Raw genomic sequence first — 115,343 nt, 5'->3', positions numbered from 1 at the left:
CGACCTGTGGGAGGACGTGTTCCTGCAGATGCGCAACCAATCTCACACCATTGTCTGGGACGGCGCTGGCGGCGAGGCGCTGCGAGCGCGAACCGGCGGTGATTTGGTGATCGTCACCGCCAAGGCCGACCAGCTGCGTCAGGCCGCGGTCATCGCGCGTGAGGGCGCCGGAACCATCGGCGCCGCCCAACGGCGGGTCATCTATGCCGTCCAAGACGCCAACGACGCCGGCTTCAACGTCGGCGAAGACCTCTCTGTCGCCGACACCCGAACCAGCCGCACCGCCGCAGAACAGGCATCTCGTCAGGCACAAGCACAAGCTTTCGCCGCCGACATCCGCCAACGCGCCACGCAGCTCATCGGGGCCGAACACGAAGCAGGCGCCAAGATCACCGCTGCGACGGCCGGAATCGCCACCACCTTCCCGGAAACACCCCACGACCACAAACCTCACGTCCAGGCCGTCGACCACACCTGGGAACAAGAGCCGTCACCGCCGCAGCCGCCGATGTCGCGTGAGCAAGCTGCCGCTGGGTTGAAGGATGTCAACAAGAGGATATGGGAGCACAACCATATCTATAAGCCTTTTATTGAGTCACTGCCTTCCAGCGATCCACGAAGAGCTGATTTCCATGTCGAAACCCAACTGCTTAACGCCGAAAAGCAACAATACCTAGACGTCTTACCGCAGCAGCACCCGCCCACGAATGTAATCGGCCCGGGCGGAGTCGACCTCCCCGGTGTTCCGCCTGGAGTTATCTCAGACACCCCGGCGAAATCTGGACAAGGTTGGATCTATTCGATAACGCCAAATCAACCAGGCATTGATCCACGCGTCGTATCGATCCGAGTGATGGAACCAACAGCCCAGTACCCGCACGGGTATTTGAATTACCTCAATATTATGGGTCAAGAAGTGGACCCGTTTACTGGTCGGACGGTGTCATCTTCAGACCCCTTTGCGCATATACCCGTGCCAAACTGATGATAGGATCTTTCATATGAACGCTTATTCGATTCGCGAACTTTATGAGTTCGCGCCGGATGTCATGCTGACTACAGTTTCTAAAGCGAACCCATTAATCGAGCAGGGCGCTCTAAATGAAGCCGAGTTTATCGATATGCGCCTTTCGCCGCAGCGCTCGCGCGCCGGAATTATCTTCGATATCCGATGGAGCGGTTTCGAGGATTCAAATACTGCTCTCGTCGTGCTAACGGGTGTCGGTAAGGTCGATTGGTCGAACGATGCCAGTCGCCAGTATCCGTGGTACTCCACACGAGGCTATTGGACACCGACAACGTCTAATATCCCTCCGCTGATCGCACCGAATGGTGGCGACATATGGGCAAGAGACGCGGATCGTCCCGGAACAGTTGCTGATCCAAGGGCGATGCCCGCCATTGAAAAATTGACCGAGTACGTCTTGAAGTTCGATTGGTTGTCCATGTCGGGACTAACCGCTCGGATCTACATCGGACACGTCGATGGCCTAGACGGCGCGCCGCCGGACATGACGGAGTTGTCCGATGCAGAAATAATCGCCGGATTCCCCCAGTGGGAATCAGTGATGGAGGTGCGCGAGCAGTACACGTATTCGCCATGAACGAGGCTCGTACGGCAAGACCCGATGGCTGCCGCGTCTGGCGAAAGTCTCACGAATCGCCAATATAAACCAAGGCAATCCGACCGTGCCCGGCGGTGGACAGAAGGGGGTGATCACCATGTATCCCCTGGCAGGGGGTAGTGGAGCAGTAGAAATTGGGCCGAACTGGACCTGGACACCACCATGGGTGAACAACTATGTCCCCATCAACTGATCCGGCAGAAGGGCAGCGACAGTTCGCCTCCGATGTGCTGCAAAAGTTGTTGCGGCACATCGTGATTAAGAACGCGGAGAATGCCGGGAGAGAAGCGCCGGGATACTACGTGTTCTTGGTTTCCCATGCGTGGACCGAAGGTCCCCTGATGTACCTGGTGTACCAGGCGTCACCGTCAGAAATTACTTGGGGCCTTGTCCGTGACACCAGGAAGTCCCTCATAGATCCTGGGCCGTGGACCGACTCTGATGATCCGGCGTTGTATTACTACCTCCTCGACCTTGAAGAGGGCTGGTCGGGTCCGGTTTGCGTTGAGCCGCAGGATGATCTAGACACCATCCACTGGCGAGGTGATCAAACCGAAGGCCTCCCCGAGCGTGTGTCAGACATTCCCAACGAGTATCGGCATACGCCGCCGCCGATACCTGCCCCGGAAACACCGCGCAATGAAGCCTCGCCGGCAGCCAATGAACCCCGGCGTTACGCAAATCCGCTGTAGGCGTGTCGACAACGGCGCTGTCGGCGCTCTACTCCAAACTGGCCCGACCCGGTGTCTGAGACCTAAACGGTGGTGCTGAGCGCTTCCAATGCGCCGAGTGCGTCCGCGGCGGCTCTCTGTACCGCCTTAAGCTGGCTGCCGACACCCGGCCCGTCGCCACGAATTTCGGCAACCACCGCCGCCGCCATTGCACGGCGTTCGGCTCGCGCGTACGCCTGTTCAATGGCGATGATCGTGCTCACCTGCGCCACAACGCTATCCAAATCTATAAACAGCGCGTCGAGATCGCGCATCTCCCTGCCGGTGTTGGTTTTCGCGCGGCGGGCCCGCCATAGTGCAACCAGGCGCTGATAGACGGGCTCACGGGCCGCACGCACACCGTCACCGAGCGGGCCATAACTGAGTTGCTCGCCCGGCTGTCGATCCAGCAGATAGCGCACCGCGATCATCAGCTCACCGGCGGCGCGAAAATCAGTCGGCACCTCTCCGCGTAATCGCCGTGCGACGTCTGCGCGGATCACCTCGATCGGCGCGCTCGGATCAACATCCTCCGCCACCAGCGTGCCGTGCGCCGAGACGCGGATCGCCTCGGCAACCGCTCGGTGCACCGCGTTGCGTCGTGCGGCGACAACCGTTGTATCGTCGCGTATTTCGGCGATGACTGCGGCCGCCATCGCCTGCTGCTCGGCCAATACGTAGGTCCGCTCAACCTCTGCTGCGGCGATGGCCGCCAACAACACATTCAGTACGTCACGTAGCAGTGCCCGCACGTCACGTTGACCAGCGAGCCACTGTTCCCGTCGTGCTTCGAGCACCTCACGGCGGGCATGCCACAGCCGCGTCAGGTGTCCATACAGCTCGGCGCGGGCCGTCTTCAGGGCCTCGTACAGCACGCCTTGCGCGATAGTGGCCGGCCGCGGCTCTATGTCGAGCTGAATAACGGCGTGTAGCAACTCGAATGCCGCGCGCTCGTCCGCGAACACTTCGCCGGGCATCACCACCGATGGTTACGTCAAGCACTCGCTGGGTCGCATCGACAAGGTTGGACATCGCAATTCCTGCCGCGTTGGCCGCGGTTGCATTCTTGGTCGCGATGACCGCATTCACTGCGGCAACTTTTGATTCTGTTGACCCCTGACCGGAAATGATCTGGTCAATCTCCTCGTTGCCCGACTTCGCAATTTCTTTCAGTCGGTCACGCAAATGATTCACCGCGTCCGCGACACGATCACTCTGCTCACTTTTAACCTGGCACTGGTGAGCAATCGTGGTGAGACGTTGCTCGCCACGCCAATACCGATCCAACAAATCCTCAGCAGTTCGACCCTGATTGACTCCCAACTGCGTCCGCCTGTCGGGCAGATCGCTGGCCTCGTTGCGTTTGACCGCCCCTGCATTGCTCCGATAGGTGACCGCAGATGTCACCGCGACCGGTCGTCCGCACCACCACGGGCACACCAATACGGCCGACCACTTGCCCGGCGGAAGGTCAGCCGGCACCGCACAAGGCCTTCATGCGTGCGTCCTTTGCATTTACGTCATCAGCCGCTGACTGCCAAGCCACCGTGTCACGCTCCACCGCCAGTGCGGTTGCGTTGCCATACGCTTCAGCCAGCGCAAGTGCGGATGTGCGATCGGTGGCAGTCAGAGCCGCGGTTGAATCAACTGTCCTTTCAAGCATCGCTGCCGCATTGACGGTGGCGATGTTTGCGAGCGCCGTGCTGTCGCCATTTGTTGCGACCTGGACCGAACGCGCTGCAACTCTGTACACGTCACATAACTTCTGGTGCGCGGCGGCGATTTTGGCGGCGGTGTATGTCGGCGATGCTGTCGTGGCCGGTGCTGCGGCTGGGCTGCTGGATGTCGGGCGCGTCAAAGCCACGATCAAGGCTGCAGCGCTCAGCACTATGGCCACGATGCCGATGCCCGCTAAGGCTGCCAGCGGCCAGCTGCGTGAGCGTGGTGCGAGCTGAACGGGATACGGCGGTGTCCACTGCGGTGCGGGCGGCTGGTTAGTCGTCACCTCAGTAAGGTTATTCGCGCTGTCGCGCTTGCGCACTCCACTGCGTATCGGCAGCGTCCGGTGTCGATGATCGCTGCGCCCATAGCGGTGACATTGTGGTCGGGGTATGCGGTCAGTACTGATTGGCGGATTTCTGTGGTCTTGTCGCGTAGTAGTTCGGCTTCGTTGTCGGGGACGCCGTATTTGCGGACGGCGGCGATAGCGACGGCTTGGGCGACGCGGGGTAGTCCGTCTTGGCGGCGGACGTGGTCGATTAGGGTTGGCCCGAGTTCGTCGATGGTGGGTGCGGTGCGTGCGGTGCGGTCGCCGCTGAGCGCGGGGGCGTCGGGTCCGGCTTCGCTGATGTAGGCATGGGGGTGGTGTACGGCTGCGACCGTGACGGCGCCGAGCAGATCTTCAACCGTGGCGTCGCGGCGTCGGGTGGCCGGTTCAAGCAGGGTCAGGTGAGCAGGCAGTCGAACATGTGGGGGTATCCAGCCGCCTGCGAGGTCGGTGACCAGCAGGGTGGTTCGCGCGTCGTCGCGTAGCCCGGCGGCCCAGGAGAGGGCCGGTTCTTGGCGGGCTACCGCATCGACGATGCGCCGCAGGCGTTGCTGTTCTGCTGTTCGCCGCCCGGTGTCGCCAGCGGCGGCGCCCGCGGCTGCGGCTACCGTGGCGCCGGTTAGTGGTGCGGAGGCGCTGGTTGTTTGGTTCTGGGCAGCGGCTTGGCTGGTGGACTTGGCTACCGGTGATACCAGTGAGCTGCCGGCCGAGGGTGATGATGAGGCGGAGGCCGCCACGGCCGCACCCGAGACGGGCCCGGTCGGCGTCGGTGGTGCAACTGGTGGGGTGACGACGGGTGGGCGCAAGTCGGCGCCGTATGCGGGCAAGGGGCCGGCTGGCGTGGCACTGACCGGTGCGACGGGTGCGGGGGTTTGGCCGCTGGTCATCATCGGTGCAACTGAGGTCATGGTGGTATCGGCCGGGGCTGATAGCACCGGGGCCGGGCTGGCAGCCGCCGCGCCTGCGTCGGGAACATGCGGCACAACCGGTGTGCTGGCCGGGATTGTCGGGGTGCCCGCCATAGGTGGGGCAGTAGGCGGTGTTGCCGGTGAAAGTGGTTGGGTGGCCGCATGCAGCGCACCCTCCGACAGGGACTGGGTACCCGCGGCCGCCGGCGCGCCAGTCATCATGCCGGTCGTGAACGACTGGCTCAACGACTGCGGTGACAGCGGTGCGGTTGCGGCCGCCGGTGATGCTGGCGCTGAAACGCCTGGCACCGACGGACTACCGATAGCGGGGGCACCGGGCAGCGGCGTGGGGAAGACGTTAGACATCGCCGGAGCGCCAGCCTCCGGCCGATCACCGCCGAAGGCCAGCATTGTTTGCGGCATAGGCGTTCGGTCTTGCAGCAGCGGCAACTGTTCCGGCGTCGGCCGATCATGGCCGAACGCTGGGGTTGGCGGCGGCATGGCTTCTCCTTGGGCAGGCATGTCGGGTGCGGGCCGATCACCGCCGAATGCGGACGTCTCTGAAGACTTCGAAGCAAGCGAATTTTTCAAATCTTCAACGCTCAGCGGCCGAGTCGGCCGGGGACCGTCAAGGTTCACGTCGTGGTCGCGCAGCCATTCGCGTGCGTCCTGACCCGTGGTTGCGCTGAGCACCTTTTGCATCGCATCGACGATGTGCGACGTCGCAATATCACCAGCACATGAAGCTCTCGCGTTTGACTGCTCGATAACTCGGTTTACCGCTGCAACTTTGGCTTCGATAGACCCCTTGTCAGAAAGGATCCGTTCGATCTCGTCATTGCCTGACCGGGCGATTTCACTTAGCTGATCGCGCAAGTGGTTCACCGCATCCGCGACAAGATCACTCTGGGCGCTCTTAACCTCGCATTGGCTCGCAATCGTGGTCAAACGCTGCTCGCCACGCCAATACCGACCCAACAAATCCTCAGCAGTTCGCCCCTGATTGACCCCTAACTGTGATCGAGCGTTGTGCAGGTCGCTCGCCTCGTTGCGCTTGAATTGCCCGGCCTGGCGCTGGCCTGACCCCGATCGGTTGGTCCATGGCTTATGAGAGTCTTGCAGCCCACACTGTGGGCAGGAAGGCTCAACAAGATCATGGCAACAAGGAAGCGGCATAGCCCCGAGCAGATCGTGCGCAAGCTGACGCTGGCGGATCGGCTGTTGTCCGAGGGCAAGGACACAGCGGCAGTGTGCCGCGAGCTGGGTGTGTCGGAGGCGACGTATCACCGATGGCGCAATCAGTTCGGTGGTTTGAAGGCCGAGGATGCCAAGCGCCTGAAGGACCTCGAGCGCGAGAACGCAACGCTGAAGCGGCTCTTGGCAGATGCCGAGTTAGAGAAGGCTGCACTCAAGGAGATCGCGCGGGGAAACTTCTAGGCCCGGAGCGTCGGCGGGCAGCCGTTCGTCACCTCCAGCGTGTGCTGGGGGTCAGCGAACGGTTCGCCTGCCGCGTGACCGGGCAGCATCGGGCCACCCAACGCCACGAACCCGCCGCCGAGACTGCCCAGGACCCCGATGCCGGCTTGCGGGCCTGGCTGCGCCGCTACGCCAAAGACCATCCGCGGCGTGGGTTTCGGCCCGCTTATCACGATGCCCGCGCTGAAGGTTGGCAAGTTGACCGGACCCCGTGAACTGGTCCACGGCGAACGAGAGTCGTTCATTGGTGGGTGCAGGTGGCAGCGTAGTGGGCGGGGGCTTGGTAGCCCAAGGCAGAGTGCCGCCGGTGATGGTTGTAGTCATGTTTCCAGTCGCTGATGACCACGCGGGCCTGGGCTAGAGACCAGAAGCTGTTGATGTTGAGGCATTCGTCGCGGATGCGGGAGTTAAATGATTCGACGTAGCCGTTTCGCCAAGGTTCACCGGGCGGGATAAAGTGCAGCCCGACGTGACCGTCGGCCCAGTCTGCCATTGCCGCACAGGCTAATTCGGGTCCGTTGTCACATCTGAGCACGTTCGGATAGGTACCGCGTTGAGCGGCGATGCGGTCAAGTTCGTCGATGAGGTCCTCGCCGGTGATGCTGCGGTCTACCTTGTCGCCGAGACATTCGCGGGTGTACTCGTCGATGATCGAGACGATCTTGAACGGGCGCCCATCGGTAGTGGAATCGAACTGAAAGTCCACGGCCCAGACCCGGTTGGGGGTGACCGGACCCCGTGAACTGGTCCACGGCGAACGAGAGTCGTTCATTGGTGGGTGCAGGTGGCAGCGTAGTGGGCGGGGGCTTGGTAGCCCAAGGCAGAGTGCCGCCGGTGATGGTTGTAGTCATGTTTCCAGTCGCTGATGACCACGCGGGCCTGGGCTAGAGACCAGAAGCTGTTGATGTTGAGGCATTCGTCGCGGATGCGGGAGTTAAATGATTCGACGTAGCCGTTTCGCCAAGGTTCACCGGGCGGGATAAAGTGCAGCCCGACGTGACCGTCGGCCCAGTCTGCCATTGCCGCACAGGCTAATTCGGGTCCGTTGTCGCATCTGAGCACGTTCGGATAGGTACCGCGTTGAGCGGCGATGCGGTCAAGTTCGTCGATGAGGTCCTCGCCGGTGATGCTGCGGTCTACCTTGTCGCCGAGACATTCGCGGGTGTACTCGTCGATGATCGAGACGATCTTGAACGGGCGCCCATCGGTAGTGGAATCGAACTGAAAGTCCACGGCCCAGACCCGGTTGGGGGCATCGGCGCATACCTCGGGCCGGGCGGTGGAGCTACCGCGTCGTTTACGGCGCCGCCGCTGCGGCACGCGCAAGCCTTCCTCACGCCAGAGCCGTTGCACCTTCTTGTGATTGACTTGCCAACCTTCAGCGCGGGCATCGTGATAAGCGGGCCGAAACCCACGCCGCGGATGGTCTTTGGCGTAGCGGCGCAGCCAGGCCCGCAAGCCGGCATCGGGGTCCTGGGCAGTCTCGGCGGCGGGTTCGTGGCGTTGGGTGGCCCGATGCTGCCCGGTCACGCGGCAGGCGAACCGTTCGCTGACCCCCAGCACACGCTGGAGGTGACGAACGGCTGCCCGCCGACGCTCCGGGCCTAGAAGTTTCCCCGCGCGATCTCCTTGAGTGCAGCCTTCTCTAACTCGGCATCTGCCAAGAGCCGCTTCAGCGTTGCGTTCTCGCGCTCGAGGTCCTTCAGGCGCTTGGCATCCTCGGCCTTCAAACCACCGAACTGATTGCGCCATCGGTGATACGTCGCCTCCGACACACCCAGCTCGCGGCACACTGCCGCTGTGTCCTTGCCCTCGGACAACAGCCGATCCGCCAGCGTCAGCTTACGCACGATCTGCTCGGGGCTATGCCGCTTCCTTGTTGCCATGATCTTGTTGAGCCTTCCTGCCCACAGTGTGGGCTGCAAGACTCTCATAAGCCATGGACCAACCGATCGGGGTCAGGCCAAAGTCAATCACAAGAAGGTGCAACGGCTCTGGCGTGAGGAAGGCTTGCGCGTGCCGCAGCGGCGGCGCCGTAAACGACGCGGTAGCTCCACCGCCCGGCCCGAGGTATGCGCCGATGCCCCCAACCGGGTCTGGGCCGTGGACTTTCAGTTCGATTCCACTACCGATGGGCGCCCGTTCAAGATCGTCTCGATCATCGACGAGCACACCCGCGAATGTCTCGGCGACAAGGTAGACCGCAGCATCACCGGCGAGGACCTCATCGACGAACTTGACCGCATCGCCGCTCAACGCGGTACCTATCCGAACGTGCTCAGATGCGACAACGGACCCGAATTAGCCTGTGCGGCAATGGCAGACTGGGCCGACGGTCACGTCGGGCTGCACTTTATCCCGCCCGGTGAACCTTGGCGAAACGGCTACGTCGAATCATTTAACTCCCGCATCCGCGACGAATGCCTCAACATCAACAGCTTCTGGTCTCTAGCCCAGGCCCGCGTGGTCATCAGCGACTGGAAACATGACTACAACCATCACCGGCGGCACTCTGCCTTGGGCTACCAAGCCCCCGCCCACTACGCTGCCACCTGCACCCACCAATGAACGACTCTCGTTCGCCGTGGACCAGTTCACGGGGTCCGGTCAGCGCGGTCAAGCGCAACGAGGCCAGCGATCTGCACAACAGGCGAACGCAGTTGGGAGTCAATCAGGGTCGAACTGCTGAGGATTTGTTGGATCGGTATTGGCGTGGCGAGCAACGTCTCACCACGATTGCTCACCAGTGCCAGGTTAAAAGTGAGCAGAGTGATCGTGTCGCGGACGCGGTGAATCATTTGCGTGATCGACTGACAGAAATTGCGAAGTCGGGCAACGAGGAGATTGACCAGATCATCTCTGGTAGCGGATCAACAGAATCAAAAGTTGGCGCAGTGAATGCGGTCATCGCGACCAAGAATGCAACCGCGGCCAATGCGGCAGGAATTGCAATGTCCAACCTTGTCGATGCGACCCAGCGAGTGCTTGACGTAACCATCGGTGGTGATGCCCGCACATGGCTGCGCAAGCACGGCGTGAATCTCGACGGTCCCGCACCATCGCGGCCAATCACCGCCGAAGACTTGCAGTCGCCGTCGACAGCGCCGTCTGCAGCACCATTCAGCGGTGGGCAATTGGCACCTGCAACGCCGGCGGGTGAAGAAGCCTCGAAAGCATTGCCCGAAATCGCGCCATTCAATGGTGCTCAAATAGGGCCAGTTGCCCCGCCAGCGAGTGACAGCTCACCCAAAACACCCGCTCGAACGGCGCCATTCGCAGGTGCTCAAATGGCTCCAGCAGTCCCACCAACGAATACCATCACTCCGACGCCACCGCCCGGTGTTCCCGCTACCAGTGGCCCGTCGGTGCCAGGCGTTTCGTAGCCAGCATCACCGGCGGCCGCGGCTGCACCGTTGTCACCGCAGTCGTTGAGCCAGTCGTTTACGACCGGCATGATGACCGGCGCACCGGCGGCTGCCGGCACGCAATCCCTGTCGGAGGGCGCGGTGCATTCGGCCACCCAACCACTTTCACCAGCAACACCGCCTACTACCGCACCCGTGGCGGGGACCCCGACAATCCCGGCCAGCGCACCGGTTGTGCCGCATGTTCCCGACGCAGGCGCGGCGGCTGCCAGCCCGGCCCCGGTGCTATCAGCCCCGGCCGATACCACCATGACCTCAGTTGCACCGATGATGACCAGCGGCCAAACCCCCGCACCCGTCGCACCGGTCAGTGCCACGCCAGCCGGCCCCTTGCCCGCATACGGCGCCGACTTGCGCCCACCCGTCGTCACCCCACCGGTTGCACCACCGACGCCGACCGGGCCCGTCTCGGGTGCGGCCGTGGCGGCCTCCGCCTCATCATCACCCTCGGCCGGCAGCTCACTGGTATCACCGGTAGCCAAGTCCACCAGCCAAGCCGCTGCCCAGAACCAAACAACCAGCGCCTCCGCACCACTAACCGGCGCCACGGTAGCCGCAGCCGCGGGCGCCGCCGCTGGCGACACCGGGCGGCGAACAGCAGAACAGCAACGCCTGCGGCGCATCGTCGATGCGGTAGCCCGCCAAGAACCGGCCCTCTCCTGGGCCGCCGGGCTACGCGACGACGCGCGAACCACCCTGCTGGTCACCGACCTCGCAGGCGGCTGGATACCCCCACATGTTCGACTGCCTGCTCACCTGACCCTGCTTGAACCGGCCACCCGACGCCGCGACGCCACGGTTGAAGATCTGCTCGGCGCCGTCACGGTCGCAGCCGTACACCACCCCCATGCCTACATCAGCGAAGCCGGACCCGACGCCCCCGCGCTCAGCGGCGACCGCACCGCACGCACCGCACCCACCATCGACGAACTCGGGCCAACCCTAATCGACCACGTCCGCCGCCAAGACGGACTACCCCGCGTCGCCCAAGCAGTCGCCATCGCCGCCGTCCGCAAATACGGCGTCCCCGACAACGAAGCCGAACTACTACGCGACAAGACCACAGAAATCCGCCAATCAGTACTGACCGCATACCCCGACCACAATGTCACCGCTATGGGCGCAGCGATCATCGACACCGGACGCTGCCGATACGCAGTGGAGTGCGCAAGCGCGACAGCGCGAATAACCTTACTGAGGTGACGACTAACCAGCCGCCCGCACCGCAGTGGACACCGCCGTATCCCGTTCAGCTCGCACCACGCTCACGCAGCTGGCCGCTGGCAGCCTTAGCGGGCATCGGCATCGTGGCCATAGTGCTGAGCGCTGCAGCCTTGATCGTGGCTTTGACGCGCCCGACATCCAGCAGCCCAGCCGCAGCACCGGCCACGACAGCATCGCCGACATACACCGCGGCTGAAGTCGCGGGCGCCCATCAGAAGTTGTGCGAGATGTACAAAATGGCGGCACGTGCAGTTCAAATTGACACCCATGGCAACAATCCAGCGCTTGCAGCCACTGCCTTAGCTAACGGGGCGGTGATGCTCGTACAGGCGGTGAATGCCGCCCCTGCGCTCGCTCCCGGCGATCGCACCGCGGCGCTCATGTTGGCCGAGGCCTACAGTAGTACCAACGCAATGGGTAGCTTCTTGAATCGCGACGATCCGGCGCTTCAAGCAGCAATTGACGATGTCAATGCTAAAGACGCGAAAATGAAGGCCTTGTGCGGTGCCGGCTGACCTTCCGCCGGGCAAGTGGTCGGCCGTATTGGTAGGTCCGTGGTGGTGCGGACGACCGGATGCGGTGACATCTGCGGTCACCTATTGGAGCAATGCAGGGGCGGTCAAACGCAACGAGGCCAGCGATCTGCCCGACAGGCGGACGCAGTTGGGAGTTAATCAGGGTCGAACTGCTGAGGATTTGTTGGATCGGTATTGGCGTGGCGAGCAACGTCTCACCACGATTGCTCACCAGTGCCAGGTTAAAAGTGAGCAGAGTGATCGTGTCGCGGACGCGGTGAATCATTTGCGTGACCGACTGAAAGAAATTGCGAAGTCGGGCAACGAGGAGATTGACCAGATCATTTCCGGTCAGGGGTCAACAGAATCAAAAGTTGCCGCAGTGAATGCGGTCATCGCGACCAAGAATGCAACCGCGGCCAACGCGGCAGGAATTGCGATGTCCAACCTTGTCGATGCGACCCAGCGAGTGCTTGACGTAACCATCGGTGGTGATGCCCGGCGAAGTGTTCGCGGACGAGCGCGCGGCATTCGAGTTGCTACACGCCGTTATTCAGCTCGACATCGAGCCGCGGCCGGCCACTATCGCGCAAGGCGTGCTGTACGAGGCCCTGAAGACGGCCCGCGCCGAGCTGTATGGACACCTGACGCGGCTGTGGCATGCCCGCCGTGAGGTGCTCGAAGCACGACGGGAGCAGTGGCTCGCTGGTCAACGTGAGGTGCGGGCACTGCTACGTGACGTACTGAATGTGTTGTTGGCGGCCATCGCCGCAGCAGAGGTTGAGCGGACCTACGTATTGGCCGAGCAGCAGGCGATGGCGGCCGCGGTCATCGCCGAAATACGCGGCGATACAACGGTTGTCGCCGTACGACGCAACGCGGTGCACCGAGCGGTTGCCGAGGCGATCCGCGTCTCGGCGCACGGCACGCTGGTGGCAGAGGATGTTGATCCGAGCGCGCCGATCGAGGTGATCCGCGCAGACGTCGCACGGCGGTTACGCGGAGAGGTGCCGACTGATTTTCGCGCCGCTGGTGAGCTGATGATCGCGGTGCGCTAACTGCTGGATCGACAGCCGGGCGAGCAACTCAGTTATGGCCCGCTGGGTGACGGTGTGCGTGCGGCCCGTGAGCCCGTCTATCAGCGCCTGGTTGCGCTATGGCGGGCCCGCCGCGCGAAAACCAACACCGGCAGGGAGATGCGCGATCTCGACGCGCTGTTTATAGATTTGGATAGCGTTGTGGCGCAGGTGAGCACGATCATCGCCATTGAACAGGCGTACGCGCGAGCCGAACGCCGTGCAATGGCGGCGGCGGTGGTTGCCGAAATTCGTGGCGACGGGCCGGGTGTCGGCAGCCAGCTTAAGGCGGTACAGAGAGCCGCCGCCGACGCACTCGGCGCATTGGAAGCGCTCAGCACCACCGTTTAGGTCTCAGACACCGGGTCGGGCCAGTTTGGAGTAGAGCGCCGACAGCGCCGTTGTCGACACGCCTACAGCGGATTTGCGTAACGCCGGGGTTCATTGACTGCCGGCGAGGCTTCATTGCGCGGTGTTTCCGGGGCAGGTATCGGCGGCGGCGTATGCCGATACTCGTTGGGAATGTCTGACACACGCTCGGGGAGGCCTTCGGTTTGATCACCTCGCCAGTGGATGGTGTCTAGATCATCCTGCGGCTCAACGCAAACCGTGACCGCGCTCACTGAAATTCCCCACTGACGCTCATCGAAATTCCCCATCCCTGGGCTCCGCCGAGAAGGGCGGGCCTCCTTCGATGCTGCTGGTGTCTGAAGCCTGCAGCGCTGCCGAAGGAGGCCCGCTTTCTCATGCTCACACGGGAGGACGATGTGGAAGTACATGCCCTACGCAAACGTGGTTGGACGATCTCGGCGATCGCCCGCCATACCGGGTTTGATCGCAAGACGGTCCGCAAGTACCTGGACGGGGACGGCACGCCCGGGGTGCGTGCCCGACCGAGTCCGGATCCGTTCGATCCGTTCGTCGACTACGTCACCGCGAGGCTGACCGAGGACCCGCATCTGTGGGCCCGCGCCCTCTACGACGAGTTGGAGGAGCTCGGCTTCGGGTTGTCGTATCAGAGCCTGACCCGCAACATCCGCCGACGGGGACTGCGTCCGGCGTGTCAGGCGTGTCGCACGGCGACCGAACGTCCCAACGCGGTGACCCCGCACGCCCCGGGCCACGAAACCCAATGGGACTGGCTGGAATTGCCAGATCCACCTGCATCGGGGGGTGGGGTAAGACCGCGCATCTGTTGGTCGGCTCGCTCGCTCATTCGGGGAAGTGGCGAGCGGCACTGTCTGCGCTGGAGGATCAGCCGCACTTGGTCGCCGCGATCGACCACGTGGTGCGCGGCATTGGTGGCGTGAGCCGGGTATGGCGCTTTGATCGGATGGCTACCGTCTGTGATCCTGGTTCTGGGCGGGTGACGGCGTCGTTCGCGGGGGTGGCCAAACACTATCGCGTGGCAGTGGCGATCTGCCCGCCGCGGCGCGGCAATCGCAAGGGTGTGGTCGAGAAGGTCAACCACACTGCCGCACAACGCTGGTGGCGCACCCTGGCTGATGACCTGACCCCAGAGCAGGCCCAAGTCAGTGTGGACCGCTTCGCCGCGGTGCGTGGGGACACCCGGCTGCGCGCGACCGCTGACGGGCGGTCCTCGGTGGCCACCGTTGCCCAGGCTGAGCCGTTGGCATTGGTCCCGGCGCTGCCCTATCCGGTGATCATCTCCCAGACCCGCACGGCCTCGCGCCAAGCGTTGGTGTCCTACCGCGGTAACCGCTACTCGGTGCCACCGGAGTTGGCCGCCGCCCAGGTGGTAGTCAGCCATCCCGTCGGCGCACAGTGCTGCGACATCGCCACCACCAGCGGCATCGTCGTTGCCCGACACCGCCTGGCCGCCGACGCCCTCGGGGTGATGGTCCGTGACAGCGGCCATGTCATCGCACTGGATACGGCCGCCATGACGACCGCCACGACGGGGCGCCCGCATCGCCGCAAGGAACGCATCCCGCCCGGGCCGGCGGCCAGATCCGCCGCCGCACAACTGCTGGCCGGGCATGACACCGACCCATCAGTCAGCGAATCCTCCGCTGCATCAAATGAATCCACAGTCATCGACCTGTCCGTCTATGAGCGGGCAGCCCAGAAAAGGACCTTGAAATGACCGCTACCCCACGCACGCCGAAGACCAGCCGGGCCGCGAGTACCGAGTCGCCGGCTCAGTCGGCCAGTCGCTATCAGCAGCTGCGCTCGCATCTGGCCGAACTCAAACTGCACGCCGCCGCTGAAGCCCTGCCCGCCGTCCTGGATCAAGCCACCGTTGAGGGCTTGTCGTTGACCGTGGCGCTAGAGCGGCTACTGGCCGTCGAGGTCGATGCGAGCACCGCCCGACGGTTGGCTGGGCGGCTGCGCTTTGCCTGCCTGCCCACCCCGGCCACGCTGGCCGACTTCGATGTTGATGCCGCCGCCGGCATCGACCGCAAGCTGATCAATGAACTGGGGACCTGCCGCTACCTCGAATCGGCTACCAACATTTTGCTTATTGGTCCGCCAGGTACGGGAAAGACGCATTGTGAGTCTTGAGGGCGGACTCAATGGAGTCTCGGCGCCGCCGGTGGAAGGGTCGGTGTCGGTGACCGCGACTGACCCTAAAGACTCATTGGCCGCACCTCACGCGGGTAGTGCCCTTGCTTTGGATTTGTCGTCGCCGGTGACCGGCACCGGCCTGGCCCACCACGACTGGCCTGATCAGAAGCCTGGCCGACCCGATGCCGGGTCGTGCCTCATCACAGTCTTGCCGCACGGTGATCCCATCCAGGCCGGTGCCGACCTGATGCACCCCAATGATTGGAGAACACCGTGACACCCATGCTGACAGACAAGGTCGATTTCGTCATCGGCGTCGATACCCACCGCGACTCCCACACCGCGGCGATCGTCACCGCCGCCGGAGGATTGGTCGAGCGGCTGACGGTGGCGACCGACGCGTTCGGATTCCGTAAACTCGACACCTTCGCCGCCAAACATGCCACAGGTCGGCGAGTTTGGGCGATCGAGGGCACCGGCAGCTTCGGCGCTGGTCTGACCACACACTTGCTCGGACGCGGCGAATGGGTAGTCGAGATTGATCGCCCCGCACGCCCTGCCCGACGGGACGGCGCCAAATCTGATGACCTCGACGCCGTCCGCGCCGCACGCGAAGCATTGACGCGCGAGCACCTAGCAGCGCCCCGCGCTCGCGGCGACCGGGAAGCTATGCGAGTGCTACTCGCCGCGCGTGAGGGTGCAATCCTGGCCCGTACCAAAGCTATTGGGCAACTCAAGGCCATGATCGTCAACGCCCCCCAATCGCTGCGTGATCAACTACGACGCGGAACGACCGACGAACAACTCAACCGCTGCGCACGGCTGCGTACCCTGCCGTCACACTCAGTCGAACACCGCGCCACCGTCCGCGCCATTCGCGCTACCGCCCGGCGTGCTCTCATGCTCGAAGCTGAAGCCGCAGAACACGAAACCGAGCTCGAACTCCTCGTCACTGCCGCCTGCCCCCAGCTGCTCGACCGACCCGGCATCGGCGTCATCACTGCTGCGCAGTTCTTGATCTCGTGGTCGCATCGCGACCGCATCCGCAGCGAGGCGGCCTTCGCGTCCCTGGCCGGCGCCGCACCCATCCCAGCCAGCAGCGGCGCCACCGTGCGCCACCGACTCAACCGCGCCGGTGACCGCCAACTCAACCTCGCACTGCACACTGTTGCACTGACGCGCTTGCGGTTCGAGCCTACGACAAAGGCCTACGCCGCCCGACGCACTGCAGAAGGCAAGACGCCCCGAGAGATCAAACGATGCCTCAAACGCGCTATCGCCCGCGAGGTCTACCGGATCATGCAGACCGACGCCGCATCAATCACCACCATCGAAACGGCGGCTTGACAGACATAGAAGCATCCTGTCCGTCGGACTAGCCAGGGCGGCAGCGTACTCGGGGTATCGGACCTATTTCACTACCGCCGCGGATCTGGCCGCCCGCTGTCATCGTGCAGCCATACAAGGCCGTTGGGCCACCACCATGCGGTTCTTCGCCGGGCCGACGCTGCTCGTCATTGATGAACTTGGGTATTTGCCGCTGCCCGCCGAGGCCGCTTCAGCGTTGTTTCAGGTTGTCTCCCAACGATATTTGAAATCCAGCATCGTGATCACCACCAACCGCGGCGTTGGGGCCTGGGGCGAAATCCTCGGCGACACCACCGTGGCTGCAGCCATGCTCGACCGCCTCCTACACCGCTCCGTGGTCATCAACCTCGACGGCGAGTTATACCTGGCCTGACCCCGATCGGTTGGTCCATGGCTTATGAGAGTCTTCAGCCCACACTGTGGGCAGGAAGGCTCAACAAGATCATGGCAACAAGGAAGCGGCATAGCCCCGAGCAGATCGTGCGCAAGCTGACGCTGGCGGATCGGCTGTTGTCCGAGGGCAAGGACACAGCGGCAGTGTGCCGCGAGCTGGGTGTGTCGGAGGCGACGTATCACCGATGGCGCAATCAGTTCGGTGGTTTGAAGGCCGAGGATGCCAAGCGCCTGAAGGACCTCGAGCGCGAGAACGCAACGCTGAAGCGGCTCTTGGCAGATGCCGAGTTAGAGAAGGCTGCACTCAAGGAGATCGCGCGGGGAAACTTCTAGGCCCGGAGCGTCGGCGGGCAGCCGTTCGTCACCTCCAGCGTGTGCTGGGGGTCAGCGAACGGTTCGCCTGCCGCGTGACCGGGCAGCATCGGGCCACCCAACGCCACGAACCCGCCGCCGAGACTGCCCAGGACCCCGATGCCGGCTTGCGGGCCTGGCTGCGCCGCTACGCCAAAGACCATCCGCGGCGTGGGTTTCGGCCCGCTTATCACGATGCCCGCGCTGAAGGTTGGCAAGTCAATCACAAGAAGGTGCAACGGCTCTGGCGTGAGGAAGGCTTGCGCGTGCCGCAGCGGCGGCGCCGTAAACGACGCGGTAGCTCCACCGCCCGGCCCGAGGTATGCGCCGATGCCCCCAACCGGGTCTGGGCCGTGGACTTTCAGTTCGATTCCACTACCGATGGGCGCCCGTTCAAGATCGTCTCGATCATCGACGAGCACACCCGCGAATGTCTCGGCGACAAGGTAGACCGCAGCATCACCGGCGAGGACCTCATCGACGAACTTGACCGCATCGCCGCTCAACGCGGTACCTATCCGAACGTGCTCAGATGTGACAACGGACCCGAATTAGCCTGTGCGGCAATGGCAGACTGGGCCGACGGTCACGTCGGGCTGCACTTTATCCCGCCCGGTGAACCTTGGCGAAACGGCTACGTCGAATCATTTAACTCCCGCATCCGCGACGAATGCCTCAACATCAACAGCTTCTGGTCTCTAGCCCAGGCCCGCGTGGTCATCAGCGACTGGAAACATGACTACAACCATCACCGGCGGCACTCTGCCTTGGGCTACCAAGCCCCCGCCCACTACGCTGCCACCTGCACCCACCAATGAACGACTCTCGTTCGCCGTGGACCAGTTCACGGGGTCCGGTCATACCGACTACGCGACCACCAAGCGGCCGCACAAACCCTCCGCAGAGCCGCCACCGGCACCCAACCAACTACACTGAGCCCTGCTCACAGGTGAGGAATTTCGGCGAGCACACCTGAGGATTTTCGATGAGCGCGATCAGGCGCGTTGATCGACGGCGGGGGCGGGGCAAATGATGCGGAGGACTTAGCACTCGACGACGTTGTGCCCGAAGCCTTCTCGCCGACATTCGACCCACACCCGACGGGTGCCAAGCACACGGTCAGGATGATCGACGCCGCTACCAATAACGCTGCGGCGCTTGCCTTTCTCATGCGTTCGCGCTTGGCGAGGGCCAGCCAGGAGACGCCGGCAGGGTCGGGAAGAACGACCGGACATATTCCTGCCCGGGTACCAAGTCGCGGTGGGGGGGTGCCTTCGCGACACAGGTATCTTCGTTTTCGACAACATCCGGCCACTCCGACCCGATTCCAGATCGGGCGAAATACCCGCCCTGGTGGCTGGTGATCCTCCAACCGACGAAAACATCGACCGACGGCGCGCGCGCCGGCCCCTGCTGGGCGGGCAGCGGCGGCCCCGGCTTGGCAGGAGCGGTCATGGTGATCCGCATCGCCGCGATACCTGTATACGGGGACGGCCCTGCAACATGCGGGCGGACCCATCCTTGGTCAGATTGTTCGGCAGCGCCGAACATGTATTCGCAGACAATGACTGTGACGTCACGACCAGAGGTTGTCACAGACAAGATATGGTCCTGCTGCGTGCCCAACCACGGCGGGTCCGGCCGACCGTCGGTCCGTGGCCACAAAAACTGTGTGCCGATCGGATCGTGGATGGACTTGTTGGGATCAACCGACTGCCGAAATCCCGGATACAGATACTTGTCATCGCGTGTAGCGGAGGCCAGCGTGTACGACTCGGTGTAGGCGCGCACCACCACCGCAGGCCACGCGGTCACGTCGATACCGGGTTCAGCCGTCCACACCATGGTGAAATTGTCCAGCGCCGCAGGCCAGCCCGCCGGCGGCGCCGCAGACGTACTGGTCGAACCTTGAGCCGAGCGCCCACCCGAACCGCATCCACCGACCAACAGCACACCAACTGTCAACAACGCTGCGATTGTTCGCAACTCGAGACGGATTCGCATCACTTCCTGCCCTGATCGGGGTGCGGAACACCAACAATATCGTCGTAGCGGCTGACCAACCCCACATCCGGGGAGAAGCGCTCGCTGGGCGGCCTGGGTTCCAGCGACTGCGACAAAGCGGGACCAATCACGCTGTTGTATTGACCGGCCGTAACACCCAGTTCTTCCGGCGTCGCGATTCGACCATTGGGGTGGTCGTGGTCATAGACGATGTAACCGGGCGGCAGTCCGGCGACTGTGTGTCCTGTTCCGAGCATGGCGTTGAGGATCTCTTGGTCGGCCATACCCAAAGACATGGGCTGTATCGGATTTTCGGTCGGCGCAGTCGGGGTCGGACCGAGGACGGCGTTTTCCAGGTTGTGGCCCAGGATGCCGATCGTAGGACCGGCGATGCGGCCGACCCCGGGGATAAAGCCACCTGCTGTGGTGAGACCTTGCAGGCCCGTTTCATACGCCGATTTCTTGGACTGATATTCCGAGACGCCCTGGTGATACCCATTGTCCTCGTTGGCTTGAAACGCATTGTGTGTGCCGACGTCGACCAACGCTCGCAAAGTTGCGGCATCATACAAATGCTGGTCGTAACCCGAATGGGTGGGGTCGTTGGCAAAGGCAGCCTCGTGAAGCACAGCCTGCGCGTAGGCCTGGCCGTTAAAGTACTGGGCGGCCTCCTTATCGCTGCTCAGCACCGAGAAGACACCCTTGGCCACCGGCAGCGCACCCGACATCGTGTGGCCGTCCAGCGGATCACCGAATCCCGGTAATCCCCCCGATGTGCCGGCGATATTGTTGACATAGGGCCCCAGCCCATGAGCCATATCGCGGACCAAATTCGGGTTCACCTGGCCAAGGGTGTGGTTTCCCGGAAGATGCAGCAACTCCTGGTCTGTGCCGATGTACGAACTGTAGACGTGGGCGGTTTCGGCGGCGATCCCTTCCTCCGGCCCCTGGACCACCGCCGGATCTCCAGTCCACGAAAACAGGGATCCAACACCTTGGCCGTTGTCTTTCCAGTAATGGTGGGTGATGTTTTGCAGGAACTTGTCGCCGTCGGCGCCGGTGATGGTGTCATGCACCACCTGGTGATCCGGCGAGACCGCCGAGAGGACATTGGACACCGTGGGATCCAAAGCGGGATCGCGTTCGACGTTTTGGCCGCGGCTGGCGGGGTCGATATGCCAGATCGGCGTATCCATCATGACCGATGCCTTGTGGATCATTGCGCGATCCAACTCGGTATTCGTCTGAAAGCGCTTGTCCCCGTCCTTGACGATACCGGCGATCTCGTTCATTTGATGCGTGAATAGCACTCCCGGCGAGTTCAACGCTTGCTGGACGCTTTCAGGCAATTGCGTGACGCCGCCTTTAACCGTGTCGGAACCCTGCTTGGCGCCAACGGTTAACTGAGTCTTCGGGAAGCTGATATTCGGATTGCTCATCAGCTGCCAGGAATTGGCGATCATGCCCCTTTGCGCGCCCAGGCGTTGCTCCGCGGTCGTGAGCGCGTCGACAGACATGCCGTGTTCTTGAGCTTGCAACTGACTCAACACTGAGGCCTGCTCGGCAGTCAACGGAACTTTCCCGGCCAACTGATCGGGGGTAATGGAACCCAATACAGCATTGACCCGCCCAGCCGCACCTTGGTCACCAGCAAGCGCATCATGGACGTCTTGTTCAGCTTGGTCTGGCGTCTCGGGTTCGTGGTTGTCGACGCCCCAAATTCGAGAAGGGTCGTAGCCGTCGACAGCCAGATTTTTCTCCGCGGTTCTCAGGGAGTTTGAATACCCGTCGCGAATCGAATGCAGCTCAGCCAGGCCAGTCTGGGTGTCGTCAATCGCGTCCTGTTCGCACGTGTGAATGAAAGCATCCAGTGTCGCCCTGTCCTCTGCGGTGAGCTGAGGGTTTCTCTCGAGCGTCACCGCCTGGCCGATTTCGTCATCGAGTTGCTGCAGCTGACCCTCTAGTCTTGCGATCTGCCCGCTTGCGGATCGTTGTGCCTCGGCCAAGGCGGCCGCGATGTTTTCCAGGTCCACCCCGATCTTGGGTAATTGCAAGGACTGGGCGCCCAGCGACTGGGTGACGCGCTGCACCTCAGCTGAATCATTGATCGGATGCTCGCCGTTCTCGCGATTCCAGGCTGCCTCGAAGCGGCGCCGCGCCAGATCGAAAGCAGCGTCAGCCTCGGCGGTGCACCGACCTGCCGCATGAAACGCCTCCGCAAGACCCGAAATCTGCGCCGGACGCCCGGCTTGGAGGCTCTGATTGATCGCCCATGGATCACCACCGGCTTCAGCGATCAGCAGCGGGACGCTTATGTAGCGAAGCTGCACCGCACCCTCCGTGGTTTTGGGTTATCCATTTCGGTGAGAAACGTAGTCGCGTCCACCGTGTGGCGCCGAGCACGGTAGCGACCCTTCAGAAGCTACCGGGCTACCTGCGGTGCACATCGCATCGGGCATGAACCACAAAGAAGCCACGCGCGAATTCTGCCCTACTGCACGGGTTGTCGCCATTCACGCCTGAGAACCGACGTATGGAGGATTGGCCGTCTCGCCCAACGGGGGGCGATGTTTCGGCGGCCGTGGCTGTCCTCGATGTCGCCGCGATCCGGTAGGCGCTGGAGTGCGCGCAGGCAGCAGCAGGAATAACCTCACTGAAGTGACGACCTTCCCGCCCACGACTGGTCAATGGACGCCAACCCATCCCAGACAGCCCGGGACAGGCTCGCGCGTTTGGCACACTGTGGGCTTGGCCATCGCCATTGTGCTGGGCGCGGCGGCCTTGATCGTGGCATTCACTCGCCCTACTACGAGCGGAACAACGGCACGCCCGGCAACGTCCGCCCCGCCGACCTCCACAGCCGCTGAAGTCGCCTCCGCGCACCAGAAGTTATGTGAGGTGTGCAAGCTGGCGGCGCGTGCAGTGCAAATACAAACCAATGGCGACAACCAGGCACTCGGAGTCGCTGCACTCGTTAACGGCGCGGTAATGCTGCAACAAGCGGTCAATGCCGTTCCGGCTCTTGCACCTACCGATCGCGCCGCCGCGCTTGCGTTGGCAGAGGCCTACACCAACACCAATGCAATTGGCAGCTTTTCGCAACGCGACGATCCCCAGTCACAGGCAGTCCTCGATGACGTCAATACCAAGGACGCGCGGTTGAAGGCCGTGTGCGGGGGCGGCTGATCTGCGACCCGGCAAGTGGTCGATGTTGCTGGTTGGTGCGTGGTGGCCGGTGCGCCCTTACGCGCCCGCGGCCGGGGTGTAGTACTGGCTCCAGGCGGGGAAAGTCAAGCGCTGACAGCCAAGCTGACCGGACCCCGTGAACTGGTCCACGGCGAACGAGAGTCGTTCATTGGTGGGTGCAGGTGGCAGCGTAGTGGGCGGGGGCTTGGTAGCCCAAGGCAGAGTGCCGCCGGTGATGGTTGTAGTCATGTTTCCAGTCGCTGATGACCACGCGGGCCTGGGCTAGAGACCAGAAGCTGTTGATGTTGAGGCATTCGTCGCGGATGCGGGAGTTAAATGATTCGACGTAGCCGTTTCGCCAAGGTTCACCGGGCGGGATAAAGTGCAGCCCGACGTGACCGTCGGCCCAGTCTGCCATTGCCGCACAGGCTAATTCGGGTCCGTTGTCACATCTGAGCACGTTCGGATAGGTACCGCGTTGAGCGGCGATGCGGTCAAGTTCGTCGATGAGGTCCTCGCCGGTGATGCTGCGGTCTACCTTGTCGCCGAGACATTCGCGGGTGTGCTCGTCGATGATCGAGACGATCTTGAACGGGCGCCCATCGGTAGTGGAATCGAACTGAAAGTCCACGGCCCAGACCCGGTTGGGGGTGACCGGACCCCGTGAACTGGTCCACGGCGAACGAGAGTCGTTCATTGGTGGGTGCAGGTGGCAGCGTAGTGGGCGGGGGCTTGGTAGCCCAAGGCAGAGTGCCGCCGGTGATGGTTGTAGTCATGTTTCCAGTCGCTGATGACCACGCGGGCCTGGGCTAGAGACCAGAAGCTGTTGATGTTGAGGCATTCGTCGCGGATGCGGGAGTTAAATGATTCGACGTAGCCGTTTCGCCAAGGTTCACCGGGCGGGATAAAGTGCAGCCCGACGTGACCGTCGGCCCAGTCTGCCATTGCCGCACAGGCTAATTCGGGTCCGTTGTCACATCTGAGCACGTTCGGATAGGTACCGCGTTGAGCGGCGATGCGGTCAAGTTCGTCGATGAGGTCCTCGCCGGTGATGCTGCGGTCTACCTTGTCGCCGAGACATTCGCGGGTGTACTCGTCGATGATCGAGACGATCTTGAACGGGCGCCCATCGGTAGTGGAATCGAACTGAAAGTCCACGGCCCAGACCCGGTTGGGGGCATCGGCGCATACCTCGGGCCGGGCGGTGGAGCTACCGCGTCGTTTACGGCGCCGCCGCTGCGGCACGCGCAAGCCTTCCTCACGCCAGAGCCGTTGCACCTTCTTGTGATTGACTTGCCAACCTTCAGCGCGGGCATCGTGATAAGCGGGCCGAAACCCACGCCGCGGATGGTCTTTGGCGTAGCGGCGCAGCCAGGCCCGCAAGCCGGCATCGGGGTCCTGGGCAGTCTCGGCGGCGGGTTCGTGGCGTTGGGTGGCCCGATGCTGCCCGGTCACGCGGCAGGCGAACCGTTCGCTGACCCCCAGCACACGCTGGAGGTGACGAACGGCTGCCCGCCGACGCTCCGGGCCTAGAAGTTTCCCCGCGCGATCTCCTTGAGTGCAGCCTTCTCTAACTCGGCATCTGCCAAGAGCCGCTTCAGCGTTGCGTTCTCGCGCTCGAGGTCCTTCAGGCGCTTGGCATCCTCGGCCTTCAAACCACCGAACTGATTGCGCCATCGGTGATACGTCGCCTCCGACACACCCAGCTCGCGGCACACTGCCGCTGTGTCCTTGCCCTCGGACAACAGCCGATCCGCCAGCGTCAGCTTACGCACGATCTGCTCGGGGCTATGCCGCTTCCTTGTTGCCATGATCTTGTTGAGCCTTCCTGCCCACAGTGTGGGCTGCAAGACTCTCATAAGCCATGGACCAACCGATCGGGGTCAGGCCAGCCCCTGCATTGCTCCAATAGGTGACCGCATGTGTCACCGCATCCGGTCGTCCGCACCACCACGGGCCCACCAATACTGCCGACCACTTGCCCGGCGGAAGATCAGCCGGCACCGCACAAGGCCTTCATACGTGCGTCCTTGGCAATTACATCATCGATCAAAGCCTGCCCCGCTGGATCGTCTCGACTGGTGAAGCTACCCACAGCATTAGCGTTGGTGTAAGACTCAGCTAGTGCGAGCGCGGCGGCGCGGTCGGCGGGTGCAAGCGCCGGAGCTGCACGTATTGCCTGTTCCAACATGACCGCGCCGTTAACGGTCGCAGCGACTGCGAGCGGTTGGTTGTCGCCACTGGTGTGTATCTGCACTTCTCGCGCCGCCAGTTTGTACACGTCACATAACTTCTGGTGCGCGGCGGCGGTTTCGGCGGGGGTGTATGGCGGCGATGCTGTCGTAGCCGGTGCTGCGGTTGGGCTGCTGGATGTAGGGCGCGTCAAAGCCACAATCAAGGCTGCAGCGCTCAGCACTATGGCCACAATGCCGATGCCCGCCAAGGCTGCCAGCGGCCAGCTGCGTGAGCGTGGTGCAAGCTGAACAGGGTGGCGCGGTGTCCACTGCGGTGCGGGCGGCTGGTTAGTCGTCACCTCAGTAAGGTTATTCGCGCTGTCGCGCTTGCGCACTCCAGTGCATGTCTGGTGTCGGTGATAGCTGCTGCAATATGCAACAGCGGTGACGTCTTGATTGGGGTATGCCGTCAGCGGCCATCGTCGCATCTGGTCGCCCACCATCACGGACCCACCAAATACTTTCGACCACTTGCCCGGCGGAAGGTCAGCCGCCGCTACACACAGCCTTCATGCGCGCATCTTTGGCGATGACGTTATCCGATGCCGAACGCCATGCCGGATCATCACGACCCCTGGCAAAGCTAGCCACAGCCGTGCTATTGCTGTAGGCCTCAGCGAGCTCGAGTGCGGCGGCCCGGTCGCCCGGTGCCAACGCCGGCGCAGTGTTGACCGCTTGCTGTAACATCTGCGCCCCGTTCACTGTGGAAATGTTTGCCATGGCCGGGTCATCACCGTTGGTTTCAATCTGAACCGCCCGCGCTGCCAGCTTATAGACGTCACATAGCTTCTGGTGCGCTGCGGTGGTTTCCGCAGCGGTGTATGTTGGCGGCGCCATCGTCGTTGGTGCTACGGCCCGACTGCCGTTTGCTGGGCGCACTAGTGCCACAATCAATGCAGCGGCGCTAAGTATGGCGGCGACAGTGGCTAGCACTACCGTTGGCCAGGTCGCGGAACGCGGTGTCGTCTGAGGTGCATATTGCCGTGTCCACTGCTGTGCGGGCGGCGGGTTAGTCGTCACGTTAGTAAGGTTATTCGCGGATTCGTCTCAGCGCACTCCAGCGTTCGCGCAGCCAAGCATTATGAATCGCCCTGGAAATGCCGGAGGCTCCAGACCTTGGAAACGAGGATGGAGTCATGCCGAAGGAACAGGTGCCTGGAAAGCCGACATCGCGTCGGTATAGCCCGGAGGAGAAAGCCGCCGCGGTCCGGATGGTGCGTGCGTTACGCGCTGAGTTGGGCACCTACCATGGCACGGTGTACCGCGTAGCCCGCCAATTGGGCTACGGCGTGGAGTCGGTCCGGTCCTGGGTGCGCCACGCCGACATCGACGATGGTTATGCACCCGGGGTGTCCACCGCCGAGGCGCAACGAGTCAAAGAACTCGAGCAGGAAGTGCGAGAACTTAAGCGCGCCAACGAAATATTGAAACGAGCGGCCAGTTTCTTCGGGGCGGAGCTCGACCGCCAACACAAGAAATAGTGGCCTTCATCGACGCCCAGCGCGGCGAGTTCGGGGTCGAGCCCATCTGCACCGTGCTGCGCAGCGCAGGAGTGTCGGTGGCCCCGAGCACCTACTACGACGCGAAAACTCGCCCACCTTCGGCGCGGGCCTGTCGAGACGCCGTACTCGGCCCGGCGCTGCGCCAGCTCTGGGAGGACAACTACTGCGTCTATGGGGCTCGCAAGCTGTGGAAGGCTGCCCGGCGAGCTGGCCACGACGTGGGCCGTGACCAGGTGGCCCGGCACATGCGCGCCGCCGGCATGGTCGGGGTGCGCCGCGGCAAACGCGTCAAGACCACCAAACCCGACCTGACCGCCGGCCGCCATCCAGACTTGGTCCAACGCCAGTTCACTGCTGCGGCCCCGAACCAGTTGTGGGTCAGCGATCTGACCTTCGTGCCGACCTGGGCGGGGGTCGCCTACGTGTGCTTCATCCTCGATGCCTTCAGTCGAATGATCGTGGGGTGGCGGGTGGCCTCTCACATGCGCACTATTATGGTGCTCGATGCGATTGAGATGGCCCGCTGGTCTCGGGGAAAGCTATTGCCGGGCTTGATATCTCACTCCGATGCGGGATCGCAATTCACGTCCATCCGCTATGGCGAACGCCTTGCCGAGATCGGCGCGGTCCCGTCCATCGGCTCGATCGGGGACAGTTTCGACAATGCCCTGGCCGAGACGGTCAACGGCTACTACAAGGCCGAACTGATCTACGGACCGGCTCGTACCGGACCCTGGAAGACCGTCGAAGACGTCGAACTGGCCACCCTCGGGTGGGTGCACTGGCACAACACCAGCCGCCTACACGGCTACCTCGGCGACATCCCACCCGCAGAGTTCGAAGCCACGTTCTACGCTACGAAACGGACCGATCAACCCCTGGTCGAAATCCAATAGCCCGAGCCTCCGGGAGAACCAGGGCGATTCAGAGCGCCCCAGCGGGGATGCTGCCGTCGCATCTGGCATATCTGCGCCTCGACCTCAGCGGACAGTTTGGACGGACTCCTATGCGGTCGGCGTGACCGATCAATGAGGCCGGTCATGCCCTCTTCCTTAAACCGCGTCCGCCACGAGTCCAGCGACTGGCGCGTCGTGCCGTAGCGCAGCGCCACCTCGCCGATCGGCGAGCCACCGAGCACCTCGCATACCGCCCGATACCGGTACTCCACCAACGCCTGCTGATCCACGAACCCGCCCACTCCGCCACCGACAAAGCCGGAGGGAACAAGATCATGAACAACGCCGAAACGTCAAGCGTCTCTTGAGGACAGACCGTCAAACATGTCTTGAGACGAAACACGGACAGCGGCGACATCGAGGACAGCCACGGCCGCCGAAACATCGCCCCCCGTTGGGCGAGACGGCCAATCCTCCATACGTCGGTTCTCAGGCGTGAATGGCGACAACCCGTGCAGTAGGGCAGAATTCGCGCGTGGCTTCTTTGTGGTTCATGTCCGATGCGATGTGCACCGCAGGTAGCCCGGTAGCTTCTGAAGGGTCGCTACCGTGCTCGGCGCCACACGGTGGACGCGACTACGTTTCTCACCGAAATGGATAACCCAAAACCACGGAGGGTGCGGTGCAGCTTCGCTACGTAAGCGTCCCGCTGCTGATCGCTGAAGCCGGTGGTGATCCATGGGCGATCAATCAGAGCCTCCAAGCCGGGCGTCCGGCGCAGATTTCGGGTCTTGCGGAGGCGTTTCATGCGGCAGGTCGGTGCACCGCCGAGGCTGACGCTGCCTTCGATCTGGCGCGGCGCCGCTTCGAGGCAGCCTGGAATCGGGAGAACGGCGAGCATCCGATCAATGATTCGGCTGAGGTGCAGCGCGTCGCCCAGTCATTGGGTGCGCAGTCGTTGCAATTGCCCAAGATCGGGGTGGACCTGGAAAATATCGCGGCAACATTGGCCGAAGCGCAGCGATCCGCAAGCGGGCAGATCGCACAGCTAGACGGAAGTTACGACGGGTTCTGACTGGGGATTAGTGTTCTGAGCTGGCGCTATGGGCTGTTGTCTCGTGCTGATATGTAGTCACGAATATGTGCGTGTCATTCGTATCTGATCGGCGTAATCAGGCTATGATGCTTTGTATGCCGCGTAACCAGGGCAAAGCTCACGTAGTCAGAGTTAAAAAGACGCATGTGGATAAGCAGGGCAAACAGCGCGTTTATCAGTCGGTGCTGTTGCGCCGCACCTTCCGCGACGGGCCCAAGGTGCGCAACGAGACCGTGGCCAACTTGTCGATGTTGCCCGAGGCGGCGATCGCCGCGCTGGAGGCGACGCTGAAGGGACACAGCCTGGTGCCCGCTGGTCAGGAGGTGACGGTGCTACGCGCGTTGCCGCATGGGCATGTGGCCGCGGTCGCGGCGATGGCCCGCCAGCTGGGACTGCCCGCGCTGCTGGGGTCGCCGTGTCGGTCCCGCGATCTGGTCTACGGGCTGATCGTCTCGCGGGTGATCCATCCGGCATCCAAGCTCTCGACGCTGTCGCGCTGGGCCGATTGCACCCTGGGCGCAGACCTGCAGATCGCCGGCGCTTCCACCGACGAGATCTATGCGGCGATGGACTGGCTCAGCGACCGCCAAGACGGCATCGAAAAGAGGCTCGCCGCTAAACACCTTGGTCCAGAAGCCAATCCGTCACGGATGGCATTGTTTGACCTGACCTCATCGTGGGTGACGGGCCGGCATTGCCAGCTGGCCAAGCGCGGCTATTCCCGCGACCGCAAAAAGGGCTTACCGCAAATCGAATACGGGGTGCTCACCGACCCTGCCGGCCGGCCGGTGGCGGTGCGGGTCTTTGCCGGTGATACCGCCGATCCGGTCGCCTTCACCGACATCGTGGAGGTCATCCGCACCGGCTTCGGGCTGGATCGGCTGGTGCTAGTCGGCGATCGCGGCATGATCACCGCCGCTCGCATCGCCGCGATCAAAGAACTCAACGACACCGGAACCGATTTCGGGTGGATCACCGCGCTGCGCGCTCCAGCGATTGCCAAACTGGCCGCCGACGACGGGCCGCTGCAGATGAGCCTGTTCGATACCCACGACCTGGCCGAGATCACCCACCCCGACTACCCACACGAACGGCTGATCGCCTGCCGCAACCCCGCCCTGGCCGCTGAACGGGCCCGCAAACGCAACGAACTGCTGGCCGCCACCGAGACCGCCCTAGCGCGTATCGCCGAACGGGTCGAGCGCGGCAGCCTGGCCGGGGCCGGCAAGATCGGCGAAGCTGTCGGGCAGATCGTCAACAAATACAAGGTAAGCAAGCACTTTCACCGCACCATCACAGACACCAGCTTCGCCTATGAACGCGACCACGCAGCCATCACCGCCGAAGCCGCCCTCGACGGCATCTACGTCCTGCGCACCTCGGTGCCCGCCACCGACCTCGACGCCCCCGCGGTGGTCACCGGGTATAAGAACCTGGCCTATGTCGAACGCGACTTCCGCAGCATCAAAACCGACGACCTCGACCTACGCCCCATCCACCACCGGCTGTCTGAGCGCGTCAAAGCCCACGTACTGATCTGCCTGCTGGCCTGCTATGTGACCTGGCACTTACGCAAAGCCTGGGCGCCGCTGACCTACACCGACGAACACCCACCAACCCGCGACAACCCCGTCGCACCCGCACAACGCTCACCACATGCGCACACCAAAGCATCTCGCCACCAAACCACCGACGCCACTCCACTGCGCAGCTTCCGCGCTCTGCTCGATCACCTGGCCACCTTGACCCGCAACCGAATCCGCTACCAGGACACCAACATCGAAATCGAGACTCTCACCGAACCCACCCACGACCAACGCCGCGCCTTCGACCTCATCAAGGCCACCATCCCCCTCACCATCGCGGCGTAGTCAGACCTAAAACACCCAAAACCAACAAAACCCCACGTCAAAGCCCGAATCACCTATCCAGACGGTCGCAACTTCGGGCTAGAGGGTCAGCTGCAGCAACTCGATGACGAGATCGGCCGAGCGGTGACGCTCGAGAGAAACCCTCAGCTCACCGCAGAGGACAGGGCGACACTGGATGCTTTCATTCACACGTGCGAACAGGACGCGATTGACGACACCCAGACTGCCCTGGCTGAGCTGCATTCGATTCGCGACGGGTATTCAAACTCCCTGAGAACCGCGGAGAAAAATCTGGCTGTCGACGGCTACGACCCTTCTCGAATTTGGGGCGTCGACAACCACGAACCCGAGACGCCAGACCAAGCTGAACAAGACGTCCATGATGCGCTTGCTGGTGACCAAGGTGCGGCTGGGCGGGTCAATGCTGTATTGGGTTCCATTACCCCCGATCAGTTGGCCGGGAAAGTTCCGTTGACTGCCGAGCAGGCCTCAGTGTTGAGTCAGTTGCAAGCTCAAGAACACGGCATGTCTGTCGACGCGCTCACGACCGCGGAGCAACGCCTGGGCGCGCAAAGGGGCATGATCGCCAATTCCTGGCAGCTGATGAGCAATCCGAATATCAGCTTCCCGAAGACTCAGTTAACCGTTGGCGCCAAGCAGGGTTCCGACACGGTTAAAGGCGGCATCTCGCAGTTGCCTGCAAGTGTCCAGCAGGCGTTGAATTCGCCCAACGCGATATTCATGCATCAAATGAACGACATCGCCGGTATCGTCAAGGACGGGGACAGGGGCTTCCAGACGAATACCGAGTTGGATCGCGCAATGATCCACAAGGCATCGGTGATGATGGATACGCCGATCTGGCATATCGACCCCGCCAGCCGCGGCCAAAACGTCGAACGCGATCCCGCTTTGGATCCCACGGTGTCCAATGTCCTCTCGGCGGTCTCGCCGGATCACCAGGTGGTGCATGACACCATCAAGTCCGGCGCCGACGGCGACAAGTTCCTGCGAAACATCACCCACCATTACTGGAAAGACAACGGCCAAGGGGTTGGATCCCTGTTTTCGTGGACTGGGGATCCGGCGGTGGTCCAGGGGCCGGAGGAAAGGATCGCCGCCGAAACCGCCCACGTCTACAGTTCATATATCGGTGGTCACCAGCAGGAGTTGCTGCATCTTCCGGGAAACCACACCCTTGGCCAGGTGAACCCGAATTTGGTCCGCGATATGGCTCATGGGCTGGGGCCCTATGCCAACAATATCGCCGGCACATCGGGGGGATTACCGGGATTCGGTGATCCGCTGGACGGCCACACGATGTCGGGTGCGCTGCCGGTGGCCAAGGGTGTCTTCTCGGTGCTGAGCAGCGATAAGGAGGCCGCCCAGTACTTTAACGGCCAGGCCTACGCGCAGGCTGTGCTTCACGAGGCTGCTTTTGCCGACGATCCCACCCATTCGGGTTACGACCAGCATTTGTATGATGCCGCAACTTTGCGAGCGTTGGTCGACGTCGGCACACACAATGCGTTTCAAGCCAACGAGGACAATGGGTATCACCAGGGCGTCTCGGAATATCAGTCTAAGAAATCGGCGTATGAAACGGGCTTGCAAGGTCTCACCACAGCAGGTGGCTTTATCCCCGGGGTCGGCCGCATCGCCGGTCCTACGATCGGCATCCTGGGCCACAACCTGGAAAACGCCGTCCTCGGTCCGACACCGACTGCGCCGACCGAAAATCCGATACAGCCCATGTCTTTGGGTATGGCCGACCAAGAGATCCTCAACGCCATGCTCGGAACAGGACACACAGTCGCCGGACTGCCGCCCGGTTACATCGTCTATGACCACGACCACCCCAATGGTCGAATCGCGACGCCGGAAGAACTGGGTGTTACGGCCGGTCAATACAACAGCGTGATTGGTCCCGCTTTGTCGCAGTCGCTGGAACCCAGGCCGCCCAGCGAGCGCTTCTCCCCGGATGTGGGGTTGGTCAGCCGCTACGACGATATTGTTGGTGTTCCGCACCCCGATCAGGGCAGGAAGTGATGCGAATCCGTCTCGAGTTGCGAACAATCGCAGCGTTGTTGACAGTTGGTGTGCTGTTGGTCGGTGGATGCGGTTCGGGTGGGCGCTCGGCTCAAGGTTCGACCAGTACGTCTGCGGCGCCGCCGGCGGGCTGGCCTGCGGCGCTGGACAATTTCACCATGGTGTGGACGGCTGAACCCGGTATCGACGTGACCGCGTGGCCTGCGGTGGTGGTGCGCGCCTACACCGAGTCGTTCACGCTGGCCTCCGCCATGCGCGATGACAAGTATCTGTATCCGGGATTTCGGCAGTCGGTTGATCCCAACAGGTCCATCGACGATCCGATCGGCACACAGTTTTTGTGGCCACAGACCGACGGTCGGCCGGACCCGCCGTGGTTGGGCACGCAGCAGGACCATATCCTGTCTGTGACAACCTCCGGTCGTGACGTCACAGTCATTGTCTGCGAATACATGTTCGGCGCTGCCGAACAATCTGACCAAGGATGGGTCCGCCCGCATGTTGCAGGGCCGTCCCCATATACAGGTATCGCGGCGATGCGGATCACCATGACCGCTCCTGCCAAGCCGGGGCCGCCGCTGCCCGCCCAGCAGGGGCCGGCGCGCGCGCCGTCGGTCGATGTTTTCGTCGGTTGGAGGATCACCAGCCACCAGGGCGGGTATTTCGCCCGATCTGGAATCGGGTCGGAGTGGCCGGATGTTGTCGAAAACGAAGATACCTGTGTCGCGAAGGCACCCCCCCACCGCGACTTGGTACCCGGGCAGGAATATGTCCGGTCGTTCTTCCCGACCCTGCCGGCGTCTCCTGGCTGGCCCTCGCCAAGCGCGAACGCATGAGAAAGGCAAGCGCCGCAGCGTTATTGGTAGCGGCGTCGATCATCCTGACCGTGTGCTTGGCACCCGTCGGGTGTGGGTCGAATGTCGGCGAGAAGGCTTCGGGCACAACGTCGTCGAGTGCTAAGTCCTCTGCATCATTTGCCCCGCCCCCGCCGTCGATCAACGCGCCGACCTTGACGTCGGGACCGGTGACTGCGCTGCAACCAGGCTCCCCAATTATGGTTGGTGACGAAGCCGCCACCGTCGTGTGCAAAGCCGGATTTTATATCGACTACCCCGACGCGAGCCATGGCGGGCAACGGCTGCCCGGCTTCATTACCGTCGCGCAATGCGCGAAAGGTGCTGCGGATGCACCGGTGTCGGTGATGAAGGCAGGCGCCACTGGTCAAGCGCCGAGCCGAATCAAGGTCGGAAGCATTACCTACGTCGCCCCTGGCGACGTACAACCAGCCGTCGCCGACGAGCCTTGGACGATCCCGACTTCGCCCCTCGCGGTGTTCAGTTCCGGTCAGTCAGACTGGGCGATTCCTGTGGACGTCAAGATCAACGACCAGATGCCGACAGGCGCAACCGTTCAAGCGACACAGCCAGTTGAACAGCGCAAGGCGCCTGCGAAGTGGAGCAACGTCGACGGAGTCGTCGTAACGGGGCATGTGCTCGACCCGGCTTCCACGCCAGAACTGAAGAACCTGCCCGCTGGCGTGGCTCGCGTCGTGGTGGCTGCAGACGACGCCGCCAGGCCCATCGAGCAGTGGGTGCTAGGCTCTCCGGTCACAGTTGACCTCGGTGGCGCTGTCTACAACCTTGGCGTGATCACCGCTGTAGATGAGACAAGGCGCTGGATCGTGGTCGACCTCATTAATCCGCTTCTCGTCCAACAAGATGCGCGCCTGATCACGACTGTGTAATCGCCTGGTAGTTCCGGTTCTCCATCCATGGGTCAGTTCTCCGCTGACAGCGCGGTCGCGCCGTGAAAACGGTTATGGCTCTGTGTAATTCAGGGCTTGTTGGCGAATTGATGGGTGTGCCGCTGTGGAGCAGCCTGCGCCAGCAGCCCGACCGCGGAAGCCGTACACGCCCGTAGCAGCAATTTCGGCGGCGAGCCGGTGAGTTGTCAGCAGCACCGCGTCGGACGCCGCACGGCACTGAGTTCACCCCTGACGACTCACGGCTATCAAGACCGTGACACCGTTGGGGCGGTGGTGAATTGACCGGCATGACACCTTTCGATATTCGCGCGCGACGATTTTCGAAAGCTTTGCGAAAGCCCAGGTCGTAGGCCAGGACGTGATCGGCCGCTACATGACATCCGGTCGACCAGTGCTGGTTCGCGCTGAGTGAACCACGCCGAAATCCTCCGGACGTCGAAGGCGGGTGAATGGCGACAACCCTTGCCATAGGGCAAAATCCCGGCGTGGCTCCGTTGGCAGTTGATCCCGAGGCGATGTTCGTCGCGGGCAGCGCGGTGGCCGCTGTGGGTGAGGACCTCGTGGCCGCGTTGGGCACGTTGACGGCAGGTTTCGGGGCCAACACTGGTCAGGATGCGGCTGGCGACATGTTCGGGTTGGCGTATCAGGAGGCGGCGAAGTCGCTGGTAAAGGCTGCCGCGGCGGCGATCAACGCGTGCCGTCATGACGGCGCCAGGATTCAACTGTCCGCGTCGAATTATTCCAGGGCTGAAGCGGCGTCCACGTTGGGTGGTGGCAGTGGTGTGTTGCCGGCGCCGCACGATCCGGAGCAGTTCTCGGCTCCTGGACCACCGGGCACATTGGGTGCAGGTCCACCTCCGCCGATGCTGTGGCGGGTCGTGGAGCTGTTTGTCGGTGATTTGTGGCCCAACGGGGATGTCGCGGGACTGCATGCGGCCGCGGGATGTTGGCGGGGTCTTGCTGCGGCGCTCGGCGGTGCAGAGCAGGGGCTCAACGTTCCGAAGGCGGTGATCGCCGGACAAGAGATTCCAGAAGGGCCTCTGATCCAGCCGGTCTTGTCCGAACTTGGCGCCACAATGGCAAGCCTGGGCAAGCAGTGTGAACAGTTGGCCGCCACCCTCGACAATTTCGCCGACGAGGTGGCCCACGCGCAAAACGCCATTCGGGACCTCTTGGACCGGTTGGGGTCGGCGTCAGGGTTGTGGCATGAGGTGGTGTCGATTTTCGACGGCGATGGGCTGCAAGAGGTCAAAGAGATCGCCGAGGACATCAAGGCCTTGCTGCACAACCTTGGTCGTGAAGCGCAGGCCAAGGAGCAGGCGATGCAGCGCGGAATGGGGGTCGCCGACGGCTTAGTGCGCGGGATGGAGCGCTATGTGCGCAGTGAGCTCACGCATTTTCTCGGTGCCGAAGTCGGCAATCCGCTGGCAACGGTCTTCGATTTCTTCACCAACGTCACCGAGGGTGTCTACAAAGCGGCATTCTCAACGGTCGTCGAGATGGACCAGCTCAGTCCACGACACTTTCTCACCGATCCCGAGGGTGCGGCGGCCGCTTGGGAGGGGCTGGATGTGACGGCGGTGCGTTCCCTCCCGGCATACGCACTGCTGGACCCGGACGGTGCCGCGCAGACCTGGAAAGGATTGCTGCACCTCGACGATTGGAGCAAGGACCGACCGGGATTGGGGTTGGGAGAGAACCTCTTTGACGTTGGGACGTCGTTCCTCAAGGTTGGCGAGGCCCGGCGTTTCGGCATGGGCGAGCGTGCCCCAGAGGAAGGCGTCGCCGGGGAAGAAGGTAGCGGCGCTACGCGTGTCGGAGCGCCAGGTGGTAGCGGGCAGCTGGGTGAAATCACCCACTCCGGCGAGGCGCTGACCAGCGAACTGGAGGACCTCGGCGGGGATCTGCCCAAGACCGATCCGAAGACGAGCGGCGAACCATCAGCCTTACCGACACGAGAGCCACCGCGGCCACCGGTTGAGGCCCCGCGTCCTGCGGAATCCGCGCCCAGCATGGCCCCAGCCGAGTCCCGCTCTGCCCCAGAGGGTTCCGCGACCGTGGGGTCAGCCGGCTTGCATGATCCGGCCACGCCTGTCGGATCTCGTCCGTCTCCTGCACCCGCTGCGGGGGGTGACCAAATGCCGTCGACCACTTCGCGCCTGACGGAATCCACACCCGCCCCAGGGGCAGCAGAGGGAGCGCCCGTCAAGCCAGCATCCGCGGCCACTGCACCCGCATCCCCGGCGCCGCAGGCATCAGCCCCGCGATTCACGGAATCTACTAGTCCGACTGAGTTAGCACGACCGGGTAGCGGTAGCCCGCACTGCGCTAGCGACGGCATCTCATCTAACGGTCGACCGCCGGAGTCGTCGCCCCACGTCAGTGCGGGTGACATGCCGGGTGACCGTGGCTCGCAAGAGCCGCCAATAGCCCCGGGTGACCCGTTGCATTCCCACGAGCGCTCTGGCCCGGGATGGCATCGGTTACCCGATAAAGCAACCGATCCGCACTATGGTGAGCCGTTGTCCGATTCTTGGAATTTTCCTGATGATCCGGTCGATCCCAGCGGGATTAAGAAGACCGTTGCGCAGCTTATTGCAGATCCTGAAGCGCCCTTCGGCCGCGATCCTCAAGGGCGTGCTTATACTGAACAGGAATACGTTCAACGCTTCAACAGACTGAGCCCCACCGGTGATCGGTGGATGAATTTCCCGGGAAATGATGGAGCGGTGCCGGGTACAAAGATCGCTTTTACCGACGCAGATCAATTGACCAAGTTTTACGGCAGGCAATTCGACCGGATTGGGAACGTGGACGGGAAGTATCTGGCGATCATGGTAGATGGTGTGCCGGCATCCTGGGAGGCGCGAGCACTGCATATCAATAGCTTACGTGAGCCGTATAACGCATATGAATTCGATCATCTTCCGACCGGCTGGCATGTCGAAGTGTCAGAAGTAGCACCTGGCGTGGGCCAACCGGGGGGGTCGATACAGGTTCGGATATTCGACAGTGAAGGTAGGGCGCTCAACGTGGAAGAATTGCTTGACATTGGCGTATTGCGATGAATGCCCACATAGAAATCTCCGCGAGGCTTACGGAATGGGGAAATATTGCTGGATATACCCTGACTCCTGGATCCCGCAGTGAAGATGGACGCGCAATATTCTGGGCATCGTTGGGTGAAATTCGACTCTTTATTGGCTGGAATGACCGCGGCTGGTTTGTCGTCACGGACTCTGACCGCATGGGTCCGGAACACTTCATCTTGGCTGCCCCGTCGATGGATACTATTGAAAAGTACTTTTTTGGCAGATTCTGTCAGGCTATTAGACGGAAGCGTGAATTGCCGCGTTTAAGAATTCCGGTCTTGGCGGAGCAGCTAGCCCCTAACTTCCATATCGATATCCGGGACTTTGAAGGGGTTGATCGGCTGACTTTGATCTCTTCCGATGGTGCCGCGGTCGCTGTTAGCAGTTCTGATTCAGTGACTGGTACGGCGGAACTTGTCAAATTGTCATTCTTTTTGAATGTGTCAATTGATGAGATCGTCGCATCCTGCTTGGATCAGAATGGAAAGCCGTTGTTTCGGGAACGATAGCCGAGCACTAGCTTGAGTTCTGCTGCCCCTGCGTGGTCATCGTGGTCTTGGATAGGGGCGAAATGAAATTAGGCAAGGTTGGTGCTTGTCGGCCGCACCGGGTATTTCCGTCAAGCAGGCGCATTACCCAGCAGGTGCTCGACTGGTTCACGAACCCCCACCCCCAAACCGCAATTACAACACCTCGACAACATCCCTAGAAATCCGCAGGCCGCCGTGCCAAAGTAGCCCGCATGCCCGGCACCCGATGGCTGCACAGAGCGGTCGTCGTTAGCGTCACCAGCCTGACGGTCATCACCCCCGCGCCGGTAATCGCCGACCCCTCGGAGCAAACCTCGCCCACCGCACCCTGCGACGCCGTCAGCCCTATCGCGATTCCGTGCGTGGCGCTCAACAAGTTCGCCGACGCCGTCGCCGCGGAATGTCGCCGCGTCGGCATCGCGGACGCACACTGCGCACTCCCGCTGGCCCATAAAGTGACCCAGGCGGCGCGCGATGCCTACCTGCAGTCATGGGTGCACCGCACGGCGCAATTCCAGTACGCCCTGGCGGACCCCTTGCCGATCAGTCAAGCTCAGTGGCTGGGCACCCACAATTCGTTCAACAGTCTCAGCGACTCGTTCACGCTCTCGCACGCCGACTCGAATCAGCAGCTGTCGCTGGCTCAGCAGTTGGACATCGACGTCCGTGGCCTCGAACTCGACCTGCATTACCTCCCCAGGCTGGAGCTTCTGGGTAAGCGGGAAGTCACGGTCTGCCACGGGCTCGCACCCAACAACGGCAACCTGGGCTGCACCAACGAGCCTCCGTTGACCGCAGTGCTTCCGCAGATCAAGAACTGGCTCAACATACCTGGGCACACCGACGAAGTCATCCTGCTCTACCTCGAAGACGAACTTCGGGACGCAACGGCATACTCATCGGCACTGGCCACACTTGAAGACACCCTCCGCCGTCCGGACGGACAAAGCTTGATCTACCACCCCGACCCGGCCGGCCGCGCCACCAACGGCTGTGTCCCGCTGCCGCTGCAGACGTCACGCAATGACGTCCGCGCCGCGGGCGCGCAAGTCGTGCTCGTCAGTTCCTGCATACCGAACTGGTCGGCCGACGTCTTCACCTGGAAGGGCCCGGAGGTGGAGAGCGGCTCGACGCCGGGCTACCAGCCATACCCCACCTGCGACGTCACGTATGGCAGCGACGTGTACGCAACAAAGCTCGTCCGCTACTACGAGGACTCCACGTTGGTGTCGGCCCTGACCAAGCCAACCCGGCCACCCGCCAACCCGGCGGCGCTGACACCGGCGAAGGTGCAGGCGATGACCGACTGCGGTGTCAACCTGTTCGGCTTCGACCAGTTGCTCCCCGAAGACGGGCGCATCCAGGCCACGCTGTGGAGCTGGGCCCCCGATGAACCGCGACCGACCGCCGGAAGCTGCACCCTCCAAGCGCCCACCGGCCGCTGGGTGGCCGCGCCCTGTGCAGACCCGCACCCCGCGGCCTGCCGCAACGCCGCGGGCACCTGGACGCTGACGCCAAATCCGGTGAGCTTCGACCAGGCGCAATTAGCCTGTGCGGCCGTCAACGCAGAGTTCGCCCTACCGCGAACGGGAAACCAGAACGCCCAGCTGCACGCCGCAGCCGCTGGCGGTGCATGGCTGTGCTACCCGCTCGCCGCGGCTACTCCACCCGGTCAAGCAAGGACGACGACCCCAGCACCCGCTCCACGAGAACTTCGATGACCACCCGCCGTGGATTGGCCCGCGGGGTCCGGTAGCGCTGGGCGTAGCGCAATTCGGCGTCTCGCACAGCGTCGATGTCCCGGTTGACCGAGGCCTTGCCTTCCAGCGACAGCCAGCGGGCGCCGTCCACCTGACTCAACACCGCGATGCCGCCGCGTTCGGCATTGACGGCCTTCTGAGAACCGCCGGTGGTGATCACGCGAGCAATATGCGTGGTGGGATCGAACGTGAAACCCACGGCCACCACGTGCGGCGAATTGTCGGCCCGCAGCGTGGTCAGCATGGCCAGATGGCGTTCGGTGAGAAACGCCATCGCGTCGTCGGTGAGCCGCGTCGTGGTCTTCGCCATCGCCACCCACGCTAGCGCAGGTGATAATCGCAGCCGTGGACGACACGGGCGCAGCTCCGGTGGTAATTTTCGGCGGCCGCAGCGAGATCGGCATCGAACTCGCGCGCCGCCTGGCTCCCGGCGCTCCGGTGATATTGGCCGCCAGAGACGCCGGCCGGCTCACCGAGCAAGTTGCCGCCATCAAGGCGGCCGGGGCAACAGCCGTCCACACCAGGGAATTCGACGCCGACGACCTGGCCACGCACGGCCCGCTGATCGCCGCGATCACCGGCGAGCACGGACCCATCGGCACCGCGGTGCTGGCCTTCGGCATCCTGGGGGAGCAGGCCCGGGCCGAAACCGACGCCGAGCATGCGGTCGCCATTGTGCACACCGATTACGTCGCCCAGATCAGCCTGCTCACCCAGCTGGCCGCCACGATGCGAACGGCCGGCAGGGGATCGCTGGTGGTGTTCTCCTCGGTGGCCGGGGTGCGAGTGCGTCGCGCCAACTATGTCTACGGGTCGGCCAAGGCGGGCTTGGACGGCTTTGCCAGCGGTTTGGCCGACGCGCTGCACGGCAGTGGCGTACGGTTGCTGATCGTGCGGCCGGGATTCGTGATCGGACGCATGACGGCGGGCATGACACCCGCGCCGCTGTCCAGCACCCCGGCGCAAGTGGCCGAGGCCACCGCACGTGCCCTGGCCAGGGGCCGGCGCACCGTCTGGGTCCCGTGGGCGCTGCGCCCGATGTTCTTCGCCATGAGGCTGCTGCCGCAGTTCGTGTGGCGCCGGATGCCGCGATGATCATCGTTGTCGGCATCGGCGCCGACGGCATGCCCGGCCTCTCGAACGCCGCAAGACACGAATTGCGAAGGGCCACAGTTATTTACGGTTCCAAACGGCAGCTCGACCTGCTCGACGACACGGTCACCACCGCAAGACGCGAGTGGCCGTCACCGATGCTGCCCGCCCTGCAGGCCTTGCCGGCCGATGGGCCGGACATTCATGTCGTGGCCAGCGGCGACCCGCTGCTGCACGGCATCGGCGGCACCCTGATCCGATTGTTCGGCAACGCCAGAGTCACCGTGTTGCCGCATGTGTCGTCGGTGACATTGGCATGCGCCCGAATGGGCTGGAACGTCCACGATACCGAGGTGATCAGCCTGGTCACCGCGGCGCCGCACACCGCGATGCGTCGTGGCGGTCACGCGATTGTCCTTTCGAAAGACCGAACCACCCCCAAGGCGCTGGCCATGCTGCTCAACGAAAACGGCCGTGGCGACTCCGAATTCAGTGTGCTCGAACAGCTCGACGGACCACATGAACGCCGCCGACACGGCACCGCGCGACAGTGGGCCACCGAAACCAGAAGCGACACAGACGATCTGAACGTGATCGCCATCCGCTACCTTCCCGACGAGCGCGCCTCATCACTGCCCGACGACGCATTCGCCCACGACGGTCAGATCACCAAGCATGGCATCCGGGCGGTTACCCTGGCCGCACTCGCGCCGCGGCCGGGGGAGCGGTTGTGGGACGTCGGCGCGGGCTCGGGCAGCATCGCCGTCGAGTGGTGTCGCAGCGCGGCGGGCTGCACCGCGGTGGCGTTCGAACGCGACGAACGGCGCCGGCGCAACATCGAGCGGAACGCCACCGCCTTCGGCGTCGACATCGACGTGCGTGCCGAAGCGCCCGGCCAGTTCGAGGGCGCCCCAACGCCGGCGGCCATTTTTCTCGGCGGGGGACTGACCCAACCCGGCCTCCTGGACGCCTGCCTGGCCAACCTGCCGGCCAACGGCCGCCTGGTCGCCAACGCGGTCACCATCGAATCGGAATCCCTACTTGCCCAGGTGAATTCGCAATATGGCGGTGAATTGCGGCGCTTCCAGCACTACCACAGTGAGCCGCTGGGCGGCTTTACCGGCTGGCACCCGCAGCGGCCGGTGACGCAATGGACGGTGACCAAGGTGACCAAGCAATGACGGTCTACTTCATCGGAGCCGGACCGGGTGCCGCGGATCTGATCACCGTCCGGGGCCAGCGGCTCCTCGAACGGTGCCCGGTGTGTCTGTACGCGGGCTCCATCATGCCGAAAGACCTGCTCGCACACTGCCCGCCGGACGCGAAGATCGTCGACACGGGTCCGCTGACGTTGGAACAGATCGTCACCGAACTCGCGACCGCCGATGCCGCCGGCCACGACGTGGCCCGGCTGCACTCGGGTGACCCGTCGCTGTACAGCGCGCTCGCCGAACAATGCCGCCGCCTGGATGCGCTGGGCATCGGCTACGAAATCGTGCCGGGCGTACCGGCTTTCGCCGCCGCCGCAGCCGCTCTGAAACGGGAGCTCACCGTCCCCGGAGTGGCCCAGACGGTGACGTTGAGCCGAATCGCGACCCTGTCCACACCGATGCCGCCCGGCGAAGACCTGGCAACGCTGGCCAAGTCCGGCGCCACCCTGGTGTTGCACCTGGCCGCCGCCCAGATCGACGCCATCGTTCCGCAGCTGCTATCCGGCGGCTACCGCCCCGAAACGCCCACCGCCGTCGTCGCTTTCGCGAGCTGGCCACAGCAGTGTGTGCTGCGTGGCACGCTGGCCGGCATCGCCGCACAGATGCACGACGCGGGCATCACCAAGACCGCCGTCATCATCGTCGGCGACGTGCTGGCGGCTGCCGGCTTCACCGACAGCTACCTGTACTCGACCGCACGCCGGGAGGGGCATTGACGCGACTGCTACTGCTCGGCGGCACCGCCGAGGGACGCGCGCTGGCCGCAAGGCTGCACCCGCACGTCGACATCGTCAGCTCGCTGGCCGGCCGGGTGCCCGACCCCGCGCTGCCGGTCGGCCCGGTGCGAATCGGCGGGTTCGGTGGCGTCGACGGCCTGCGGCGCTGGTTGGTCGACGAACACATCGACGCCGTCGTCGACGCCACCCACCCCTTTGCGGCGACCATCACCGCGCACGCCGCGCAGGTCTGCGGTGAACTGAACAAGCCCTATCTGGTGCTGGCCCGCCCGCCGTGGGATCCCGGCGACGCGATCGTCGTGGCGTCGGATACCCAGGCTGCCGAAGCGGTTGAACACCAACACTTTCGACGCATCTTCCTGACCACGGGCCGCTCGGGTGTCAAGGCTTTCGCCGGCAGCGCCGCGTGGTTTTTGATCCGCGCGGTCACCGCACCCGACGACACCGTGTTGCCGCGCCGTCACCAGCTGGTGCTGTCCCGCGGCCCGTATCGTTACGACGACGAACTCGGGCTGCTGCGCGAGCACGACATCGGCGCGCTGGTCACCAAGAACAGCGGCGGCGACATGACCAGGGCCAAGCTGGATGCCGCTGCGGCACTTGACATTCCGGTAGTTATGGTGGCGCGCCCACCGCTTCCCGCAGGCATCGCGACTGTCGGCACCGTGGCGGAAGCCGCCGCCTGGGTCGCCGGACTGAACTAACCGGTCAGTTCGTCGCGTTCGGTATCGGCCAGCAGCGCATCGCGCGCCCGAGCGACTCGGGACCGGATGGTGCCGACCGGGCAGCCGCACACCGCCGCTGCATCGGCATAGGACAACCCGAGCAACTGCGTGAGCAACAGCGCCTCGCGCTGATCGGCGGTGAGTTGGGCGATCATCGTGGTCACTTCGACGAGCTCCTCGAAACCACGAGCGTGAGCGTGGCCGTCGAGCAGACGTTCCGGATCGGCGCCGGGTGCGCTTCGGGGCCGTGACCGCAGATAGCGGATGTGATCGGCCACCACACGCCGCGCGATCGAAAGCAACCAGGTGCGGGCGCTGGAGCGCCCCGAGAACCGGTGAATGGAGCCGATCGCGCGCAGAAAGGTTTCCTGGGTCAGATCATCGGCGCTGCCCGCATCCGACAGGTAGGTCACGAACCGCCACACGTCTTGCTGAGTGGCTTTGATGAACGCCTCGAGCGCCCGCGCGTTGCCGGTTGCAGCCGCCAAGGCCAGTTCGGTGACGGCCTCGTCGTCGGTTGCCGCGGTCATGGGCATCCACCTTAAACGGCAACGCTCGCTCTGCATACGACCGGCTGTCGTAGAACGGTTGATCGGCCGCAGATGCCCGTGGCGCCGACCGTGCGCCAGCGCCGTGGGCCGGACGGCCGGCGCGGGTTCGGCCTCGGTCGGCTGTGACGCCGCCGCCCCGGTACGGTCTCGCGCTACCAGTAACGCGAACACCGTGCCCGCAAGCACCGGCACGTGACTGGCGATGCGTGCCGCGGTCACCTCACCGCGCCAGGCGTCGACGGCCACGTAACCCACCAGCGCCAATGAGTACGTACCCGCAATGGCGCCCACGCCCAGCGCTGCGCTACTCCACACGGCGGCCACGATCATGGCCAGCCCCAGAGCCAGCAGCCAGGCGGTGGATTCGTGCAGCAGGTGTTCGCCGTGCATCATCGCGTCAGGCTTATGGCGAGGCATGATGCCGAAATTGATGCCGCTGATCTGCGCAGCCGCGATCGCAATCTGGAACATGCCCACCGCGATCAGGCACCACTGCCAGTGACGCGGACCCACGATATGCAGCCACCGGCGATAGCGCGGCGTGGGCGCAACGCGGGCGCTGGCCATGATTCGGTCGGCCAGGTCCGGTCCGCGCCCGGCGTCGACGGCGGCGAACCGGCGACTCTGTGCCGCCGCACCGATGAGCCAGGCGCGGCAACGACGGCACGATTCCAGATGGGCATCGACCTGCTGGGCCAGCATCTGCGGACGCTCACCGTCCAGTCGCGCCGATAGCTCCTCACGCGCAACGTCACACCGCATGCCTGCATCGTTGCGCATGGCCGCTTCAGACGCAAAGACCGAAAGTGGGGCGGTCGATGCCACACGGTCACCGCTTCCAACAGGATCGTGACAGACTCTGTCGCGACATGAACGCATCGAGTTCACAGCCGGCGCTGCCGCGCCGTGCCTTACTACTGGCCATGGCCACGTGTGTTCCGCTCGCCGGATGTGCCCGCAGCGGCGGCGGCGCTCACCCGGCCTCGACCACGGCAGCACCGGCAGCGGATCTGCAGAATCGCTTCGCCGAACTCGAACACCGATATGCGGCCCGGCTGGGCGTATATATGCCGGCAACCGGCACGACGGCGGCAATCGCCTACCGCGCCGACGAGCGGTTCGCCTTCTGCTCCACATTCAAGGCGCTGCTCGTTGCGGCGGTGCTGCACCAGTATCCGCTCAGCCACCTGGACAAGATGGTCACCTACACCAGCGCCGACATCCGGTCGATCTCGCCGATCACCCAGCAGCATGTCGCTACCGGGATGAGCATTGGCGAACTCTGTGACGCGGCAATCCGTTACAGCGACGGCACCGCCGCCAACCTGTTGCTGGCCGAGGTCGGCGGGACCTCGGGGTTCACCGGCTACCTGCGCGGCCTGGGCGACTCGGTGAGCCGCTTGGACCAGGAGGAACCGGAGCTGAACCGCGACCCTCCCGGCGACGAGCGCGACACCACCACTCCCCACGCGATCGCGCTGGACTATCAGCAGGTTGTTCTCGGCGACGCGTTGCCGGCCGACAAACGGGCGATGCTCACCGACTGGATGGCGCGCAACACCACGGGAGCTAAACGGATCAGGGCCGGGTTTCCCGCGGACTGGAAAGTGATCGACAAGACCGGTTCAGGTGACTACGGCCGGGCCAACGATGTGGCAGTGGTGTGGTCGCCCGCCGGCGTGTCCCACGTGGTGGCGATCTTGTCCGATCGCGCCTCCGGCGGGTACGACGCCGAATGGAGCGAAGCGCTGGTCGCGGATGCGGCCAGGTGCGTCGCCGAAGTTCTCGCGTAGCCGGGTAGCCCGAATATCGATCGTCGGTGTCGCCTGTCCGGAGTCCGTCGTCGCCTCGACGAGTGGGGATTTGCGTTTAACCGCCGGCGATCGAGGTAACCAGCACCGTCGGCGTGCAGCGACCGGCGGGCAAAATACCGTGGGGGGTATGGTATACAGTGGTCAGGCAACCGAAGTTCGTGTGTCCAACGACCACCGCCCCCGGGTCGAACGGCCCTAGTCGACGAGACGGCGAGGGCGTGGACTACGTACCAACCGGACCAACGGCAAGGCGATGAGCGGAGGGGAACTTCAGTGCTCACCTTTCTCAAGCGAGGTTGGATACCGCTCGTTGTCGTCATCGCGCTTGTCGCCGGGGGCATAGCCGTGGACAGGCTCCGCGGCGTCTTCGGTTCCGATCCGATCTTTACCTGGACGGGCGCCAACTCGGGCGTGATCGAGTCGATCAATACCAAACGGGTGACCTATGAGGTGTTCGGGCCCGCCGGCACCGCGGGAAGTGTGAGCTACCTGAACAAGGAGACCCAGCCCGAACAAGCCAGCTTCACCAGCCTGCCCTGGACGTACACGATGACGACGACGATACCGGCCGTTATCGCCAACGTTGTGGCGCAAGGCAACAGCGACAGCATCGGGTGCCGCATCACCGTCAACGGTGCCGTCAAGGACGAACAATCGTCCAGCGGGCACCACGCGCAGGCCTTCTGTCTGGTGAAGGCCGCATGAACGCCCACGACGACACCCGCCCGAGATTCATGCGGGCTGTCCGCACGTTCGCCGTCCCGATCATTGTCGCCTGGCTGCTGCTGACGATCGCTGTGAACGTTCTCGTGCCCTGGATCGAATTCGTCGCGAGATCACACGCGGTGACGATGTCGCCGCAAGATGCGCCGGCGATGATCGCCGCGAAACACATGGGCAAGAAGTTCCAAGAATTCGATTCCGACAGCATCGTGATGCTTGTCCTGGAAAGCGATAAACCGCTCGGCGAAGAAGCCCATCGGTATTACGACGGCTTGGTGAAAAAGCTGCAGGCGGACCACAAACACGTGCAGCATCTGCAGGATTTGTGGGGAGACCCCGTCACCGCCGCCGGAGCTCAAAGCACTGACGGCAAAGCCGCATATGCGCAGATCAATACCGCGGGCGACCAAGGCAGCACCCTGGGCAACGAATCCGTCGACGCGGTCCGCAAGATCGTCGACGATTCGCACCCGCCCGCAGGAATCAAGGCCTACGTCACCGGCCCGGCAGCGCTCACCACCGACATGAACGAGGCCGCCGACAAAAGCATGTTCAAAATGATGGGCGTGACGGGCGTGGTCATCATGATCATGCTCGCGATTGTCTATCGCTCCGTCAGCACCGTGCTGCTCGTGCTCTTCATGGTCTTCCTCGAGATGCTGACGGCCAGGGGAGTCATTGCCATCCTCGGCTACAAGGACCTGTTGGGCTTTTCGACGTTCGTGGTCGCCATGTTGTCGTCCCTGGCCATTGCGGCGGGAACAGATTACGCGATATTCCTCATCGGGCGTTATCAGGAGGCGCGTCAGGCCGGCGAGGATCGGGAAACCGCCTACTACACGATGTTCCGCGGCACCTATCACGTCATCCTGGGCTCGGGGCTGACGATTGCCGGGGCGAGCTTCTGCCTGCATTTTGCGCGGCTGGCGTATTTCAAGGCGCTAGGCATTCCTTCCGCGCTGGGATTGCTCGTCGTGATCGCCGGTGCGTTGACGGTGGCACCGGCCGTTGTCGTGGTGGCCAGCCGGTTCGGTCTACTCGATCCCAAACGGATGATCAAGGTCCGCGGGTGGCGCCGGATCGGGACCGCCACCGTCCGCTGGCCCGGGCCGATCTTCGTGGCCTCGCTGCTCATCGCGCTGGTGGGCATGCTCGTGGTGCCGGGCATGAAGATCAGCTACAACGATCGCTTCTACATACCCCAGCATTTGCCGTCGAACATCGGATACGCCGCGGCAGAGCGTCATTTCAGCCCTTCCAGAATGAATCCCGACATTCTCATGGTCGAGGCCGATCACGACATGCGCAATTCGAGCGACATGATCATCCTGGACAGGATCGCCAAGAACATCTTCCGTACTCCGGGCATCGAGAGAATACAAAGCATTACCAGGCCGCTGGGAAGCCCCATCGAACACACTTCGATCCCGTTTCAGATCAGCATGCAAGCCATTCCGATCCAAGAGAATCTGCAATTCATGAGGGACCGGATGGCCGATATGCGCAAGATGAGCGACGACCTCGGTGCCATGGTCGGCTCGATGGAACGCATGTATGGCCTGCTCGGGCAGCTGAGCAGCACGACTCATCGCATGGTCGGTGACATGAACGACATGAAGGCCACGCTGGACGAGATGAGGGACCATCTGGCGGACTTCGACGATTTCGCGCGGCCGCTCCGCGGCTATTTGTATTGGGAGCAGCACTGTTTCAACATCCCGGTGTGCTGGGCCGCGAGGTCGGTATTCGAGGCGATCGACGGCGTGGACAAGTTCAGCGAGAACATGCAAACACTGCTCAAAGACATGAACAATGTCGACGCATTACTACCGCAACTGCTCGCGGAGTTCCCGCCCATCATCGCCGTCGCAAAATCCATGCAGGGAACGCTGCTGACCTTGCACAGCAGCTTCTCCGGATTGGTCACGCAAATGTCGCGGATGACCGACACCGCAAGCGCGATGGGTCAGGCTTTCGACTCCTCGAAGGCCGACGACTACTTCTATCTGCCGCCGGAAGCGTTCGACAATCCTGATTTCCAGCGCGGCCTGAAACTCTTCCTGTCGCCGGACGGTAAGGCCGCGCGCTTCATCATCACCCACGACGCGGACCCGGCGACTCCCAAGGGGATTGCGGCCGTCAAGCCGGAACTCAATGCCGCGCACGAAGCCGTCAAGGGCACACCGCTGGCCAACGCCAAGTTCTACCTCACCGGTACGGCAGCGGTCTACAACGATATCCAAACCGGCTCGAAGTACGACCTCATGATCGTCGGAATCGCCGCTCTGACACTGATATTCGTGGTGATGGTGATCATCACCCGGGCGCTGGTCGCCTCCCTGGTGATTGTCGGCACGGTGCTGATCTCGCTGGGCGCCGCCTTCGGGCTGTCCGTGCTGGTCTGGCAACACATCTTCGGTCTGGAGTTGAACTGGATCGCGCCGGTGTTCGGGCTGATCATTTTGCTGGCCGTGGGATCCGACTACAATCTGCTGCTGGTCTCGCGCTTTCAAGAGGAGATCGGCGCCGGGCTGAGGACGGGCGTCATCCGCTCGATGGGCGAAACCGGTGGGGTCGTCACCGCGGCGGGCCTGGTATTTGCCTTCACCATGATGTCCATGGTCGCCAGTGATCTGCGCTCCATCGGCCAGGCCGGCAGCACCATCGGCCTGGGTCTGCTGTTCGACACCCTGGTGGTGCGCTCGCTGATGACGCCGTCGATCGCCGCACTGCTCGGGCGCTGGTTCTGGTGGCCGCAGCGAGTGCGCACGCGCCCGGCCAGCTACATGCTGCGGCCGTTCGGGCCGCGCCGACTGGTTCGTTCCCTGCTGTTAGGCGAGCCCGTAGACGCGACCCCTAAACCTACGGCGCTCGTGGGCGCTGATCACGCCAACCCGTAACCGGGGCAAAGGGGTGAGCAGATCGCACCGTGGTTGGTCATCGCGACTGCAGCCACTGCGCCCGCCATCGGCGCGTCGGGCATCCGACTGCAGTGTCGCGGGGACGGGCGAGCCGACGGCCGCGCCGTAGCGAGCTTCAGGTCGGGTAGCGCCGCGGTGTGAATACCCGGTCACCGGAATCGGTTGAGTACCACTGGGTTTGGGACGAGCCGATGATCAGCAGGCAGCGCATGTCGATATCGGCAGGGTTCAGGTCAGCCAGTCGCACCACCCGAACATCTTCCTCAGGGCCCGACACGTCGCGGCCGACCACCACCGGCGTGCCCGGCTCGCGATGTTCGAGCAGCAAGTCCCGCATCGCGCCGACCTGCCAGATGCGCGTCTTTGAGGCGGGGTTGTAGATCGCCAGCACCAGATCGGCGGCGGCCGCGGCGGTAAGCCGGGCGGCGATCACGTCCCACGGCTTGAGCCGGTCGGACAGCGAGATCACCGCATAGTCGTGGCCCAGCGGAGCCCCGACCCGGCTGGCCACCGCCTGGGCGGCGGTCATCGCCGGAATCACCCGGATCTGCACGTCCGGCCACTGCTTCGCCTCTTCCAGCACGGCGGTGGCCATGGCGAACACGCCCGGATCGCCCGACGAGACCACCGCGACGGCTTGTCCCTGTTCGGCCAGCGAGCAGGCCAGCCGGGCGCGGGCGGGCTCGTCGGTGTTGTCGCTGGGATGGCGCCGCTGCCCGTCACGTACGGGAATGCGGTTCAGGTAGGTGTGGTAGCCGATCAGGTCGGTCGCGCACGCCAGTTCGCGCCGGCTCTGCGGCGTCATCCAGTCCATGTCGCCGGGGCCAAGGCCCACCACCGCGACCGAACCGACGACCGACGCGCGTCGCCGGCCCCCCGGGAGCATGGCCAGCGAGAAGTACGGCACGGTGGCCTCGTCGACGTCGGCGGCCGGCAACACCCGTTGCCCCGCGGTGCTGGCCCGCTCCACGTAGAAGGTGTCGTCGAGTTGGCCGGACGCCGAAAGTGCTTCCCGCACAGTGTGATACGAACGGCCGAGCTTGAGCACCACGGCGGCGTCGGCGTCGGCGAGCCGGCGGGTCAGCTCGGCAACCGGCAACGTCCCGGGCAGCACCGACAGCACCTCGTCGCCGGCCACCAGTGGGGTTGCGATGGCCGCCGAGGCGGCGCTCACCGACGTGACCCCCGGAACGATCACGGCATTGAACCGCCGAGTCAGCCGGGTGTGCAAATGCATGTACGAGCTGTAGAACAGCGGGTCGCCCTCGGCGAGCAGCGCCACGTTGCGCCCGGCGTCGAGGTGGGCGGCAATGCGTTCGGTGGCCTGCACGTAGAAGTCCTCCAGCGCGCCGGCATAACCGCCGGGATGTCCGGTGGTCTCGGTGGTCACCGGATACACCAGGTGTTCTTCGATCTGTCCCGCTCGCAGATACGGCTCGGCGATACCACGGGCGATGCTGCGGCCATGGCGGGCGCTGTGATACGCCACTACATCCGCCTCACCGATCACCCGTGCGGCCTTGACCGTCACCAACTCCGGGTCGCCGGGCCCCAGCCCGACTCCCCACAACGTGCCGCGGCGCGTCATTCGCTATCGGTGGCTATCGCGTTGACGGCCGCGGCGGCCATGGCGCTGCCGCCGCGGCGGCCTCGTATCACCAGATACGACATGCCGCGCGGTCGCTCGATGAGCTCCTGTTTGGACTGGGCCGAACCGACGAAGCCGACCGGCCCGCCCAGCACCGCCACCGGCGCCGCGACCCCGTCGTCGACCAATTCGAGCAACCGGAACAGGGCAGTGGGTGCGTTGCCGATTGCCATCACGGCGCCGGCCAGCCGGTCGGCCCACAGCTCCACGCCGGCCGCCGAGCGGGTGGTCTGCCGACGCGCGGCCAGCTCGGCCGCCGCCGGCTCCGCAACCAGAGACACCACCTGGTTGTTCGCGGGCAGCCGGGCGGCGGTGATCCCGGCGGCCACCATCGAGGAGTCGCACAGCACCGGCGCCCCATCCCGCAGGGCCGCACGGACCCGGGCCACCACGTCGCCGGTGTAGGCCACGTGCTCGGCGACGTCGACCTGCCCGCAGGTGTGGATCAACCGGACCACCACGCGCGCCACGTCGGGGGGAAACCGGGTCAGGTCGGCTTCGGCGCGGATGGTCGCGAACGACCGACGGTAGATCTCGGCCGCGTCGCGGATGTAGTCGAGCACCCGCTCACCCTAAGGTGTCGTTGTTTCGAAGCGCTCGGTATCCGTCCCCGGTGGCCACCAGCACCTCGCCGGACAGCGGGCTGCCGCAAGCCCGTTCGCAGCCGACGAAATGCCGGTGCCCGACGGTGTCCGCGTCCAGCTCACGGGCCGCGTCGGCCCGGACGTCGGCGACCGAGCGCGCACAGCCGGGGCTGCCGGTGCACGCGCTGACCCGAAGCCACGGCGAGTTCTCGTCGAACACCAGGCCCAGCGGCGCCAGCACCCGCAGCACGGTGTCGGCAACGGCCTCGTCAAGATCGCAGATCAGCAAGGATCGCCACGGCGTGACCACCAGGGGAGCCTCGATCGCGGCCACGTACTCGGCGATCCGGGCGGGCAATACCCCCAGCGGGACGGCGGCGCCCACCGTGACGCGGCCGTCGTCTTGGGCTATCCAGCCCACCGGGGGCATGGTGGCGGGCGGGAAGGCCGCACCCGGTTGCATGCCGGGCAGCAGGACGTCGAGGTCACTCAATTCCGTTATGCGCCAATGTTTTCCACGTACCTCGATGAACCGTAGCGCCATTCGGACCAGCGTCGCGGTGACATCGCCGACCCGCGTCCCGGTGTCCCGGCCGGCCAGCGTCAGGGCGCAGCCGTCGTCATAGACGTGCACACCGACGTCGGCAGCCAGACCCGAGACGTCGCCGCGGCCGTCGTCAAGGCTGAACCAGAACCGGCCGCCCAGGCCGGCGAGCCGGGGCTCTGCGCAGATCGCGGCGTCCAGCTCGTCGACCCAGTCCCGGATGTCGGCGTTTCCACCCGCTCGCCCCGACAGTGGTGAGGCGACGATATTGCGGACCCGTTCATGCGTCGCCGACGGCAACAGGCCCGCCTCGGCGATCGCCGCGGCGACCGTTGCCACCTCGGTGATACCGCGCAACTGCACATTGCCGCGCGACGTCAGCTCCAGCGTTCCCGAGCCGAAACGGGTTGACGCCTCGGCCAGCACGCCCAGTTGCGCCGCGGCAATGCGGCCACCCGGCAACCGAACCCGTACCAGCGCGCCGTCGGCGGCCTGGTGCACCTGTAGCGCGCCCGGGCACGCATCGGTGTCGCGGGATCGGGCCATGGGCTCACGGTACGTGATCCGTGCCGGACCAATCGGCGTGCTAGCGCAGGCTGCTATCGCGTTGGGGATTCATGGATGGCCGCCGAGACAGATGCCCATGTGACTGATGTGGTTTGAATCCGAACCGTTCGGGCACACCCGGTCTGTGCGGACGGTGGAGTACGCCCCGGGGCGCCGGGCCGATGTATTCGTCCATGCGGCCCGCCCGACGATCCTGCTGTGGCACGGCATGCAGACCGATGCCCGGGCCGCCGTCCGGCCGCTCGCCGGATTGCTGGCCGGTCACGGTGCCGCCGTCGTGGTGCCGGACTGGAATTCCCACGCCGACGACGGCGGGCGCGCGGATCTGCTGGGTTCGCTGGAATACACCCGGCAACGTGCCGACGGCGCTGACATTGTGCTCGTCGGATGGTCGTTAGGGGGCGCGGCCGCGGCGGCCCTCACCCTCGATGCCGCGCACTTCAATGTTGTTCTGGCACACACGGTTTGCTTAGCCGGCGCCTTCACAGCCCCGGATCCGATTTCGGGTCGGCTCGTCACCGACCGGTTGTCCGCCGACCACATCGGTACGCCATTCACGTTGTTACACGGCCTGGCCGACGATGTGGTGCCGGTGCGCGTCAGCCGGGATTTCGCCGCGTCGCTCGAACGGATCGGCTGGCCGGTGGAGCTGGTGGAATTGGCGGCCGATCACGGCTCGATCGCCGGCGCCGTGTACGACCCGGTGGCCGATCGTTACGAGCCCGCAACGGGCGGCGCACCGCTATCGGTGGCCACCGAGGTGGCGGCTCGGGTCGCCTCGATCATCAGCGCCGCCGCACCGACCGAAGCCGCCACCAAGCACTACAACGAGGACATGAAAGCCGCTATGCCGCAGACTGTTTGGGTTACCGGCTGCAGCAGTTGGTACTTGGGTAAGGACGGCCTACCGGAGCTGTTCCCGTGGACACCGCAGACTCACCGCGAGCTGTTGCGGCAGCCAAGGCTTGCCGATTTCGACGTGCGCACCGCGTGATTCGGAAACGGCGGGCTGGGGAGCTCTTGGCCGGACCTAGAACCATCCGCTGGCGCCGGCACTGCCGGCGTTTCCGGCCGTGCCGAAGACAGTGGGGGACTTGACAATCACGGAGCCGCCGGTTGACGACGTCGACAGCGCGACGGTTGCGATGACGCTGGCGCCCGGGGCCAGTGTCGCACTCGTAGGAGTCACCGCGACAGAGCCGCTAGCCGTGCCTATCGTGATGAGGGCCGTCCCGGCGGTGTTGTTCTTGATGGGGAAGGCGTAGCTGGTCGGGCCCGGGCCGGGGGCGGCGAGCGTGGCGATTCCCGTACTGCCGGTCCCACCTTGCCCAGCAGCCCCGCCCGGGCCGGACAGCCACCCGCCCCGCCCGCCGTCGCCGCCATCACCGCCGTTCAGGGCAAGGTCGGACAGGCGAAGGGGCTGGCCGAGGGGCAGTGTCTGGCTGTAGGGCCCGGCGCTGCCGCCGTGCCCGCCGGCCCCGCCGGCGCCCCATAGCCCGGCCGCCCCACCGGCCCCTCCGGCACCACCGTTGACGCCGTTTAAGCCGACGGTCGGGGAGGCCGGGCCGCCGGCGCCGCCCGCGCCGCCGTTGCCCAACCAGAACCCGCCCTGGCCGCCGGCCCCACCGGCCGCGCCGGCCCCACCGGTCCCGCCGCGGCCGCCGTTGCCGATCAGTCCTGCCGCGCCGCCGGCGCCACCGGGGGCGGTCGAACTTGCCGGTTGGGAGTAACCGTCGCCGCCGTTGCCGAACAGCAAGCCACCGGCCCCGCCGTTGGGGTTGGTTGCGGTCCCGGTGGCGCCGTCACCGATCAACGGGCGCCCCAGTAATGCGTTGGTCGGCGCATTGATCACCCCCAGGAGGTCTTGAACCACGGCTTCCAACGGCGACGCGTTGGCCGCTTCGGTGGCGGCATACGAGGCGCTCGCGGCGCTCAACGCCTCGACAAACTGCGCGTGAAACACGTTCGCCTGGCGGCTGAGCATCTGATATGTCCACGCGTGGTTGGCGAACAACGCCGTGATGGCTGCTGATATCTCATCGGCGGCAGCGGGCACCATGGTGGTGATGGGGGCCGCTGCCGTGGTGTTGGCGTCGATCAGCGCCGAGCCGATGTTGGACAGGTCCGTTGCGGCCGATGCCAGTAACTCGGGGAAGGCCGTCAGATATGACATCGTTGTCCTCCTGCCACGTCGTAGACCCGTCGACGAATTGACGGAACGTGAATGACGAGTGTCCTGAGAGTACGCCGGTTGCGGCCGCGTTCTGGCCGTTCCGGCATTTTCCATCCGTCCCATTCGGAGCTGGGGCAGCCGTACCCCGATCGTGCGGCGTGCTCCACCACTGTCATATCGACCGAGCGCGGGCCCGAGCACGGGCTGGCTCGTTGATCAAGATCCGGATTGCCGTTGCCGGCCGCGCGCAGACGATGCCGTCGGTAACAGTGCCGCTACCGGTGCCGCAAACGGGATGCAACTGCTTAGCGGTAGGAGGCAGGTTATTACCTTGCGCCGCAACAATGTCAGCAGCACGGATCACGCCGCCAATCGCCTCAGCGGCGCCCCGGTGTCGGCGTGATCGTCGAGAAGTCGACCACGGCAGACGTTTTCAGCCGGCCGGAACCAGCCGTAACGTCACCACCGAAACTCCTTCTAATTGCCTCTGTTCATTTGAACGGCCGCCGGCCTGTCGGCCCGGCAACGACGTGGGGTGCGAAATCTCCAAAATATATGGTGTGTCAACAGTTGCTAATAGCTAAGGGTACGTAGCCAAAAGCTGCGAAACAGTAGCCGGCCAACAGGCCGAAATATGCCTATTTGCAGGACCTTTAACCGGATTTTCGGTGAAATCCATGCTGCGTCAGGACGGCTGCAGCGCTAGGCTGCTGAGACCCCAATTACGCGGAGGGGAAGGGCGCCCGCTGATCGGCAACGGCGCCAACGGAGCCCCCGGGACCGGGCAAAGCGGTGGCAACGGTGGAATCCTTTGGGGCAAGGTCGGCCAGGGGCACCCGCTGGTCTTCCGCCGACACCGCAGACATCCAACCGGCTTACCCGACCCGCGACGGGACAGCCCTACGGGATTGCGGTACGAATGGTGGGTGGCTGAGCCGACCGTCCTGCTGTTGTCGACGTCCGACACCGACCTGATCAGCGCGCGCTCCAGCGGTAAGAACTATCGGTGGGCCAACCCGTCGCGGCTGTCCGACGACGAGCTACCCGAGTTACTGTCCGGTGTCTCGATCGTGGTGGTGCGGATTCTCGGCGGCTACCGCGCCTGGCAGAGCGGCGTCGACGTGGTGATCGCCAGCGGGGTGCCGGCCGTGCTGGTCAGCGGTGAGCAGGCCGCTGACGCCGAGTTGACCGACCTGTCCACGGTTGCGGCCGGCACGGTAGTGCAGGCGCATATCTACCTGGCTCACGGCGGTGTGGACAACCTGCGACAGCTGTACGCCTTTCTGTCCGACACGGTATTGATGACGGGCTACGGCTTCGCCCCGCCGCTGGTGACGCCCACGTGGGGCGAGTTGGCCCGCACTGACGCCGCCAAGATCGACTGCCCGACGATCGCGGTGCTGTACTACCGCGCGCAACACCTGGCCGGAAACACCGCATATGTCGAGGCGCTGTGCCGGGCGATCGAAGATGCCGGTGGTCGGGCGCTGCCGATGTACTGCGCCTCACTGCGCACCGCCGAACCGGAACTGCTCGACAGACTTGCCGACGCCGACGCCATGGTGGTCACCGTGCTGGCTGCCGGGGGAGTCAAGCCCGCCACCGCCTCAGCCGGTGGCGACGACGACAGCTGGAGCGTCGAACACCTTGCCGCACTGGATATCCCGATCCTGCAGGGGCTCTGCTTGACCAGCCCGCGGGACCAGTGGCATGACAACGACGACGGGCTGAGCCCCCTCGACGTCGCCAGCCAGGTTGCCGTGCCCGAGTTCGACGGCCGCATCATCACAGTCCCGTTCTCGTTCAAGGAGATTGACGACGATGGATTGATCTCTTACGTCGCAGATCCCGAGCGCTGCGCGCGAGTTGCCGGTCTGGCTGTCCGGCACGCGCGGCTGAGATATGTGGCGCCCGCCGACAAGCGGGTGGCCCTGGTGTTCTCCGCGTACCCGACCAAACACGCCCGCATCGGCAACGCGGTCGGCCTGGACACCCCGGCCAGCGCGGTCACCTTGCTACAGGCGATGCGCGAGCACGGTTATCAGGTGGGCGATCTGCCGGGCGTCCCCGACAACGGGCCAGGCGATGGAGATGCCCTGATCCATGCGCTCATCGAGCGGGGCGGCCAAGACCCTGACTGGCTCACCGAGAGCCAACTGGCCGGCAACCCGATTCGGGTGTCCGCCAAGGGCTATCGCGCTTGGTTCGGTACCTTGCCGGCCGAGCTGACCGAGGCCGTGACACGCCATTGGGGGCCGCCGCCGGGGGAGTTGTTCGTCGACCGCGCCAATGATCCCGACGGCGAAATCGTCATTGCCGGTATACGATCCGGCAATCTCATGCTGATGGTGCAGCCGCCGCGTGGTTTCGGAGACAATCCCGTCGCGATCTACCACGACCCGGATTTGCCGCCCAGCCACCACTATCTGGCCGCCTACCGCTGGCTGGAGACAGGATTCGGGGCCCACGCGGTGGTACACCTGGGCAAACACGGAAACCTGGAGTGGCTGCCGGGAAAGACGTTGGGCATGTCGGCGGCCTGCGGATCCGACGCCGCGCTGGGCAACCTGCCGCTGATCTACCCGTTTCTGGTCAACGATCCGGGCGAGGGCACCCAGGCGAAGAGACGGGCGCACGCCGTTCTCGTCGACCATCTGATCCCGCCCATGGCCCGGGCCGAAACTTACGGTGACATAGCGCGTTTGGAGCAGCTGCTCGATGAGCATGCCGCGGTCGCCACACTGGATCCCGGCAAGCTGCCGGCCATCCGTCAGCAGATCTGGACGCTGATCCGGGCTGCCAAGATGGACCACGATCTGGGGCTGACCGAACGCCCTCCTGAAGATTCGTTCGACGACATGCTGCTGCATGTCGACGGCTGGCTGTGTGAGATCAAAGACGTCCAGATCCGCGACGGCCTGCATATCCTTGGGCAACAGCCGGCAGGCGAACAGGAACTCGACCTGGTGCTGGCGATCCTGCGCGCCCGCCAGCTGTTCGGCGGCGAGCAGGTGATCCCAGGCCTGCGACAAGCTCTGGGCCTGGCCGACGACGGGACCGACGAGCGCACGTCGGTCGACCGGGCCGAGGCGGCGGCCCGGAAGCTCGTGGCCGCACTGCAAGCCACCGGCTGGAATCCGGCCGCCGCGAATCATCTCACGGACAACGCCGACGTCGCGGCGGTACTACGGTTCGCCGCAACCGAAGTGGTGCCGCGGCTCGCGGGCACCGCTTCCGAAATCGAGCAGGTATTAAAGGCTTTAGACGGCAGGTTCATAGCGGCCGGGCCGTCGGGGTCACCGCTGCGCGGTCTGATCAACGTGTTGCCCACCGGGCGCAACTTCTACTCCGTCGACCCCAAAGCGGTGCCGTCGCGGCTGGCGTGGGAAGCCGGTGTGGCCCTGGCTGATTCGCTGCTGGACCGCTACCGCGCCGACCATGACCGGTGGCCGCAGTCGGTGGGCCTGTCGGTGTGGGGCACCTCGGCGATGCGCACCGCCGGCGACGACATCGCCGAAGTGCTTGCCCTGCTTGGTGTTCGGCCGGTCTGGGACGACGCGTCGCGGCGCGTGGTGGATCTCACCGCTATTCCGCTGTCCGAGCTGGGCCGGCCGCGTATCGACGTGACGGTACGCATCTCCGGGTTCTTCCGGGACGCCTTCCCGCACGTGGTGACGATGCTCGACGACGCGGTCCGGTTGGTCGCCGGCCTCGACGAGCCCGCAGACGCCAACTTTGTGCGTGCCCACGCCCAGGCCGACCTCGCCCAGCACGGCGACCAACGGCGCTCAACCACAAGGATTTTCGGCTCCAAACCGGGAACGTATGGCGCCGGGCTGCTGCAGCTGATCGACAGCCGCAACTGGCGCGACGACGCGGACCTAGCCCAGGTGTACACCGCCTGGGGGGGCTTCGCCTATGGGCGCGACCTCGACGGCCGCGAAGCCGTCGACGACATGAACCGCCAGTACCGGCGCATCGCGGTGGCCGCCAAGAACACCGACACCCGCGAACACGACATCGCCGATTCCGACGATTATTTCCAATACCACGGCGGCATGGTGGCCACCGTGCGCGCGCTGACCGGCCAGGCGCCCGCCGCCTACATCGGCGACAACACCCGGCCCGACGCCATCCGCACCCGCACGCTGTCGGAGGAGACCACCCGGGTGTTTCGGGCCAGGGTGGTCAACCCCCGGTGGATGGCCGCGATGCGCCGCCACGGCTACAAGGGCGCATTCGAGATGGCCGCCACCGTGGACTACTTATTCGGCTACGATGCCACCGCCGGGGTGATGGCCGACTGGATGTACGAGCAACTCACCGAGCGCTACGTGCTCGATCCGGAGAACCGGAAGTTCATGGCGGAATCCAATCCATGGGCGCTGCATGGCATGGCCGAACGCCTGCTGGAGGCGGCCGGACGTGGCATGTGGGCCCAGCCGCAACCGGATACCCTCGACGGGTTACGCCAGGTCCTGCTGGAAACCGAAGGCGATTTGGAGGGTTGAGCCACCCGATGAGGACACGCCTTGTTTGCGTCACCATGGCTGCTGCCCTGGCTTTCGGTGTCCTTGGAGTGGAGCCCGCATTGGCAGGGGCTGTCCCGGCCGACGATCCCGTCTCGCCGTCGGACACGGCGACAGGTGCGCACTGGGAAGTGGGCTGCCCGGAGCCCCTGAGCGAACTGATAGACCGCTCGTGTTTTGCACCGTACCCGTGGGTGGGCACGCCCTCGATGAGCCTGGTCGGCGAGGGCGCCCCGTCGCAGGGACTGCCCATGCGCAATGTGCTGGCGGTGGTGGCGGGTACAAAGGTATCGGTTGCGCTGACCGTCCGGGATTACCGCGGCGCGGATAGATCGGTCCAAGTCGAGCCCGGCTCGACCAGGGGCTTCTCCGGTGACCTGATCGTCGACGTCAGACAGGATCGCGTGGTTCCGTGATAGCGGGGGCGGCGAGAGCCCGGCCAGCAGACGCAGAATCGCACGCGAATGGCCATTCGCGTGCGATTGCGCGTCTGCTCGGCGCTAGGTTGACACCGTGACGCCAACCTTCGCCGACCTCGCCAAAGCGCGATACATCCTGTTGACCACCTTCACCAAGGACGGCCGGCCGAAGCCGACGCCGGTCTGGGCCGCCTTGGACAAGGACCACGGTGACCGGTTGCTGGTCATCTCCGAGAAGAAGGCGTGGAAGGTCAAGCGAATCCGCAACACCCCTCGCGTGACACTGGCCATCTGCGACGTGCGTGGGCGTCCCAAAAGCGAGGCCGTCGAGGGCACAGCGGCAATCCTCGACGACTCGCAGACGGGCGCCGTCTACGACGCGATCGGCAAGCGGTACGGCATTGTCGGCAAGGTCTTCAACTTCGTCAGCAAGCTACGCGGCGGCATGGAAAACAACATCGGACTCGAACTCAAAGTGAGCTGACGCGGACGAGCGGCGTTTGTTGCCATTCCGGACCGCTGTTCAGGACCGCTCGAGCTGGCGGTCAGTTGCCGCATCCTGAGGCGAACGGCATGGTCAGCTGAAAGCCGTAGGGCAGCTTTAAGATTCAGGCGAGGCGCCATAGCGCTGTCACCATGAGTACAGGTCGCCGAGGCTCGGCCCGCCGTTGATCATGGCCATGGCCCTGTACCCGGGAGGGAGCAGCCGGGCCAGGACCATGTGCTGCTCGGCGGAACTGACCGGTTCAGCGTAAGCATGGCCGGGAGCAATGTCGGTCGCGGTCGTTATCGCCAACACCGCACATCGTCTGTTGCGACCACGCCGAAGCACCGCAGCGAGCCATTCGTCCGGCCATAGATCCTTCGTCTCCCAGTGTCGCTCCTGTCCAGTTGGGGCGAAGCTCGAGTCCAAACCCCCCATCTGGACGACAGCGCTGTACTACAGCCCAGGGATACTATTCCAATAGACAATTGTTAAGATCGGCCAGATTTTTAGTCGTGGCGTGGTCGGCCGGATAAGCACCGGGCGGGCCGATCGGTCGGAAGGTGCGTGGTTGTGACGTTGCGGGTGGTTCCTGAGAGGTTGGCGGCGGTGTCGTATGGGGTTGTTGGGGGTGTGGTGTGACGGCTGGGGTGTGGTTGGCGTCGCCGCCGGAGGTGCATTCGGCGTTGTTGTGTGCGGGTCCGGGGCCGGTGTCGTTGGTGGCGGCCGCGGCGGGGTGGTCGTCGATGAGTGTGGAGTATGCCGCGGTGGCTCACGAGCTGTGCGTGGTGGTGGCGGGAATGCAGGCGGGGGCGTGGCAGGGGCCCAGCGCTGAGTTTTGTGTGGGTGCTTATGTGCCGTATGTGGCGTGGTTGATGCAGGCCAGTGCCGATAGTGCCACGGCGGCGGCGGCCCATGAGAGTGCCGCGGCGGCCTATGTCAGCGCGCTGGCGGCGATGCCGACGTTGGGTGAGTTGGCTGCCAATCATGCCGCCCATGCGGTGTTGGTGGCGACGAATTTCTTTGGGATCAATACCATCCCGATCGCGCTGAACGAGGCCGATTATGTGCGGATGTGGATTCAGGCGGCGACCACGATGGGCGTCTATGAGGCGGTCGATGCGGTGGCGTTGGCCTCGGTTCCACACATTCCGCCGGCACCGGTGATTGTCAAACCCGGCGTCGGCGCGGCCACCGACGTGGCCGCCAGCACCGGCCAAGCCCTCACGCCGTTTCCGTGGGCCGAAATACTACAGCTCTTGGAGAAAATCGGCGGAGGCTACCTCCTTTTTCTAGATATTCTCGCTTACTCAATCACCCAAGTCCTCATGGGAATACCGATGATAATCAACGATCTCATCGCCGGCCAGGTCTCCGCCGCAATTTTAACGTTGGTCAGTGTGTTGATAAATGCGGCGAACATTGTTGATATCACCTTGGCTACCATCTTCTTGTTCATCCCCCTCATGATTCCAGTTACCATAGTAGGCGTCACACAGATTGTTGTTGATTGGATTATTGGCAATCTAGCTGGCGTATTTATGAGTCCGTTTGTTGCTGCGGCAACCTACGGTGCTCTCCTCCCGGGTATCGCCGGTGCGGCGGTTGCACCGCTGGCGGGTTTGTCGGCCGTACCGCTGACGGGTTTGTCGGCTGCGCCGGTAGCTGCGGTAGCGATCGAAAGTGTGGTGCCGTCGGCGGCGGAGGGTTTGCCGCCGCCGACGGTTTCGCTGGTCCGTGAAGGTGATTCGGCGGTCGTCACCTCTGATCGCGGTGCTGAGGGCTTTGGGTTTGCCGGTACGGCAGGTAAGGGCGCCGCACCTCGTGCCGGCGGGTTAATAGCGCTGGGTGATGAGTTCGGCGCGCGGGTGCCGATGGCGCCGGCGAGTTGGAGTGCACCTGGTTATGCCGTCGGTGACGGGTTGGCGGCGGTGTCGTATGGGGTTGTTGGGGGTGTGGTGTGACGGCTGGGGTGTGGTTGGCGTCGCCGCCGGAGGTGCATTCGGCGTTGTTGTGTGCGGGTCCGGGGCCGGTGTCGTTGGTGGCGGCCGCGGCGGGGTGGTCGTCGATGAGTGTGGAGTATGCCGCGGTGGCTCACGAGCTGTGCGTGGTGGTCGCGGGGATGCAGGCGGGGGCGTGGCAGGGGCCCAGCGCTGAGTTTTGTGTGGGTGCTTATGTGCCGTATGTGGCGTGGTTGATGCAGGCCAGTGCCGATAGTGCCACGGCGGCGGCGGCCCATGAGAGTGCCGCGGCGGCCTATGTCAGCGCGCTGGCGGCGATGCCGACGTTGGGTGAGTTGGCTGCCAATCATGCCGCCCATGCGGTGTTGGTGGCGACGAATTTCTTTGGGATCAATACCATCCCGATCGCGCTGAACGAGGCCGATTATGTGCGGATGTGGATACAGGCGGCGACCACGATGGGCGTCTATGAGGCGGTCGATGCGGCGGCGTTGGCCTCGGTTCCACACATTCCGCCGGCACCGGTGATTGTCAAACCCGGCGTCGGCGCCGACCTGGCCGCCACCACCGGCCAAGCCCTCACCTCAACCCCGTGGGTGCAGATTCTATTCGAACTTGTATTACTAGTGCCAACAATGGTATTAGAGTTCTTTTTGGCTCTACTGCTCGATATAGCCTTTATCCCAATAATAGTCGGCCTAATATTCCTTCAGCTCTTTATTGTTGCGCTGCTTGTGGGTAGTATCGCATACCTATTCTTGACCTTGGAATTTGGGACAGCTTTTACTTTTATATATTATATAGCACTTCTTCAGGTTGTGATTGCGGTCGAGTTTGTTGCGATTGGGGTTCTCCTCCTGCTCCCCATCTTGATGCCTGTCGGCGCCATTGTTGACTTGGTCGCGCAGATTATTGGCAATTTGTTTGGACTTGCTGCGGGATCGTTGGCCGGGGCTGGAGCTTTGATCGGCGGTGCTGCCCAGGGTCTGGGCGCGATAGCCGGTGCTGCTGCTGCACCGACAGCTGGTGCGCCGGTGGCAGCGATGGCGGTCGACAGCGTGACGCCGTCGCCGCTGGGCGTCGCTGGTGTCGATACGCACGCGCAGCTAGTTTCCACGGTGACCGTTGACGGGGCTGCGGGTCAGTCGCCGATATCGGCATCTGATCGCGGTGCCGGCACCTTAGGCTTTGCCGGCGCTGAACACAGCGAGGGCCTGGTCGAACCCGCCGGTTTGATGACTTTAGGCAATGAATTCGGTGCTGGCACCCAGGTGCCGATGCCGCCGGCGAGCTGGCGCGCACCCGTGCTGGACGCGGCAAGTGCCGGGACAATGCTCTGCTGACGAAACGCGGGCCGGCAAAATGCGTTTCCCCGGCACCACCGGACGGAACAATCGATAAGTCCCAATTTATCGACAATCTCAGCCATAGCGACCGGCCCGCTCTGATCGCCGAGGTTACGTCGAGCCGATGTGTTTCCTGAACTTCGTGGCAGGAAAAGTGCAGACACGACCGTTGCCGGACGGGTAGCCGATGGCTTAAGTGGGCTTAAGTGGGCTTAAGTGCCGCTACCCAGGTGCTCGCCGAAGAACGCGAAAACCCGGCGCCACGCATCCTCGGTCGCGGTCTCGTTGTAGCCGAATCCCGAGATCCGAATCAGCGGTTGGCCGGGAAGTTTGTTGGCGAAGCTGTGCCCGGCCCCGGGGTAGACCTTGATGTCCGCGGTGATTCCCTTTGCCTGGGTGACGCTGCGCAGTCGGTCGGCCGCGCCCAAACCCAGCGGGTCGCGGCCGCCGAAACTCGCCACAATCGGGCACGCCCCGTCGAGAGTGTCGCTGAGATGGCGGGGCAGCGGCGTGCCGTAGAAGGGCGCCGAGGCGCCAAAGCCCCTGGGCGACAAAATAAGCGCGAACCCGCCACCCATGCAGAAGCCCGCGATGCCCACCCGGCCGGAACATTCGGCCATGGCCAGCAGGTGATCGCGGGCAGCCAGAATGTCGTCGAGGGCACGACCTCGCTTGGTCAGCAGCTCGCGAAAGACTCGGGTGATGCACCGGGCGCGGCCGCCGCGGGCGTACATATTCGGCGTCAGCGCCATATAACCCGCTTGGGCGATGCGCTGGGAAATCGCCTCGTTGTCGGGGGCATAACCGACCGCGTCATGCACGACGACCACGCCCGGCCACGGGCCTTCTCCTGTGGGGACGCTCAACAGCGCGTCGATCGTTCCGGCCGGGGTGTCGATATCGATCGTGGTCATAGCGTCATCTAACTGCAGCCGTGATGCGACCGCTCGCGGAACTCGGGCGGGACCTGCAGACGTTGGCATCACATGCTAGGTCGGCTGCTTCTCATTTACGCCGTCGTCGAACTCATGGCCTTCATCGGATTGGCGGCGGCCATTGGATTCGGCTGGGCCCTCGTGGTGCTGCTGGCCACCTTCGTCCTCGGGTTGGTCCTGTGGGCTCCGATGGGTGGGTGGCAGCTCGGGCGGCACCTCATGCAGTGGCGGTCCGGCGTGCAAGAACCACGCAGCGCGCTGAGCGACGGCGCCCTGGTTGCCCTGGCCACCGGTTTGGTCCTGGTCCCCGGACTGGTCACCACCGCTGTGGGGTTGTTGCTCCTGGCGCCGCCGATCCGGGCGGTCGCCGGCCCCGGACTGACCGCGATCGCGCTGCGCGGAATCCTGCGGCGCGTGCCGCTGACGGCGACCGCGGCCGCCGGCATGGCCGGCGCTTTCACCCGCCGCGAACCACCCGATCAGCGCGACTTCATTGACGGCGAGGTCATCGACGTCATCGACGGGGAACCACCGACTTTGCCGCAGGCCCGCATTCCCGATCAAGCGTCGCCCCGGACCTAGGCCAGAACTAGGTCAGACCAAGGTGTTGGACTTCCCACGTAGTTTTGCGCTGTGACGCAGATTACCTCCAAGCTGCTGGTCAACGGCCGGATCTACAGCCCGACCCATCCCGACGCCACCGCGATGGTGGTGCGCGGCGACATCGTCGCATGGCTGGGCACCGACGATGTCGCGCGCGACCAGTTCCCGGATGTCGACGTGCAGGACCTCGACGGCGCATTCGTCGCGCCGGGGTTCGTCGACAGCCACATCCACCTGAGCGCGACCGGTCTGACGCTCAGCGGACTGGACTTGCGCTCCGCGACCTCACGCGCGGAATGCCTGCGCATGGTTGGCGACTACGCCGCGGCAAACCCCGGTCGGCCGATCTGGGGACACGGCTGGGACGAGTCGGCCTGGCCCGAAAGAAGCGCGCCCAACACCGCGGACCTGGACGCCGTGCTCGGCGACCGGCCCGCCTACCTGGCCCGGGTCGACGTGCATTCGGCGCTGGCCTCGTCGGCAGTACGGCGGCTGGTCCCCCAACTGCCGGCCGCCGCGGGTTTCGCCGCACAGCAGCCGTTGACCGGCGACGCGCACCATCTGGTCCGGGCCGCGGCCCGCGACTTGCTGACCGATGCGCAGCTGGCCGAAGCCCGGTCCGCGGCGCTGGAGGCGCTGGCCGCCTCGGGAGTCGTCGCCGTGCACGAATGCGCCGGCCCGCAAATCGGCGGGCTCGACGACTGGCTGGCGCTGCGCTCTCTGCAGCACGGCGTCGAAGTGATCGGCTACTGGGGTGAGGCAGTGACCACTCCGACCCAGGCGCGGGCACTGAAGGAGCAGACGGGGGCCCGCGGATTGGCCGGTGACCTTTTCGTCGACGGCGCTCTCGGCTCGCGCACGGCCTGGCTGCACCAGCCTTACGCGGACGCACCCGGTTGCACCGGAACCTGCCACCTCGACCCCGACGCCATCGAAGCGCACCTGCGGGCATGCACCGAGGCAGCGGTGACGGCCGGTTTCCACGTCATCGGCGATGCCGCGGTGTCGGCGGTGGTCGCCGCACTCGAACGGGTCGTGGACGAGCTCGGCGTGGTCGCGGTCGCTCGCTGCGGACACCGTCTGGAGCATGTGGAGATGGTCACCGCCGAGCAGGCCGCCAAGTTGGGCGCCTGGGGTGTCATCGCCAGCGTGCAACCCAGTTTCGACGCACTCTGGGGCGGCGTCGACGGGATGTACGCCCAGCGCCTCGGGCCGGATCGAGGTTGCCGGCTCAACCCGCTTGCGCTGTTAGCATCCCAAGGCGTGCCACTCGCCCTTGGTTCCGACGCGCCGGTAACCGGCTTCGACCCGTGGGTGAGCGTGGCTGCGGCGGTCAACCACCGCACCCCGGGCAGCGCCGTGTCGGCGCGGGCGGCGTTCGTTGCGGCAACCCGCGGGGGATGGCGGGCCGGCGGTGTCCGCGACGGGCAGGCCGGCATCTTGGCGCCGGGCGCGCCGGCCTCGTACGCCGTGTGGGAAGTCGATGCCCTGGACGTCAGCGTGCCGCGCGACGCCGTTCAGCGTTGGTCCACCGACCCGCGGTCCCGGGTGCCGGCGCTACCGCGGCTGGGTCCGCAGGACGCCTTGCCGCGCTGCCGACAAACCGTGCATCGGGGTGCGGTCATCCATGGCTAGAGGATGGCCCGGCCGCAAGGCGCCGAACCTCGACCGCGGCGAGATCGACCCGGCAGTTGAGGCGCCTGACGACGACGTGGCCGCCGATCCCGCCGAGGCGCAAGAGTCCGCGCGGGACGCCGGCACTTCGACCGTGACCACTCGGCTCAGTGCCGCCGCCCGTCCGCGCTTGTCGGCGATCGGCGCGGGGGCGGCGACCCGGCTGCCGGGGCTGTGGGCCGCAGTCCGGCCGCGTCTGCCGCGCCTGCTGGTCTGTGTCGGAGCCGGTTTGTTGCTGTATGCCAGCTTCCCGCCGGTCAACTGGTGGTGGGCGGCCATCGTCGCGGTCGCGCTGCTGACCTGGGTGCTGATGCACCGGGCAACCACGCCGGTGGGTGCGTTGGGCTACGGCTTCCTATTCGGCCTGGCGTTCTATGTGCCGTTGTTGCCGTGGATCGGCTCGCTGGTGGGTCCGATGCCCTGGCTGGTGTTGGCGACGGTGTCCGCGCTGTTCCCGGGTCTTTTCGGGTTATTGGCCGTCGTGGTACGCGGGCTGCCCGGCTGGCCGATCTGGTTTGCGGTGCTGTGGGCGGCGCAGGAGTGGCTGAAGTCGCTCATGCCGTTCGGTGGCTTTCCCTGGGGATCGGTGGCGTTCGGTCAGGCCGAGGGTCCGCTGCTGCCCCTGGTCCAGCTGGGCGGTGTCGCGCTGCTGTCCGCAGGGATCGTACTGGTGGGCTGCAGTGTGACCGCAATCGCGCTGGAAATCGAGAAGTGGTGGCGGACCGGCGGCAAAACCGGGTCGGCAGAAACGGCCGCGCCGCCGGCGGTGGTGCTGCCGGGTGTGTGCATCTGCCTGGTGTTGTTCGCCGCCGTCATCGTGTGGCCACAGGTGCGTCACGCCGGTGCGGGAGCGGGCGGCGAACCGGCAGTCACCGTCGCGGTCGTTCAGGGCAATGTGCCGCGTCTGGGTCTGGATTTCAACGCGCAGCGGCGAGCGGTCTTGGACAACCACGTGCAGGAGACACTGCGACTGGCCGAGGATGTCCGTGCGGGCATTGCCCCGCGACCGCAATTCGTCGTCTGGCCCGAGGATTCGTCGGACATCGATCCGTTCGTCAATCCCGACGCTGCCCAGCAGATATCGCGGGCGGCGGCGGCGATCGGCGCGCCAATCCTGGTCGGCACCGTGCTCGACGCGCCGGATCGACCGCAACAGCGCCCGGAATTCACCAACACGGTGATCGTCTGGAATCCGGGAACGGGGCCCGCCGACCGCCACGACAAGGAGATCGTGCAGCCATTCGGCGAGTACTTGCCCATGCCGTGGCTGTTTCGCCATCTTTCCGGCTACGCCAGCCGCGCCGGTAGTTTCGTGCCCGGCACGAGTTCCGGTGTGGTGCGCATCGCCGGCGTGCCCGTCGGGGTGTCCACCTGTTGGGAGGTGATCTTCGATCGGGCCCCGCGAAAAGCCGTGCTCAACGGCGCGCAGCTGCTTGCGGTGCCCAGCAACAACGCCACCTTCAACCAGACGATGAGTGAGCAGCAGCTGGCATTCGGCAAGGTCCGGGCCGTCGAGCACGACCGCTACGTCGTGGTCGCCGGTACCACCGGCATCAGCGCGGTGATTGCCCCGGACGGCGCAGAGCTGGTCCGTACCGACTTCTTCGAGCCCGCCTATCTGGACATCCAGGTGCGGCTGAAGACCAGGCTGACGCCGGCAACTCGCTGGGCTCCGCTACTGCAGTGGACTCTGGTCGGGGCGGCGGGCGCGGTCGTTCTGGTCGCGATACGGCACAATGGGTGGTTCCCGCGGCTAAGACGTCCAAGGCGTCGGTTGTCCGGGCACCTGCGAGGAGCTGGCGAGTCCGACGGACCCCCGGACGACGGCGACGACTCGGAAGCGGCCCTCCGAAACGAATCCGGGGGCGACCCGCAGACCGCGCAGGACACTCCGCCCGACGCGGGCGGCCACCACGAGTTCGGGCGACCTGAAGGAGCTACATGACCAGCGGCCAACCTGCGGCCGAGGTGCCGGGCAATCGTCACGGCCAGCGTGTCCTGGTGATCATTCCGACGTACAACGAGCGGGAGAACCTGCCGCTGATACATCGGCGGGTCAAAGAAGCCTGCCCCGACGTGCACGTGCTGATCATCGACGACAACAGCCCCGACGGCACCGGTCAGCTCGCCGACGATCTGGCGCAGGCCGACCCGGGCTGTACCCACGTTTTGCACCGCACCGTCAAGAACGGTCTGGGGGCTGCCTACCTGGAAGGGTTCGCCTGGGGTCTCAGCCGCGAATACTCGGTACTTGTCGAGATGGACGCCGACGGCAGCCACGCGCCGGAACAGCTGCACCGTCTGCTGGACGCCGTCGGCGCGGGGGCCGATCTGGCCATCGGTTCACGCTATGTGCCCGGGGGGACGGTGCGTAACTGGCCGTGGCGGCGCCTGGCGCTGTCCAAGACGGCCAACACCTATTCGCGGCTCGCATTGGGTGTCGGGGTCCACGACATCACCGCCGGCTATCGCGCTTACCGCCGCGAAGTGCTCGAGACGATCGATCTCGACAGCGTCGACTCCAAGGGCTACTGCTTTCAGATAGAAATGACCTGGCGCACCGTGAACAGCGGGTTCGTCGTCGTCGAAGTTCCGATCACCTTCACCGAACGCGAGATTGGCGTGTCAAAGATGAGCGGATCCAACATTCGCGAGGCATTGTTCAAAGTCACCCGATGGGGTATTGAGGGCAGACGCCAACACACTCGCGCGCACGACCGCTCCCGACCGGCCGGGTAGCGTCCGGATCAGCCGCGCCGACGCGACCGGATGATCTCCAGGCGCTCCTTCAGCAATTCTTCGAGTTCTTCGACGGAGCGACGCTCCAGCAGCATGTCCCAGTGGGTGCGCGGGGGCTTGACCTTCTTCGGTTCGGGCAGGTCGCCCTCGATCAGGGTGCCCTCCATGCCGTTGCGGCACAGCCAGGTGCCGGGGATCTCGGCGTCGTCGGCGAACGGGACCTCGAACTCCTCGCCGTTCTCGGTGCGGTACCGGGCGATCTGACGCGGCGCCAGGTCGTGGTTGCGGTCCGTTTCGTAGCTCACGGCTCCCAGACGACTGCCTCTCAAGACGCGATCAGCCATCGGCGCTACTCCTCTGGATTCGTTGAGCTGGTTCGGCTCCGTGTGGTGATTCTCTCCGCTTTAGCGAACGTCGCAGCCGTGCGCGTAGTTCCCGGGCTGGCGCCCAACACGCGACGCGACCATCCGCGACCATCGATGATACCGGGGTCACGGCCCCCGGCGGACTAAAGTCGGCAGGCGTGAGTCTGGCCAGACGTCAAAGAGCCCGGCCGCAGCCATGCCGCTGGTGTGGACGCGACGTGACCGACGCCGGCATGGGCCGCCGCCGCCAGTACTGCCGGCAGTCGTGCCGGCAGCGGGCCTACGAGCAGCGGGCCATGATGACCCGGGGCGATGCCGGGGCCTCACTGGCCCTGCCCGCCGACGCGGTGGTGTTGACGGCTGATGAGGCGGCAGATTTGTCGGATCGCATCTACCAGGTGCGGTGCGCGGCCGAGGACATCGGCCTCGCGCTCGACGAGGGTGCCGGCGCGGCCGAACTGCGTGAGCTGTGTGAGGGGCTGCTCCGGGCGGCCCGGGCCGCCGACGGCTGGCGCAGGGTGGGTGTCTAGCCGTTAGGCACCGGCGAACCGGGTAAAGTCGCGCCATGGACGGCGGGCTCGGTGTACCCAGGTATGCAGGCGGCCGCGGTTGCTCGCCCAGAATGGCTTCCGGGGCACCCGGCCCGCCCGCGCATACCTGGGAGTATCGGACGTTTTGAAATCCTGCCACAGTTGGCGATACTCACCAGCGACATTCTTCGGTCGGAACGCAGCACGACGCCGGTCGAAAAAGCGACGCTGGTCGACGAAACGGCGAGGCCGATTCGTGCAACGACTTCCGTGATTCGGCGATAAGGCCGCACCCGGTCGGCGACGACCAGGGGTTAGGCGAGGTTAGGCGAGGTTAGTAATGGTTGATCAACTCCAGCATGCAACCGAAGCGCTGCGGAAAGCGCTGGTCCAGGTTGAACGCCTGAAGCGGACCAACCGCGCGCTGCTGGAGCGGTCGAGCGAGCCGATCGCGATCGTCGGGATGTCGTGCCGCTTCCCCGGCGGGGTTGACACCCCGGAGGCCCTGTGGCAGATGGTCGCCGACGGCCGCGACGTGATGTCGGAGTTCCCCACGGACCGCGGCTGGGACCTGGCCGGTCTGTTCGATCCCGACCCCGACACACCCCACAAGTCGTATGCGAGTACCGGCGGGTTCGTCGACGGTGTCGCCGACTTCGATCCGGCGTTTTTCGGCATTGCCCCCAGCGAAGCGCTGGCGATGGACCCGCAGCACCGGATGCTGCTGGAGCTGTCGTGGGAGGCGCTGGAACGAGCCGGGATCGACCCGGCCCGGTTACGCGGCAGCGCCACCGGCGTCTTCGCCGGGCTCATCGTCCAGGGCTACGGCATGTTCGCCGAGGAGATCGAGGGCTACCGGCTGACCGGCATGACCTCCAGCGTCGCCTCCGGCCGGGTGTCGTACGTGCTGGGGTTGGAGGGCCCGGCGGTGTCGGTGGATACGGCGTGTTCGTCGTCGTTGGTGGCGTTGCATATGGCGGTGCAGTCGCTGCGGTCGGGGGAGTGTGACCTGGCGCTCGCCGGCGGCGCCACCGTCAACGCCACCCCGACGGTCTTCGTGGAGTTCAGCCGGCACCGGGGGCTGGCGCCGGACGGGCGCTGCAAGGCCTACGCGGGCGCGGCCGACGGCGTCGGCTGGTCCGAGGGCGGCGCCGTGCTGGTGGTGGAGCGGCTCTCGGATGCGCGGCGGTTGGGGCATCCGGTGTTGGCGGTGGTGCGGGGTTCGGCGGTCAATCAGGATGGGGCCTCGAATGGGTTGACGGCGCCTAATGGTCCGTCGCAGCAGCGGGTGGTGCGGGCGGCGTTGGCTAATGCGGGGTTGTCGGCGGCGGATGTGGATGTGGTCGAGGGTCATGGGACCGGGACCACGTTGGGGGATCCGATTGAGGCGCAGGCATTGTTGGCGACCTATGGGCAGGGGCGGGCGGAGCCGCTCTGGTTGGGGTCGGTTAAGTCGAATATGGGTCATACGCAGGCCGCGGCGGGGGTGGCGGGTGTGATCAAGATGGTGTTGGCGATGCGCCATGAGGTGTTGCCGGCGACGTTGCATGTCGATGAGCCCAGCCCGCATGTGGATTGGTCGGCGGGGGCGGTGTCGTTGTTGACGCAGCCGCGGCCCTGGCCGGCTGATGGGCATGTCAGGCGGGCGGGGGTGTCGTCGTTTGGGATCAGTGGCACCAACGCGCATGTGATTGTCGAGGCGGTTCCGTCGGAGCAGTCGCGGGAGGTGGGGCCGCGGCCGGTGGTGGTGCCGTGGGTGGTGTCGGCGAAGTCGGATGCGGCGTTGTGTGCGCAGGCGGCGCGGTTGGCCGGGTATCTGCGGGCCCATGACGGGCTGGATGTAGCCGATGTGGGGTGGTCGTTGGCGGGGCGTTCGATGTTTGAGCATCGGGCGGTGGTGGTCGGCGGGGATCGGGATCGGTTGCTGGCCGGTCTGGACGAGCTGTCCGGCGGGGCGGCGGTGTCGGTGGTTCGCGGCACCGCGACACCGGCCGGCAAGACGGTGTTCGTATTCCCCGGCCAAGGCTCCCAGTGGATCGGCATGGGCGTCGAATTGCTCGATACTGCACCGGTATTCGCACAGCAGATCGAGGCGTGTGGCGAGGCGTTCGCCGAATTCGTCGACTGGTCACTGACCGACGTGCTGCGGGGCGCTCCCGGCGCCCCGGGCCTGGACCGGGTGGACGTGGTGCAGCCGGTGCTGTTTGCGGTGATGGTGTCGCTGGCAGAGTTGTGGAAGTCGATCGGCGTGCGTCCGGATGCCGTTATCGGTCATTCGCAGGGCGAGATCGCCGCCGCCTACGTCGCCGGTGCACTGTCCCTGCGCGACGCCGCAAAGGTGGTGACCCTGCGTAGCGCATTGCTGACCGGGCTTGCCGGCCCGGGCGGCATGGTGTCGCTGGCGTGCGGTGCCGAACAGGCGCAGGAGTTGTTGGCGCCCTTCGGCTCTCGGATCAGCATTGCCGCCGTCAACGGCCCCTCGGCTGTCGTGGTCTCGGGTGAGGTGGCTGCGCTCGAGGAGCTGATCCAGGTTTGCGCGGGCCGTGAGCTGCGCACCCGCCGGATCGAGGTGGACTATGCCTCCCACTCGGCAGAGGTCGAAGCCATCCAGGACCAGCTCGTCGCCGCCCTCGCGGGTATCGAGCCACGTTCCTCGCGGACCGTCTTCTTCTCGTCGATCACGGGAAACCGTTTGGACACAGCGAGTTTGGATGCCGACTACTGGTACCGCAATATCCGACAGACGGTCCAATTCGAGCAGGCGGTGCGTAGCGCATGCACGAATGGCTACCGCACCTTCATCGAGTCCAGCCCGCACCCCGCATTGATCGCCGGTATCGAGGACACCGCCACCGACTGCGCACCTGACTCCGAACCTGTTGTCGTGCCCACCCTCGGCCGTGAGGACGGCGGGCTCGACAGGTTCCTGTTGTCGGCCGCGTCAGCGTTCGTCTCGGGTGTTCAGGTGGATTGGCGTGGCGTTCTGGACGGGTCGCGGTTCGTCGAGCTGCCGACGTATGCCTTTGAGAAGCGCCGGTTTTGGCTCTCGGGCGAGGGCATGGGCGCCGACGCATCCGGTTTGGGCTTGACGGCGGGTCAACACGCATTGCTGGGCGCGGTGGTGGAACTGCCGGCATCGGGTGGAGTCGTCTTGACGGGCCGGTTGTCCATCAGCTCCCAGGCCTGGCTGGCCGATCATGCCGTATCCGGCGTCGTGGTGTTCCCCGGCACCGGATTCGTCGAATTGGCGATCCGCGCCGGCGACGAAGTCGGCTGCCCGGTGGTCGAGGAGCTTACCCTGCGGACACCGTTGCTGCTTCCGGCGTCAGGATCGGTGGCGCTGCAGGTGATCGTCGGCGCCGCGACGGAGTCGGCGGAGCGCAGTGTCTCCGTCTATTCGCGCGCCGACGTCGACGCCGGATCGGTGTGGGTGTGCCATGCCGAGGGGACGCTGCGCGCCGGCACCGTCGAGCCCGCGGCCGACCTGTCGGTGTGGCCGCCCGCGGGTGCCACCGCCGTAGCCGTTTCGGACGGTTACCAGCGGCTGGCGGAGCGTGGGTACGGGTACGGCCCGGCGTTTCGCGGCCTGACCGCGATGTGGGCCCGCGGTGACGAGCTGTTCGCCGAGGTGAGGTTGCCCGAGGCGGCCGGCGGCGTCACCGGATTCGGTTTGCACCCCGCACTCCTGGACGCGGCGTTGCACACCGCGGTGATGGCGAATCCGGACGCCGAACTGGTTCTGCCGTTCTCCTGGCAACGGGTGTCGTTGCACGCCAGCGGGGCATCGGCGGTGCGGGTACGGATCGCGCCGGCCGGACCCTCGGCGGTGTCCGTCGAGCTCGCCGACGACCTCGGCCTGCCGGTGCTGTCCGTCGCCGCGATGGTGGCCCGGCCGGTCAGCGAGCAACAGCTGCGCGCAGTATTGTCCGGCGCGGGTCCGGACCGACTGTTCGAGGTCATCTGGTCACCGGCCACCGCCACGAGCACCGACGCACCAGCTTCCTATCGGGTCTTCGAATGCGCTGCCGCCGTTGATGATCCGGTGACCGCGACCTATGAGCGCACGCACCACGCGCTGGCGGCGGTACAGCCGTGGCTGGCCGAGCATGCCTCCGGAGTGTTGCTGATGGTCACCCGCGGTGCCGTGGCGCTGCCGGGTGAGGACGTCACCGATCTGGCGGGTGCCGCGGTCTGGGGGTTGGTGCGGTCAGCCCAAACCGAAAACCCCGGCCGGCTGATCCTGGTGGATTCCGATGTGCCGCTGGATGATTCGGCGGCAGCGACGGCAATGGCCGTCGGTGAACCGCAGGTGCTGCTGCGCAACGGGCAGGCTTATACCCCGCGGGTGCACGCCAGCCGGGCCGTGGACGGCATCCTGGTGCCGCCGGGCGACGGGCCGTGGCGGCTGGGTTTGAGCAGTGCGGGCACCTTCGAGAACCTGCGGCTGGAACCGGTTCCCAACGCCGGCGCGCCGCTAGGTCCCGGCCAGGTTCGGGTGGACATGCGCGCCATCGCGGCGAACTTCCGCGACATCATGATCACCCTGGGCATGTTCACCCACGACGCGCTGATCGGCGGTGAAGGCGCCGGCGTCGTCGTCGAGGTCGGCCCGGGAGTGACCGAATTCGCGGTCGGGGACTCGGTGTATGGCTTCTTCCCCGACGGCAGCGGAACGTTGGTGGCCGGGGACGTCCGGTTGCTGCTGCCGATGCCCGCCGACTGGTCATACGCCGAAGCCGCCGCCATCTCGGCCGTCTTCACCACCGCGTACTACGCGTTCGTCCACCTGGCCGACGTCCAACCGGGTCAGCGGGTGCTGGTGCATGCCGCCACCGGCGGAGTCGGTATGGCAGCCGTACAACTGGCCCGGCATCTGGGCTTGGAGGTGTTCGCCACCGCCAGCAAGAGCAAATGGGACACCCTGCGCGCCATGGGTTTTGACGAAGATCATATCTCCGATTCGCGCAGTCTGGAATTCGAGGACAAATTCCGCGCGGTCACCGGCGGCCGCGGCATGGACGTCGTATTGGACTCGCTCGCCGGTGAATTCGTCGACGCGTCGCTGCGCCTGCTGGGGCCAGGCGGGGTGTTCCTCGAGATGGGCAAGACCGACATCCGCGACCCCGGGGTGATCGCCCAGGAATATCCGGGGGTGCGCTACCGCGCCTTCGACCTGTTCGAGCCCGGCCGTCCCCGCATGCACCAGTACATGCTCGAGCTGGCCGCACTGTTCGACGCCGGGGTGCTGCGACCGTTGCCGGTGACGACGTTCGACATCCGCCGGGCGCCGGCGGCCTTGCGGTACCTGAGTCAGGCACGCCATATCGGCAAGGTCGTCATGACCATGCCGGACGTCTGGGCGAAAGGTACCGTCCTCATCACCGGCGGAACCGGCATGGCCGGTTCGGTGCTGGCGCGTCACGTCGTGACCCGCCACGGGGTCCGTCACCTGGTGTTGCTCAGCCGGCGCGGTGCCGACGCTCCGGGGGCCGCGGAGTTGGTGACCGAGTTGGGCGCCGCCGGCGCGCAGGTGCAGGTGCTGGCATGTGATGCCGCCGACCGGCCGGCAATGGCCGACGTGATCGCCGGCATCCCGGCGCAACAGCCGTTGTCCGCCGTGATTCACGCGGCCGGGGTGCTTGACGACGCAGTGATCACGTCGTTGACACCGGAGCGCCTCGATGCGGTGCTGCGGGCCAAGGTGGCTGCGGCTTGGAACTTGCACGAGCTGACCCGCGACCTGGATGTGGCTGCGTTCGTGATGTTTTCGTCGATGGCCGGGTTGGTCGGGTCGTCAGGTCAGGCCAACTATGCGGCGGCCAACACCTTCCTGGACGGGCTGGCCGCGCACCGGCGGGCCCACGGGTTGCCGGCGATGTCGCTGGGGTGGGGCCTGTGGGAGCAGGCCAGCGACATGACCGGCGGACTGGACGCCGCCGACCGTGCCCGGCTGGGCCGCGAAGGTGTGCTGGCGTTGTCCTCGGATGAGGCGACGGAGTTGTTCGACACCGCGCTGATCGTCGACCAGCCGTTCCTGGCGCCCGCCCGCATCGACCTGAGCGCGCTGCGGGCCCACGCGGTGGCGGTGCCGCCGATGTTCAGCGATCTGGTCAACGCGCCGACCAGGCGCCAGGTCGACGACGCGCTGGCTGCCGCCAAGTCGAAATCGGCGCTGGCGCATCGCCTGCACGGCCTGCCCGAAGCCGAACAGCACGCCGTGGTGCTGGATTTGGTGCGGTCCCACATCGCCACCGTCCTGGGCAACATCGCTCCCGACGCCGTCGACGCTGACAAGGCGTTCCAGGAGTTGGGTTTCGACTCGCTGACCGCTGTCGAAATGCGTAACCGGCTCAAAACCGCTACCGGCCTTACCCTTTCACCCACGCTCATCTTCGACTACCCAACCCCCAACGGCCTGGCCGGTTACATTCGCGGCGAACTGGCCGGTGTCCCCCAGGAGATCAAGCACGTACCGGCCGTACGCGCTGCGGGTGACGACCCGATTGCCATCGTGGGCATGGCATGTCACTACCCCGGTGGTATCGAGTCGCCAGATGACCTGTGGGACATGCTGGTTCAGGGCCGCGATGTGCTGTCCGAATTCCCCGACAACCGCGGCTGGGACCTGGCGGGGCTGTTCAACCCGGATCCCGACGTGCCCGGCGCGTGCTACACCAAAACCGGCGGGTTCGTGGAACGGGTCGGCGACTTCGATCCCGCCTTCTTCGGCGTCGGGCCCAGTGAGGCGCTGGCGATGGACCCGCAGCAGCGCATGTTCCTGGAGCTGTCGTGGGAAGCGTTGGAGCGAGCCGGAATCGAGCCCGGCAGCCTACGCGGGAGCGCCACCGGCGTCTTCGCCGGAGTCATGACCCAGGGCTACGGCATGTTCGCGGCCGAACCGGTGGAAGGCTTCCGGCTGACCGGCCAGCTGTCGAGTGTGGCCTCCGGCCGGGTGGCCTATGTGCTGGGGTTGGAGGGTCCGGCGGTGTCGGTGGATACGGCGTGTTCGTCGTCGTTGGTGGCGTTGCATATGGCGGTGCAGTCGCTGCGGTCGGGGGAGTGTGACCTGGCGCTCGCCGGCGGGGTGACCATCAACGCCACGCCCGACATCTTCGTGGAATTCAGCCGCTGGCGCGGATTATCACCCGATGGGCGCTGCAAGGCGTTCGCGGGCGCGGCCGACGGCACCGGCTTCTCCGAGGGTGGGGGCATGTTGGTGGTGGAGCGGCTCTCGGATGCGCGGCGGTTGGGGCATCCGGTGTTGGCGGTGGTGCGGGGTTCGGCGGTCAATCAGGATGGGGCCTCGAATGGGTTGACGGCGCCTAATGGTCCGTCGCAGCAGCGGGTGGTGCGGGCGGCGTTGGCTAATGCGGGGTTGTCGGCGGCGGATGTGGATGTGGTCGAGGGTCATGGGACCGGGACCACGTTGGGGGATCCGATTGAGGCGCAGGCGTTGTTGGCGACCTATGGGCAGGGGCGGGCCGAGCCGCTCTGGTTGGGGTCGGTCAAGTCGAATATGGGTCATACGCAGGCCGCGGCGGGGGTGGCGGGTGTGATCAAGATGGTGTTGGCGATGCGCCATGAGGTGTTGCCGGCGACGTTGCATGTCGATGAGCCCAGCCCGCATGTGGATTGGTCGGCGGGGGCGGTGTCGTTGTTGACCCAGCCGCGGCCCTGGCCGGCTGATGGGCATGTCAGGCGGGCGGGGGTGTCGTCGTTTGGGATCAGTGGCACCAACGCGCATGTGATTGTCGAGGCGGTTCCGTCGGAGCAGTCGCGGGAGGTGGGGCCGCGGCCGGTGGTGGTGCCGTGGGTGGTGTCGGCGAAGTCGGATGCGGCGTTGTGTGCGCAGGCGGCGCGGTTGGCCGGGTATCTGCGGGCCCATGACGGGCTGGATGTGGCCGATGTGGGGTGGTCGTTGGCGGGGCGTTCGATGTTTGAGCATCGGGCGGTGGTGGTCGGCGGGGATCGGGATCGGTTGCTGGCCGGTCTGGACGAGCTGTCCGGCGGGGCGGCGGTGTCGGTGGTTCGCGGCACCGCGACACCGGCCGGCAAGACGGTGTTCGTCTTCCCCGGCCAAGGCTCCCAATTGCTGGGCATGGGAATGGGATTGCATGCCGGTTACCCGGCGTTCGCCGAGGCGTTCAACACCGTCGTCGCCGAACTGGACCGTCACCTGCTGCGTCCGCTGCGCGAAGTCATCTGGGGCCACGACGAAAACTTGCTGAACACAACGGAATTCGCGCAGCCGGCACTGTTCGCGGTGGAAGTCGCGCTGTACCGGCTGCTGGAATCCTGGGGAATCCGACCGGACTTCGTGATGGGCCATTCGGTTGGTGAAATCTCGGCGGCACACGTCGCCGGCGTCCTGTCCCTGGAAAACGCCGCGGTGCTGGTCGCCGCCCGCGGTCGGTTCATGCAGGCCCTGCCGCCCGGCGGAGCGATGGTCGCGGTGGCGGCCACCGAAGCGGAAGTCGGGCCCCTGCTGAGCGCCGAGGTCAGCATCGCCGCCGTCAACGGCCCTGCCTCCGTGGTGATTTCCGGCGCCGAGAGCGCGGTGCTCGCGGTCGCCGACCGGTTGCGCGCTGACGGCCGACGGGTACACCGCCTGGCCGTTTCGCACGCGTTCCACTCGCCACTGATGGACCCGATGATCGACGAATTCGCCACCGTGGCAAGCGGCCTGGCCATCGGGCAACCGGCCATCCCGATCATCTCCAACGTCACCGGACAGCTGGCCGCAGGCGACTACGGCACCACTGCGTACTGGAAGCGTCACGTCCGGGAGGCGGTCCGGTTCGCCGACAGCGTCCGATTCGCTCAATCGGCCGGTGCCACCCGCTTCTTCGAAGTGGGGCCGGGCAGCGGACTCACCGCGTCGATCGAAGAATCGCTGCCGGATACCGGGATCCTGACGATCTCTGCGCTGCGCAAGGATCGGCCCGAGCCGGTGACGTTGGTCAACGCCGTGGCTCAAGCTTTCGTCGCCGGTGTCAGCGTGGATTGGCGCACCGTGGTGGGGCAGGCGAACTTCGTCGAGTTGCCGACCTACGCGTTCCAGCGGCGGCGGTTCTGGCTGTCCGGTGACGGCGTTGCGGCCGACGCCACCGATCTGGGCCTGGAGGCCAGCGAGCATGCCCTGCTGGGCGCGGTGGTGGAGTTGCCGACCTCCGGCGGCGTCGTGCTGACCGGGCGGTTATCGCTGCGCGCGCAGGGCTGGTTGGCCGATCACGCCGTCGGCGGCGTGGTGATCTTCCCCGGAGCGGGCTTCGTCGAGTTGGCGATTCGTGCCGGCGACGAAGTGGGCTGCGGAGTGGTCGAAGAGTTGACCCTCGCCGCGCCATTGGTGTTGCCGGGCGGGACATCGGTTGCGGTTGAGGTGATCGTGGGCGGTGCGGACGAGTCCGGCGCTCGTGCGGTGTCGGTGTACTCCCGCGCGGACGCCGGCGCCGGCTGGGTGTTGCATGCCGAGGGCACGCTGACAAACGGGTCCTTGGCTCCGACAACCGATTTGGCGACGTGGCCACCCGTAGGCGCGGTACCGGTGGAAATCGCCGACGGGTACGAGCGGTTGGCCGAGCGCGGGTACGGCTACGGCCCGGCATTCCGCGGACTGAACGCGATGTGGCGCCGCGGCGATGAAGTGTTCGCCGAGGTCGCCTTACCCGCCGACGCCGGGGTGTCGGTCGCGGGCTTCGGAGTTCATCCGGTGATGCTGGATGCGGCGTTGCACGCGGTGATTCTGGCCTCCGACGGCGCCGACGATTTCGGCGTTGACGAGGGCTCGGTGCTCGTTCCGTTCTCCTGGCAAGGCGTGTCGCTGCATGCCGGCGGCGCATCAGCGGTTCGGGCGCGCATCGCGCCGGTGGGGCCGTCCAGGGTGTCGATCGAGCTGGCCGACGGGCTCGGACTGCCGGTGCTGTCGGTCGCGTCGATGCTGGCGCGGCCCGTCACCGATCAGCAGCTGCGCGCCGCGGTATCCGGATCGGGTCCCGACCGGCTTTTCCAGGTGGACTGGACGGCCCAGCCGTCGGCCGCCCTGGAACCGGTACCCGTACGGGCCTGGGGCACAACGGCAGACAGCGACTCGTCAACGGTGGTCTTCGAATCCGTGCCGGTGCCCGGCGACGCGCTGGCGGGTGTCTACACCGCCACGAACTCGGTGCTCGACGTGCTGCAGTCCTGGCTCGCCCGCGACGGCGCAGGGGTATTGGTGGTGACGACCCGCGGTGCTGTCGCGCTGCCCGGCGAAGACGTCACCGACCTGGCTGGCGCGGCGGTGTGGGGCCTGGTGCGCTCGGCGCAGACGGAGCATCCCGGACGCATCGTGCTGGTCGATACCGATGCGGCCCTGGATGAATCGGCCCTGGCGGCGGTGTTGGCCGCCGGCGAACCGCAGGTGCTGTGGCGCGGTGGGCAGGTGTACATTGCCCGCGTCCATGGCAGCCGCGCGGTGGGCGCGCTGTTGGTTCCCCCGGGCGACGCACCGTGGCGGTTGGGCATGAGCGCAGCCGGCACGTTCGAAAACCTGCGACTGGAGCCGATTCCCGACGCCGACGCTCCGCTGCAGCCCGGACACGTCCGGGTGCGGTTGTCTGCCATCGCAGCTAATTTCCGGGACGTCATGATCGCACTGGGGCTCTACCCCGACCCCGAGGCGGTGATGGGTGTCGAGGCGTCCGGTGTTGTCCTCGAAACCGGTCCAGACGATGGGGGTTTCGCCGTCGGCGACCGAGTCATGGGCTTGTTCCCCGAAGGCACCGGGACGATCGCCGCCACCGACCACAGGCTGTTGGTCAAGGTTCCGGCGGGCTGGTCGCACACCGCGGCGGCCACCACGTCGGTGGTGTTCGCCACCGCCTATTACGCGCTGCGCCATTTGGCGTCGGTGCAGCAGGGGCAACGGATCCTGGTGCACGCCGCCACCGGCGGTGTCGGTATGGCTGCGGTGCAGCTGGCCCGGCATTGGGGTCTCGAGGTATTCGCCACCGCCAGCAAGGGCAAGTGGGACACGTTGCGGGCCATGGGCTTTGACGACGATCACATCTCCGACTCGCGCAGCCTGGAATTCGAGGACAAGTTCCGCTCCGCTACCGGTGGGCGCGGCGTGGACGTGGTCTTGGACTCGCTGGCGGGTGATTTCGTGGATGCGTCGCTGCGTCTGGTCACCCCGGGCGGAGCTTTCCTGGAGATGGGAAAGACCGACATCCGCGAACCCGAAGTGATCGCGCAGCAGTACCCGGGAGTGCGCTACCGAGCTTTCGACCTCTTCGAGGCCGGACCGGACCGCATTGCGCAGATTCTTGCCGAACTGGCCGCGCTGTTCGACGACGAGGTGCTGCGACCGTTGCCGGTCACGACGTTCGACGTGCGTCGCGCGCCTGCGGCGTTGCGGTACCTGAGTCAGGCACGCCACGTCGGCAAGGTGGTGATGAGCATGCCGGACGCGTGGGCTGCCGGCACGGTGCTGATCACCGGCGGGACCGGCATGGCCGGCTCGGCGTTGGCGCGTCACGTCGTGACTCGTCACGGGGTGCGTCAACTGGTCCTGGTCAGCCGGCGTGGCCCGGACGCACCCGGGGCCGAGGAATTGGTGGCCGAATTGGACGCGGCCGGCGCGCAGGTGCACGTGGTCGCTTGTGATGCCGCCGATCGGGCCGCGCTGGCAAAGGTGATCGCCGATATCCCGGTTCAGCAACCGCTGTCGGCCGTGATCCACACCGCGGGCGCACTCGATGACGCCGTCGTGACCTCGCTGACACCGGAGCGGATGGAAACGGTGCTGCGGGCCAAGGTCGATGCGGCGTGGAATCTGCACGAGCTGACTTGCGATCTGGATGTGTCTGCCTTCGTGATGTTTTCGTCGATGGCCGGGCTGGTGGGCTCCTCGGGACAGGCCAATTACGCGGCCGCCAACTCGTTCCTGGACGGGCTGGCCGTCCACCGGCGGGCGCGCGGACTGCCGGCAATCTCGCTGGGTTGGGGTCTGTGGAATCAGGCCAGTGCCATGACCGGCGGATTGGCGAGCGTCGACTTCAAGCGGTTCGCCCGCGACGGCGTCGTGGCGATGTCCTCGGAAGAAGCACTGGGGTTGCTCGACACCGCCATGATTGTCGACGAACCGTTCATGCTGCCCGCCCACATCGACTTTGCCGCGTTGCGGGTCAAATTCGATAATGGCACGCTGCCACCGATGTTCGTCGACCTGATCAACGCGCCCACGCGCCGCCAAGTCGACGACTCACTGGCCGCGGCCAAGTCGAAATCCGCGCTGTTGCAACGCCTGGACGGCTTGCCCGACGACGAGCAGCACGCCATCCTGTTGGATCTGGTGCGGTCCAACATCGCGACCGTGCTGGGCAACACCAGCCCGGAAGCGATCGACCCGGACCGGGCGTTCCAGGAGTTGGGCTTCGATTCACTGACCGCGGTCGAAATGCGCAACAGGCTCAAATCCGCGACCGGTCTGGCGCTTTCGCCCACGCTCATTTTCGACTACCCCAACTCCGCCGCGCTGGCCGGCTACATGCACCGCGAACTGCTGGGCGCATCACCACCGGATGCCCCGGTCGCGGCACCCGGTGAGGCCGAACTGCAACGCGTGGTGGCGTCCATTCCGATCAAGCGACTTCGGCAGGCGGGAGTGCTGGACCTGCTGCTGGCCTTGGCCCAGGAAACCGAGGTGAACGGTCAGGCGGCAACGCCGGCAGCGACCACCGAAAAAGACATTGCCGACATGGACCTCGACGACCTGGTCAACGTCGCATTCATGGACGACGACGAATAGCCATGAGCGAACCGGCGATGATGCAGTGGGGGCGAACTGCTCGATGAGAGTCGCGATCACCGGGGCCAGCGGCGTACTCGGCCGGGGTCTTGCCGCCAGATTGCTGAGCCAGGGCCACCAGGTTGTCGGTATCGCCCGTCATAGGCCCGAAAGCTGGCTCAGTGCAGCCGATTTCGTCGCAGCCGATATTCGCGATGCAGCCGCGGTCGGGCGCGCGATAACCGGCGCCGACGTCGTCGCGCACTGCGCATGGGCCAGGAGTCCGGGACCGGACAGCCGCATCGGCCAGCAGGTCAATGTCGATGGCACACGCAACGTCCTGGAAGCGATGGGCAAATCCGGGACGGGACGCATTGTGTTCGTCAGTTCGGCCCACGTCTACCGTCCGGGGCAGAGCCCGGCCACCGAAACCGATGACCTCGCACCGAATTCCCTTGAGGGCCAACACCAAGCCCGGGTCGAGCAGCTGCTGGCGGACTCCGGAGCCCAATGGGTCGCCGTGCGCTCGGCACTGATCGTCGGCCGCAGCGTCGACAACTGGGCACGACGGGTGTGGGCCTTGCCGGTATTCCCCGACGGGTCGGCCGATTCCGTTGTGCAGGTGGTCCACGTTGACGACGTGCTTCGGCTACTGATCCGGGCGATCCTGAGAGCCGACAGCGGTGTGGTGAACCTGGCCGCTGCGGGTCAGCCGACTTTTCGCCAGATCGCCGCCGCACTGGGCCGGACTATTCTGCCGTTTGCCGCCGGGGCGTTGCAGCGTGTCCCATCCTTCGCCGAACTCGAACTGCTGCAAGGCGTTCCGACGATGGACACATCGCGGCTGCACGACGAGTGGGGATTCCGACCGGCGTGGACCGCCGAGGAGGCCGTCCAAGATTTCGACCTGGCGGTGCGCGGCCGGGTCTCTGTAGGTAGCCGGGTGTTCGCCCTGCCCTGGCGGCTGGCCACTATCCAGGACCTTCCCGCTGTCGACACCCCGGCCGAAGATGGCGTCGTTCCCAGACTCGCGGGACCCCAAGGGGTCAACGGCGAGTTCGACACCCCGATCGACCCCCGTTTCCCGACGTTCCTGGCCACGAATTTGTCCGAGGCGCTGCCTGGTCCGTTCTCGCCGTCGTCGGCGTCGGTGACCGTACGCGGACTGCGTGCCGGCGGGGTGGGAATTGCCGAACGGCTGCGGCCCGGGGGGGTGATTCAGCGGGAAATCGCGATGCGAACGGTGGCGGTCTTTGCCCACCGACTGTACGGGGCCATCACCTCGGCGCACTTCATGGCCGAGACCGTGCCGTTCGCCAAGCCGGCCATGATCGTCAGCAACAGCGGGTTTTTCGGCCCCAGCATGGCGTCGCTGCCTATCTTCGGGGAGGAGCGCCCGCCGTCGGAATCGCGGCGAGCCCGCAGACTACTGCGCACCGTCCGCAACATCGGGGTATTCGGCGTCAACCTGGTCGGATTGAGCGCAGGTTCGCCACTGGATACCAGCGATTACCTTGACGACGTCGACCGGCTGGAACAGCTGGCCCGCGACATCGCACAGCTGGACGATCACCGGCTGCTGAGCCTGATCCTGCTGGCACGAGACCACGTGGTTCATGGCTGGGTCTTGGCATCCGGGTCGTTCATGCTGTGTGCCGCCTTCAACGTGCTGTTGCGTGCCTTATGCGGCCGGGACACCGCGCCGGCGGCGGGGCCGCAATTGGTCAGCGCGCGTCCGGTGGAAGCCGTGCAGCGACTGGTGAGTGCCGCGCGGCGCGATCCCGACGTGATGCGTGTGCTGGCGGAGCCGGGGGAGCGCCTGGGCAAGCTGGCGGTGGGGGCGCCGCAGTTCTACGCCTTGGTGCTGCAAGAGCTTTCGTTGATCGGCCATCGCGGTCCGGCTGAGGTCGAGATGCTGTCGACCAGCTACGCCGACAATCCGGAACTGCTGGTCCGGATGGTGGCCAAGGCGCTGAGCGCCCCGCCCGCACCGGAGCCGCAGCATCCGGCAATCCCATTGCGGGCCAAGCCGGTTGCGCTGCTGGCTGCGCGTCAGCTAAGGGATCGGGAAGTCCGTCGCGACCGGATGGTCCGAGCGATTTGGGTGCTGCGCGATCTGCTGCGTGAGTATGGGCGCCGGCTGGTCGAGGCCGGTGTCGTCGAAACCGCTGACGATGTGTTCTACCTGCTGGTCGACGAGCTCGACGCGCTGCCCGGTGACGTCGCCGAGCTGGTGGCCCGGCGCCGAGCCGAACAACGCAGGCTGACCGCCGTCGTTCCCCCCACGGTGTTCAGCGGGACTTGGGAGCCATCGACAGGATCGTCGGCCGCGCTGGGGACCGGGGACACATTGCGCGGAGTCGGCGTCTGCGGTGGCCGGGTCCGCGGCCGAGTGCGGATCGTGCGTCCGGAAACCATCGATGACCTGCAGCCGGGCGAAATCCTGGTCGCCGAGGTCACCGACGTCGGCTATACCGCCGCCTTCTGCTACGCCGCAGCCGTGGTCACCGAACTCGGCGGCCCCATGTCCCATGCGGCCGTGGTGGCCCGTGAGTTCGGCTTCCCGTGTGTGGTCGATGTCCAGGGTGCAACGCAATACCTGCAGCAGGGCGCACTCATCGAGGTCGACGGCTCCACGGGGGAGATTCACGTGCTCGAGCTGGCTTCCGGGGGCTTGGCGGGCGACTGAAACCACTTGCGTCACTATGGTTTCAGGAGTCTCAAGGAGCGGGTTCTTGTCGGTGTGCCGCGATAGGATTCGAACATGTGTTCGGGTCAGGAGTCGGTGGTGGCGTCGTTCGACGCGCTGCAGTTGGCTGTGTCACGGCTGCAGGAGCTGTCCTTCGACGCCTTGACCACCCCTGAACGTATGGCCCTGCTGGAGCGTTGCGAAATAGTTCGGCGCCAGCTGCCCAGCATCGAACATGCCCTGATCAATCAGATCGCCGAGCAGTCCAGCGAGGAGCAGTTGGGCGGCAGGCTGCCTTCGGCGTTGGCCAGCCGGTTGCGGATCACGCGTGCTGAGGCCAGCCGGCGGGTGGGCGAGGCCGCCGAGCTCGGTGAGCGCCGTGCAATGACCGGCGAGCCGTTGGCGCCGCAATTGAGCGCGACTGCTGCCGCTCAGCGCGCCGGGCACCTCGGCGAGGCGCATGTGCGGGTGATCCGCGACTTCGTTCGTCACCTACCGGTAGAGGTGGACATCGAGACCCTGGAGAAAGCCGAAGCCCATCTGGCGCGGCTGGCCACCCGGTTTCGCCCCGACCAGTTGGCGAAGCTGGCGCAGCGGCTGATGGACTGCCTCAATCCCGATGGCACGTTCACCGATGAGGACCGCGCCCGCCGTCGCGGATTGACCTTGGGCAAGCAGGGGTTGGATGGGATGTCGCGGCTCACTGGCTGGCTGACCCCGGAAGCGCGGGCCGGGCTGGATGCCGTGCTGGCCAAGCTGGCCGCTCCTGGCATGTGCAACCCGCAGGACGAGAGCCCGGTGGTCGACGGACCGCCGCCCCAAGACGTGGCGCAGCGCGACACCCGCTCGGAAAGCCAGCGCACCCACGATGGCCTCAACGCCGCACTGCGCGGGTTGTTGGCATCAGGAAATCTCGGTCAGCACAACGGGTTACCGGCCAGCATCATCGTGTCCACCACGCTCAAAGAGCTGGAATCGGCATCCGGTAAGGCCCTCACGGGCGGTGGCACCCTGCTGCCGATGTCAGATGTGATCCGGCTGGGCCGCCACGCGAATCATTACCTCGCTATCTTCGACGACGGCAAAGCGCTGGCTCTGTATCACACCAAACGCCTGGCCTCGCCCGGGCAACGAATTGTCTTGTATACCAAGGATCGTGGGTGCTCGGCGCCGGGTTGCGACGTGCCGGGTTATCGTTGCGAGGTCCATCATGTGCGGGAGTGGGCCAGCACCCATCGCACCGACATCGACGACCTCACCTTCGCCTGCGGGCCCCACCACAAACTCCTCGACAAAGGCTGGTCACCCGAAAAAACAGCCACGGCGGCACCGAATGGATTCCGCCACCACACCTGGACCAGGGGCAGCCGCGGACCAATGGCTTTCAATATCCCGAGAAGTTGCTCACCGACGATGCCGACGACGGGTTCTAGGGTGGGTGGCCCCCAATCCGCGTGGCGCCCAGCAGGTTGTTCGCGTCCACGCCCTTCTGGCGCATCGACTTGCGGTTACCGTCTAGTCGGGCGAAGTGGTTCGGTCAGCTGCGAGCAGGGATCCGAATACGCTGGCGGCGACGGCGATCGCGTCGGCCTGGCCGAGGATGACACCACGAAGTTCGGGATGGCTGTCGAGATGTGCTTGCGCGTTTTGCGCGGTGGTGTGGAAGGCAATCGACTCGCATGCAGTCTCGGCCAGAGTTCCGCAGCAATCGGTTCGGCTGATCACTACGACGGCGGAGGCAGGTTGCCATATCCAGTCGCTACCGTGGCGTCGAATCTGTATCCGCTTTTGGCTGACGGGATCGGCGGAGTAGATGACGCCGTCGCTTCCGTTCATCAGCGGGATACCCAGCGCGTCGATGGCGCACATCGCTGCGACCGGAGGGCGCCCGGTCAGATGGACGGTATGCGTTGTCGGCCTGCCTGAGAAGGGGTAAGCGACCTCGATGTGTCCGTCAGCCGCGGTGTGCACCAGGTCGTCGGATTTCAGTCGGTACAACGCGTCGTCGAGTTCGACGCCCAGCGCATTGGCTGTCTTGCGTAAGTCGTCACGGTGACATCGGCCGTGGTCGAGGAAGCGGCGCAGTACAGCTCGGTGTAGTTCCCGGATTGTCGTCGGGAGCTGCTGGGCGGCGGTGGCCGGCGACTCGGGTGCATTCGCGAACTGGTCGGCCATCAAGATTCCGTCGTCGTCGGCGCGTGGGCCCGCAATGCGTCGAAAACCCGCGACGGCGTGGGCAAGTCGAGTCTGCACGAATTGCCGATAGGTGGTCCGGCCTCGGGCCGCATCACGTCAACCCCGTCGACCAGGACCGTCGGTGAGGGATAGCTACCGACACGCTCGATTATCGGCATGTCGATGCCCAACGATGCCAGGCATTCGGTGATCGTCGCCCTGGCGGCGGCGGCATTGGGGCATCCCGGCGAGGTGAGTAGTTCAATTCGCATATTGGTTCAGTCCGCAGCGGTTGACGTTGTGGCGGCAGCTGTTTCGATGTCGCGCAAGATCGGGCAATCCGGTTTGGAGGGGTGCCGATCACAGGTCGCGGTCAGTCGGCCAAGCGTATCGCCCATAGCCGCGAGTTGCTCGATGCGCTGCTGCAGCTCGGCGAGCCGGGCGCGGGCCATCGCCCTCGCCTCGTCGCACGAGTTGATACCGCCTTCGGCCAAAGACAACAGATCTTTGATGTCATCGAGGGTGAATCCAAGCCACTGTGCACGCTTGACGAAGCGCACAAGCCGCACCGCGTCAGGCGAGTAGACCCGGTAACCCGATGGGGTCCGCCGGGGTTCGGGTAGCAAACCGCGGCGTTCGTAGTAGCGCAGCGTTTGAACGTTGACCTGCGCCTGCCCGGCGACCTCGCTGGTTCTCACCGCTCCAGCATGAACCTTGTACCCGACTACCTAGTCAAGCCGGCGACGACCTGCCGATAGCCCTGGAAGAAGATCGCCGCGGTACCAGCGGACGGACGACGGCGAATCGGGTCTGTACCCCGTTCATATAGGCATCGTGGCGGCGTAACCCGGAACCGTCCGGCAGTGGAGGACCTCAGCAGCTGAAGGCCGTTCCCACTCCGTCGGGCGGCGGCACCGGGCGCAGGCAACCGAACGGCTCGACGCCGCCGGCGCTGAGCCGCACCGCGGACTGGTGGGCATAGTTCACGCAGAGCAGCCCGGCTTGGCCGGCGCGGCAGCGGTAGTCGCCGAAGGACAATGAATCCCCCTCCGCCAACTCGGGTCCGTTGCCGTTGACGAACGGCCCGGGGTCGCCGCGGGACGCTCCGACCTGCAGCTTCACCCCGTCGAAGTCGACCCAGCCGCCCTTCCATTCGCCGTAGGCGGTGGCAGGAGCAGGCGGGGGATTGGTCAGGCTGACCAGGCAGACCAACGCGCTGCCGGTGTGTTTGGAGTCGGTCAGACACGACGCTTTGCCGGACTGGGCGGTAAACGCGATGTCGTCGCCCAGCTCGGCGGTGACATCGTCGCGGCTCACGCTGTGATAGCGCGTGGGGTCGGCGGGTCGGCCCGCTTCGATCCAGGCGATGACGGCGGAGATCGGGGCACCGGCCGCCGGCGCCGACGACGCGGCGGACCCGGCTGGCGGTTTGCCCGACGCCGACGGCGCCGACGACGTTGCGATGCTGGTCGGCGTGCTGGTCGGCGATAGCCCCGGCCGGCCGTCGATGTCGTGCGAGCACCCGGCGACCAGCAATGGCACTGCGACCAGCATGGCGATCCGCATCGATTCAGGCTAGCGGCCTCGGCGTGGCTAAAGGTGCTGCCCGTCCGGTATGCCCTGGGAATCCGCTAACGTCGGGTTATGCACGAGCGCACCGTCCGCGCACGCACGGTCACCGGCATCGTCGAGGGCTTCACTCGCGACGGCGTGCACCGGTGGCGATCCATCCCCTACGCCAGGCCGCCGGTGGGGCCGTTGCGATTCCGGGCGCCGCAGCCGGCGCAGCCCTGGTCCGGTGTGCGGCACTGCCACGGGTTCACCAACTGCGCGCCCCAGCAGCGTCGGTACACGATGCTTGGCGTCGGCAAATACCAGCCGATGAGCGAGGACTGCCTGACCCTCAACGTCGTCACGCCCGAAGCCCCCGCAACAGAACCGCTGCCGGTGATGGTCTTTATTCACGGCGGCGGCTACATCCTGGGCAGCTCGGCCACCCCGCTATACGACGGCGCCGCGCTGGCCCGGCGGGGCTGCGTCTACGTGTCGGTCAACTACCGGTTGGGTGCGCTGGGCTGTCTGGACCTGTCGTCGCTGTCGACGTCCGACATCACCATCGACGGCAACCTGTACCTGCGCGATTTGGTGCTGGCGTTGCAGTGGGTCCGGGACAACATCGCCCAGTTCGGTGGTGACCCCGACAACGTCACCATTTTCGGGGAAAGCGCCGGCGCGCACATCACCGCCACATTGCTGGCCGTGCCGGCCGCGAAAGGCCTTTTTGCGCGGGCGATTTCGGAAAGTCCGGCGGCCGGCATGGTGCGTCCCCGCGAGCTGGCCGTTGAGTTCGCGGCACGCTTTGCCGATCTGCTGGGCGCGCGCCCGCGCGATGCCGCCAGTGCGCTCATCCGGGCGACTCCGGCTCAATTGGTCCAAACCCAGCACCGCCTGATCGAGCAAGGCATGCAGAAACGGTTGGGCGCCTTCCCGATCGGCCCCACCTTCGGCGACGACTGCCTGCCCGTCGATCCCGTCGAGGCGATGCGGTCCGGACAATCGCACCAGGTGCCGCTCATCGTGGGCACCAACGCCGAAGAGGGTCGTTTGTTCACCCGCTTCCTCAAGATGCTGCCGACCAACAAGGCGATGATCGACGAACTCCTGGCCGACGCGGAACCGGCTACCCGGGAACGCATTACCGCGGCCTACCCGGATTACCCCAAGCCGTCGGCATGCATTCAGCTAGGCGGAGATTTCGCGTTCAACGCGGCCGCCTGGCAGATTGCCGAGGCGCACGGCGCGCACGCCCCTACCTATCTTTACCGCTATGACTACGCCCCGCGGACCCTGCGCTGGTCCGGATTCGGTGCCACGCACGCCACCGAACTGCTCGCGGTCTTCGACATCTACCGGACCACGTTCGGTGCGTTGCTTACCGCTGCCGCCGACCGGAGACATGCGCTGCGGGTCAGCGACGACGTGATCGGGCGCTGGCGGTCGTTCAGTGAGACCGGTGTGCCGGGCGACGACTGGCCGGCCTATACGCACACCGAGCGAGCCGTGCTGGTGATCGACCGTAAGTGCCGCGTCGAGTTCGATCCGCACCAGCACCGCCGGTTGGTCTGGGACGGCTTTTCGCTGGTGCAGTGACCATGGATTCCGACAACGAGCGCGTCATCGAACGACCGGACGATCTCACCGCGTCGTGGCTCACCGCGATGATAGGTGCCGGCACGGTCACCGATTTCACCGTCGAGCGCATCGGCACCGGCCAGATGAGCGAGTGCTACCGCGTCGTGCCCGCCTACGCGGCGGCCGCCGGCCCGCAGTCGGTGGTGCTGAAGGTCGCGGCCACCGATCCGATGAGCCGGCAGACCGGTCAGACGCTGGGCCTCTACCAACGTGAGGTCCGGTTCTACCGCGACATCGCGCCACGCCTCGACGGGCCGCTAGCCCCTTGTTACCACGCGGCGGTCGACGTCTCGAGCGGCGCGTTCGACCTGCTGCTCGGTGATGCCGGACCGGCTGTCGTCGGCGACGAAATCGTGGGCGCCACAACGGAACAAGCCCGGCTGGCGGTCAGGGAGCTGGGACGGCTGCACGGACCGTTGCTCGGTGACGCGGCGCTGGCAGACGCACCGTGGCTGCACCGTGACGCACCACTGAACCAGGTGATGATCGCTTCGCTGTACGCCGCCTTCGTCGAGCGCTACGGCGACCGGATCACTGCCGAGTGCCGCGGAGTCTGTGACCGGCTGGTGGCCGCTTTCGACGGCTACCAGGAGGCTGTCCAAGGCGGAATCCAGGGGCTCGTCCACGGCGACTACCGTTTGGACAACCTACTTTTCGGTGCGGCTGGAGCCGAGCGGGCTTTGACGGTGGTCGACTGGCAGACGGTCTCCTGGGGTCCGGCGATGACCGATCTGGCTTACTTCCTGGGTTGTGCGCTGCCCACCGAGGATCGCCGGAACCACTACGACGACCTGCTGCGGACCTATCACCAGGCGCTGGGGCGCGAGCCGCCGATCAGCCTGACCGAGGTCGCCGAAGGCGTGCGGCGGCAGAGCTTTTTCGGCGTCATGATGGCGATCGTCTCGTCGATGCTGGTGGAGCGCACCGAGCGGGGTGACCGGCTATTCATGACGATGCTGCAACGCCATTGCGACCACGTGCTGGACACCGACGCGTTGGCGACGCTGCCGGCCGCTGAGCGACCCGAGCCGCTGCGGCCTTCGGACGACGACGAACTCGCCCACCCACCGACCGACGAACCGCTGTGGAGCGAGAGCTGGTACGCCGACTTCGTCGACGCGCCACAGGGATTGGGCGGCTGGTTCCGGCTCGGCCGGATAGCCGATCAGCACACCGCATGGGTGCACGCGCTGCTATGCGGACCCGACATGCCGACCGTGGCCGTCGTCGACGTCGACGTTCCGCTGCCCGACGACCCGTGGGCGGTGCGCACCGACGCCATCGAGCTGGGCCATGCCGTCACCACGCCGCTGCAGACCTATCGTGTCGACCTGCGTGCGCGCGGTCAGGCATACGCCGACGCCGGTGCGTTGCTGCGCGGGGAGCCCGGAGATCCGGTCGAGGTAACCATGCGCCTGGTCTGGACCACCGACGGCAGCCCCTATCGGTATCGCGTGACGTCGCGCTACGAAATCCCTTGCACCGTCTCGGGAACCGTCACCGTCGATGGGACCGTTCACCGCTTCGATTCCGTTCCCGGGCAACGCGACCACTCCTGGGGCGTTCGCGATTGGTGGAGCATGGACTGGATGTGGAGTGCCGTGCACCTCGACGACGGTACCCACCTGCACGGCGTGCGAATCCAAATCCCGGGCGCACCGGCCTTCAGCGTCGGCTATGTTCAAGACGCTCACGGGCTACTCACCGAGCTGCAGACGGTGAGCATCCGGGATAGCTTCGGCCCCAACGGTTTACCGCTGCACGCGACACTAAGCCTCGATCCCGGTGAGCTCACCGCGGACATCGAGGTACGCGCGCACGCACCGGTGCGGCTGGCTGCCGTCGACGGGCGGGTAAGCCAATTCCCGCGCGCCTGGGTCGCCGTCAGCACCCACGACGGCCGCAGCGGTGTCGGCTGGCTGGAATGGAATCGAAACCAGGGGTGACCACGGCGCGCGCACCGATGCGTTGTCCCATTGTGGTGATGGGTGTTTCAGGGTCCGGCAAGTCAACGGTGGGCGCTGCCCTCGCCCGGCGGTTGGGGGTGGCGTTCCTGGATGCCGATACGCTGCATCCACCGGCGAACATCGCCAAGATGGCCGCCGGCCAACCCCTCGACGATCAGGACCGCTACCCATGGCTGCGACGGGTGGGGGAGTGGCTGGCCGCCCACCGAGACGGTGGGGTGGCCAGCTGTTCGGCGCTCAAACGGAGCTACCGCGATCAATTGCGAGCCCATTGCCCGCAGCTGCGATTTCTGCACCTGAGCGGCTCCGCGGACGTGATCGGCCGCCGGCTGGCCAACCGGGCCGGGCACTTTATGCCGACTGGGCTCCTGCGATCACAATTGGACACGCTGGAACCGCTCGCCGGCGACGAGCCGGGTGTGGTGGCGGATCTCAGTCAGGACGTCGACGCGATCATCGAGGGCTTCCTGGCTAGCTTCGACGGCGCTTGCCCTGGCGCTTGACCTGCTCACGTGCGGTGTCGGCCAGATGGCTGCCGCGTGCCACCGCTGTGTCGGCGAGATGGGCACCCTGGTGACGCACGGTCTCGGCGAGTTCCAGGCGGCGCAGCCGGGCCTTGCTGGCCAGTTTTTCGCCCCGGGCGCGCGCCGCCTCGGCCAGTGGCGCGCCCTTTTCGGCCGCGGTGCCTGCCAGATGGCGGCCGCGTTCCAAGGCGGCCTCGGCGTAGGGCGCGCCCTTTTCGGCGGCTGTCTCGGCCAGCTCCCGGCCACGCTCGGCTCCGGCCTTCAGGCCGTGCACAATCTTGTCCCCGAGGTCTCCGAGCTCAGAGCCCAGCAGTGTGTCGTCTGATCCTGGCAGCGTCGAGGAGACCGCTTCGGAGAGCCGGCTCGCCGCGCGCCGGCCGCGCCACGCCAACGACGGCTTGCCCGCGGTGTCCGCCGAGGCGATGATCAGCCCGCCCAGCAGGCTCAGGTCGGTCAGGAATTCGCGCCGCTTATGCGCCTTGGCCGCCGGATCGGGTTCGCTCCAAAACATATGGGTGCCAAGGTTTCCCGGTATCACGGTCAGCGCCAGCGCCGCGGAGGCGAGGCGGGGCAGTCGGCCGGTGGCCAGCAGCACGCCACCCCCGATCTGGACGGCCGCGTTGATCTGAGCGAACGTCTCGGCATTGGACGGAATGCTGCTGCCGATGGGATCGGGCAGCGTCCGCAATCCGCTCACGGTGGGCTGGGCGGCTTCCGCCGCGGGCTTCGGGTTGAGTAGCGACTCCACACCCTGGCCGATGAACGCCGCTGAGAGCATGGGTCGGGCGATTCTGCGAATCAACATGGGCGGGGTATTCCCCGGTCCGGGTTCCGGCAAACCGGCGAGGCCCGCCGGAGGCCCAAGCAGCCCACAACCGCTGGGATTAGGCTGGGTATCGTGCGAGCGCTGATCATTGTCGACCTGCAGAACGATTTCTGCGAAGGCGGCTCGGTGCCGGTGGCGGGTGCCGATCGACTGGCCCGGGCGATCAACGACTACCTGGCCGGCCGGCCCGGTTATCGTCACGTGGTGGCCACCGAGGATTTCCACATCGATCCCGGCGACCACTTCTCCGACCAGCCGGACTATTGCTCGTCGTGGCCTGCGCACTGCCGCGCCGGAAGCCGCGGCGCCGACTTCCACCCCGACCTCGACACCGGCCACCTCGAGGCCGTCTTCCGCAAGGGTGCCTACGGCGCCGCCTACAGCGGCGCCGAGGGCGTCGACGAGCATGGCACCACGCTGCCGGACTGGCTGCGGCAACGGGGGATCGACGAGGTCGACGTGGTCGGCGTCGCCACCGATCATTGCGTGCGGCGCACCGCCGAGGACATGGACCGCGCCGGCTTCACGACCCGGGTGTTGGTCGACCTGACCGCGGGAGCGTCGGCCGATACCACCAACGAGGCGCTGACGCAGCTGCGCACCGCCGGCATCGCGCTGGCCCGGAGCCGCTGATGGCGCTGCCGGATCGCGACGATCTCCTGGCCGCTGTCGAGCGGTCGCCCCGGGCCGCCGCAGCGCACGACCGTGCCGGCTGGGTAGGCCTGTTCACCAGCGACGGCCGGGTCCAGGACCCGGTGGGCTCGCAGCCGCACGTGGGCCACGAGCAGATCGGCCGGTTCTTCGACACTTTCATCGGACCGCGAGATATCAAGTTCCACCGCGACCTCGACATCGTCTCCGGCTCGGTCGTCCTGCGCGACGTCGAACTCGAGGTGGCAATGGCACCCGCGGTGACGATGTTCGTTCCCGCCTTCCTGCGCTACGATCTGCGAAAGGTCAACGGCGACTGGAAGATTGCCGTTCTCCGAGCGTACTGGGACTTGCCGGCGATGATGCTGCAGTTCCTGCGGAGCGGAGCGCCGGCGGTGTCGCCGGCGCTGAAGCTGTCGCAAGGGTTGTTGGGCAATCAGGGCCTGCGCGGCACCGCCGGCTTCCTGACCGGGTTTCGCCGGGCGGGCGCGCGTCGCAAGACACTGGTGACGACATTTCTCGACGCGGTCGGGCGCGGTGACACGTACGCAGCTGGAAGTTTGCTATCACCCACTGCGGCAATGACTTTGGGCGATGACGAGGTCCTGGACCCGGCCGAACTAGCGCAACAGCTCCGTCGGGTCAGCTGGACGAAGATCAACGGTGCCGGATCAACGGTCGCCGTGTCGCTGGCATCCGATCATGGGCGCGGGATCATGTTCGCCGAACTGCCGTGGCGCGGCAATCTGATCAACCGGATCCGTTACTTCCCCGCGTGATTCGGTTGGGGCGACGGTAGCGGTCACAGATCGCTGCGCACCGTGTGCGCCGCGGCGACCGACATCTGGGCGACCTCCTCGATGAGGTCGTCTCGGGACACGGTGAGCTTTCCGTCGAGCCAACTGGTGACGGCCTTGGCGGTGCCGGCCACGATCACCAGGGTGGCGAGCCGCAGGCGATGGTACTGGCTCTGATCGCTGCCGGTTCCGGCGAGCAACAGCTGGGTGAGCAGCTCGGCGAGTTCGTGCTCGGCCCCGCCGACGGTGTCTTTGAGCAGCTCGCTGCCGATCAGGTCGGTGAACAACCGCGCCTTGCGGGGATCATCGGTCAGCACGGTGATCACCCGGCCGATGCCCATCCGCGCGCGATCTATCAGCTCCGTGGCGGAATCTGTCATCGAATCGAGGACGCCGCTGCTGATTTCGGCGAGCAGACCCTGCGCCAGGGTCACGAACAGCTCGTCGCGGGTCCGGAAGCTCTCATAGAAGTACCGCTTCGACAGGCCGGCCTGCCGACTGACCGCCTCGATGGTCGTCGCCGCCATCCCGACGGTGCCGGCAACTTCCAGGCACCCCTCGAGCAACTGATTTCGGCGCAGGTCGCGTCGTTCCTCTGCGCTGACGCCGCGAAATGGCCTCACGACGCGGATCACGAAGTCATCTTGGCACAGCATCGTGCCGCCTACACTGCTTGGAGCTGCTCGCGCCGATCCGTTTGAATTAGTGACTTTCGGCCCTACGGCCAAAACATGACACCTGTCAATATTGTCGGAACCGTTCAGTTCCTACTTTGTGGCAGGGGACCCGATGCCGAGCCTTCCTACCATGCCGCGGGTTACCCTTTTCCGCCCGAGGAAATCCAATCCGGTTGTCCTGCCGCGGCCCGACGGCCCGTCGCGGCGGTGGGGGCAATCCCAGACGGCGTCCGTGCGACGCCCCGTTCGGGTTGTCGAGGTCATCCGCGAGACCGACGATGCGGTGACGCTGGTGCTGCAGGTCACCGACGGGCGGCCGGTCGACTTCCGTGCCGGGCAGTACCTGACGCACTGCTTCGACGTCGACGGCGTGACCGTCAAGCGCGCCTATTCGATCAGCGCCGCCGAGGGCGATCGACTGGCCTGCACCGTCAAGGCGATCGACGGCGGCGTCGTGTCAGGCTTCGTGCACCGCAATGTCGCTGTCGGATACGAGTACACGGTGCTCGGACCATCGGGTGATTTCGTCCTTCCTGATGACGACGCGGTGCCGCTGGCGTTCCTGGCCGCCGGCAGCGGCATCACACCGGTGATCGGCATGATCGAAACCGCACTGCGACAGTCGCCCGAACGCGAGATCTCGCTGGTATACGCGTCGCGGCGGCAAAGCGAGATCATCTTTGAGCGGCGACTGTCAGAATTAGCCGCCAGCTATCCGCGGCTGCGGGTGGTGCACGTGCTCTCGCAGCCGGCGTCGGCATGGCCGGGAGAGACCGGGCGGCTCACCGGCGAGCGTGCCGCCGCGCTATTGGCGGTAGGCCCTGACACACAGGTATTTCTTTGCGGCCCACCGGAATTGATGGATGCAACTACCGCGGCGCTGACGAGCGGCGGCGTCGACACCGATCGCATCCGTCGAGAGCGGTTCTATGCGGCGCCCCAACACACTCGCAAGCTGCCGACCGAACCGCACGATGTGGAGTTTCGCGTTACCGGTCGCACGGTCACCCAGCAGCCGGGTGAGACGATTCTGGACGCGGGTCTGCGCAGTGGATTGAAGCTCAACTTCAGCTGCACCGTCGGCGGTTGCGCCGCATGCAAACTCAAAGTGATCAGCGGCGCGGTGGCGGTCGACGAACCGAACTGCTTGAGCGACCAGGAACGATCCGCTGGCTACATCCTCAGTTGCTCGGCGTACGCCCAAGAAAGCGTCGTCCTCGACGCCTAAAACCTCAGGAGGTTGGAGATGACTTCGATAGTGAAGACTTCGGTGGAATCGATGGTGCGCGGGCTACCGATCAAGGCGCAGAACAAGATTCACCAGACCCTCGACAGTGTCGGGTTGATGCTGTCGGTGCAGAACCCGAAAGTTGCCGTATCCATGGCACCTTCGGCGGTTCGGGGCCTGGTGCTGGGCAAAGGCAAGCGCGGCGATCACGTGGATATGCCTGCCCACCACAGTGCGCACTTCCGGCTCAACTACCAAAGCGACTTCGCCGAGATGTATGACCTCTACCGTCGCGCGGTGTCCAAGCAGTGGGACGGTAATGCCGACCTGCCTTGGGAACTCGACGTCACCCCCGACAACCCCGACGCGCAAATCCTGCCGCGCAGTTTCGTGCCGTTCAAGGAAATCGAGGGATTCGGCGTCCGGCTGACGGCGCTGGAGGAGCGCAACCTGACCTGGGACATCGCGGCGTGGCTGCTCAGCCAGTTCATGCACGGTGAGCAAGGCGCCCTGTTCGCTTCGGCTCAGGTGACCGAGTGCGTGCATTGGACCGACGCGAAACTCTACGGAGCAACCCAGGTCATGGACGAGGGCCGGCACCTCGAGGTGTTCCTGCGCTACCTCGACACCAAGCTCGAGAAGATCTACACCGTCAACGACAACCTGTTCGTGCTCATCGACGAGCTGATGACCGACGGCCGTTGGGATTTCAAATTCCTCGGTATGCAGATCATGATCGAGGGCCTGGCGCTCGGCGCGTTCACCACCATTTTCCAGCAGACGCGCGAGCCGCTGCTCAAACAGCTGCTCAAGATGGTGATCCAGGACGAAGCCCGCCATGTGCACTACGGTGTGCTGGCGTTGCGCGACCACATCACCCAGAACATCTCGGAGAAGGAACGTCGCGAGCGCGAAGACTGGGTCTATGAGGTGGCGCTGCTGATGCGTAACCGGTTCCTGATGCACGAGGTGTACGAAGAGTGGTTCTCCCACAAGGTGCCGCTCAAGGTCTGGGACCAACAGATGCTGGATTCGCCCAGCATGGTCAAGTTCCGCAGCATCATGTTCGAGCGGCTCATTCCCAACCTCGAATACATCGGGCTGATGAGCGACCGGATCAAGACTCACTACGAAAAGTCCGGGCTCACCCGATATCTGGGCGGCAAGAACGCCACGCAGCTCACCGAGGACGACCTGACCGTCGACGCGGGTACCGGTTACGACTCCGACGAGATGCCGGCTGAATTGCAGGAGTTGGCGGCGGGCGCCTCGCCCTCGAGAGTCGGGTAGGGGATCGGGGTCGGGCAGCTTGTTCGACCGCCCCGTCACCAACCGGCGTCTTATCGGAATGTGACGGCAAGTACGCACACGTCGTCGTCGCGTGGCGGCGGCGCCAGAGTTGTGGTGAGCCTCTGGCACGCCTCGCGCAACGAGGTATGCGCCTGCCAGCCGATGATGAGTTGCTCGGTTTGGGCCAATGCCTTCTCGATGTCGTGGCCACGGCGGTCGATGAGGCCGTCGGTATACATCACCAGGATGTCGCCGGCTTCGATGAGCACCTGGTCCTGGTCGTAGGCGGCGTGGCGGCGCGGGCCTAGCACCGGTCCACGGCCCCCGCCGAGCCGGACGACCTTGCCGCTGCCACAACGGCGCAGCAGCGATGGCGGATGACCGGCGGAACCGTAATGCAGCACGCCGGACCCGGGGTCGAAGATCGCCACCGTCAGGGTGGCGAACTTTCCGTGGCTGGCATGGCCGGTAAAGGTATTCAGCTCGGCGAGCAGCTGGGACGGCGGCAGCCCCTGAACCGCCAGCGCACGCCCGGCCGCGCGGAGCTGGACCATGTCCTCCACCGCGGCCAGACCATGGCCCACCACATCACCGACCGCCAGGTAGGTCCGGTTCTTCGGCAGCGGCATCGCGTCCCACCAGTCCCCGCCCAGCCCATGAGTCACATCCGCGGGGTGATAGCACACCGCCAGATCCAGGCCCGCGACCTCGGGGGGAGATGCCGGCAGCACGGCCGCCTGCAGCACCGCCGCCCGGGTGTGCTCGTCAGCGTAGGCCCGGGCACGGATCAGTGCCTGGGTGACCATGGACGCCACCGCCGAGGCGAACGAGCGCTGAGTGGCGTCCAGCGGCTGGGACCGGCTCCACGCCAGCTCCAACACGCCGATGCGGCTTTGCCCGATGGCCAATGGCCACACACCCATCGAGGCGATGCCGGCCGCCATCGTCCACTGCGCGGTCTCGGGGTAACGCCGCTGATACTCGGCTTCGTCGCGGATCAATACCGGGACCCCGGTGCTCATCGCGTCGGTGGCCGCGCACCACTGCGTCAACGGCAGCCCATCGGCAAATTGCGTCACGATGGGCGGCAGCTCACCGGCCATGTGCATCCAGTGCAGGGTGTTGCCGTCGTCGCTGAGCAGTCCCAGCGCCAAAGCGTGCACCCCGGCATACGTGCGCACCTCCACGGAGGTGGCCCGACCGATTTCCTCGGGGGTCAGCGCGGCCGCGAGTGACTCGCCCAGGCGCGCCAACGATTCCAGGCGGGTCCGTTCGCGCTGTTCGGCCTGCCGCTGCCTGATCGCGGAGATCCGCCCAGCAGCTTCTTGGCCGATCAACAGGGAAACCAGCATGATGACAGCGATAAATCCCTGCGTGGCAGCCAGCCGGGCCGGCCCCGGCAGCGCTGCCGCGGCAAACGCGCCGCGGCCGGCGGCGGTCATGTAGTTGGCGGCGACCGCCAGCACGGCGCTGGCCAGGGCCGCGCCGATCACTTCCAGCCGAAACGCCGCCCAGGCCAGCACGGGCAGCAGCAACAATGCCGGTGGTGAATTGACCGAAAATGCGGCCACCGACAGCGCGGCGGCAAGGACGACTACCAGCGTCGCCTCCACCCGCCGGGCAGCCAGGAGCTGGCGCTGGCGCGGCCACAGAAGGGCCGGTGCACCGACCACCAAAGCACCCAGCCCGTCGGCAGCCACCCAGCGCACCACACCACCTGGCCACCAGATTCCCGCGTACGCCACACCGACCGCTGCACCCAGAAGCCCGCCGACCAACGGGCCCAACACACATGCCCCGGCGACATAGCGGGCAAGATCGGTGCGCCGCCGCAGGTCCGGCGCGCTCCCACACCATGCCCGGACCAGCGACGCACCCACTAACGGCTCGATCGCGTTGGCCGCGGCAAGCCCGGCAGCTGCCAACATGTCCATCCCATGGTGCGCATCGACCACAAGTTCGGCAGTCACGATCGCGGCGAGGACCGCCGGCCAGCGCGACCGATTGGTCAGCAGCATCGCGGCCACCGTCACGCCCGCGGGCGGGAAAAACGCGAATCCCACCGCGGGACCGAACGCCTGCCACAACGAGTCTGCGCCCGCCGAAACTCCGACCGCGGCGATGCCCGACGAATGCCACGCCAATTCCGCGCCACCGCCATAGACCACTGCGACCACGCCGAATAGGCCCGCGATCGACCACCAGTCGGCGAGGCGATGTCGGGGGCGTGGCCGGGACCCAGCCGGCGGCGACAGCGGAGTCACCGGCACTGTGAACCTCCCGCGAAGCCGATTGGGTTGCCGGTGCCCGTTCCGCGGGCGTTATGGGTGCGACAGTGCTTGGCGCTGTCGCGCATTTCGCTCCTGTGGCCGGTCGCCGGGATCGCATTGTTGGCCGCGGGCCCCGATTACCCAGCTAAGCCAAAGAACCGCACTGCCGACACATCATCGGGCATCGTCGGATGGCGCGTCAACAAGAAAAGCAGCCGCCGCGGGCATGTCTGAGCAAACGCGCCGGCGTGTTGTCGGCGCCGGAATGCGGCCGAGGGTGCGCCGAAGGCGGTATGGACGGGCGGACCAGGACTGATTTGCCAAGTGTTGCAACAATTCTGCCCAACGGACACTCGGATATCTCGCCGACAGCCCAGGAAGATGACATAAGGTCGGCACTGGAGTCGAAGCCCAGAACCGGGAGCAACATGTTCGACAAGCCGTTCGCGCGGCGGCGCCTGTTGCGGGGAGCGGGTGCACTCACCGTGGCGTCCTTGGCGCCGTGGCCCTCCGGCTGTGCCTCCGACGATGACGCCTTGACCTTCTTCTTCGCAGCCAATCCCGACGAAGCGGATGCCCGGATGCGCATCGTCGAGGAGTTCTGCCGCCGCCACCCCGACATCAAGGTGCGGACCTTGCTGTCCGGGCCAGGGCCGCTGCAACAGATATCGACGTTCTGCGCCGGCGGCAAATGTCCCGATGTGCTGATGGCGTGGGAGTTGAGCTACGCCGGATTGGCTGACCGGGGTGTGCTGCTGGACCTGAACACCATGCTGGCGCGGGATCCCGGTTTCGCCGCCGAGCTGTCATCGGACGGCATTGGGCCACTGTATGAGACGTTCACCTATAACGGCGGCCAATACGCCTTTCCGGAGCAATGGTCGGGAAATTACTTGTACTACAACAAGCGGCTTTTCGCCGAGGCCGGCATACGCCCACCGCCCACGGGTTGGGAGCAGCCGTGGAGTTTCGCCGAATTCCTCGACGCGGCTCGCGCGCTCACCAAGCGCGATGCCGCGGGACGGGTCAGCCAGTGGGGGTTTGTCGACACCTTTGTCCCGACCATCTCCGCCGGACTGTTCGCCATGAACAACGGCGTGCCGTGGTCCTCGCCGAGAATGAACCCGTCGCATCTCAACTTGGACAACGCCGCATTCATCGAAGCCGTCCAGTTCTACGCCGACCTGACCAACAAGCATAAGGTGGCGCCCACCGCATCCGAGCTCCAGTCGACGGCCACGCCGGAGTTGTTCTCGCGGGGCAAGGCGGCGATGGCACTGGGCGGGCACTGGCGCTACCAGACGTTCGACCGCGCCGACGGCCTGGATTTCAATGTGACCGCGCTGCCGTTGGGCCCACGGGGGCATGCGCCCTGCTCCAATATCGGAGCTACCGGATTGGCCATCGCGGCCAGTTGTCAGCGCCGGGAGCAGGCATGGGAGTTCGTCAAGTTCGCAACCGGACCCGTGGGTCAGGCGTTGATCGGCGAAACCAACCTTTTCGTGCCGGTCGTGTGGTCTGCGATCAACTCGGCCGGATTCGCCAAAGCACACAGTAGGGTTGACAATCTCGCCGTACTCACCGGAGGACCGAGCCATTCCCAGGGCCTGCCCATCACCCCGGCGTGGCCGAAGGTCTACGCCCTGATGGAGCGCACCTTCGGACCGGTACTACGCGGATCCCGCCCGGCGACATCGCTGACCGGGCTGTCGCGAGCCGTCGACGAGGTGCTGCGCAGTCCGTGACATCGATCGACACATCCGAGCCGGGGACCGCGAAGCGCCCAAAAAGGCCGAGCCTCTGGCGCCGGCGGCCGTGGGCCGGGCGACTGTTCGTCGCGCCGAACCTTGCTGCCGTGGTAGTGTTCATGCTGTTCCCGCTCGGGTTCTCGCTGTACATGAGCTTTCAGCGCTGGGACTTGTTCACCCCGCCAAAGTTTGTGGGTCTGGGGAATTTCCGCGACCTGTTCACCGTTGACCCGCTGTTTCTCATTGCGGTGCGCAACACGGCGATCTTCACGGTCGGGACAGTTGCGCCGACCGTTCTCATCAGTCTCGTCATCGCCGGCGTGCTGAACCGGAAAGTCAAGGGCATCGGTATCTTCCGGACGATCACGTTCTTACCGCTGGCCATTTCGTCGGTGGTGATGGCAGTGATCTGGCAATTCGTCTTCGATACCAACAACGGATTGCTCAACATCATGTTGGGCTGGGTCGGCATCGGCCCGATCCCGTGGCTGATCGAACCCAGATGGGCGATGGCCTCGTTGTGCCTGGTCAGTGTGTGGCGAAGCGTGCCGTTTGCCACGGTCGTGCTGCTGGCCGCGATGCAGGGGGTTCCCGAAACCGTCTACGAGGCAGCCAAAATCGACGGTGCCGGCGAGATACGGCAGTTCGTGTCGATCACGGTGCCGTTGATCCGCGGTGCGATGTCGTTCGTCGTTGTCATCTCGATTATCCACGCATTCCAGGCTTTCGATCTGGTCTACGTTCTCACCGGTGCGAACGGGGGACCGGAAACCGGAACCTATGTCTTGGGCATCATGCTCTTCCAGAACGCCTTTGGATTCCTGGAATTCGGCTACGCCTCGGCGCTGGCCTGGGTGATGTTCGCCGTCTTGCTGGTGTTGACCGTACTTCAGCTGCGCCTCACGCGGCGCCGCTCGTGGGAGGTTTCCCGTGGGCTCGGCTGATCGAGTGGTCATGCGCAACGTTGTTCGCGTCCTGGCCCTGTACACCGCGCTGATCGCGATCGCCTGGTGCGCCCTGTTCCCGATCATGTGGGCCCTGTCCGGCTCGTTGAAGAGGGAAGGCGAGGTGAGCCAACCGACGTTGATCCCCGACCACCCGCAATGGTCCAACTACGGCGAAGTATTCGCGCTGATGCCGTTCTGGCGAATGCTTTTCAACACGGTGCTGTACGCCGGCTGCGTCACCGCCGGTCAGGTGTTCTTCTGCTCTCTCGCCGGATACGCCTTCGCGCGACTGCATTTTCGCGGCCGCGACACCTTGTTCGTCATGTATCTGGGCACGCTCATGGTACCGCTGACGGTCACCGTGATTCCGCAGTTCATCCTCATGCGCGTCCTGGGATGGGTGGACACGCCGTGGGCGATGATCGTGCCGGGGTTGTTCGGTAGCGCCTTCGGCACCTACCTCATGCGGCAGTTCTTCCGCACTCTCCCGGCCGATCTCGAAGAGGCGGCGATTCTGGACGGCTGCTCGCCCTGGCAGATCTACTGGCGAATCCTGTTGCCGCATGCCAGGCCGGCGGTGATGGTGCTGGCGGTGCTCACCTGGGTCAACGTGTGGAACGATTTTCTGTGGCCGCTGCTGATGATCCAACGCAACAGCCTGGCCACGCTGACCCTGGGCCTGGTGCGGTTGCGCGGCGAGTACGTGGCGCGCTGGCCGGTTTTCATGGCGACGTCGATGCTGATCCTGCTGCCGCTGGTGCTCGTCTACGGGGTGGCGCAGCGCTCGTTTATCCGCGGTATCGCCGCGACCGGACTCGGCGGCTAGCCGCATGGCCACGGTGAGTTTCGAGGAGGCAACCCGGCGGTACCCCGGCGCAGACCGGCCCGCACTGGACCGTCTGGATCTCGTCGTCGGCGACGGTGAGTTCGTCGTGCTGGTCGGACCGTCCGGATGCGGCAAGACCACGTCCCTGCGGATGGTGGCCGGTCTGGAGAAACTGGATTCGGGCAGGATCCGGATCGGCGACCGGGACGTCACCAATGTCGATCCCAAGGATCGCGATGTCGCCATGGTCTTCCAGAACTATGCTCTCTACCCGCATATGACGGTCGCGCAGAACATGGGATTCGCGTTGAAGGTCGCCAAGACGCCGAAGCCGGAGATCCGCGAAAGAGTGCTGGCCGCCGCGAAATTGCTTGACTTGCAACCATACCTGGACCGCAAGCCCAAGGACCTCTCCGGCGGACAACGCCAGCGGGTGGCAATGGGGCGCGCCATTGTGCGCCGTCCGCAGGTGTTCCTGATGGATGAGCCGTTGTCCAACCTCGACGCCAAGCTGCGGGTGCAAACCCGCAATCAGATCGCCGCGCTGCAACGTCAACTCGGTACCACGACGATCTACGTCACCCATGATCAGGTGGAGGCCATGACGATGGGCGACCGGGTCGCGGTGCTGTGCGACGGGGTGTTGCAACAGTGCGCGCCGCCGCGGGAACTCTATCGCGACCCGGACAACGTGTTCGTCGCCGGATTCATCGGGTCTCCGGCAATGAATCTGTTCACCCTACCGATTGCCGATTCCGCAGTGACGCTTGGCGATTGGCCCATGGGTATACCACGCGAGATAGCCACCGGCGCAGCGGAGATTGTTGTCGGCATTCGTCCCGAACATTTCGAGGTGGGCACCGTCGGCGTCGAAATCGAGGTCGACGTGGTGGAGGAGCTCGGCGCCGACGCCTATCTGTATGGCCGGATCAGTGGGGCCGGTCAGCTCGCCGGTCAGTCGATCGTCGCTCGCACGGACGGCCGTCAGCCGCCCGAGCGGGGGAGCCGGCTGCGTCTGCACCCCCAACCCGGTCAACTGCACTTCTTCGGAGCCGACGGCCGTCGGATTGCCTGACATCGGTGTGCCGCATACGGGTAACCACGCATGATGCGGCTATCGTGGCGCCGGTGAGCACCCAACGTGTCGATCTGGTCTGCGAAGGTGGCGGGGTCCGGGGGATCGGACTGGTCGGTGCGGTGGACGCGCTGGGCGCGGCCGGCTACAGGTTTCCCCGTGTCGCAGGGACCAGCGCCGGTGCGATCGTCGCGTCACTGGTCGCCGCGCTGCAGGTTGCGGGGGAACCGCTGACACGTCTTTCCGAGATCATGCGCAGCATCGACTACTCGAAGTTCCTCGACCGCAGCCTTATCGGACGCGTGCCGTTGATCGGCGGGGTGCTCTCGCTGCTGACGTCGGATGGCGTGTATCAGGGAACCCATCTGGAACAGCTGCTCACCGGTTTGCTCGCGGACCTGGGCGTGCGCACTTTCGCCGACTTGCGTACCGGCGACGAGCCGGAACAATTCGCCTGGTCGCTGGTGGTCACCGCGAGTGACCTGTCGCGGCGGCGGTTGGTTCGCATCCCGTGGGATCTGGACTCCTATGGCATTGACCCGGACGACTTTTCGGTCGCGCGAGCGGTCCATGCCTCGTCGGCGATTCCGTTCGTGTTCGAGCCGGTTCGGGTTGCCGGCGCGACGTGGGTTGACGGAGCATTGCTGTCGAACTTTCCGGTGGGGCTGTTCGACCGGTCCGACGGCGGGCCGGAGTGGCCGACTTTCGGGATCCGGCTGTCGTCGCGTCCGGGCATTCCGCCCACGCATCCGGTTCACGGGCCGGTGTCGTTGGGAATCGCCGCCGTTGAGACGTTGGTCAGCAATCAGGACAACGCCTACATCGACGACCCGTGTACCGTGCGGCGCACGATCTTCGTCCCCGCTGATGAGATCAGCCCGATCGACTTCGATATCACCGCCGAACAACGCGAGGCCCTGTACCAGCGCGGGTTACAAGCCGGTCAAGAGTTTCTGCAGACCTGGAACTACCAGGACTACATCGCGGCGTGCGGCGGCCCCGCCAAGCCGTTGGTCTAAGCGCTTCGGGCGATCAGCTCAGCCGTTGTGCGAGCGTGCGTTGTCCGGGACCGCCAAGGTCGGCGACGGCCGCCGTCCTGCCGGCCATCGCCATGAGCAATGCCTCACCGGGCCCGGTCACTTCGGGCCCGCTGCCATGGGTCCAGTCGACGTCGGTTGCGCGTAGCCGCAGTCCTTTGATCCGTGGTCGGGCGCCGAGCCGAGGGTTCTTCGGCACCAGCTGCAGCACGCGGATGAGTCGTTCGGCGGCAATGGTGCGGGGCTGACCGAGTGGGCGTCGGATGTCCTGGTGGTGGATCGTGCCATCGACCAGTGCGATCATTCCGTCGAAACGCGCCGTGAGCCCCCGTGGTTGGAGGTGTTGGCCGACGAACTCCAGCAATTCCGGTGGGGTAAGTGCGGAAAATTCTTGGACGCCGACTTCGTTGGCCCGTACCACCCGGCCCTTGACGAACCGCTTCAGCAACCCCAATGCGCTGAGCTCTTCGTAGCTGAACATATGCGCGACAACATCTTTGACGCTCCATCCGGCGCACAGGCTGGGTGTGGCCCATTGCTGTGGGGTCAGGGTCGCCAGAAATTCCGCCAGTTCTGCGCGCTCGGCACGGGCCATGCTCATCATGGTGGCTTGCGTGCCCTCACCGTCGATGGTCATGGCAATACCTCGACGCCAAACAGGCCGGCATAGCGGTGCAGGTACAACGGCCAACCGGCCGTGCCGTCGACGCCGTCTGCCACCGATTCCCATCCCGGGCCGTGCCGGTCGAGGTGACGGTGCTCGAGGTCCACCCGGGTCGTCTCGGCGGACTCGGCGGTGAAACGGACCTCGACTTCACTGGTCTTGGACAGATCGGTCTCGGGCTGCCAAGTGGGGCCGATATCCCAGGTGAACACCACCCGATCGGGCGGTTCGCAAATTAGCACGCGTGCCCACTTGCACACGCTGCCGTCGACGCCGCGGTCGTAGATGTGCCCGCCCGCATGGCATTCGAACACCGTTTCGGCGATCGTCACCCCGAGCAGGTTGTGCTCGCGGGGCTTGAAGTCGCCAAACCGAGCGGTGAACACCTTGAAGGCACGCTCGATCGGGGCATTGACGACGATCTGGTGGTGGATCGCCGTGCTGTGCGGACGTGTCATACGTCGTCTCCCTCCCTGTCGATGGTTTGCGCATAGTTGGTCAGGGCTTGCGTCCAGAATCGGTCGAGGTCGGCGCGTAATGCCTCGAGACCGGTCGGGTCGAGCTGGTAGACCCGGCGGGTGCCCGCGGCGCGGTCGCAGACCAGCCCCGCTGCCTTGAGCACCTTGAGGTGCTGTGACACCGCCGGCCGGCTGACCGGCAAATCGCGAGCCAGTTCACCGACGGCCGACGGGCCATGAGCAAGACGTTCCATGATGGCCCGCCTGGTCCCGTCGGCCAGAGCCTGCCAAGCCTGGGCGCCCACTTGGTAAGTGACCACGAACCGTAAGTCTACGCTTACCAATATCGGAATTCAAGGGACGATGGGTTTGCCTTTGGGGGGCGCCGATGTTCTCCGGCCCGATGTCATCCACCTGGCACCACGGCGCTGACAGCATCAAAGCCGCTCCGAGACAGGCATTTTCGCTATACGGCCACGGCGCGCCGCAACCGCGTCCGGCGAGCGACTGCCTAGTATTGCTGCGTGGCGGATCGATATGGCAGCGACGTCTTGTCCGGGGGAGGGCGGCGCACGTCGCGATCGGTTGAGCATCCGGTCGAGATCGGCATGGTGGTCGAGGACGCCCAAACCGGCTACGTCGGCGCCGTGGTCCGAGTCGAATATGGCCGCATCGACCTCGAAGACCGCCACGGTAAGACCCGAGGTTTCCCGCTCGGGCCCGGTTACCTGCTCGACGGTCGACCGGTAATCCTCACTGCGCCGCGCCGCCCGGCGCCGGTCACGCCGAAGCGAACGGCATCCGGGTCGGTCGCGGTCCCCGGTGCCCGCGCCCGGGTTGCCCGCGCCAGCCGGATCTACGTGGAGGGCCGTCACGACGCCGAGCTCATCGCCCAGGTCTGGGGGGAAGACCTGCGCATCGAAGGCGTGGTGGTGGAGCACCTCGGCGGCGTCGACGACCTGGTGCGCATCGTCGCCGATTTCCGGCCCGGACCGCGCTGTCGGCTCGGCGTTCTGGTGGACCACCTGGTGCCCGGGTCGAAGGAGGCGCGCATTGCCGACGCGGTGCGTCAGGGGCCGGGTGGCTCGGACACCCTGGTCGTCGGTCACCCCTATGTCGACATTTGGCAGGCCGTCAAACCGCACCGGCTCGGGCTCAAGGCGTGGCCGAGCGTACCCCGGCACATCGAGTGGAAGCACGGAGTTTGTCAGGCACTGGGCTGGCCGCACGCCGACCAGGCGGACATCGCCACGGCCTGGCGCCGTATCCGTTCGACGGTCCGCGACTGGAACGATCTGGAGCCCGCGCTGATCAGCCGGGTCGAAGAACTGATCGACTTCGTTACCCAGCCTGCGGTTTAGCCACCCGGGCGACCCCGCTGGCAGCAGGAAAACTGCGGGCCGCCATGTTTCATCCAGGTGAGCTTTGTGTCGATCGTGTAAAAGACTGCCGATCGTCGTCACGTCTACGCGTCTGCCGAGCACTAAAGCTTGACGCCGAAAACTATTCGCTTTGGAAAGAAACGGAGGATTCGACATGACCGACGTGCTTGTCATCGATGCCGAAGGCCTGGACCGACTGTCGTGCAACGCCAAGACCGACCCCAGCACCGGCAAGAAGACACTGAAAGCCAAGACGGTGTGTGAGAGCGGCTTTCGCAACATGACCTACGTGCGCGACCTGGCGCCGATGCTCGTCGGCGAGCCCCCCGCGCTGCTGGGTGACGACTCGGCGCCCAACCCCTCGGAGACGACTCTGGCGGCCCTGGGATCGTGCATCTCGGTGGGCCTGCTGGCCAACGCCACCCACCGCGGCGTGACGCTGACCAAGATCGAGGTCGAGATGGAAGGTGACATCGACATCTCCGCCGTGTGGGGTGTCGGCGACACCCCGGCCGGCAAGGTCCTCGGCTTCACCGCGGTGCGCTGCCGCGTCACCCTGGCCGGAGATGCCGACGATGCGACGCTGCAGGAGATCCACGACAACGCGATCGCCTGGTCGCCCGTGGTGAACACGTTCCGCCGTCCGGCCACCGTCGACTCGACCCTGACCATCGACTAGGCGTCGCCACGTGACATACAACGCGACCAGGCTGCAGCTCGCCGAGGCCATCAAGCTGGCCCGGATGGCGAAGGGATTGAGCTGGACCAAGATCGCCGACGCAATCGGCAAGGACCGGGTGTGGACGGTAGCGGCGCTCCTCGGCCAGCACCCGCTGTCGGCTGACGACGCCGCGACCGTCGCGGCGCTGCTCGACCTCGACGACGACGCGGTCGCCGCTTTGCAGTTGACGCCGTACCGGGGATCCAACAAGTCGGCGTCGGCGGATCCGACGATCTACCGGTTCCATGAGGCGCTGTCGCTCTACGGGCCCGCCCTCAAGGAACTGATCGCCGAGGAGTTCGGCGACGGGATCATGAGCGCCATCAACTTCCGGATGAGTGTGCAACGTCGTCCGGATCCGCACGGTGATCGGGTGATTGTGACCTTCGACGGCAAGTTTCTCGACTACACATGGAACAACACGGAACAGGAGGTCATGTCGTGACCGCGACCATCGACGCCGCGATCGACTTGCTCGATTCGGAGCTGCTGGCAGACATCCGCGCGCACGCCGGTGTGCTGGACCGCGGAGACGACACCGCCCGCCGCAGCTTTCCGGGCCTGGGGGCCGTCGGACTGCTCGGGCTTGGAGCTCCCGGCAACATCGACGGACGGCTGCCACAGATGGCCCAGGTGATCCGAATGATCTCCGGTGAGTGCATGAGCACCGGGTTCTGCGTGTGGGCCAACCGGATGGCGATCGAGTATTTACTCACCGCCGCAACGGAATACAGCATGGCCGCGGTCCAGCCGCTGCTGGCCGGCACCGCGCTGGGCATCACCGGAATGGCGGCAGCCTTCAAAGACGCGGCCGGCTGCGGCAGCCTCGAGCTCACCGCCGCAGCCGTCCCGGGCGGCTACCGGCTGAGCGGGTCGATCAGGTGGGCCAGCAACCTGTACCACGACTCGGTCTTGGTGACCGCGGCGCGCACCGAACGCGGCGACAAGTTGATCGTGGCCGTGCCGTTGAGCACACCGGGTGTCACCATCGGTGACCACTTCGAACTCTTGGCGATGGGCAGCACGGCCTCGTCGTATCTGGAGTTGACCGATGTGCACGTCGGCGATGAGCAGGTGCTGTCCACCGCCTTCGACGGGTTTCTGGACGCGGTTCGCCCCACCTTTCTGGTGCTGCAGTCGGCAATGTGCCTCGGGCTGGCCAAGACCACGCTGACGCAATGCAGGATCGGCCTCACCGGAGTGAATTCGGTGTTCGCCCCCGACGTCGACCTGATCGCGGGAAAGCTCGCGCTCGCCGAGACCACCTTGGCCAGCGTGGCCGCATCGGTCGGCGGCCAGCAACCGCCGAGCAAGAAGGAGTTGCTCTCGCTACGCCTCAGCGCGGCCGAAATCGCCAGCGCCAGCGCCGCGCTGGAGATTCGTACGGCCGGCGGCAAGGGCTATGCCAGCAGGACGCCGGCGAGCCGCCGATACCGGGAAGCCGCATTCCTGCCCGTGCAGTCGCCGTCGGAGGCGCAACTGCGATGGGAACTGGGGGGATGCCGTTGAGTGACCGCTCGGGTCGACGATGACCCCGGTCGCGGTCCCACCCGGATCCGCATCCGAGCACATGGTCGGCGGGGTTCCGCTGGCCGGCTTGGTGCGCGACTATCACCGCCAAATGGTGAGTTTCGCTTGCACAATGGTGAATTCGCCAACGGTGGCCGAAGAAGCGGTACAAGAAGCATGGGTTCAGGTGATGCAGTCGTCGGCCTCGTTCGAGGGCCGCTCGTCGGTGGCCACCTGGTTGTTCGGGATCGTCAAGAACACCGCGTCACGGCACCGGCGCCGCGAGTCCCGGATCCGCGAGCACGAGGTGCTGGCCACCGACGCCGCCGACCCGCTGTCGGACCGGATGCACCCGGCCGGCCACCCCGACGCCGGGCACTGGAGCGTGCCGCCGTCGCGGCGGTTCCTGCCCGAGGACCGCACTGTCGCACGGGAACTCGTCGAGCAGGTGCGCGCGGCGCTGGATACGCTGCCGCCGCGGCAGCGACAGCTGATAATCCTGCGCGACCTGGTCGGTACCTCCGCCGAAGAGGCGTCCGAGATCCTCGAGCTGTCCGCCGAGGCGCAACGTGCCCTGCTCTACCGCGCCCGGGCAAACCTCCGAAATGAACTGGAAAAGCGGTACCAACGATGACCGTCTACGACAACACGGTCCCCGCCGTCGACTGCGTTGACTTCGTCCGACTCGTCGACGACCTGGTCGACTCGGACCCGCAGGAGTGGGGAGCGATCGTGGCCAAACATATCGACGAGTGCCCGCCGTGCCTGGTGTATCTGCAGCAAATGCTCGACCTCAAGGTCCTGCTCAATCACGTATTCGACGGGGAAAAGCTCAGCGACGAGCACATCGCGGGGGTTATCAACACGATCAACACCCTCAGGAAAGGCCAAGAATGACGAACGCCAGTGCACACTCGTCGCAACCCGATCGCCGCCCGGACCAGGTTTGGACACTGGGCGGTCCTGTTGACGCCACATCGATGCGAAACGCCATGGGCGCCTTTCCCTCCGGCGTCACCGTCTTGACCACCCGCCTGGGCGACCGATCGGTCGGCATGACCATCAGCTCGTTTGCCTCGGTGTCCCTGGATCCGCCGCTGTTGCTCCAGTGTGTGGCGCGCAGCGCGGGCAGCCTTCCGGCGTTCCGCATCGGCAGCTCCGTGGCCGTCAACGTGTTGGCGAACGACCAGGCGAGCCTGGCGCGCCGCTTCGCCAGCAAGGTCGACGACCGCTTCGAGGGAGTCGCATTCGACACCGATGACTGCGGTTGTCCGGTTCTTGTCGGTGCGGCCGCCTCGGTAAGCGGCTTTATCGACCGGATCTACGACGCGGGCGACCACGTCATCCTGCTCATCCGCGCCTGCGCCGTGCGCCGCGCCGGCGGCCTGCCGCTGCTCTACTACTCGGGACGGATGCACGATTGGGCAGCCACCGTCCACCCGGTGGCTTCTTGAGCGACACAACACTTTCCATACTTACCGATAGGCGCACCATGTCCCAGCTTGCCCTGGGCCCAGACCTCGTGGGCCCGTTGTCCGATGATCGCCGGGCCGGTGATCCGTTCGAACCACTCGGTGTTCCGGCCATGGTGAGCCGAATAGCGGACATGGCGCTCGAGAAATCCGCCCATCCGTGGGCTTTCCTGATCCGCTCACTGGTCGGCGGTGCGATGGTGGGTTTCGGCGCGTTGTTGTCGTTGGTCGTCAGCACCGGGGTCGGCACGCCCGGTATCGCCAGCCTGCTGATGGGCCTGGCGTTCGGCATGTCTTTTGTTCTCATCCTGGTGTCAGGGGCATCACTGATCACCGCCGACATGGCAGCCGGCTTCTTCGCGGTGCTGCAGGGACGCATGCGCATCCGCCGCTATCTACAGTTGCTGCTCATCGGACTGAGCGGCAATATCGTTGGTGCCCTGGTGTTCGTGGCCGTCTGCGCCGCAGCCGGGGGTCCGTATCTGGGTGCCTTCGCCACACGTGCGGCAGTCGTGGGCGCCCAGAAAGCCGGCCAGCCGTTGTGGACCGCCTTCCTGCTGGCGGTGCTGTGCACCTGGTTCCTGCAAACCGCCATGTGCATGTATTACAAGGCGCGCAGCGATGTGGCCCGGATGGGCTTCGCGTTCTACGGGCCCTTCGCATTCGTGATCGGCAGCGATCAGCACGTCGTGGCCAATGTCGGGTTCCTAGGACTTCCGTTGCTGCTCAATGCTTTTCACCCGGATGCTCCACATTGCGGGATCAGCTGGGGCTGGGGAGCTCACGGCTTGGTCACCAATATCTGCGTTACCAGCCTCGGCAATCTGGTCGGCGGCACGGTTTTCGTGGCGCTGCCGTTCTACGTCATCGCGCGGCTGCAGCCGCGGGAACAGTAGTCGGCACGCCTTTAGAGGATGTGCACGGCTTGGGCGCGCGGCCAGTGCCGTGTGCCCCCGGTTTGGTAGCTCACGTGCTGACCTTCATGAACGCCGCCGGCAGGCCAATCGACGATCTCGGAGGAATCGATGAAGACGTCACGATCACCGTCTGCAGGGTGGACGAATCCGAATCCGCGCTCGTCATCGAACCAGTTGATAACGCCATACGACACGGTCGACATCGAATCCAGCATCGCTTCGACGTTGTAGCTATTGATGACGGGCATTGTGACAGCCTTCCCCTCGTTACTGCCGGTGGACTCCGACATGCCAGACCGTATCCATCGAGCCGGAATCGGCGTAGGGTCCTTCGACTCTGATTTCATGAGCTGTTCGGCCCACCGGCGAGCTGATTGGGATCAACCGCCTCAAAGTGAGGTCCATGGTCTCTGCTGAATCGGGCGGCTGTCGTATACGGTCAGGTCGAGACTCGCGCCACCCGGATTGTGCTGACGTGAGGATCCGGTGCCGGTCGCTGGCCAGGTACCCATGGGGCCGCCGTAAGGAGGGTGAAATGTCCAGGGATACAACGCAGTACGGGATTCTGGTAGGCGTTGACGGCTCGGCGCAGTCCGACGCGGCGGTGGCCTGGGCCGCCCGCGAGGCCAGCTTGCACCAGATGCCGGTCACCTTGATGCACGGTGTTGCCCCCGTCGTTGTCGGTTGGCCGGTGGGCCAGCTCTACACCGAAATGCCGGAGTGGCAGAAAGACGAAGCGCAAACCGTGATCGAGCGGGCGCGCCGGGCGCTGGACGAGAGCCTGGGAGAATCCCGCTTGCCGGACGTCCGCACCGAGGTGGTTTATTCCAACATCGTGCCGGCGCTTATCGACGCCTCCAAGGACGCCTGGATGACCGTCGTCGGCAGTCAGGGCATGGGCGCGCTGGGCCGAGCATTGTTGGGATCGGTGAGTTCGGCGCTGTTGCACCATGCGCACGGCCCGGTAGCGGTCATTCATTCCGACGACGGTGTGGCTCCGGACACCAGCGCGCCGGTGCTGGTGGGCA

The 115,343-nt window shown here is 65.4% G+C and carries 81 protein-coding genes, 19 pseudogenes and 1 other annotated feature (2 of these 101 running past the window's edge); of the genes and pseudogenes, 67 read left to right on the top strand and 33 right to left on the bottom strand.

The window, feature by feature from the left end:
* The 3 genes from MKAN_RS32685 to MKAN_RS29180 all read left to right on the top strand — a co-directional run.
* On the top strand, positions 1 to 985 hold the 3' portion of the coding sequence (locus tag MKAN_RS32685) for a hypothetical protein (RefSeq protein ID WP_023364656.1). 80 nt of this gene lie to the left of the window's left edge; 985 of the gene's 1,065 nt are visible here — the last part of the coding sequence; its start codon lies off the left edge, out of view; the stop codon is at positions 983 to 985.
* A 16-nt stretch (positions 986 to 1,001) separates the two neighbouring features.
* Entirely contained in the window at positions 1,002 to 1,604 is a 603-nt protein-coding gene (locus tag MKAN_RS30200; protein WP_133163583.1) for a hypothetical protein, read from the top strand.
* Positions 1,605 to 1,801: 197 nt separating this feature from the next.
* The gene (locus tag MKAN_RS29180; protein WP_080673982.1) at positions 1,802 to 2,317 is read left to right on the top strand and encodes a hypothetical protein; all 516 of its coding nucleotides are present in this window, start codon (positions 1,802 to 1,804) and stop codon (positions 2,315 to 2,317) included.
* A gap of 62 nt (positions 2,318 to 2,379) precedes the next feature.
* On the opposite strand, the gene MKAN_RS30195 is transcribed toward MKAN_RS29180, so the two are convergent.
* The 4 genes and pseudogenes from MKAN_RS30195 to MKAN_RS30185 form a co-directional block, all read right to left on the bottom strand.
* Entirely contained in the window at positions 2,380 to 3,312 is a 933-nt protein-coding gene (locus tag MKAN_RS30195; RefSeq protein WP_042313208.1) for a hypothetical protein, read from the bottom strand.
* Positions 3,293 to 3,817, bottom strand: a pseudogene (locus tag MKAN_RS31615) (DUF5631 domain-containing protein); the annotation flags it as partial. The gene MKAN_RS30195 and the pseudogene MKAN_RS31615, both read right to left, overlap by 20 nt.
* On the bottom strand, positions 3,807 to 4,259 hold the full coding sequence (locus MKAN_RS30970; RefSeq protein ID WP_080674187.1) for a hypothetical protein: 453 nt from the start codon (positions 4,257 to 4,259) through the stop codon (positions 3,807 to 3,809). The pseudogene MKAN_RS31615 and the gene MKAN_RS30970, both read right to left, overlap by 11 nt.
* Before the next feature lie 77 nt (positions 4,260 to 4,336).
* Positions 4,337 to 6,364, bottom strand: a pseudogene (locus MKAN_RS30185) (DUF5632 domain-containing protein); the annotation flags it as partial.
* 81 nt (positions 6,365 to 6,445) lie between these two features.
* Between MKAN_RS30185 and MKAN_RS31370 the strand changes: the two are divergent.
* Positions 6,446 to 6,969, top strand: a pseudogene (locus tag MKAN_RS31370) (transposase); the annotation flags it as partial.
* Positions 6,970 to 7,007: 38 nt separating this feature from the next.
* Here the strand turns inward: MKAN_RS31370 and MKAN_RS01995 are convergent.
* A pseudogene (locus MKAN_RS01995) lies at positions 7,008 to 7,490 on the bottom strand (integrase core domain-containing protein); the annotation flags it as partial.
* A gap of 44 nt (positions 7,491 to 7,534) precedes the next feature.
* A protein-coding gene (locus MKAN_RS01990) for an IS3 family transposase (RefSeq protein ID WP_129111949.1) occupies positions 7,535 to 8,652 on the bottom strand; the annotation gives its coding sequence in 2 pieces (ribosomal slippage) (positions 7,535 to 8,385 and positions 8,385 to 8,652; 1,119 coding nt in all).
* An 82-nt stretch (positions 8,653 to 8,734) separates the two neighbouring features.
* Between MKAN_RS01990 and MKAN_RS01980 the strand changes: the two are divergent.
* The 11 genes and pseudogenes from MKAN_RS01980 to MKAN_RS01920 form a co-directional block, all read left to right on the top strand.
* Positions 8,735 to 9,334: pseudogene (locus MKAN_RS01980) on the top strand (IS3 family transposase); the annotation flags it as partial.
* A 47-nt stretch (positions 9,335 to 9,381) separates the two neighbouring features.
* Positions 9,382 to 11,394, top strand: a pseudogene (locus MKAN_RS30950) (DUF5632 domain-containing protein); the annotation flags it as partial.
* On the top strand, positions 11,391 to 11,930 hold the full coding sequence (locus tag MKAN_RS28575) for a hypothetical protein (protein WP_023364650.1): 540 nt from the start codon (positions 11,391 to 11,393) through the stop codon (positions 11,928 to 11,930). The pseudogene MKAN_RS30950 and the gene MKAN_RS28575, both read left to right, overlap by 4 nt.
* Positions 11,920 to 12,444: pseudogene (locus MKAN_RS31610) on the top strand (DUF5631 domain-containing protein); the annotation flags it as partial. The gene MKAN_RS28575 and the pseudogene MKAN_RS31610, both read left to right, overlap by 11 nt.
* Positions 12,425 to 12,988, top strand: coding sequence for a hypothetical protein (locus MKAN_RS30175; protein WP_129111946.1), 564 nt, complete (start codon positions 12,425 to 12,427; stop codon positions 12,986 to 12,988). The pseudogene MKAN_RS31610 and the gene MKAN_RS30175, both read left to right, overlap by 20 nt.
* Before the next feature lie 54 nt (positions 12,989 to 13,042).
* Entirely contained in the window at positions 13,043 to 13,357 is a 315-nt protein-coding gene (locus MKAN_RS28565) for a hypothetical protein (RefSeq protein ID WP_023364648.1), read from the top strand.
* Positions 13,358 to 13,752: 395 nt separating this feature from the next.
* Positions 13,753 to 15,113: pseudogene (locus MKAN_RS01945) on the top strand (IS21/IS408/IS1162 family transposase).
* Positions 15,110 to 15,520: pseudogene (locus MKAN_RS01940) on the top strand (ATP-binding protein); the annotation flags it as partial. The pseudogenes MKAN_RS01945 and MKAN_RS01940, both read left to right, overlap by 4 nt.
* Positions 15,521 to 15,817: 297 nt before the next feature.
* Complete coding sequence (locus tag MKAN_RS01935; RefSeq protein WP_023364643.1) at positions 15,818 to 16,882, top strand: IS110 family RNA-guided transposase; 1,065 nt, start codon at positions 15,818 to 15,820, stop codon at positions 16,880 to 16,882.
* A gap of 16 nt (positions 16,883 to 16,898) precedes the next feature.
* Positions 16,899 to 17,267, top strand: a pseudogene (locus tag MKAN_RS01930) (ATP-binding protein); the annotation flags it as partial.
* A gap of 80 nt (positions 17,268 to 17,347) precedes the next feature.
* A protein-coding gene (locus MKAN_RS01920) for an IS3 family transposase (protein WP_122443431.1) occupies positions 17,348 to 18,465 on the top strand; the annotation gives its coding sequence in 2 pieces (ribosomal slippage) (positions 17,348 to 17,615 and positions 17,615 to 18,465; 1,119 coding nt in all).
* Between the two features lie 349 nt (positions 18,466 to 18,814).
* Here the strand turns inward: MKAN_RS01920 and MKAN_RS01915 are convergent.
* Positions 18,815 to 19,651, bottom strand: a complete 837-nt coding sequence (locus MKAN_RS01915; protein WP_023364639.1) for a hypothetical protein — start codon at positions 19,649 to 19,651, stop codon at positions 18,815 to 18,817.
* Positions 19,651 to 21,981 (bottom strand): putative alpha/beta hydrolase, encoded by a 2,331-nt coding sequence (locus MKAN_RS01910; RefSeq protein ID WP_023364638.1) that lies wholly within the window; start codon positions 21,979 to 21,981, stop codon positions 19,651 to 19,653. Before MKAN_RS01910 ends, MKAN_RS01915 begins: the two co-directional genes overlap by 1 nt.
* Before the next feature lie 328 nt (positions 21,982 to 22,309).
* Between MKAN_RS01910 and MKAN_RS01905 the strand changes: the two genes are divergently transcribed.
* A complete protein-coding gene (locus MKAN_RS01905; RefSeq protein WP_080673980.1) occupies positions 22,310 to 22,837 on the top strand; it encodes a hypothetical protein in 528 nt (175 codons plus the stop codon).
* A 166-nt stretch (positions 22,838 to 23,003) separates the two neighbouring features.
* Here MKAN_RS01905 and MKAN_RS01900 read toward each other — a convergent pair.
* The 4 genes and pseudogenes from MKAN_RS01900 to MKAN_RS01880 form a co-directional block, all read right to left on the bottom strand.
* Positions 23,004 to 23,486 (bottom strand): annotated as a pseudogene (locus MKAN_RS01900) (integrase core domain-containing protein); the annotation flags it as partial.
* 44 nt (positions 23,487 to 23,530) lie between these two features.
* Positions 23,531 to 24,648, bottom strand: a protein-coding gene (locus tag MKAN_RS01895) for an IS3 family transposase (RefSeq protein ID WP_129111949.1) whose coding sequence is annotated in 2 segments (ribosomal slippage) — positions 23,531 to 24,381 and positions 24,381 to 24,648 — 1,119 coding nt in all. Because the reading frame shifts where the segments join, the coding sequence is not laid out codon by codon here.
* A gap of 182 nt (positions 24,649 to 24,830) precedes the next feature.
* Positions 24,831 to 25,370 (bottom strand): hypothetical protein, encoded by a 540-nt coding sequence (locus tag MKAN_RS01885; protein WP_080674186.1) that lies wholly within the window; start codon positions 25,368 to 25,370, stop codon positions 24,831 to 24,833.
* A gap of 187 nt (positions 25,371 to 25,557) precedes the next feature.
* Complete coding sequence (locus tag MKAN_RS01880; RefSeq protein ID WP_080673978.1) at positions 25,558 to 26,091, bottom strand: hypothetical protein; 534 nt, start codon at positions 26,089 to 26,091, stop codon at positions 25,558 to 25,560.
* A gap of 116 nt (positions 26,092 to 26,207) precedes the next feature.
* Here MKAN_RS01880 and MKAN_RS01870 point away from each other — a divergent pair.
* A protein-coding gene (locus MKAN_RS01870; RefSeq protein WP_103802187.1) for an IS3 family transposase occupies positions 26,208 to 27,469 on the top strand; the annotation gives its coding sequence in 2 pieces (ribosomal slippage) (positions 26,208 to 26,511 and positions 26,511 to 27,469; 1,263 coding nt in all).
* Positions 26,507 to 26,638 (top strand) — a sequence feature (AL1L pseudoknot). It overlaps the preceding gene by 132 nt.
* A gap of 32 nt (positions 27,470 to 27,501) precedes the next feature.
* On the opposite strand, the pseudogene MKAN_RS29120 reads toward MKAN_RS01870, so the two are convergent.
* A pseudogene (locus MKAN_RS29120) lies at positions 27,502 to 27,759 on the bottom strand (helix-turn-helix domain-containing protein); the annotation flags it as partial.
* 392 nt (positions 27,760 to 28,151) lie between these two features.
* Between MKAN_RS29120 and MKAN_RS01865 the strand changes: the two are divergent.
* The 8 genes and pseudogenes from MKAN_RS01865 to MKAN_RS01835 form a co-directional block, all read left to right on the top strand.
* Positions 28,152 to 28,523 (top strand): annotated as a pseudogene (locus tag MKAN_RS01865) (putative alpha/beta hydrolase); the annotation flags it as partial.
* 137 nt (positions 28,524 to 28,660) lie between these two features.
* Positions 28,661 to 30,436, top strand: coding sequence for an IS1634 family transposase (locus MKAN_RS01860; RefSeq protein WP_225722800.1), 1,776 nt, complete (start codon positions 28,661 to 28,663; stop codon positions 30,434 to 30,436).
* 123 nt (positions 30,437 to 30,559) lie between these two features.
* Positions 30,560 to 32,485 (top strand): TPR repeat domain-containing protein, encoded by a 1,926-nt coding sequence (locus MKAN_RS01855; RefSeq protein ID WP_023364627.1) that lies wholly within the window; start codon positions 30,560 to 30,562, stop codon positions 32,483 to 32,485.
* Positions 32,485 to 33,321, top strand: a complete 837-nt coding sequence (locus MKAN_RS01850; protein WP_023364626.1) for a hypothetical protein — start codon at positions 32,485 to 32,487, stop codon at positions 33,319 to 33,321. Before MKAN_RS01855 ends, MKAN_RS01850 begins: the two co-directional genes overlap by 1 nt.
* A 218-nt stretch (positions 33,322 to 33,539) precedes the next feature.
* Positions 33,540 to 34,229 (top strand): hypothetical protein, encoded by a 690-nt coding sequence (locus tag MKAN_RS31605; RefSeq protein ID WP_023364625.1) that lies wholly within the window; start codon positions 33,540 to 33,542, stop codon positions 34,227 to 34,229.
* 581 nt (positions 34,230 to 34,810) lie between these two features.
* A complete protein-coding gene (locus MKAN_RS01840) occupies positions 34,811 to 37,318 on the top strand; it encodes a TNT domain-containing protein (protein WP_230589245.1) in 2,508 nt (835 codons plus the stop codon).
* Entirely contained in the window at positions 37,315 to 37,851 is a 537-nt protein-coding gene (locus tag MKAN_RS29110; RefSeq protein ID WP_080673976.1) for a TNT antitoxin family protein, read from the top strand. The genes MKAN_RS01840 and MKAN_RS29110 overlap by 4 nt, the downstream gene beginning before the upstream one ends.
* A 233-nt stretch (positions 37,852 to 38,084) precedes the next feature.
* Positions 38,085 to 39,593, top strand: coding sequence for a phosphoinositide-specific phospholipase C-related protein (locus MKAN_RS01835; protein WP_023364623.1), 1,509 nt, complete (start codon positions 38,085 to 38,087; stop codon positions 39,591 to 39,593).
* On the opposite strand, the gene MKAN_RS01830 is transcribed toward MKAN_RS01835, so the two are convergent.
* Positions 39,532 to 39,948, bottom strand: a complete 417-nt coding sequence (locus MKAN_RS01830; protein WP_162877381.1) for a F420-dependent biliverdin reductase — start codon at positions 39,946 to 39,948, stop codon at positions 39,532 to 39,534. The genes MKAN_RS01835 and MKAN_RS01830 overlap by 62 nt on opposite strands.
* Before the next feature lie 29 nt (positions 39,949 to 39,977).
* On the opposite strand from MKAN_RS01830, the gene MKAN_RS01825 reads away from it, so the two are divergent.
* Genes MKAN_RS01825 through MKAN_RS01810 form a run of 4 tightly spaced genes read left to right on the top strand, consistent with a single transcriptional unit; the run spans position 39,978 to position 43,376 of the window.
* On the top strand, positions 39,978 to 40,727 hold the full coding sequence (locus MKAN_RS01825) for a decaprenylphospho-beta-D-erythro-pentofuranosid-2-ulose 2-reductase (protein ID WP_023364621.1): 750 nt from the start codon (positions 39,978 to 39,980) through the stop codon (positions 40,725 to 40,727).
* Positions 40,724 to 41,905 (top strand): bifunctional cobalt-precorrin-7 (C(5))-methyltransferase/cobalt-precorrin-6B (C(15))-methyltransferase, encoded by a 1,182-nt coding sequence (locus MKAN_RS01820; RefSeq protein WP_036396126.1) that lies wholly within the window; start codon positions 40,724 to 40,726, stop codon positions 41,903 to 41,905. Before MKAN_RS01825 ends, MKAN_RS01820 begins: the two co-directional genes overlap by 4 nt.
* A complete protein-coding gene (gene cobM, locus MKAN_RS01815; protein WP_023364619.1) occupies positions 41,902 to 42,651 on the top strand; it encodes a precorrin-4 C(11)-methyltransferase in 750 nt (249 codons plus the stop codon). Before MKAN_RS01820 ends, cobM begins: the two co-directional genes overlap by 4 nt.
* Entirely contained in the window at positions 42,648 to 43,376 is a 729-nt protein-coding gene (locus MKAN_RS01810; RefSeq protein ID WP_023364618.1) for a cobalt-precorrin-6A reductase, read from the top strand. The genes cobM and MKAN_RS01810 overlap by 4 nt, the downstream gene beginning before the upstream one ends.
* On the opposite strand, the gene sigC is transcribed toward MKAN_RS01810, so the two are convergent.
* Together sigC and MKAN_RS31595 are read right to left on the bottom strand one after the other, a co-directional pair.
* Positions 43,373 to 43,927 carry an RNA polymerase sigma factor SigC gene (gene sigC, locus MKAN_RS31600; RefSeq protein ID WP_225722982.1) on the bottom strand — a complete coding sequence of 185 codons (555 nt, stop codon included), beginning with the start codon at positions 43,925 to 43,927 and terminating at the stop codon, positions 43,373 to 43,375. The genes MKAN_RS01810 and sigC overlap by 4 nt on opposite strands.
* Before the next feature lie 207 nt (positions 43,928 to 44,134).
* Positions 44,135 to 44,710, bottom strand: a pseudogene (locus tag MKAN_RS31595) (DUF2275 domain-containing protein); the annotation flags it as partial.
* Between the two features lie 107 nt (positions 44,711 to 44,817).
* Here MKAN_RS31595 and bla point away from each other — a divergent pair.
* The 3 genes from bla to MKAN_RS01790 all read left to right on the top strand — a co-directional run bounded on the left by bla (position 44,818) and on the right by MKAN_RS01790 (position 49,385).
* A complete protein-coding gene (gene bla, locus MKAN_RS01800; RefSeq protein ID WP_023364616.1) occupies positions 44,818 to 45,741 on the top strand; it encodes a class A beta-lactamase in 924 nt (307 codons plus the stop codon).
* A 294-nt stretch (positions 45,742 to 46,035) separates the two neighbouring features.
* Positions 46,036 to 46,467, top strand: a complete 432-nt coding sequence (locus tag MKAN_RS01795; RefSeq protein ID WP_023364615.1) for an MmpS family transport accessory protein — start codon at positions 46,036 to 46,038, stop codon at positions 46,465 to 46,467.
* Positions 46,464 to 49,385, top strand: coding sequence for an MMPL/RND family transporter (locus MKAN_RS01790; RefSeq protein WP_023364614.1), 2,922 nt, complete (start codon positions 46,464 to 46,466; stop codon positions 49,383 to 49,385). Before MKAN_RS01795 ends, MKAN_RS01790 begins: the two co-directional genes overlap by 4 nt.
* A 136-nt stretch (positions 49,386 to 49,521) precedes the next feature.
* Here the strand turns inward: MKAN_RS01790 and MKAN_RS01785 are convergent, their stop codons facing one another.
* From MKAN_RS01785 to cobG, 3 genes are read right to left on the bottom strand one after another with little or no spacing between them, the layout of a single operon-like run.
* A complete protein-coding gene (locus MKAN_RS01785) occupies positions 49,522 to 50,994 on the bottom strand; it encodes a precorrin-2 C(20)-methyltransferase (protein WP_023364613.1) in 1,473 nt (490 codons plus the stop codon).
* Positions 50,991 to 51,617 carry a precorrin-8X methylmutase gene (locus MKAN_RS01780; protein ID WP_023364612.1) on the bottom strand — a complete coding sequence of 209 codons (627 nt, stop codon included), beginning with the start codon at positions 51,615 to 51,617 and terminating at the stop codon, positions 50,991 to 50,993. Before MKAN_RS01780 ends, MKAN_RS01785 begins: the two co-directional genes overlap by 4 nt.
* A gap of 4 nt (positions 51,618 to 51,621) precedes the next feature.
* Complete coding sequence (cobG, locus tag MKAN_RS01775; protein WP_023364611.1) at positions 51,622 to 52,728, bottom strand: precorrin-3B synthase; 1,107 nt, start codon at positions 52,726 to 52,728, stop codon at positions 51,622 to 51,624.
* Positions 52,729 to 52,873: 145 nt separating this feature from the next.
* Between cobG and MKAN_RS01770 the strand changes: the two are divergent.
* Positions 52,874 to 53,536 (top strand): annotated as a pseudogene (locus tag MKAN_RS01770) (alpha/beta hydrolase family protein); the annotation flags it as partial.
* 513 nt (positions 53,537 to 54,049) lie between these two features.
* Here the strand turns inward: MKAN_RS01770 and MKAN_RS32450 are convergent.
* Positions 54,050 to 54,922, bottom strand: a pseudogene (locus MKAN_RS32450) (PE family protein); the annotation flags it as partial.
* Between the two features lie 926 nt (positions 54,923 to 55,848).
* Here MKAN_RS32450 and cobN point away from each other — a divergent pair.
* The 6 genes and pseudogenes from cobN (at position 55,849) to MKAN_RS32850 (ending at position 63,658) form a co-directional block, all read left to right on the top strand.
* Positions 55,849 to 59,433 (top strand): cobaltochelatase subunit CobN, encoded by a 3,585-nt coding sequence (gene cobN, locus MKAN_RS01760; RefSeq protein WP_036396114.1) that lies wholly within the window; start codon positions 55,849 to 55,851, stop codon positions 59,431 to 59,433.
* Between the two features lie 8 nt (positions 59,434 to 59,441).
* Positions 59,442 to 59,867, top strand: coding sequence for a hypothetical protein (locus MKAN_RS01755; protein WP_133163620.1), 426 nt, complete (start codon positions 59,442 to 59,444; stop codon positions 59,865 to 59,867).
* A gap of 97 nt (positions 59,868 to 59,964) precedes the next feature.
* Positions 59,965 to 60,354 carry a PPOX class F420-dependent oxidoreductase gene (locus tag MKAN_RS01750; RefSeq protein WP_023364606.1) on the top strand — a complete coding sequence of 130 codons (390 nt, stop codon included), beginning with the start codon at positions 59,965 to 59,967 and terminating at the stop codon, positions 60,352 to 60,354.
* Between the two features lie 638 nt (positions 60,355 to 60,992).
* Positions 60,993 to 62,318 (top strand): PPE family protein, encoded by a 1,326-nt coding sequence (locus tag MKAN_RS01745; protein ID WP_023364604.1) that lies wholly within the window; start codon positions 60,993 to 60,995, stop codon positions 62,316 to 62,318.
* A pseudogene (locus MKAN_RS32855) lies at positions 62,315 to 62,861 on the top strand (PPE family protein); the annotation flags it as partial. The gene MKAN_RS01745 and the pseudogene MKAN_RS32855, both read left to right, overlap by 4 nt.
* A gap of 89 nt (positions 62,862 to 62,950) precedes the next feature.
* On the top strand, positions 62,951 to 63,658 hold the full coding sequence (locus MKAN_RS32850) for a PPW family C-terminal domain-containing PPE protein (RefSeq protein WP_418303141.1): 708 nt from the start codon (positions 62,951 to 62,953) through the stop codon (positions 63,656 to 63,658).
* A gap of 215 nt (positions 63,659 to 63,873) precedes the next feature.
* On the opposite strand, the gene MKAN_RS01735 is transcribed toward MKAN_RS32850, so the two are convergent.
* Positions 63,874 to 64,575, bottom strand: coding sequence for a dienelactone hydrolase family protein (locus MKAN_RS01735; protein WP_023364602.1), 702 nt, complete (start codon positions 64,573 to 64,575; stop codon positions 63,874 to 63,876).
* Between the two features lie 72 nt (positions 64,576 to 64,647).
* Here MKAN_RS01735 and MKAN_RS01730 point away from each other — a divergent pair, with 72 nt between their 5' ends.
* From MKAN_RS01730 to lnt, 3 genes and pseudogenes are all read left to right on the top strand, one after another.
* Positions 64,648 to 65,178: an FxsA family protein gene (locus MKAN_RS01730; protein WP_023364601.1), complete on the top strand. Its 531-nt coding sequence runs from the start codon at positions 64,648 to 64,650 to the stop codon at positions 65,176 to 65,178.
* Positions 65,179 to 65,229: 51 nt separating this feature from the next.
* The gene (locus tag MKAN_RS01725; protein ID WP_023364600.1) at positions 65,230 to 66,834 is read left to right on the top strand and encodes an amidohydrolase; all 1,605 of its coding nucleotides are present in this window, start codon (positions 65,230 to 65,232) and stop codon (positions 66,832 to 66,834) included.
* A 178-nt stretch (positions 66,835 to 67,012) separates the two neighbouring features.
* Positions 67,013 to 69,646, top strand: a pseudogene (gene lnt / locus MKAN_RS01720) (apolipoprotein N-acyltransferase).
* On the opposite strand, the gene rbpA reads toward lnt, so the two are convergent.
* Complete coding sequence (rbpA, locus tag MKAN_RS01710) at positions 69,621 to 69,956, bottom strand: RNA polymerase-binding protein RbpA (RefSeq protein ID WP_023364597.1); 336 nt, start codon at positions 69,954 to 69,956, stop codon at positions 69,621 to 69,623. The pseudogene lnt and the gene rbpA overlap by 26 nt on opposite strands.
* A 185-nt stretch (positions 69,957 to 70,141) precedes the next feature.
* Here rbpA and MKAN_RS31365 point away from each other — a divergent pair, with 185 nt between their 5' ends.
* The 4 genes and pseudogenes from MKAN_RS31365 (at position 70,142) to MKAN_RS01690 (ending at position 87,395) form a co-directional block, all read left to right on the top strand.
* Positions 70,142 to 70,507 (top strand): hypothetical protein, encoded by a 366-nt coding sequence (locus MKAN_RS31365; RefSeq protein ID WP_080674183.1) that lies wholly within the window; start codon positions 70,142 to 70,144, stop codon positions 70,505 to 70,507.
* Between the two features lie 340 nt (positions 70,508 to 70,847).
* Positions 70,848 to 83,294, top strand: a complete 12,447-nt coding sequence (locus MKAN_RS01700) for a type I polyketide synthase (protein WP_023364595.1) — start codon at positions 70,848 to 70,850, stop codon at positions 83,292 to 83,294.
* 43 nt (positions 83,295 to 83,337) lie between these two features.
* Entirely contained in the window at positions 83,338 to 85,962 is a 2,625-nt protein-coding gene (locus tag MKAN_RS01695; protein WP_023364594.1) for a sugar epimerase family protein, read from the top strand.
* 75 nt (positions 85,963 to 86,037) lie between these two features.
* Positions 86,038 to 87,395 (top strand): annotated as a pseudogene (locus MKAN_RS01690) (HNH endonuclease signature motif containing protein).
* An 82-nt stretch (positions 87,396 to 87,477) separates the two neighbouring features.
* On the opposite strand, the gene merB reads toward MKAN_RS01690, so the two are convergent.
* The 4 genes from merB to MKAN_RS01670 all read right to left on the bottom strand — a co-directional run bounded on the left by merB (position 87,478) and on the right by MKAN_RS01670 (position 89,703).
* A complete protein-coding gene (merB, locus tag MKAN_RS32845) occupies positions 87,478 to 87,831 on the bottom strand; it encodes an organomercurial lyase (RefSeq protein ID WP_364469792.1) in 354 nt (117 codons plus the stop codon).
* Positions 87,832 to 88,136: 305 nt separating this feature from the next.
* A complete protein-coding gene (locus tag MKAN_RS01680; protein ID WP_023364591.1) occupies positions 88,137 to 88,409 on the bottom strand; it encodes a thioredoxin domain-containing protein in 273 nt (90 codons plus the stop codon).
* A 6-nt stretch (positions 88,410 to 88,415) separates the two neighbouring features.
* Positions 88,416 to 88,835 carry a heavy metal-responsive transcriptional regulator gene (locus MKAN_RS01675; RefSeq protein ID WP_023364590.1) on the bottom strand — a complete coding sequence of 140 codons (420 nt, stop codon included), beginning with the start codon at positions 88,833 to 88,835 and terminating at the stop codon, positions 88,416 to 88,418.
* Positions 88,836 to 89,010: 175 nt separating this feature from the next.
* Positions 89,011 to 89,703 (bottom strand): hypothetical protein, encoded by a 693-nt coding sequence (locus tag MKAN_RS01670; protein ID WP_023364589.1) that lies wholly within the window; start codon positions 89,701 to 89,703, stop codon positions 89,011 to 89,013.
* A 78-nt stretch (positions 89,704 to 89,781) separates the two neighbouring features.
* On the opposite strand from MKAN_RS01670, the gene MKAN_RS01665 reads away from it, so the two are divergent.
* The 3 genes from MKAN_RS01665 to MKAN_RS01655 are packed head-to-tail and all read left to right on the top strand — an operon-like array spanning position 89,782 to position 93,799.
* The gene (locus MKAN_RS01665) at positions 89,782 to 91,287 is read left to right on the top strand and encodes a carboxylesterase/lipase family protein (protein ID WP_023364588.1); all 1,506 of its coding nucleotides are present in this window, start codon (positions 89,782 to 89,784) and stop codon (positions 91,285 to 91,287) included.
* Positions 91,288 to 91,289: 2 nt separating this feature from the next.
* On the top strand, positions 91,290 to 93,275 hold the full coding sequence (locus MKAN_RS01660; protein ID WP_036395745.1) for a DUF7064 domain-containing protein: 1,986 nt from the start codon (positions 91,290 to 91,292) through the stop codon (positions 93,273 to 93,275).
* A 17-nt stretch (positions 93,276 to 93,292) separates the two neighbouring features.
* Entirely contained in the window at positions 93,293 to 93,799 is a 507-nt protein-coding gene (locus MKAN_RS01655) for a gluconokinase (protein ID WP_036395774.1), read from the top strand.
* Here MKAN_RS01655 and MKAN_RS01650 read toward each other — a convergent pair.
* Entirely contained in the window at positions 93,768 to 94,625 is an 858-nt protein-coding gene (locus tag MKAN_RS01650; protein ID WP_036395747.1) for a DoxX family protein, read from the bottom strand. The two genes, MKAN_RS01655 and MKAN_RS01650, sit on opposite strands and share 32 nt — an antisense overlap.
* A 93-nt stretch (positions 94,626 to 94,718) precedes the next feature.
* On the opposite strand from MKAN_RS01650, the gene pncA reads away from it, so the two are divergent.
* Both pncA and MKAN_RS01640 read left to right on the top strand, forming a co-directional pair.
* The gene (pncA, locus tag MKAN_RS01645; protein WP_023364584.1) at positions 94,719 to 95,279 is read left to right on the top strand and encodes a pyrazinamidase PncA; all 561 of its coding nucleotides are present in this window, start codon (positions 94,719 to 94,721) and stop codon (positions 95,277 to 95,279) included.
* Positions 95,279 to 96,076, top strand: a complete 798-nt coding sequence (locus tag MKAN_RS01640; RefSeq protein WP_023364583.1) for a nuclear transport factor 2 family protein — start codon at positions 95,279 to 95,281, stop codon at positions 96,074 to 96,076. The genes pncA and MKAN_RS01640 overlap by 1 nt, the downstream gene beginning before the upstream one ends.
* A gap of 23 nt (positions 96,077 to 96,099) precedes the next feature.
* Here the strand turns inward: MKAN_RS01640 and MKAN_RS01635 are convergent, their stop codons facing one another.
* Entirely contained in the window at positions 96,100 to 96,729 is a 630-nt protein-coding gene (locus tag MKAN_RS01635; protein ID WP_160937565.1) for a TetR/AcrR family transcriptional regulator, read from the bottom strand.
* A gap of 274 nt (positions 96,730 to 97,003) precedes the next feature.
* Between MKAN_RS01635 and MKAN_RS01630 the strand changes: the two genes are divergently transcribed.
* A complete protein-coding gene (locus MKAN_RS01630) occupies positions 97,004 to 97,999 on the top strand; it encodes a 2Fe-2S iron-sulfur cluster-binding protein (RefSeq protein WP_023364581.1) in 996 nt (331 codons plus the stop codon).
* A gap of 18 nt (positions 98,000 to 98,017) precedes the next feature.
* The gene (locus tag MKAN_RS01625; protein ID WP_036395750.1) at positions 98,018 to 99,289 is read left to right on the top strand and encodes a ferritin-like domain-containing protein; all 1,272 of its coding nucleotides are present in this window, start codon (positions 98,018 to 98,020) and stop codon (positions 99,287 to 99,289) included.
* A gap of 50 nt (positions 99,290 to 99,339) precedes the next feature.
* On the opposite strand, the gene MKAN_RS01620 is transcribed toward MKAN_RS01625, so the two are convergent.
* Positions 99,340 to 101,553, bottom strand: a complete 2,214-nt coding sequence (locus MKAN_RS01620) for a SpoIIE family protein phosphatase (RefSeq protein WP_225722831.1) — start codon at positions 101,551 to 101,553, stop codon at positions 99,340 to 99,342.
* Between the two features lie 434 nt (positions 101,554 to 101,987).
* Between MKAN_RS01620 and MKAN_RS01615 the strand changes: the two genes are divergently transcribed.
* From MKAN_RS01615 to MKAN_RS01595, 5 genes are read left to right on the top strand one after another with little or no spacing between them, the layout of a single operon-like run.
* Positions 101,988 to 103,304 (top strand): ABC transporter substrate-binding protein, encoded by a 1,317-nt coding sequence (locus tag MKAN_RS01615; RefSeq protein ID WP_023364575.1) that lies wholly within the window; start codon positions 101,988 to 101,990, stop codon positions 103,302 to 103,304.
* Between the two features lie 5 nt (positions 103,305 to 103,309).
* Entirely contained in the window at positions 103,310 to 104,251 is a 942-nt protein-coding gene (locus tag MKAN_RS01610; RefSeq protein ID WP_225722981.1) for a carbohydrate ABC transporter permease, read from the top strand.
* Complete coding sequence (locus MKAN_RS01605; RefSeq protein ID WP_023364571.1) at positions 104,238 to 105,080, top strand: carbohydrate ABC transporter permease; 843 nt, start codon at positions 104,238 to 104,240, stop codon at positions 105,078 to 105,080. Before MKAN_RS01610 ends, MKAN_RS01605 begins: the two co-directional genes overlap by 14 nt.
* Before the next feature lie 4 nt (positions 105,081 to 105,084).
* Entirely contained in the window at positions 105,085 to 106,155 is a 1,071-nt protein-coding gene (locus MKAN_RS01600) for an ABC transporter ATP-binding protein (protein ID WP_023364570.1), read from the top strand.
* Between the two features lie 44 nt (positions 106,156 to 106,199).
* Entirely contained in the window at positions 106,200 to 107,174 is a 975-nt protein-coding gene (locus MKAN_RS01595) for a patatin-like phospholipase family protein (protein ID WP_099184922.1), read from the top strand.
* A gap of 13 nt (positions 107,175 to 107,187) precedes the next feature.
* Here the strand turns inward: MKAN_RS01595 and MKAN_RS01590 are convergent, their stop codons facing one another.
* The 3 genes from MKAN_RS01590 to MKAN_RS01580 are packed head-to-tail and all read right to left on the bottom strand — an operon-like array spanning position 107,188 to position 108,634.
* Positions 107,188 to 107,829: a maleylpyruvate isomerase family mycothiol-dependent enzyme gene (locus MKAN_RS01590; protein WP_023364567.1), complete on the bottom strand. Its 642-nt coding sequence runs from the start codon at positions 107,827 to 107,829 to the stop codon at positions 107,188 to 107,190.
* Positions 107,826 to 108,314 (bottom strand): SRPBCC family protein, encoded by a 489-nt coding sequence (locus MKAN_RS01585; RefSeq protein ID WP_023364566.1) that lies wholly within the window; start codon positions 108,312 to 108,314, stop codon positions 107,826 to 107,828. The genes MKAN_RS01590 and MKAN_RS01585 overlap by 4 nt, the downstream gene beginning before the upstream one ends.
* Positions 108,311 to 108,634 (bottom strand): ArsR/SmtB family transcription factor, encoded by a 324-nt coding sequence (locus MKAN_RS01580; protein ID WP_036395753.1) that lies wholly within the window; start codon positions 108,632 to 108,634, stop codon positions 108,311 to 108,313. Before MKAN_RS01580 ends, MKAN_RS01585 begins: the two co-directional genes overlap by 4 nt.
* A 204-nt stretch (positions 108,635 to 108,838) precedes the next feature.
* Between MKAN_RS01580 and MKAN_RS01575 the strand changes: the two genes are divergently transcribed.
* The 8 genes from MKAN_RS01575 to MKAN_RS01540 all read left to right on the top strand — a co-directional run bounded on the left by MKAN_RS01575 (position 108,839) and on the right by MKAN_RS01540 (position 114,294).
* On the top strand, positions 108,839 to 109,675 hold the full coding sequence (locus MKAN_RS01575) for a DUF3097 domain-containing protein (protein ID WP_023364563.1): 837 nt from the start codon (positions 108,839 to 108,841) through the stop codon (positions 109,673 to 109,675).
* Positions 109,676 to 109,850: 175 nt separating this feature from the next.
* The gene (locus MKAN_RS01570; RefSeq protein WP_023364562.1) at positions 109,851 to 110,375 is read left to right on the top strand and encodes an OsmC family protein; all 525 of its coding nucleotides are present in this window, start codon (positions 109,851 to 109,853) and stop codon (positions 110,373 to 110,375) included.
* A 64-nt stretch (positions 110,376 to 110,439) separates the two neighbouring features.
* The gene (gene cynS / locus MKAN_RS01565) at positions 110,440 to 110,862 is read left to right on the top strand and encodes a cyanase (protein ID WP_042313178.1); all 423 of its coding nucleotides are present in this window, start codon (positions 110,440 to 110,442) and stop codon (positions 110,860 to 110,862) included.
* Entirely contained in the window at positions 110,859 to 111,926 is a 1,068-nt protein-coding gene (locus MKAN_RS01560; RefSeq protein ID WP_023364558.1) for an acyl-CoA dehydrogenase family protein, read from the top strand. The genes cynS and MKAN_RS01560 overlap by 4 nt, the downstream gene beginning before the upstream one ends.
* A 19-nt stretch (positions 111,927 to 111,945) precedes the next feature.
* Positions 111,946 to 112,560 (top strand): RNA polymerase sigma factor, encoded by a 615-nt coding sequence (locus MKAN_RS01555; RefSeq protein ID WP_023364557.1) that lies wholly within the window; start codon positions 111,946 to 111,948, stop codon positions 112,558 to 112,560.
* Positions 112,557 to 112,823, top strand: coding sequence for a hypothetical protein (locus tag MKAN_RS01550; RefSeq protein ID WP_023364555.1), 267 nt, complete (start codon positions 112,557 to 112,559; stop codon positions 112,821 to 112,823). Before MKAN_RS01555 ends, MKAN_RS01550 begins: the two co-directional genes overlap by 4 nt.
* Positions 112,820 to 113,380, top strand: coding sequence for a flavin reductase family protein (locus MKAN_RS01545; RefSeq protein WP_023364552.1), 561 nt, complete (start codon positions 112,820 to 112,822; stop codon positions 113,378 to 113,380). Before MKAN_RS01550 ends, MKAN_RS01545 begins: the two co-directional genes overlap by 4 nt.
* A 38-nt stretch (positions 113,381 to 113,418) precedes the next feature.
* Complete coding sequence (locus tag MKAN_RS01540; RefSeq protein ID WP_023364550.1) at positions 113,419 to 114,294, top strand: formate/nitrite transporter family protein; 876 nt, start codon at positions 113,419 to 113,421, stop codon at positions 114,292 to 114,294.
* An 11-nt stretch (positions 114,295 to 114,305) separates the two neighbouring features.
* On the opposite strand, the gene MKAN_RS30945 is transcribed toward MKAN_RS01540, so the two are convergent.
* Entirely contained in the window at positions 114,306 to 114,563 is a 258-nt protein-coding gene (locus MKAN_RS30945) for a cold-shock protein (protein WP_160937563.1), read from the bottom strand.
* A 287-nt stretch (positions 114,564 to 114,850) separates the two neighbouring features.
* Between MKAN_RS30945 and MKAN_RS01530 the strand changes: the two genes are divergently transcribed.
* Positions 114,851 to 115,343, top strand: the 5' portion of a protein-coding gene (locus MKAN_RS01530; RefSeq protein ID WP_023364545.1) for a universal stress protein. 392 nt of this gene lie beyond the right edge of the window; only the first 493 of its 885 coding nucleotides appear in the window; it begins with the start codon at positions 114,851 to 114,853; its stop codon lies beyond the right edge, outside the window.

Source organism: Mycobacterium kansasii ATCC 12478 (assembly GCF_000157895.3).
GTDB lineage: Bacteria > Actinomycetota > Actinomycetes > Mycobacteriales > Mycobacteriaceae > Mycobacterium > Mycobacterium kansasii.
This window is presented reverse-complemented; position numbering and strand designations above follow the sequence as displayed.

Excerpts from the sequence above, each read along its gene's own strand:
- MKAN_RS30200 (WP_133163583.1), top strand. The coding sequence starts at position 1,002 with ATGAACGCTTATTCGATTCGCGAACTTTATGAGTTCGCGCCGGATGTC.
- MKAN_RS29180 (WP_080673982.1), top strand. The coding sequence starts at position 1,802 with ATGTCCCCATCAACTGATCCGGCAGAAGGGCAGCGACAGTTCGCCTCC.
- MKAN_RS30195 (WP_042313208.1), bottom strand. The coding sequence starts at position 3,312 with ATGCCCGGCGAAGTGTTCGCGGACGAGCGCGCGGCATTCGAGTTGCTA.
- MKAN_RS30175 (WP_129111946.1), top strand. The coding sequence starts at position 12,425 with ATGCCCGGCGAAGTGTTCGCGGACGAGCGCGCGGCATTCGAGTTGCTA.
- MKAN_RS01935 (WP_023364643.1), top strand. The coding sequence starts at position 15,818 with ATGCTGACAGACAAGGTCGATTTCGTCATCGGCGTCGATACCCACCGC.
- MKAN_RS01915 (WP_023364639.1), bottom strand. The coding sequence starts at position 19,651 with ATGCGAATCCGTCTCGAGTTGCGAACAATCGCAGCGTTGTTGACAGTT.
- MKAN_RS01860 (WP_225722800.1), top strand. The coding sequence starts at position 28,661 with ATGCCGCGTAACCAGGGCAAAGCTCACGTAGTCAGAGTTAAAAAGACG.
- MKAN_RS01850 (WP_023364626.1), top strand. The coding sequence starts at position 32,485 with ATGCGAATCCGTCTCGAGTTGCGAACAATCGCAGCGTTGTTGACAGTT.
- MKAN_RS31605 (WP_023364625.1), top strand. The coding sequence starts at position 33,540 with ATGGTTGGTGACGAAGCCGCCACCGTCGTGTGCAAAGCCGGATTTTAT.
- MKAN_RS29110 (WP_080673976.1), top strand. The coding sequence starts at position 37,315 with ATGAATGCCCACATAGAAATCTCCGCGAGGCTTACGGAATGGGGAAAT.
- MKAN_RS01835 (WP_023364623.1), top strand. The coding sequence starts at position 38,085 with ATGCCCGGCACCCGATGGCTGCACAGAGCGGTCGTCGTTAGCGTCACC.
- MKAN_RS01820 (WP_036396126.1), top strand. The coding sequence starts at position 40,724 with ATGATCATCGTTGTCGGCATCGGCGCCGACGGCATGCCCGGCCTCTCG.
- cobM (WP_023364619.1), top strand. The coding sequence starts at position 41,902 with ATGACGGTCTACTTCATCGGAGCCGGACCGGGTGCCGCGGATCTGATC.
- sigC (WP_225722982.1), bottom strand. The coding sequence starts at position 43,927 with ATGACCGCGGCAACCGACGACGAGGCCGTCACCGAACTGGCCTTGGCG.
- bla (WP_023364616.1), top strand. The coding sequence starts at position 44,818 with ATGAACGCATCGAGTTCACAGCCGGCGCTGCCGCGCCGTGCCTTACTA.
- MKAN_RS01790 (WP_023364614.1), top strand. The coding sequence starts at position 46,464 with ATGAACGCCCACGACGACACCCGCCCGAGATTCATGCGGGCTGTCCGC.
- MKAN_RS01785 (WP_023364613.1), bottom strand. The coding sequence starts at position 50,994 with ATGACGCGCCGCGGCACGTTGTGGGGAGTCGGGCTGGGGCCCGGCGAC.
- cobG (WP_023364611.1), bottom strand. The coding sequence starts at position 52,728 with ATGGCCCGATCCCGCGACACCGATGCGTGCCCGGGCGCGCTACAGGTG.
- MKAN_RS01755 (WP_133163620.1), top strand. The coding sequence starts at position 59,442 with ATGAGGACACGCCTTGTTTGCGTCACCATGGCTGCTGCCCTGGCTTTC.
- MKAN_RS32850 (WP_418303141.1), top strand. The coding sequence starts at position 62,951 with ATGGTATTAGAGTTCTTTTTGGCTCTACTGCTCGATATAGCCTTTATC.
- MKAN_RS01735 (WP_023364602.1), bottom strand. The coding sequence starts at position 64,575 with ATGACCACGATCGATATCGACACCCCGGCCGGAACGATCGACGCGCTG.
- MKAN_RS01730 (WP_023364601.1), top strand. The coding sequence starts at position 64,648 with ATGCTAGGTCGGCTGCTTCTCATTTACGCCGTCGTCGAACTCATGGCC.
- rbpA (WP_023364597.1), bottom strand. The coding sequence starts at position 69,956 with ATGGCTGATCGCGTCTTGAGAGGCAGTCGTCTGGGAGCCGTGAGCTAC.
- MKAN_RS01700 (WP_023364595.1), top strand. The coding sequence starts at position 70,848 with ATGGTTGATCAACTCCAGCATGCAACCGAAGCGCTGCGGAAAGCGCTG.
- MKAN_RS01695 (WP_023364594.1), top strand. The coding sequence starts at position 83,338 with ATGAGAGTCGCGATCACCGGGGCCAGCGGCGTACTCGGCCGGGGTCTT.
- merB (WP_364469792.1), bottom strand. The coding sequence starts at position 87,831 with ATGTGCGCCATCGACGCGCTGGGTATCCCGCTGATGAACGGAAGCGAC.
- MKAN_RS01680 (WP_023364591.1), bottom strand. The coding sequence starts at position 88,409 with ATGCGAATTGAACTACTCACCTCGCCGGGATGCCCCAATGCCGCCGCC.
- MKAN_RS01670 (WP_023364589.1), bottom strand. The coding sequence starts at position 89,703 with ATGCGGATCGCCATGCTGGTCGCAGTGCCATTGCTGGTCGCCGGGTGC.
- MKAN_RS01665 (WP_023364588.1), top strand. The coding sequence starts at position 89,782 with ATGCACGAGCGCACCGTCCGCGCACGCACGGTCACCGGCATCGTCGAG.
- MKAN_RS01660 (WP_036395745.1), top strand. The coding sequence starts at position 91,290 with ATGGATTCCGACAACGAGCGCGTCATCGAACGACCGGACGATCTCACC.
- MKAN_RS01655 (WP_036395774.1), top strand. The coding sequence starts at position 93,293 with ATGCGTTGTCCCATTGTGGTGATGGGTGTTTCAGGGTCCGGCAAGTCA.
- MKAN_RS01650 (WP_036395747.1), bottom strand. The coding sequence starts at position 94,625 with ATGTTGATTCGCAGAATCGCCCGACCCATGCTCTCAGCGGCGTTCATC.
- MKAN_RS01640 (WP_023364583.1), top strand. The coding sequence starts at position 95,279 with ATGGCGCTGCCGGATCGCGACGATCTCCTGGCCGCTGTCGAGCGGTCG.
- MKAN_RS01625 (WP_036395750.1), top strand. The coding sequence starts at position 98,018 with ATGACTTCGATAGTGAAGACTTCGGTGGAATCGATGGTGCGCGGGCTA.
- MKAN_RS01615 (WP_023364575.1), top strand. The coding sequence starts at position 101,988 with ATGTTCGACAAGCCGTTCGCGCGGCGGCGCCTGTTGCGGGGAGCGGGT.
- MKAN_RS01600 (WP_023364570.1), top strand. The coding sequence starts at position 105,085 with ATGGCCACGGTGAGTTTCGAGGAGGCAACCCGGCGGTACCCCGGCGCA.
- MKAN_RS01590 (WP_023364567.1), bottom strand. The coding sequence starts at position 107,829 with ATGACCATCGACGGTGAGGGCACGCAAGCCACCATGATGAGCATGGCC.
- MKAN_RS01585 (WP_023364566.1), bottom strand. The coding sequence starts at position 108,314 with ATGACACGTCCGCACAGCACGGCGATCCACCACCAGATCGTCGTCAAT.
- MKAN_RS01570 (WP_023364562.1), top strand. The coding sequence starts at position 109,851 with ATGACCGACGTGCTTGTCATCGATGCCGAAGGCCTGGACCGACTGTCG.
- cynS (WP_042313178.1), top strand. The coding sequence starts at position 110,440 with ATGGCGAAGGGATTGAGCTGGACCAAGATCGCCGACGCAATCGGCAAG.
- MKAN_RS01555 (WP_023364557.1), top strand. The coding sequence starts at position 111,946 with ATGACCCCGGTCGCGGTCCCACCCGGATCCGCATCCGAGCACATGGTC.
- MKAN_RS01550 (WP_023364555.1), top strand. The coding sequence starts at position 112,557 with ATGACCGTCTACGACAACACGGTCCCCGCCGTCGACTGCGTTGACTTC.
- MKAN_RS01545 (WP_023364552.1), top strand. The coding sequence starts at position 112,820 with ATGACGAACGCCAGTGCACACTCGTCGCAACCCGATCGCCGCCCGGAC.
- MKAN_RS01540 (WP_023364550.1), top strand. The coding sequence starts at position 113,419 with ATGTCCCAGCTTGCCCTGGGCCCAGACCTCGTGGGCCCGTTGTCCGAT.
- MKAN_RS30945 (WP_160937563.1), bottom strand. The coding sequence starts at position 114,563 with ATGCCCGTCATCAATAGCTACAACGTCGAAGCGATGCTGGATTCGATG.